At 69.9% G+C, this 111,454-nt stretch carries 106 protein-coding genes and 2 pseudogenes (2 of these 108 only partly in view); 21 read left to right on the top strand and 87 right to left on the bottom strand.

The window, feature by feature from the left end:
• The 9 genes from EIM48_RS08595 to leuS form a co-directional block, all read right to left on the bottom strand.
• On the bottom strand, positions 1-201 hold the 5' end (the start) of the coding sequence (locus EIM48_RS08595) for a TonB-dependent receptor (RefSeq protein ID WP_026010756.1). 2,796 nt of this gene lie to the left of the window's left edge; 201 of the gene's 2,997 nt are visible here — the first part of the coding sequence; its start codon is at positions 199-201; its stop codon lies off the left edge, out of view.
• Positions 202-821: 620 nt separating this feature from the next.
• Complete coding sequence (locus EIM48_RS08590) at positions 822-3,818, bottom strand: TonB-dependent receptor (protein ID WP_233581657.1); 2,997 nt, start codon at positions 3,816-3,818, stop codon at positions 822-824.
• Positions 3,819-5,161: 1,343 nt separating this feature from the next.
• Positions 5,162-8,179, bottom strand: a complete 3,018-nt coding sequence (locus tag EIM48_RS08580) for a TonB-dependent receptor (RefSeq protein ID WP_233581656.1) — start codon at positions 8,177-8,179, stop codon at positions 5,162-5,164.
• A gap of 378 nt (positions 8,180-8,557) precedes the next feature.
• Positions 8,558-9,028, bottom strand: a complete 471-nt coding sequence (gene rlmH / locus EIM48_RS08575; RefSeq protein WP_019399784.1) for a 23S rRNA (pseudouridine(1915)-N(3))-methyltransferase RlmH — start codon at positions 9,026-9,028, stop codon at positions 8,558-8,560.
• Between the two features lie 421 nt (positions 9,029-9,449).
• On the bottom strand, positions 9,450-9,863 hold the full coding sequence (gene rsfS / locus EIM48_RS08570) for a ribosome silencing factor (RefSeq protein WP_019399783.1): 414 nt from the start codon (positions 9,861-9,863) through the stop codon (positions 9,450-9,452).
• Positions 9,864-9,934: 71 nt separating this feature from the next.
• Positions 9,935-10,606 carry a nicotinate-nucleotide adenylyltransferase gene (gene nadD / locus EIM48_RS08565; protein WP_125111459.1) on the bottom strand — a complete coding sequence of 224 codons (672 nt, stop codon included), beginning with the start codon at positions 10,604-10,606 and terminating at the stop codon, positions 9,935-9,937.
• Positions 10,607-10,617: 11 nt separating this feature from the next.
• Positions 10,618-11,655: a DNA polymerase III subunit delta gene (gene holA / locus EIM48_RS08560; protein WP_125111458.1), complete on the bottom strand. Its 1,038-nt coding sequence runs from the start codon at positions 11,653-11,655 to the stop codon at positions 10,618-10,620.
• A 25-nt stretch (positions 11,656-11,680) separates the two neighbouring features.
• Entirely contained in the window at positions 11,681-12,310 is a 630-nt protein-coding gene (gene lptE, locus EIM48_RS08555; protein WP_125111457.1) for an LPS assembly lipoprotein LptE, read from the bottom strand.
• A gap of 342 nt (positions 12,311-12,652) precedes the next feature.
• The gene (leuS, locus tag EIM48_RS08550; RefSeq protein ID WP_125111456.1) at positions 12,653-15,304 is read right to left on the bottom strand and encodes a leucine--tRNA ligase; all 2,652 of its coding nucleotides are present in this window, start codon (positions 15,302-15,304) and stop codon (positions 12,653-12,655) included.
• A gap of 250 nt (positions 15,305-15,554) precedes the next feature.
• Between leuS and EIM48_RS08545 the strand changes: the two genes are divergently transcribed.
• A complete protein-coding gene (locus EIM48_RS08545) occupies positions 15,555-15,806 on the top strand; it encodes a SemiSWEET transporter (protein WP_019399596.1) in 252 nt (83 codons plus the stop codon).
• 14 nt (positions 15,807-15,820) lie between these two features.
• Here the strand turns inward: EIM48_RS08545 and EIM48_RS08540 are convergent, their stop codons facing one another.
• Positions 15,821-16,438, bottom strand: coding sequence for a DUF998 domain-containing protein (locus tag EIM48_RS08540; protein WP_125111455.1), 618 nt, complete (start codon positions 16,436-16,438; stop codon positions 15,821-15,823).
• A gap of 192 nt (positions 16,439-16,630) precedes the next feature.
• Between EIM48_RS08540 and trxA the strand changes: the two genes are divergently transcribed.
• Positions 16,631-17,488, top strand: a complete 858-nt coding sequence (gene trxA / locus EIM48_RS08535) for a thioredoxin (RefSeq protein WP_125111454.1) — start codon at positions 16,631-16,633, stop codon at positions 17,486-17,488.
• A gap of 40 nt (positions 17,489-17,528) precedes the next feature.
• Here the strand turns inward: trxA and EIM48_RS08530 are convergent, their stop codons facing one another.
• The 3 genes from EIM48_RS08530 to EIM48_RS08520 all read right to left on the bottom strand — a co-directional run bounded on the left by EIM48_RS08530 (position 17,529) and on the right by EIM48_RS08520 (position 21,016).
• Positions 17,529-18,257 (bottom strand): LytTR family DNA-binding domain-containing protein, encoded by a 729-nt coding sequence (locus EIM48_RS08530; protein ID WP_125111453.1) that lies wholly within the window; start codon positions 18,255-18,257, stop codon positions 17,529-17,531.
• Positions 18,254-19,477: a histidine kinase gene (locus EIM48_RS08525; protein WP_232211018.1), complete on the bottom strand. Its 1,224-nt coding sequence runs from the start codon at positions 19,475-19,477 to the stop codon at positions 18,254-18,256. The genes EIM48_RS08530 and EIM48_RS08525 overlap by 4 nt, the downstream gene beginning before the upstream one ends.
• A gap of 315 nt (positions 19,478-19,792) precedes the next feature.
• On the bottom strand, positions 19,793-21,016 hold the full coding sequence (locus tag EIM48_RS08520; protein WP_019399591.1) for a formimidoylglutamate deiminase: 1,224 nt from the start codon (positions 21,014-21,016) through the stop codon (positions 19,793-19,795).
• Between the two features lie 94 nt (positions 21,017-21,110).
• Between EIM48_RS08520 and hutI the strand changes: the two genes are divergently transcribed.
• Positions 21,111-22,334: an imidazolonepropionase gene (gene hutI / locus EIM48_RS08515; RefSeq protein ID WP_028915555.1), complete on the top strand. Its 1,224-nt coding sequence runs from the start codon at positions 21,111-21,113 to the stop codon at positions 22,332-22,334.
• A gap of 78 nt (positions 22,335-22,412) precedes the next feature.
• Here the strand turns inward: hutI and EIM48_RS08510 are convergent, their stop codons facing one another.
• Positions 22,413-22,583 (bottom strand): 30S ribosomal protein THX, encoded by a 171-nt coding sequence (locus EIM48_RS08510; protein WP_019399589.1) that lies wholly within the window; start codon positions 22,581-22,583, stop codon positions 22,413-22,415.
• A 75-nt stretch (positions 22,584-22,658) separates the two neighbouring features.
• Entirely contained in the window at positions 22,659-23,072 is a 414-nt protein-coding gene (locus tag EIM48_RS08505; protein ID WP_019399588.1) for a MerC domain-containing protein, read from the bottom strand.
• A 79-nt stretch (positions 23,073-23,151) separates the two neighbouring features.
• On the opposite strand from EIM48_RS08505, the gene EIM48_RS08500 reads away from it, so the two are divergent.
• The 3 genes from EIM48_RS08500 to EIM48_RS08490 all read left to right on the top strand — a co-directional run bounded on the left by EIM48_RS08500 (position 23,152) and on the right by EIM48_RS08490 (position 27,086).
• Positions 23,152-25,338 carry a TonB-dependent receptor gene (locus EIM48_RS08500; protein WP_125111452.1) on the top strand — a complete coding sequence of 729 codons (2,187 nt, stop codon included), beginning with the start codon at positions 23,152-23,154 and terminating at the stop codon, positions 25,336-25,338.
• A gap of 102 nt (positions 25,339-25,440) precedes the next feature.
• Entirely contained in the window at positions 25,441-25,872 is a 432-nt protein-coding gene (locus EIM48_RS08495) for a MarR family winged helix-turn-helix transcriptional regulator (RefSeq protein ID WP_026010433.1), read from the top strand.
• A complete protein-coding gene (locus EIM48_RS08490; protein WP_125111451.1) occupies positions 25,869-27,086 on the top strand; it encodes an MFS transporter in 1,218 nt (405 codons plus the stop codon). Before EIM48_RS08495 ends, EIM48_RS08490 begins: the two co-directional genes overlap by 4 nt.
• A gap of 30 nt (positions 27,087-27,116) precedes the next feature.
• Here EIM48_RS08490 and EIM48_RS08485 read toward each other — a convergent pair whose 3' ends face one another.
• The 3 genes from EIM48_RS08485 to EIM48_RS08475 all read right to left on the bottom strand — a co-directional run bounded on the left by EIM48_RS08485 (position 27,117) and on the right by EIM48_RS08475 (position 30,489).
• On the bottom strand, positions 27,117-27,596 hold the full coding sequence (locus tag EIM48_RS08485; protein WP_019398190.1) for a transcriptional repressor: 480 nt from the start codon (positions 27,594-27,596) through the stop codon (positions 27,117-27,119).
• Positions 27,597-27,609: 13 nt separating this feature from the next.
• The gene (gltX, locus tag EIM48_RS08480; protein WP_019398189.1) at positions 27,610-29,013 is read right to left on the bottom strand and encodes a glutamate--tRNA ligase; all 1,404 of its coding nucleotides are present in this window, start codon (positions 29,011-29,013) and stop codon (positions 27,610-27,612) included.
• A gap of 162 nt (positions 29,014-29,175) precedes the next feature.
• Positions 29,176-30,489, bottom strand: a complete 1,314-nt coding sequence (locus EIM48_RS08475; RefSeq protein WP_083852405.1) for a diguanylate cyclase — start codon at positions 30,487-30,489, stop codon at positions 29,176-29,178.
• A gap of 182 nt (positions 30,490-30,671) precedes the next feature.
• Here EIM48_RS08475 and lpxH point away from each other — a divergent pair, with 182 nt between their 5' ends.
• Positions 30,672-31,418 carry a UDP-2,3-diacylglucosamine diphosphatase gene (lpxH, locus tag EIM48_RS08470; protein ID WP_125111450.1) on the top strand — a complete coding sequence of 249 codons (747 nt, stop codon included), beginning with the start codon at positions 30,672-30,674 and terminating at the stop codon, positions 31,416-31,418.
• A gap of 13 nt (positions 31,419-31,431) precedes the next feature.
• Here the strand turns inward: lpxH and EIM48_RS08465 are convergent, their stop codons facing one another.
• The 7 genes from EIM48_RS08465 to EIM48_RS08435 form a co-directional block, all read right to left on the bottom strand.
• A complete protein-coding gene (locus EIM48_RS08465) occupies positions 31,432-32,247 on the bottom strand; it encodes a ferritin-like domain-containing protein (protein ID WP_028915549.1) in 816 nt (271 codons plus the stop codon).
• Between the two features lie 10 nt (positions 32,248-32,257).
• Positions 32,258-33,727 carry an amidophosphoribosyltransferase gene (purF, locus tag EIM48_RS08460; protein ID WP_019398185.1) on the bottom strand — a complete coding sequence of 490 codons (1,470 nt, stop codon included), beginning with the start codon at positions 33,725-33,727 and terminating at the stop codon, positions 32,258-32,260.
• Between the two features lie 19 nt (positions 33,728-33,746).
• Complete coding sequence (locus EIM48_RS08455; RefSeq protein WP_125111449.1) at positions 33,747-34,388, bottom strand: CvpA family protein; 642 nt, start codon at positions 34,386-34,388, stop codon at positions 33,747-33,749.
• A gap of 34 nt (positions 34,389-34,422) precedes the next feature.
• Positions 34,423-35,454, bottom strand: coding sequence for an SPOR domain-containing protein (locus EIM48_RS08450; protein ID WP_125111448.1), 1,032 nt, complete (start codon positions 35,452-35,454; stop codon positions 34,423-34,425).
• 62 nt (positions 35,455-35,516) lie between these two features.
• Complete coding sequence (folC, locus tag EIM48_RS08445) at positions 35,517-36,791, bottom strand: bifunctional tetrahydrofolate synthase/dihydrofolate synthase (protein ID WP_125111447.1); 1,275 nt, start codon at positions 36,789-36,791, stop codon at positions 35,517-35,519.
• A gap of 165 nt (positions 36,792-36,956) precedes the next feature.
• On the bottom strand, positions 36,957-37,601 hold the full coding sequence (locus EIM48_RS08440; RefSeq protein ID WP_019398706.1) for a histidine phosphatase family protein: 645 nt from the start codon (positions 37,599-37,601) through the stop codon (positions 36,957-36,959).
• A 90-nt stretch (positions 37,602-37,691) separates the two neighbouring features.
• Positions 37,692-39,776: a S46 family peptidase gene (locus EIM48_RS08435; RefSeq protein WP_026010534.1), complete on the bottom strand. Its 2,085-nt coding sequence runs from the start codon at positions 39,774-39,776 to the stop codon at positions 37,692-37,694.
• 264 nt (positions 39,777-40,040) lie between these two features.
• Between EIM48_RS08435 and tdh the strand changes: the two genes are divergently transcribed.
• Complete coding sequence (tdh, locus tag EIM48_RS08430) at positions 40,041-41,075, top strand: L-threonine 3-dehydrogenase (RefSeq protein ID WP_199728403.1); 1,035 nt, start codon at positions 40,041-40,043, stop codon at positions 41,073-41,075.
• A 67-nt stretch (positions 41,076-41,142) separates the two neighbouring features.
• Here the strand turns inward: tdh and EIM48_RS08425 are convergent, their stop codons facing one another.
• The 6 genes from EIM48_RS08425 to EIM48_RS08400 all read right to left on the bottom strand — a co-directional run bounded on the left by EIM48_RS08425 (position 41,143) and on the right by EIM48_RS08400 (position 47,462).
• A complete protein-coding gene (locus tag EIM48_RS08425; RefSeq protein ID WP_019398703.1) occupies positions 41,143-41,832 on the bottom strand; it encodes a TorF family putative porin in 690 nt (229 codons plus the stop codon).
• Between the two features lie 132 nt (positions 41,833-41,964).
• Positions 41,965-43,014, bottom strand: coding sequence for a sulfate/molybdate ABC transporter ATP-binding protein (locus EIM48_RS08420; RefSeq protein WP_019398702.1), 1,050 nt, complete (start codon positions 43,012-43,014; stop codon positions 41,965-41,967).
• A gap of 9 nt (positions 43,015-43,023) precedes the next feature.
• Entirely contained in the window at positions 43,024-43,938 is a 915-nt protein-coding gene (gene cysW / locus EIM48_RS08415) for a sulfate ABC transporter permease subunit CysW (RefSeq protein ID WP_050992168.1), read from the bottom strand.
• 64 nt (positions 43,939-44,002) lie between these two features.
• Positions 44,003-44,881 (bottom strand): sulfate ABC transporter permease subunit CysT, encoded by an 879-nt coding sequence (gene cysT / locus EIM48_RS08410; protein ID WP_050992167.1) that lies wholly within the window; start codon positions 44,879-44,881, stop codon positions 44,003-44,005.
• A gap of 88 nt (positions 44,882-44,969) precedes the next feature.
• Positions 44,970-45,992, bottom strand: a complete 1,023-nt coding sequence (locus EIM48_RS08405) for a sulfate ABC transporter substrate-binding protein (protein WP_019398699.1) — start codon at positions 45,990-45,992, stop codon at positions 44,970-44,972.
• Positions 45,993-46,022: 30 nt separating this feature from the next.
• Entirely contained in the window at positions 46,023-47,462 is a 1,440-nt protein-coding gene (locus EIM48_RS08400) for a porin (RefSeq protein WP_125111446.1), read from the bottom strand.
• A 169-nt stretch (positions 47,463-47,631) separates the two neighbouring features.
• Here EIM48_RS08400 and kbl point away from each other — a divergent pair, with 169 nt between their 5' ends.
• Complete coding sequence (gene kbl / locus EIM48_RS08395) at positions 47,632-48,831, top strand: glycine C-acetyltransferase (protein ID WP_125111445.1); 1,200 nt, start codon at positions 47,632-47,634, stop codon at positions 48,829-48,831.
• Between the two features lie 79 nt (positions 48,832-48,910).
• Here kbl and EIM48_RS08390 read toward each other — a convergent pair whose 3' ends face one another.
• The 4 genes and pseudogenes from EIM48_RS08390 to EIM48_RS08375 form a co-directional block, all read right to left on the bottom strand.
• Positions 48,911-49,192 carry a hypothetical protein gene (locus tag EIM48_RS08390; protein WP_019398696.1) on the bottom strand — a complete coding sequence of 94 codons (282 nt, stop codon included), beginning with the start codon at positions 49,190-49,192 and terminating at the stop codon, positions 48,911-48,913.
• Between the two features lie 70 nt (positions 49,193-49,262).
• On the bottom strand, positions 49,263-50,063 hold the full coding sequence (locus tag EIM48_RS08385; RefSeq protein WP_028915542.1) for a pseudouridine synthase: 801 nt from the start codon (positions 50,061-50,063) through the stop codon (positions 49,263-49,265).
• 8 nt (positions 50,064-50,071) lie between these two features.
• A pseudogene (locus EIM48_RS15560) lies at positions 50,072-50,281 on the bottom strand (hypothetical protein); the annotation flags it as partial.
• 336 nt (positions 50,282-50,617) lie between these two features.
• Positions 50,618-51,724, bottom strand: a complete 1,107-nt coding sequence (locus EIM48_RS08375; RefSeq protein WP_019398693.1) for an OmpA family protein — start codon at positions 51,722-51,724, stop codon at positions 50,618-50,620.
• 297 nt (positions 51,725-52,021) lie between these two features.
• Here EIM48_RS08375 and EIM48_RS08370 point away from each other — a divergent pair, with 297 nt between their 5' ends.
• The 4 genes from EIM48_RS08370 (at position 52,022) to EIM48_RS08355 (ending at position 56,707) form a co-directional block, all read left to right on the top strand.
• On the top strand, positions 52,022-53,041 hold the full coding sequence (locus EIM48_RS08370) for a zinc-binding alcohol dehydrogenase family protein (protein ID WP_125076708.1): 1,020 nt from the start codon (positions 52,022-52,024) through the stop codon (positions 53,039-53,041).
• A gap of 73 nt (positions 53,042-53,114) precedes the next feature.
• The gene (locus EIM48_RS08365; RefSeq protein WP_028915540.1) at positions 53,115-55,154 is read left to right on the top strand and encodes an NADPH-dependent 2,4-dienoyl-CoA reductase; all 2,040 of its coding nucleotides are present in this window, start codon (positions 53,115-53,117) and stop codon (positions 55,152-55,154) included.
• Between the two features lie 430 nt (positions 55,155-55,584).
• Entirely contained in the window at positions 55,585-56,040 is a 456-nt protein-coding gene (locus EIM48_RS08360; protein ID WP_028915539.1) for a cell wall hydrolase, read from the top strand.
• A gap of 55 nt (positions 56,041-56,095) precedes the next feature.
• Positions 56,096-56,707, top strand: a complete 612-nt coding sequence (locus tag EIM48_RS08355; RefSeq protein WP_028915538.1) for a glutathione S-transferase N-terminal domain-containing protein — start codon at positions 56,096-56,098, stop codon at positions 56,705-56,707.
• Positions 56,708-56,747: 40 nt separating this feature from the next.
• On the opposite strand, the gene EIM48_RS08350 is transcribed toward EIM48_RS08355, so the two are convergent.
• Genes EIM48_RS08350 through prpB form a run of 3 tightly spaced genes read right to left on the bottom strand, consistent with a single transcriptional unit; the run spans position 56,748 to position 59,417 of the window.
• Positions 56,748-57,275, bottom strand: a complete 528-nt coding sequence (locus tag EIM48_RS08350) for a hypothetical protein (RefSeq protein ID WP_019399137.1) — start codon at positions 57,273-57,275, stop codon at positions 56,748-56,750.
• Positions 57,276-57,315: 40 nt separating this feature from the next.
• The gene (gene prpC, locus EIM48_RS08345) at positions 57,316-58,473 is read right to left on the bottom strand and encodes a 2-methylcitrate synthase (protein ID WP_019399138.1); all 1,158 of its coding nucleotides are present in this window, start codon (positions 58,471-58,473) and stop codon (positions 57,316-57,318) included.
• Between the two features lie 59 nt (positions 58,474-58,532).
• Entirely contained in the window at positions 58,533-59,417 is an 885-nt protein-coding gene (gene prpB, locus EIM48_RS08340) for a methylisocitrate lyase (RefSeq protein ID WP_028915536.1), read from the bottom strand.
• Between the two features lie 86 nt (positions 59,418-59,503).
• Between prpB and EIM48_RS08335 the strand changes: the two genes are divergently transcribed.
• A complete protein-coding gene (locus EIM48_RS08335; RefSeq protein WP_125111444.1) occupies positions 59,504-60,739 on the top strand; it encodes a citrate synthase family protein in 1,236 nt (411 codons plus the stop codon).
• A gap of 13 nt (positions 60,740-60,752) precedes the next feature.
• Here EIM48_RS08335 and EIM48_RS08330 read toward each other — a convergent pair whose 3' ends face one another.
• The 6 genes and pseudogenes from EIM48_RS08330 to EIM48_RS08305 all read right to left on the bottom strand — a co-directional run bounded on the left by EIM48_RS08330 (position 60,753) and on the right by EIM48_RS08305 (position 66,136).
• On the bottom strand, positions 60,753-62,669 hold the full coding sequence (locus EIM48_RS08330) for a response regulator (protein WP_028915534.1): 1,917 nt from the start codon (positions 62,667-62,669) through the stop codon (positions 60,753-60,755).
• Positions 62,656-63,519 (bottom strand): ATP-binding protein, encoded by an 864-nt coding sequence (locus EIM48_RS08325; RefSeq protein WP_125111443.1) that lies wholly within the window; start codon positions 63,517-63,519, stop codon positions 62,656-62,658. The genes EIM48_RS08330 and EIM48_RS08325 overlap by 14 nt, the downstream gene beginning before the upstream one ends.
• Positions 63,516-64,535 carry an ATP-binding protein gene (locus EIM48_RS08320; protein WP_026010630.1) on the bottom strand — a complete coding sequence of 340 codons (1,020 nt, stop codon included), beginning with the start codon at positions 64,533-64,535 and terminating at the stop codon, positions 63,516-63,518. Before EIM48_RS08320 ends, EIM48_RS08325 begins: the two co-directional genes overlap by 4 nt.
• Positions 64,526-64,923 (bottom strand): annotated as a pseudogene (locus EIM48_RS08315) (anti-sigma regulatory factor). The gene EIM48_RS08320 and the pseudogene EIM48_RS08315 overlap by 10 nt, the downstream one beginning before the upstream one ends.
• Entirely contained in the window at positions 64,920-65,285 is a 366-nt protein-coding gene (locus tag EIM48_RS08310; RefSeq protein ID WP_019399145.1) for an STAS domain-containing protein, read from the bottom strand. The pseudogene EIM48_RS08315 and the gene EIM48_RS08310 overlap by 4 nt, the downstream one beginning before the upstream one ends.
• Positions 65,285-66,136, bottom strand: a complete 852-nt coding sequence (locus EIM48_RS08305; protein WP_125111442.1) for an STAS domain-containing protein — start codon at positions 66,134-66,136, stop codon at positions 65,285-65,287. Before EIM48_RS08305 ends, EIM48_RS08310 begins: the two co-directional genes overlap by 1 nt.
• A 340-nt stretch (positions 66,137-66,476) precedes the next feature.
• Between EIM48_RS08305 and EIM48_RS08300 the strand changes: the two genes are divergently transcribed.
• Positions 66,477-67,520 carry a glycoside hydrolase family 43 protein gene (locus EIM48_RS08300; RefSeq protein WP_019399147.1) on the top strand — a complete coding sequence of 348 codons (1,044 nt, stop codon included), beginning with the start codon at positions 66,477-66,479 and terminating at the stop codon, positions 67,518-67,520.
• A gap of 102 nt (positions 67,521-67,622) precedes the next feature.
• On the opposite strand, the gene EIM48_RS08295 is transcribed toward EIM48_RS08300, so the two are convergent.
• The 3 genes from EIM48_RS08295 to EIM48_RS08285 all read right to left on the bottom strand — a co-directional run bounded on the left by EIM48_RS08295 (position 67,623) and on the right by EIM48_RS08285 (position 71,312).
• A complete protein-coding gene (locus EIM48_RS08295) occupies positions 67,623-67,976 on the bottom strand; it encodes a hypothetical protein (protein ID WP_125111441.1) in 354 nt (117 codons plus the stop codon).
• Between the two features lie 308 nt (positions 67,977-68,284).
• Positions 68,285-70,177: a propionate--CoA ligase gene (prpE, locus tag EIM48_RS08290; RefSeq protein ID WP_019399149.1), complete on the bottom strand. Its 1,893-nt coding sequence runs from the start codon at positions 70,175-70,177 to the stop codon at positions 68,285-68,287.
• 211 nt (positions 70,178-70,388) lie between these two features.
• The gene (locus EIM48_RS08285) at positions 70,389-71,312 is read right to left on the bottom strand and encodes a LysR family transcriptional regulator (RefSeq protein WP_028915529.1); all 924 of its coding nucleotides are present in this window, start codon (positions 71,310-71,312) and stop codon (positions 70,389-70,391) included.
• Positions 71,313-71,405: 93 nt separating this feature from the next.
• Between EIM48_RS08285 and EIM48_RS08280 the strand changes: the two genes are divergently transcribed.
• The 3 genes from EIM48_RS08280 (at position 71,406) to EIM48_RS08270 (ending at position 73,969) form a co-directional block, all read left to right on the top strand.
• A complete protein-coding gene (locus EIM48_RS08280) occupies positions 71,406-72,413 on the top strand; it encodes a zinc-binding alcohol dehydrogenase family protein (RefSeq protein ID WP_125111440.1) in 1,008 nt (335 codons plus the stop codon).
• A gap of 12 nt (positions 72,414-72,425) precedes the next feature.
• Positions 72,426-73,598: an L-dopachrome tautomerase-related protein gene (locus EIM48_RS08275; RefSeq protein ID WP_125111439.1), complete on the top strand. Its 1,173-nt coding sequence runs from the start codon at positions 72,426-72,428 to the stop codon at positions 73,596-73,598.
• Positions 73,599-73,684: 86 nt separating this feature from the next.
• The gene (locus tag EIM48_RS08270) at positions 73,685-73,969 is read left to right on the top strand and encodes a DUF1330 domain-containing protein (protein WP_019399153.1); all 285 of its coding nucleotides are present in this window, start codon (positions 73,685-73,687) and stop codon (positions 73,967-73,969) included.
• 63 nt (positions 73,970-74,032) lie between these two features.
• On the opposite strand, the gene EIM48_RS08265 is transcribed toward EIM48_RS08270, so the two are convergent.
• Complete coding sequence (locus tag EIM48_RS08265; protein WP_019399154.1) at positions 74,033-74,641, bottom strand: TetR/AcrR family transcriptional regulator; 609 nt, start codon at positions 74,639-74,641, stop codon at positions 74,033-74,035.
• 101 nt (positions 74,642-74,742) lie between these two features.
• On the opposite strand from EIM48_RS08265, the gene EIM48_RS08260 reads away from it, so the two are divergent.
• The gene (locus EIM48_RS08260; RefSeq protein ID WP_028915525.1) at positions 74,743-75,975 is read left to right on the top strand and encodes an FAD-dependent monooxygenase; all 1,233 of its coding nucleotides are present in this window, start codon (positions 74,743-74,745) and stop codon (positions 75,973-75,975) included.
• Between the two features lie 128 nt (positions 75,976-76,103).
• Here EIM48_RS08260 and EIM48_RS08255 read toward each other — a convergent pair whose 3' ends face one another.
• The 3 genes from EIM48_RS08255 to EIM48_RS08245 all read right to left on the bottom strand — a co-directional run bounded on the left by EIM48_RS08255 (position 76,104) and on the right by EIM48_RS08245 (position 78,152).
• Positions 76,104-77,090: a malate dehydrogenase gene (locus EIM48_RS08255; RefSeq protein WP_026010631.1), complete on the bottom strand. Its 987-nt coding sequence runs from the start codon at positions 77,088-77,090 to the stop codon at positions 76,104-76,106.
• A gap of 74 nt (positions 77,091-77,164) precedes the next feature.
• Positions 77,165-77,521, bottom strand: coding sequence for a glutaredoxin domain-containing protein (locus EIM48_RS08250; RefSeq protein WP_125108775.1), 357 nt, complete (start codon positions 77,519-77,521; stop codon positions 77,165-77,167).
• Positions 77,522-77,657: 136 nt separating this feature from the next.
• Positions 77,658-78,152, bottom strand: coding sequence for a peptidylprolyl isomerase (locus EIM48_RS08245; RefSeq protein ID WP_019399158.1), 495 nt, complete (start codon positions 78,150-78,152; stop codon positions 77,658-77,660).
• A 125-nt stretch (positions 78,153-78,277) separates the two neighbouring features.
• Here EIM48_RS08245 and typA point away from each other — a divergent pair, with 125 nt between their 5' ends.
• On the top strand, positions 78,278-80,107 hold the full coding sequence (gene typA, locus EIM48_RS08240) for a translational GTPase TypA (protein WP_019399159.1): 1,830 nt from the start codon (positions 78,278-78,280) through the stop codon (positions 80,105-80,107).
• Between the two features lie 132 nt (positions 80,108-80,239).
• Positions 80,240-81,817 carry an amidase gene (locus EIM48_RS08235; RefSeq protein WP_125076697.1) on the top strand — a complete coding sequence of 526 codons (1,578 nt, stop codon included), beginning with the start codon at positions 80,240-80,242 and terminating at the stop codon, positions 81,815-81,817.
• Here EIM48_RS08235 and EIM48_RS08230 read toward each other — a convergent pair whose 3' ends face one another.
• The 36 genes from EIM48_RS08230 to rpoB all read right to left on the bottom strand — a co-directional run.
• On the bottom strand, positions 81,818-82,987 hold the full coding sequence (locus EIM48_RS08230) for a mechanosensitive ion channel domain-containing protein (protein ID WP_125111438.1): 1,170 nt from the start codon (positions 82,985-82,987) through the stop codon (positions 81,818-81,820).
• A gap of 141 nt (positions 82,988-83,128) precedes the next feature.
• Positions 83,129-84,526: a 3-deoxy-7-phosphoheptulonate synthase class II gene (locus EIM48_RS08225; protein ID WP_019399162.1), complete on the bottom strand. Its 1,398-nt coding sequence runs from the start codon at positions 84,524-84,526 to the stop codon at positions 83,129-83,131.
• Between the two features lie 35 nt (positions 84,527-84,561).
• On the bottom strand, positions 84,562-85,080 hold the full coding sequence (locus EIM48_RS08220) for a disulfide bond formation protein B (RefSeq protein ID WP_019399163.1): 519 nt from the start codon (positions 85,078-85,080) through the stop codon (positions 84,562-84,564).
• Between the two features lie 126 nt (positions 85,081-85,206).
• On the bottom strand, positions 85,207-85,581 hold the full coding sequence (gene rplQ / locus EIM48_RS08215) for a 50S ribosomal protein L17 (RefSeq protein ID WP_028915521.1): 375 nt from the start codon (positions 85,579-85,581) through the stop codon (positions 85,207-85,209).
• A gap of 232 nt (positions 85,582-85,813) precedes the next feature.
• Positions 85,814-86,812 carry a DNA-directed RNA polymerase subunit alpha gene (gene rpoA, locus EIM48_RS08210; protein WP_019399165.1) on the bottom strand — a complete coding sequence of 333 codons (999 nt, stop codon included), beginning with the start codon at positions 86,810-86,812 and terminating at the stop codon, positions 85,814-85,816.
• A gap of 157 nt (positions 86,813-86,969) precedes the next feature.
• A complete protein-coding gene (gene rpsD, locus EIM48_RS08205) occupies positions 86,970-87,596 on the bottom strand; it encodes a 30S ribosomal protein S4 (protein ID WP_019399166.1) in 627 nt (208 codons plus the stop codon).
• 14 nt (positions 87,597-87,610) lie between these two features.
• The gene (gene rpsK, locus EIM48_RS08200; protein ID WP_013535974.1) at positions 87,611-88,003 is read right to left on the bottom strand and encodes a 30S ribosomal protein S11; all 393 of its coding nucleotides are present in this window, start codon (positions 88,001-88,003) and stop codon (positions 87,611-87,613) included.
• Positions 88,004-88,017: 14 nt separating this feature from the next.
• Entirely contained in the window at positions 88,018-88,374 is a 357-nt protein-coding gene (rpsM, locus tag EIM48_RS08195; RefSeq protein ID WP_028915520.1) for a 30S ribosomal protein S13, read from the bottom strand.
• 332 nt (positions 88,375-88,706) lie between these two features.
• Positions 88,707-90,059, bottom strand: coding sequence for a preprotein translocase subunit SecY (secY, locus tag EIM48_RS08190; RefSeq protein ID WP_019399168.1), 1,353 nt, complete (start codon positions 90,057-90,059; stop codon positions 88,707-88,709).
• A gap of 7 nt (positions 90,060-90,066) precedes the next feature.
• Positions 90,067-90,504 (bottom strand): 50S ribosomal protein L15, encoded by a 438-nt coding sequence (rplO, locus tag EIM48_RS08185; protein WP_019399169.1) that lies wholly within the window; start codon positions 90,502-90,504, stop codon positions 90,067-90,069.
• Between the two features lie 10 nt (positions 90,505-90,514).
• Complete coding sequence (rpmD, locus tag EIM48_RS08180; RefSeq protein ID WP_019399170.1) at positions 90,515-90,706, bottom strand: 50S ribosomal protein L30; 192 nt, start codon at positions 90,704-90,706, stop codon at positions 90,515-90,517.
• Positions 90,699-91,241 (bottom strand): 30S ribosomal protein S5, encoded by a 543-nt coding sequence (gene rpsE, locus EIM48_RS08175; protein WP_019399171.1) that lies wholly within the window; start codon positions 91,239-91,241, stop codon positions 90,699-90,701. The genes rpmD and rpsE overlap by 8 nt, the downstream gene beginning before the upstream one ends.
• A 151-nt stretch (positions 91,242-91,392) precedes the next feature.
• Positions 91,393-91,749, bottom strand: a complete 357-nt coding sequence (gene rplR / locus EIM48_RS08170; RefSeq protein WP_019399172.1) for a 50S ribosomal protein L18 — start codon at positions 91,747-91,749, stop codon at positions 91,393-91,395.
• 78 nt (positions 91,750-91,827) lie between these two features.
• Positions 91,828-92,355, bottom strand: a complete 528-nt coding sequence (gene rplF, locus EIM48_RS08165; RefSeq protein WP_019399173.1) for a 50S ribosomal protein L6 — start codon at positions 92,353-92,355, stop codon at positions 91,828-91,830.
• Positions 92,356-92,374: 19 nt separating this feature from the next.
• Positions 92,375-92,773, bottom strand: coding sequence for a 30S ribosomal protein S8 (rpsH, locus tag EIM48_RS08160; protein ID WP_019399174.1), 399 nt, complete (start codon positions 92,771-92,773; stop codon positions 92,375-92,377).
• Positions 92,774-92,947: 174 nt separating this feature from the next.
• On the bottom strand, positions 92,948-93,253 hold the full coding sequence (gene rpsN / locus EIM48_RS08155) for a 30S ribosomal protein S14 (protein ID WP_019399175.1): 306 nt from the start codon (positions 93,251-93,253) through the stop codon (positions 92,948-92,950).
• An 11-nt stretch (positions 93,254-93,264) separates the two neighbouring features.
• Complete coding sequence (gene rplE / locus EIM48_RS08150; RefSeq protein WP_019399176.1) at positions 93,265-93,807, bottom strand: 50S ribosomal protein L5; 543 nt, start codon at positions 93,805-93,807, stop codon at positions 93,265-93,267.
• 11 nt (positions 93,808-93,818) lie between these two features.
• Complete coding sequence (gene rplX / locus EIM48_RS08145; RefSeq protein ID WP_019399177.1) at positions 93,819-94,136, bottom strand: 50S ribosomal protein L24; 318 nt, start codon at positions 94,134-94,136, stop codon at positions 93,819-93,821.
• 15 nt (positions 94,137-94,151) lie between these two features.
• Complete coding sequence (rplN, locus tag EIM48_RS08140) at positions 94,152-94,520, bottom strand: 50S ribosomal protein L14 (protein ID WP_014161372.1); 369 nt, start codon at positions 94,518-94,520, stop codon at positions 94,152-94,154.
• A 14-nt stretch (positions 94,521-94,534) separates the two neighbouring features.
• Positions 94,535-94,801, bottom strand: coding sequence for a 30S ribosomal protein S17 (rpsQ, locus tag EIM48_RS08135; protein ID WP_019399178.1), 267 nt, complete (start codon positions 94,799-94,801; stop codon positions 94,535-94,537).
• Between the two features lie 12 nt (positions 94,802-94,813).
• Positions 94,814-95,002 (bottom strand): 50S ribosomal protein L29, encoded by a 189-nt coding sequence (gene rpmC / locus EIM48_RS08130; protein ID WP_019399179.1) that lies wholly within the window; start codon positions 95,000-95,002, stop codon positions 94,814-94,816.
• Positions 95,002-95,415, bottom strand: a complete 414-nt coding sequence (gene rplP, locus EIM48_RS08125; protein ID WP_019399180.1) for a 50S ribosomal protein L16 — start codon at positions 95,413-95,415, stop codon at positions 95,002-95,004. Before rplP ends, rpmC begins: the two co-directional genes overlap by 1 nt.
• A 5-nt stretch (positions 95,416-95,420) precedes the next feature.
• Positions 95,421-96,149 carry a 30S ribosomal protein S3 gene (rpsC, locus tag EIM48_RS08120; protein ID WP_028915517.1) on the bottom strand — a complete coding sequence of 243 codons (729 nt, stop codon included), beginning with the start codon at positions 96,147-96,149 and terminating at the stop codon, positions 95,421-95,423.
• Between the two features lies 1 nt (position 96,150).
• Positions 96,151-96,486, bottom strand: coding sequence for a 50S ribosomal protein L22 (gene rplV, locus EIM48_RS08115; RefSeq protein WP_013535991.1), 336 nt, complete (start codon positions 96,484-96,486; stop codon positions 96,151-96,153).
• Positions 96,487-96,496: 10 nt separating this feature from the next.
• Entirely contained in the window at positions 96,497-96,763 is a 267-nt protein-coding gene (rpsS, locus tag EIM48_RS08110; RefSeq protein WP_019399183.1) for a 30S ribosomal protein S19, read from the bottom strand.
• 6 nt (positions 96,764-96,769) lie between these two features.
• Positions 96,770-97,597 carry a 50S ribosomal protein L2 gene (gene rplB / locus EIM48_RS08105; RefSeq protein ID WP_028915516.1) on the bottom strand — a complete coding sequence of 276 codons (828 nt, stop codon included), beginning with the start codon at positions 97,595-97,597 and terminating at the stop codon, positions 96,770-96,772.
• 10 nt (positions 97,598-97,607) lie between these two features.
• Entirely contained in the window at positions 97,608-97,907 is a 300-nt protein-coding gene (rplW, locus tag EIM48_RS08100) for a 50S ribosomal protein L23 (protein ID WP_019399185.1), read from the bottom strand.
• Complete coding sequence (gene rplD / locus EIM48_RS08095) at positions 97,904-98,509, bottom strand: 50S ribosomal protein L4 (protein ID WP_019399186.1); 606 nt, start codon at positions 98,507-98,509, stop codon at positions 97,904-97,906. The genes rplW and rplD overlap by 4 nt, the downstream gene beginning before the upstream one ends.
• Before the next feature lie 11 nt (positions 98,510-98,520).
• Positions 98,521-99,171, bottom strand: a complete 651-nt coding sequence (gene rplC / locus EIM48_RS08090; RefSeq protein WP_028915515.1) for a 50S ribosomal protein L3 — start codon at positions 99,169-99,171, stop codon at positions 98,521-98,523.
• 11 nt (positions 99,172-99,182) lie between these two features.
• Positions 99,183-99,494, bottom strand: coding sequence for a 30S ribosomal protein S10 (gene rpsJ / locus EIM48_RS08085; RefSeq protein ID WP_013535997.1), 312 nt, complete (start codon positions 99,492-99,494; stop codon positions 99,183-99,185).
• Between the two features lie 319 nt (positions 99,495-99,813).
• Entirely contained in the window at positions 99,814-101,004 is a 1,191-nt protein-coding gene (gene tuf / locus EIM48_RS08080) for an elongation factor Tu (protein ID WP_028915514.1), read from the bottom strand.
• A gap of 96 nt (positions 101,005-101,100) precedes the next feature.
• The gene (gene fusA / locus EIM48_RS08075; protein WP_028915808.1) at positions 101,101-103,230 is read right to left on the bottom strand and encodes an elongation factor G; all 2,130 of its coding nucleotides are present in this window, start codon (positions 103,228-103,230) and stop codon (positions 101,101-101,103) included.
• Between the two features lie 132 nt (positions 103,231-103,362).
• Positions 103,363-103,830, bottom strand: a complete 468-nt coding sequence (gene rpsG, locus EIM48_RS08070; RefSeq protein WP_019399932.1) for a 30S ribosomal protein S7 — start codon at positions 103,828-103,830, stop codon at positions 103,363-103,365.
• Positions 103,831-103,845: 15 nt separating this feature from the next.
• Entirely contained in the window at positions 103,846-104,220 is a 375-nt protein-coding gene (gene rpsL / locus EIM48_RS08065; protein WP_013536001.1) for a 30S ribosomal protein S12, read from the bottom strand.
• 243 nt (positions 104,221-104,463) lie between these two features.
• Positions 104,464-108,699 (bottom strand): DNA-directed RNA polymerase subunit beta', encoded by a 4,236-nt coding sequence (rpoC, locus tag EIM48_RS08060; protein WP_028915807.1) that lies wholly within the window; start codon positions 108,697-108,699, stop codon positions 104,464-104,466.
• Between the two features lie 85 nt (positions 108,700-108,784).
• A protein-coding gene (gene rpoB, locus EIM48_RS08055; protein ID WP_019399924.1) for a DNA-directed RNA polymerase subunit beta crosses the window boundary here: on the bottom strand, positions 108,785-111,454 show its 3' portion. Its footprint extends 1,518 nt past the window's final position; the window shows 2,670 of its 4,188 coding nt (coding positions 1,519-4,188); its start codon lies off the right edge, out of view — the gene reads right to left on this strand; its stop codon occupies positions 108,785-108,787.

Below are 111,454 nucleotides of genomic sequence, written 5' to 3'. Positions count from 1 at the left end.
GCCACCCACGGTGATCTGCCGGGTAAAGCCGGTCTGGGTGTTGACGATCTGGACCGTGTCGCCGCTTTCCGCCTGGCCGAAGACCGAGCCGGCGGTATTGGACTGCGCGTGGACGGTGCCTGCGAAACACAGGCCAAGCGCGATACTGAGCGCGGTCCGCCTTATTCCCCTGGAGCAATGGAAGCGATTGGATTCAGTCACAGCTGCAGCCTCTTGATGGATGGAAACTGGACTTGCGCCCGAAGGCTTTCTTACCGGACGGAAAACGCCCGGTTAACCGCGATGTAACGGTGTTTTTGCGCAAGGAATCAAGCCAGATGAAACGACCTGGTTCTCACTTTGCGGAACCGTTCGGATAAATCGATTCGCACTCCCGCATTCAACAAAGTCGTCGGATCGTGAAGTCGCGAAGCCCGTCACGCGCATGTTCGGCGTCACCACTTGATTCGCCGCATACAAACCTGAAGCACTGGCCCGTGGGCGCCTGCAGCTGCCTTGGCGTCCCGACGTAACCCGCGCATACGCATATATATGCGTGGCCATCGTCCGCTCGCAGCGCCGGCGAGGCACTCGCGCATCCCCCGGGCAGATCCGGAGGCTTCCCTCGACGCGCGACACCGGTCCACCTCCCCGTTCCCGCGTGCCCTGCCCCGGGTGCATGCACCCTGGCATGCCCTCCGCAAGCCGTGCCGCCGCATGTCGCAGGGCAGCGTGGCGCGATCCGGCATCGGCTTTCCGTCGCGTCCAGCGCATCCGCCCCGCACACAAAAAAGAACCGGCGCCCGAAGGCGCCGGTTCCGGTCACGCACGATCGGTGTGGATCAGAACGAGTAGCGCACGCCCAGGTAGGCACGGCGCGGCTCGACCCAGTCGTTGGCCTCGCCGAAGTTGTACACGCCGTTGCCGTCGACCAGGGCCATGTGGCTGGTGGCCGACTGCTTGTTGAGGATGTTGAAGACGTCGACGAAGAACTCCAGCTGTCCGACCTGCAGCGGCTTGACGTACTTGGCGCGCACGTCGAGCGTGTAGTACGACGGGCCGGTCTCGGCGCCGATGCTGCCGGGCAGCACCCAGGTGTCGAACACGCCGTCGTACTCGTACTCGTCGCCCATCACCGGCAGGTAGCGGCCGGAGATCAGCTGCGAGCGGCTGTAGATCAGGCCGCTGTTCCAGTTGAACACCGCGCTCAGCTCCAGGCCGAAATCGAACTCGTACGAGCCGAAGGCCTTGAACTGGTGCTCGATGTTGCCCGGCTGCCGGCCCCACATGTTGGGGGCGCGCGGGTCGATGGCCAGCCAGTCGCCCTGGAAGTCCGCGTTGGAGTCGGAGTTGGTGTTGCCGTGGGCGTCGTTGTAGGTGTACGACAGCATGCCCTGCCAGTTGTTGCTCTTGAACTTCTGCAGGGTGATCTCCAGGCCCTGGTACTCGCGCTTGCCGCCGGCCAGCGTGGCGATCACGTAGTTCGAGTTCGGGGCGCCGTCGTAGCCGAAGTACGAGTACGGCAGGTAGAACGTCGGCGAACCCGGGCCGGCCACGCCGTGGTCGCCGCGCTCGACCGTCGGGTCGGAGTACAGCGCCAGGTCGTAGTCCTCGAGGATGTCCTTGGTGGTGCGCCGGGTGAAGGTCACCGACAGGCTCATGTCGGTGCCGATCGTGTGCGACACGCCCACCATGAACTCATCGGTATACGGCGTCTTGGTCGACGGCGCGAACAGCGCGTCCGGGGTCTTCTCGCCACCACGCACGCGATAGGTCAGCCAGCGGTCGCCGATGTAGATCTGCTCGTGCAGCTCCGGGCCGGTCAGGTTGCCGGCGAAGTCGGCCATGTTGGTGCGGATCGGGTCGTAGTACCGGCCGTAGAAGCCGAACAGCTTGGAACGGGCGTCGCCGAAGATGTCGTACACCACGCTCAGGCGCGGGGCGAACTCCCAGTCGAACTTCGCGGACTCGCCGCCCTTGGAGTCGTAGTGGGTCCACTCCTCGGCGCGCACGCCGGCGTTGACCGTCCACTGGTCCTTGGTCCAGGTGTCCTGCAGGTAGAAGGTCTTGCCCTTGCTCTTCACCGTGTACGGCGCGGCGGCCGCCTCGATGATGCGGTAGTTGTTCACCTGGCCGGTCGGGTTGCCCGCGGTGCTGGTGAACTGGTACGCGTACAGCTCGGCCTGCGACACCTCGCCGTCGCCGTTGGTGTCCAGGGCGCTGATGAAGTACGCGCGGTCGGCGGCGGTGGAGTTGCCGACGCGGCCGGTGTCGGACAGCAGGCGGGAAACATCGCTGCTGGAGATCGAGCGGGTGCCCGACCAGCCCGGGCCGATGAAGTCGGCGAAGCTCACGCCGGCGTTGGCCGCGGCGATGGAGGCGTAGCGCGCGCGGTCCGGGCCGGTGATGATCGAGTCCTCGAAGTACTCGTTCTCCGAGTAGGACACGCCGCCCTTGATGGTGTGGGTACCGAAGGCGGTGTCCAGGAAGTACTCCAGGCTCAGGCCGAACTCGTCGCGGTTGCGCTCGGTGATCAGCGCGGTGCCGCCGCCGCCCTGCTGGCGCTCGGCCAGGCTGGCCGGCGAGTTGAAGTAGGCGACGTCGTTGCGCGACTGGTCCTGCACCGCCGGGATGTCGGACAGCTCGCCCTCGTGGGTGAAGCCGTAGACGTTCAGCAGCAGGTTGCCCCAGTCGCGGCTGTACTCCAGCTTGTAGTTGTCGCCGCCCTGCTCGCGGGCCACGTCGCGGTTGTTGAGGGTGGTCGCGTTGCGCGAACCGCTGATATCGGTCGGGTCGTTGAAGAAGGTGGCGACCAGGCGGTCGTTCTCGGTGATCTGCCAGGTGGTCTTGAAGAACGCGTAGCGCGCGTCGCTCTCCACCGTGCGCATCGCGGTGCGCGTGGTCGGGTCAAGCACGTCGTCTTCGCGGTACTTCTTCTGGTACGAGGCGAAGAACCACAGCTTCTCCTTGACGATCGGGCCGCCCAGGGTGAAGGCGGTGTCGTAGGTGGAGAAGCCGCTGGACTCGCCGTGTTTGTCCTTGGCGACCAGGTTGTCGTTCTGCAGGTAGTAGTTGACCGAGCCGTGCCACTCGTCGCTACCGGACTTGGTGATCACCTTGGAAATCAGGCCCGAGCCGCCGGCGTACTCGGCGGGCACGCCGCCGGTGATGACCTGCTGCTCCTGGATGATCTCGGAGTTGAAGTTCGAACCGAAGGTGCCGGTGTTGTTGTCGGTGACGTCGACGCCGTCGATCAGGTAGACGTTGTCGGAGGAGCTGCCGCTGGCGCCGCCGATGTCGCTGTAGTTGACGCCGGACTTGGACGAAGGGTTGCCGCCGGGGCTGGGCTTCACGCCCGGGACCAGCTGCAGGTAGCTCTGGTAGCTGCGGCCGGTGGGCAGCGATTCCACCATCTGCAGGGTCAGCGTGGTGCCCACGGTGGCCGAGGTGGTGTCGATGGCCGCCAGCGAGGCGCCGGTAACGACGATCGCGTCGAGGGTGGTGGCATCGCCGGCGGTGCGGCCGCCGCCGCCCAGGCTGTAACCCAGGCTGAGGTTGCGGCCGGAAACCACCGCCACGTTGGACGCGGTGTAGTCCTCGTAGCCGGCCGCGGAAATCACCACGGTGTAGTTGGTCGCCGGGTCGAGGCCCTGCAGGCGCACGGTGCCGTCATCGCCGGTGACGCCGCTCTTGCTGACGAGACTGTCCGGAGAACTGACCCGCACGGTTGCACCGGCAACCGGTTGCCCGTCAGCACCGGTGATGCTGATACGCAAGCTGCCGGGATCGGCGGCCCAGGCGGCGCCGGCAATGCACATGCCCAGCGCGAGGCTGAGCATGCTTCGCTTGATGTTCTTCACACAACGGGAGCTTTTCGTATTCGTCACAGCGCCGACCTCTCACAAATTTTTAAAGGGGAGTTGGACTACACGCCCGGCGCACATCCATTGATGGAACCTGAATGATCGCAGGGTTAACCGGAATATAACGACGTTTCTCCCACAGAAGAATCATGTGAAATGAAAGCAACCCCGTTCAGATGTTCATCTGTAAATAAAATAAATTTATTTACTAAGGAAACTGAATTGGCTGATCCAGCCATTCCGAAAGTTAAGTGACTGTTTTTTAAATCCACACAAAGTCATTCTGAAAAGATGAACGGGCTGCCAAAGCCTCTTACATATAATTTTTTGGTCTAAATTTCAGATATATATTGAGAAAATTGAATAGGTTTCCTGACTTCGGGCACATCCATATGGCGCCCGAATCTGTGCAAATCGATGCCATCCGTGCCTGTCTGAGAGGACGGTGCGCCGAGCAACACCGGCACCCGCACGTGCCTCTGCGGGCTCTTTGGTTGCGCCGCACCACCACACGCTGTGCGGCATTATTCGGCGCGTCCCGCGACCGGCGGGGCCAAGTCCTACTCGCCGGAAGAGCCTGTCGACCGCCCACGCACCGGTGATTGCGCAGGCCGCGGGCTACGTGGACTACGCCGACGAGGCGACGGGACGACTCCGCCCGCACGCAGGCGCAAACTCGATGTGCCAGCCGCCCCACGTGATGCCAGTCCGGCCAAGCAGAGAGGGCAAGAGATTGCATGGCGATGGCCAGCGCCCGCCGCGCGCTTCAATCTCGTCCATGACCGATCTGCTGTCGTGTGCGGGGACAGGCATGGCCTTGACCCGGCCATTGCGCCTGATGATCCCGAATACGACCACCTTGCTGCCGCGCCGCAGCCCCGTTTGCCTTTTCGCGCCCCCCCCCCGCGGTCGTTTCGCACAACTCCAGGGCGCCGTCGAATGGCTCCCGCAGGTCCTTGACCTGGTCACTGCAGGCCTGCAGTACACGGTTGAATCGCTCTGGCACCGACGCACTGGCCTGACTGCGGAATCGCTGCCACGAGGACGGCACCCCCAGCACGAACAGCTCCAGGAGGCGATGTGCGACGCCCCCCGGCCGGCGGCCGAATCACATACGCGTGTCCAACTGAAGCGATGGCTGCAAGCACCACTTCAAACGACCATCGCCCAGCTCGTAGTGCCTTGCGCCTTCGCAGAAGGGGCACCACCTCATGACCAGACCATCCCGAATCCGGTTCGATTTGGCTAGGAAGTACCCCCCAAAAAAAAAGGATGGCCCCGAAGGGGGGCCATCCTTGCCAGACGCGGATTCCTGACGATTAGTAGTCGTAGGAAACCGACAGCTGGGTGTAGCGCGGGGTGGTGAACGAAATGCCCATGCCGTAGGTGTTGTCCACGGTGTAGGGCGAAGACTCCCACTCGGAGTACTGCAGGGTCGGCTTGCGCTGGTTCAGCGCGTTGAACACCTGCAGACCGAACGCCAGCTTGTTGCCGGCGAAGGCCGGACGGTAGCTCACGCCCAGGTCGAGGTTGGTCGTCCACGGGGTACGACCGGCATCGCCCGGACGCGACGGCTTGCCACCACAGGCGTGGTAGTAACCACCGTAACCCACCGGGTCGGCTGCCTCGCTGTCGGCCGGGATACCACCAACGGTGTAGTAGCCCAGGCAGGAACGCGGAGCGCCCGACATCACACGCAGGTTGGCCGAAACCAGCCACTCGGGAGTGAACTGGTAGGCGCCGTAAGCCTTCAGCTGGTGACGACGGTCGTTAGCCATGTAGCCGCCGGCGTACCACATCAGGGCGGCGGCGTCCCAGTCCTGGGTCTTCGACACGCTGTCCTGGCCGATGTCGCTCTTCACCTGGCCCTCGGTGTTACCGGTGCTGCGCGACCAGGTGTAGTCGATGCGCGCCTGCCACTTGTCGTTGAAGGCGCGCTCCAGGTACAGGTTCACCGCGGCGTAGTTGCGCTTCGCCTTCTTGTCCAGACCCCAGTCGGCGGCGGTCATGGTGTAGTCGAAGTAGTTGCCGTCGGCGTCGATGGCGACGAAGGTATTGGTCAGGCCCGGGTTGAAGATCGGGCAGGAGTCGTTGAAGGTGACCGTGTCAGCGTCGTACCCCATCTTCTCCAGCTTGGCGACGATCTTGTCCGGATCGCAGATATCGTCGATGGCAGTACCCAGGCGACGATAGACCGCCTTCGCACCGTAGACCCAGTTGTCGCCCAGGGTCTTGTCGAAGCCGATGATGGCCTCATCCTGGTACTGCGACTTCAGGTCCTTGGCGGTAACGGTGGCCGGATCGATCGGCTGGCCATACTCGTTGTTGGCCGAAACCGGACCCGGGCCAAGCGGCGACAGGCCGGTCGGCACGCCGTTCGCGTCGATGCCGGAGTAGGTGAAGTACTCGCGGGTGTAGATCGAGGCGCTGGCGGCGCGGATCGCGACCTGGTTCGGCAGGGCCAGGTAGTAGCGACCCAGGTTACCGTAGACCTTCAGCGAAGAATCACCGAACACGTCCCAGCTGACGCCCAGGCGCGGGGCCCACTGGTCGCCGCTGTCCACATAGGCTTCGCCCGCCGAGTTCTTGTTGGTGAACTTGTCGTTGCGGATACCCAGCGACAGCATCACGTCATCGGTCAGGTACCAACGGTCCTCGATGAAGTACGCCTTCTGCTCGAGCGACATGCTGGTCGCCTCGGAGTAGATGTACTTCTGCACGTAGTACTCCTGGCCCGGAGCGCCGACGCCCAGCGACGGGTTGATCGCCGCGTTCGGGTTGGCGGTGCGCGAGTAGATCCACAGGTAGCCCGGGCCGGAGGTGGACTGACCCTCGTTGTGGGCGCTGTAGTACATGTTGTCGATACCGAAGGTCAGCTGGTGGTCGCCCAGCACCCACTCCAGGTCCGCACGCAGGCCGCGGGTCTTGTTACCAGCGTCCATGGCCTTGCCGTAGATCGCACCCTGCGCATTGCGGATCGGGGTGCCGCCGGTGTAGGCCGGATTCTGGTTGGTGACGCCGCTCAGGTACGGCAGCGAACCACCCTCGCCCAGGTTGAACTGCAGGTTGTCGTGCTCGCTCTTGCCGTAGGTCGCGCTGAAGGTCAGGTTGTCCGACAGGTAGCCCGTGTACTTGGCGATGTAGTAGCGCGAGTTGTCCTTGGTGGTGTCCGGAGCAGACGGCAGGCGCTCGCCCTCGGTGCCGGTCTCGTAGTCGTACGCGTTGTAGTAACCGCTCTGACGGTCGTTGTGCTTGATGCCCGTCAGCTCGAGGATGTGGTCATCGCTGATGTTCCAGTCCAGCTTGGCGTACAGCTTCGGCGTATCGTAATCGTAGTGGGTACGCTGCTGGATGGCCGCGGCGGTGGAACCGGTCGAGATCTGGTCGACCTGCTCCTGTTCGGCCGCAGCGAACACGAACAGCTTGTCCTTGATCAGCGGACCGCCCGCATAGGCGCTGTAGACCAGGCTCTGGGTCTTGTCGCCGCCGCGGCGACGGTACAGGGCACCAGCCTTGTCAGGATCCTGGTAATCCCAACCTTCCGGCAGCTGCTCGTTCGGGTAGTAAACGTCCTTCGGCGAGTTGGCCAGATCACGGGGGCGGAACACCACCTGGCCGCCGAACTTCCACTCATTGGTACCGCGCTTACCGACCTGGTTGATCACGCCACCGTCGGAACGACCATAACGGGCGCTGTAACCGCCGGTGTAAGTCTCCTGCTGGTCGATCGCGCCATAGGGCAGGCCCACGCCGCCGATGTTGGACAGCGGATGGCCGGTCGCGAAGCCGTTGATGTAGTAGGCGTTCTCGCTGACGCCGGCGCCACCGAAGGACACGACGTTGCCAAACTCCGCGCTGCCCTTGACCGCGCCGGGGGCCAGCATAGCGATGGACTCGGCCGAACGGGCCAGCGGCAGCTTGGCCAGCTGCTCGGCAGTGATGACGGTGCGCGAGTCGACGCTGGTCACGTCGACCGGGCTGACCATGCTCCCCACGACGGTGACGCTCGCCAGGGTGGTCGGGCCGCCCGAGGAGAAGGACACGTCCACGCCCTGACCGACGCGCAGCTGCACGCCCTTGCGGATGTCGACGACTTCGTCGCCGCGACGCAGGGTCACGGTGTACTGGCCGACCGGCAGGGAGCCGATGGAGTAACGGCCGTTGGCATCGGCCTGGACGACGCGAGTCAGACCCGTGTCGCTGGTGATCTCGATGCTGGAACCGGCCGGAACCGCACCGTAGATGCTACCGGTGGTGCTCTGGGCGTAGGCCTGTTCGGCCGGGATCATGGTGGCCACAGCACCGGACAGCGCCAGTGCCAGCAGGCTCACCTTCATATAGTTACGGCGGCGGCTGTCACCGCCCTTAGTTGCAAAAGACATTAGTCCTCTCGATTCAAATGCTTATGGGACAGTGGCCGCGAAGCTAAGCCTCGCCAGCGGTCCCAACCTATACCATTTCAAATAAAAATTAAAGTTACGTTACTGACTCGCAAAGGAAGCCTTGTAAGCACCACAAAGGTGCGCTATGCGCTCCCGTTTGGATATACAGAAGGCCCGCTGTAGCGCCTTTGGCGAGCAGTTCCGGCCCAATCCCCATTCAGGTGCATTCATAGCCAAAGGGAATTAGCAAGCGCATCCCAGAAACAGATCGTCCCAAACATAGAACGAACTAATGAAACGCCCCGTATGGTGGGCGCTGGGACCGGGTCGTATTCAGGCGCGGTGGTAGGGGTGGTTGGCCAGCATGGCCGCGGCGCGGTACAGCTGCTCGGCCACCACCAGGCGCACCAGCATGTGCGGCAGGGTCAGCGGGCCCAGGGACCAGGATTCGTGGGCCATGGCCCTGACCTCGGGGGCGTGCCCTTCCGGGCCGCCAATCAGGAACGCCAGGTCGCGACCCTGCTGCCGCCAGTGCTCCATGCGCGCGGCCAGCTGTTCGGACGACCAGGGCTTGCCGGGCACGTCCAGCGTGACCACGTGTGCGTTCTTCGGCAGCGCCGCCAGCACGCGCCGGCCTTCGTCCTCGATCGCCCGCTGCGGATCGCGGCCCTTGCCGCGCAGGCCCGGCTCCACTTCCACCAGTTCCAGCGGCATCCAGTGCGAGAGCCGCTTGCGGTACTCGGCGAAACCCTCGGCCACCCAGGAGGGAGCGCGTTCGCCGGTTGCGATCAGACGTGCCTTCATCGGCACATGATACGCACCACCAGGCCGCAGCCAGGCCGCACCGCGCCTGCCTGCGCAATGCACGGCCTCTCCTGCCCGCTCCCTGGCTGCCACCGGATCCGCGCGCCAGTCACGCGGCGGGAACGAGCGGCTGGCCGGGGCAGCGGAGGCCGCGGCGGGCCGGCACGCCCGATTGCGTCACACCGCCTTCCCGCGGCCGGCGGGCGTCAGGAGCGGCGGCGATCAACCCGGCACAACCCCGGCAGCGAGGCGGTTGCGGGGCCGCAGTCGCACCAGGCAGCAGGCGCATCGGCGCGCCACGCACGCGCGGGCACGCCTTCTGCACGCAGGAGCGCGACGCCCACCGGCGCAGGAACGCAAAGGCCGCGCCCAGGCGCGGCCCTTGCTTCGTGCGGTGCCGCCCGCATGCGCGGGCGCTGGATCAGCCGGCGTCGTCGACGTCCGCGGCCGAGCGCGGCTGCTGGTCGCCGACGCTCCACAGCCGCTCCAGCGCGTAGAACTCGCGCACCCGCGGCAGCATGACGTGGACGATCACGTCGCCCAGGTCCACCAGCACCCACTCGGCCTCGCGCTCGCCTTCCACGCCAAGCGGCTGCGCGCCGAGCTTCTTGGCGAACTTCACCACCTCGTCGGCGATGGACTTCACGTGGCGGGTGGATGTACCCGAGGCGATCACCAGGTGGTCGGCCACGCTGGTCTTGCCGCGCACGTCGATCTCCACGACGTCCTTGGCCTTGATCTCCTCCACCGCGGCGCGCACGGCGGCAAGCAGCTTGTCGGCGGAAGGGGGCGGCTCGGGCAGCCGGGGCTTGATGACGTGGGCCTGGTTGTTCAAGGAAGACTCGAGGTAGCTGGGGAATGGCCGGCACTTGGCCGACAGGGGTGCGGATTATACCGGCGGCGGCGTCACGTACCCGTCACGCCGTGCGCACCCTGCCCGGCACCGTACAGGCCGTGGCGGAGGATGTAGCCGGCCACTGCCGGCGGCACCATGCCCTGCCAGCCCGGATCGCCGGCGGCGATCGCGGCTCGCACCGCGCTGGCCGACTGCGGATGCAGCGGCTGCCGCAGCGGCAGGATCCGGCCGCCGGCGCCCGCGGCCAGCGCCGCCGGCGAGTCGCACCAGCGCCCTTCGGTGGCTGCCGCCAGCTCCGGTGGCAGCCCGCGGTCGACCGGCTCGTCGCCGCGACTGGCCACCACCAGGTGCGCCAGCGACAGGATCTCCCGCCACTGGTGCCACTGCGGCAGCGAGCGGAAGCTGTCGGCGCCCAGCAGCAGCGCCAGCGGCGCGTCTCCGCCGTGCAGCACGCGCAGTTCGCGCAGGGTGTCGATGGTCCAGGACGGGCCACTGCGCTCCAGCTCGCGCCGGTCCACGCGCAAGCGCCGATCGCCGGCCGCGGCCACATCGAGCATGCGCGCACGATGGTGGGCGCTGGCGCCGGGCACGGCGCGGTGCGGCGGATCGGCGGCCGGGGCCAGGGTCACCGGCACGCCGAACGCGTCGGCGGCTGCGCGGGCGATGGCCAGGTGGCCGCAGTGGACCGGATCGAAGGTGCCGCCGTACCAGAGCCTGAGCATGGCCGGCGGACTCATCCGGCGGTCGCGAGCAGCCGGGTGGCGGGGGTATCGGCGATTGCCAGCAGCAGCCGCTCCAGCAGCAGCCACGGATCGCCGGCGGCGCGGCCCTTGGCCGCGCGGTCCACGCGCGAGGCGTAGGCGGCGAACCGGTTCCAGCGCAGCGGCGCGGCGTGCCGCTGCAGGGCACGCTTGAACGGCGCCTGGCGTGCCTCCCACAGGCCTTGCGACTTCATTTCCGCGGCGAGGTTGGCGCCACGCGCCTGGGCACGGGCCAGCGCGGCGGCGCGCAGCAGCTCGCGGATCACCATCGGCATCAGCCCGGCCACCTGCTCGCCCTCGGCGCGCAAGCCGGCCAGCATGCGCCGCACCTGCGCCGCCTGGCCGGACAGCGCGGTCTCGACCAGGCGGAACACGTCGTAGCGGGCGGCGTCGGCCACCAGCGATTCCATCGTGTCCAGGTCAAGGGTCGCGCCCGGTGCCAGCAGCGCCAGCTTGTCGATCTCCTGCGCGGCAGCCAGCAGGTTGCCCTCCACCCGCTCGGCCAGGCCCTGGACCGCCTCGGGGCTGGCGCGCAGGCCGCGGTCGCGCAGCCGGCGCTCGATCCAGCCCGGCAACTCGTGCGGCTTGAGCGCCCAGGCGATGGAGACCACGCCGTGCCTGGCGACCGCTTCGTACCACTTGCCCTGGTGCGCCTTGCTCCATTCGTTGGCCACGATCAGCAGGGTTACGTCCGGCGGCGGGTTGGCGCAGAAGGCCATGATGACTTCCGAACCGGTCTTGCCCGGCTTGCCATTGGGCAGGCGCAGTTCCAGCAGGCGGCGCGAGGCGAACAGGCCGGGCGCGTCGAAGCTGGCCGATAGCGCATCCCAGTCCGGCTCGCGGCCCTCGGCCTCGAACACCTCGCGCTCGGCGCCCTCGGTGCGCGCGCGCGCGCGCACCGCGTCGGCGGCTTCCAGCACGTGCAAGGTTTCCGGGCCTGCGACCAGATAGGCCGGCTGCAGCGGCTGCTTGCCCACATGCGCGACCAGCTGTTCGGGCTTCAGCTCCATCGGGCCGGGCCTGGCTGCATCGGATTCACCGCACCGGGGCGTCGAGGGAGGCGGGCCCCTCTTCCGTCGCCCCGGCTTCGCCCGGCACGGGCGCGGCCGGCGTGGCCTCCGGCGCACGCACCGGGCGCGCGCGCGAGGGATCGGCGCGGACCACGCTGTCGAGCCGGCGCAGGATCGAGGCGGCCATCTCGCGGCGCAGCTCGTCGGCCAGGATCTCGCGCTCGCTGCTGGTGCCGGTGGCGTCCTCCGGCGGCGACACGTAGTCGCGTGCCAGTTCCACCGACTGCCGCGGCACCAGCACGGTGCCGTCGCCCAGCACCGCGGTGAACACGGTGGCGTAGCGCAGCGAGAATTCCTGGGCGCGGCCCTGCTCGTCGATCGCGATCGGCAGGTCGCCCCAGCGCTCGGACAGCACTTCCAGGCGCAGCACCTCGCCCCCGGCGGTGCCCTCGTCGGCCACCTTGGCGCCGGCGTTGCGCAGGTTGCGCTCCAGCAGGGCCACCAGCGAGCTGTACGGGGTGCTCGAGTACACCTGCACCGGCGGCGCATCGCTGGGCAGGGCGATGCGGTCGCGCAGGTGGAAGCCGCATCCGGCCAGGGCCAGGGTGGCGAGGAAGAGCAGCGCCCGGGCGGGCGGGGACGCGGTCGCAATCATGTGGAGAAGTCTGGACGAGGCCGCGACGGGCGGCAACAGGCGCGAAGCCTGACCGATTCCCCGTGAACGCCGCTTGAGAGCACCGGCGCCGGCACTGCCACCCGGATGCAATACGCGCAGCGCGGATCGGGGGATGGACGTTCAAGGCGTGGGTGCCAAGGCTCCTCCGCACCGACAGCGCCAGGCGGGAACAACCGACGCTACCTCCCCCCCCCCAGGTTGGGTGCTGTCCGCACGCAGCGCGCACGGGGGATGGAGGCATGGCAGCGGCGGGGCCCAAGGTTCCGCAAGGAACCTTGGGCAAGCGGCCGCAGGCCGCACCCGCCGTGAACATCGGCGCCGCTACGCGGCGACGATGTTCACGATCTTGCCCGGCACCACGATCACCTTGCGGATGGCCAGGCCTTCCAGGTACTTGGCCGCGTTCGGCTCGGCCTTGGCCAGGGCCTCGATCTGGTCGCGCGGGGCGTCGGCGGCGACCTCGATGGTGCCGCGCAGCTTGCCGTTGACCTGCACCGCCAGGGTCACCGCGGCGCGCACCAGCGCCGCCGGGTCGGCCTTCGGGAACGGCACGTCCTCCAGCAGCGTCTCCGGGTGGCCCAGCACCTGCCACAGCGCGTGGCTGGCGTGCGGGGTGATCGGGTTGAGCAGCAGCACCGCCGCCTCCAGCGCCTCCTGGCGCACGGCGCGGCCCTGCGGGCTGGCGTCGTCGAACTTCGAGACCGCGTTGAGCAGCTCCATCACCGCGGCGATGGCGGTGTTGAAGGCGTGGCGCACCTCGTAGTCGTGGCCCACCTTCTCGATGGTCTCGTGGGTCTTGCGCCGCAGCGCCTTCTGCCCGGCATCCAGCGCGGACACGTCCAGCGCCGGCGCGGGGCCGTCGGCGGCGTGCTTCTGCACCTGCGACCACAGCCGGCGCAGGAAGCGCGCCATGCCGTCCACGCCGGCCTCGTTCCACTCCAGCGACTGCTCCGGCGGCGCGGCGAACATCGAGAACAGGCGCACGGTGTCGGCGCCGTACTTGTCGACCATAGCCTGCGGGTCCACGCCGTTGTTCTTGGACTTGGACATCTTCTCGGTGCCGCCGACCAGCACCGGCTGGCCGTCGGCGCGCAGCACCGCGCCGGTGACGCGCCCGCGCTCGTCGCGCTGCACGTCGACGTCGGCCGGGTTGATCCAGTCCTTCGAACCGTCCGGGTTCTGCCGGTAGTAGGTGTCGGCGATGACCATGCCCTGGGTCAGCAGGTTGGTCGCCGGCTCGTCGCTGTCCACCAGGCGCGCATCGCGCAGCAGCTTGTGGAAGAAACGGAAGTACATCAGGTGCAGGATCGCGTGCTCGATGCCGCCGATGTACTGGTCGACCGGCAGCCAGTAGTTGCCGCGCTTGTCGACCATCTCCCGCGCCTTGGGCGAGGTGTAGCGTGCGTAGTACCAGCTCGACTCCATGAAGGTGTCGAAGGTGTCGGTCTCGCGCTCGGCGTCGGCGCCGCACTCCGGGCACTTGCACTTGCGCCATTCGGGATCGGCCTTGATCGGCGAGCCGACGCCGGTGAACTCCACGTCCTCCGGCAGCAGCACCGGCAGCTGGTCCTCCGGCACCGGCACCGCGCCGCACTTGTCGCAGTAGATCACCGGGATCGGGCAGCCCCAGTAGCGCTGGCGGCTCACGCCCCAGTCGCGCAGGCGGTAGTTGACCCGGCGCTGGCCGCGGCCCTGGCGCTCGAAGCGCTCGGCCAGGGCCTCGAACGCGCCGCGGTAGTCCAGGCCGTCGAACTCGCCGGAATTGACCAGCTCCAGGTCCTCCCGGGTCTTGTCGCCGTACCAGTCGCGCCAGGCCTGCGCATCCCAGGTCGCCTCGTCCTCGTTGCGCGGCGACTTGAGGCGGATCACCTGCACCTTGGGCAGGCCGTACTTGCTGGCGAACTCGAAGTCGCGCTGGTCGTGGCCGGGCACGGCCATCACCGCGCCGGTGCCGTAGCCCATCAGCACGAAGTTGGCGACCCAGATCGGCACCTGCTCGCCGGTGACCGGGTGCACCGCCTTCAGGCCGGTGTCCATGCCGCGCTTTTCCTGGGTCTCGATGTCGACCTCGGAGACGCTGCCGCGCTTGAGCTCATCCAGGAACGCCGCCAGCGCCGGATTGGCGGCGGCGGCCTTGACCGCCAGCGGATGCTCGCCGGCGATGGAAACGAAGGTCACGCCCATCAGCGTGTCCGGGCGGGTGGTGAATACCCGGATCGGCTCCAGCGCCGCGCCGGCCGCGTCGACCACCTCGAACTGGATCTCCAGGCCCTCGGAGCGGCCGATCCAGTTGCGCTGCATGGTCTTGACCGCCTCCGGCCAGCCCGGCAGCTCGTCCAGGCCGTCCAGCAGCTCCTGGGCGTAGTCGGTGATGCGCAGGAACCACTGCGGGATCTCGCGCTTCTCCACCAGCGCGCCGGAGCGCCAGCCGCGGCCGTCGATCACCTGCTCGTTGGCCAGCACGGTCTGGTCCACCGGGTCCCAGTTGACCACCGCGTTCTTGCGGTAGGCCAGGCCCTTGCGCATCAGGCGCACGAACATGCGCTGCTCGTGCACGTAGTACTCGGGCGTGCAGGTGGCGAACTCGCGCGACCAGTCGATGGCGTAACCCAGCGACTTCAGCTGGGCGCGCATGTGCTCGATGTTCTTGTAGGTCCATTTAGCCGGGGCGACCTTGTTCTTGATCGCCGCGTTTTCCGCCGGCAGGCCGAACGCGTCCCAGCCCATCGGCTGCAGCACGTTGTGGCCGGTCATGCGCTTGTAGCGGCTGATCACGTCGCCGATGGTGTAGTTGCGCACGTGGCCCATGTGCAGCGCACCGGACGGGTACGGCAGCATCGACAGGCAGTAGTACTTGGGCTTGTCGGAGGACTCGTCCACCTCAAAGGCGCGGGTCGCTTCCCAGAACGCCTGGGCGGCGGATTCGACCGGCTTGGGATCGTAGGCGGAGACGTTTTCGGGGACGGCGGACATTTGCAGTTCGCGGCGGCTGCGGCAAAGTCCGCAAGGGTACCGCAGTGCAGCATCCGGCTCCACCCGGAACGCCTGCCGCCCCGGGCGCGGAAGCCCCTTCCCGGCAGCGCCGGCTACCATCGTCCAGCCACCACCAAGGCCCGGACATGCCGACCCGGTTCCCGCCCTCCCGCCCCCGCCGCACAGCTCCCGTATTCAGGGTTTCCGGCGCGGGCGCGCGCCCCCCGCTCCCGCGTGCCGGAGAGCGGGCGTGAGCGGGCACTGGCTGGGCTTCGTGGCCGCGACCCTGACCACGGTGGCCTTCGTGCCGCAGGCGCTGAAGACCCTGCGCAGCCGCGACACCCGCGGCATTTCCCTGGGCATGTACGTGGTGTTCACCGTGGGCCTGTGCTTCTGGCTGGCCTACGGGATCGTGCTCGGCTCGTGGCCGATGATCCTGTCGAACGTGGTCACCCTGGTGCTGGCGCTGCTGATCCTGGCGCTGAAGCTGCGGCACGGCTGAGCCGCGGCCTGGGCTCAGCCGTCCGTGCCCAGCCGCGGCTGGGCCGCCGCGGCCACGCCCCAGCCCAACCAGCCGAGGATGGCCAGGCGCTGGGCCAGGGCCGGACCGATCCAGTCGCCCAGCAGGAAGGCGCCGGCCAGTACCAGCACCGCCGCGCCCAGGGAAATCGGGGCCAGGCGGCCGGCACCGCGGACCCCGCGCAGCCCCAGGGCAAGCGCGCCGCCACCCAGTACGAAGCCCAGTACCCAGGCCAGCCAGGCGAGCGCGTGCCAGCGGCTGGCACCCGCATCCAGCGCCTCCAGGTCCAGCCGCAACAGTCCCTGGGCGGCGAACGCCAGCGCACCGACCAGCAGCAGCTGCAGGCCGATCCCGGCCAGCAGCCTCGATCCGGGCGGCAGGCCGGCGCGCAGGCGCAGCACCTGCCAGGCCTGGGCCAGGCCCGGTGCCACGTAGGCGGCCAGCCCGAACGCCAGGCCGGCGCCGCCGAGCTGGCGCGCGCCCAGCAGGCCAAGCGGGTGGAGCAGGTGCGAATAACCGTCCAGGCGCGCCGCGGCGAGCACTGCCGCCACCACGCAGGCCAGGGCCGCTGCGACCGCGGCCGCGATGCGCATCCGCGCCGAAGGCGCGCTCACGCGGCGTCCCCGGCGCGTGCGGGAAACGCGGACGGCAACGGGAGGAAACGTGACATGGGGCTTGCGCGGGGCCGTGGCGGGCCGGCCATGCTCCGCCGCCAGGCCGCTAGACTGCAACCCCGGCGTGCGCCGCGCCCTTGCAAGCCACGGCCGCGGCCCCATCTGTCCACTTTCCCGATCCGGATGCCCGCAATGTCCAATCTCCCCCACGTCGTCGACGTCACCACCGACAACTTCGAGACCGAGGTGCTGCAGAAATCGCTGCAGGTGCCGGTGCTGGTTGATTTCTGGGCGACCTGGTGCGGGCCGTGCAAGTCGCTGGGCCCAATCCTGGAAAAGCTGGCCGGCGAGTACGGTGGCGCCTTCGTGCTGGCCAAGGTCGACGTGGACCAGCAGCAGCAGATCGCCGCCGCGTTCCAGATCCGCTCGGTGCCGACCGTGTTCCTGCTGGTCGGCGGGCAGCCGGTGGACGCGTTCCAGGGGGCGCTGCCGGAAGGCCAGCTGCGCCAGTTCCTGCAGCAGCACGGCATCCAGCCGCTGGCCGGCGCCGAGGCCGCCGAAGCCGACGCCGCGCCGCTGGATCCGCACGAGGAAGTGCTGCGCCTGCGCCAGGCGGTGCAGGCCGAACCGGACAAGGAAGAGCTGAAGCTCGACCTGGCCCTGGCCCTGCTGCGCACCGGCGCGGCGGACGAGGCCGGCAAGCTGCTGGACGCGCTGCCGGCCAACCTGGCCGCCGACGACCGTGCGGTGCGCGCCCGCGCGCGCCTGGGTTTCGCCGCCCTGCTCAAGGACGCGCCGGCGCAGGCCGCCCTGGAACGGGCCGTGGCCGCCGACCCGGACGACCACGCCGCCCGCCACCTGCTGGCCGTGCACCAGCTGGTCGGCGGCGATTCGGCCGCCGGCCTGGAGAACCTGCTGGAGCTGCTGCGCCGCGGCCGCGACTACCAGGACGGCCTGGCGAAGAAGGCGCTGATCGATGCCTTCCGCGTGGTCGAGGACGAAGACCTGGTCAGCCAGTACCGCCGCAGGATGGCCTCGCTGCTGTTCTGATCCATGCCGCCGGCGCGGCACCGCCGCCGCGCCGGCCGCCTCACATCCCGCGGAAGCGGTGCAGGAACGCGCCGCTGACCGGCAGCACCTCGGGATGGCCCTTCAGCCGCAGGCCGTGGCGCCCCAGTTCGTTGCGCAGCAGGCGGTCGATCGCCGCGACCCGGACCACCACGCCGCGGTGCACCTGCCAGAAGACGTCCGGGTCCAGCCCCATCAGCAGTTCCTTCAGCGGCGTGCGGATCAGCGCGTTGCCGCCGGCGGTAGCCACGCGCACGTACTTGTCCTGCGCCTGGAAGAACAGCACCTCGTCGATGCCGATCATGCGCACGCTGTCGCCGACGCTGGCGGTGATCCAGCGGATCAGCTGCCCGCCGCGCGGGCGCAGGCGCGCCTCCAGTCCGTCCAGCAGCGCCTGCAGGTCGGGGCCGCCGCCCGCGGCGCGCGGCTGCAGCGGCTTGAGCAGGTAGTGGGCGGCGCCGGCCTCGAACGCGCGCACCGCGTAATCGTCGTAGGCGGTGGTGAACACCACCAGGCCGCCATGGCCGGCCACCGCACGCGCCACGTCCATGCCGCTGGCGCCGGGCATGCGGATGTCCAGGAACGCGACCTGCGGCCGGTGCGCGGCCACCGCGTCCAGCGCCGCCTCGCCGTCCTCGCACACCGCCGCCAGCTCCAGTTCCGGCCAGGCCAGGCGCAACTGTTCGACCAGCGCGCGCCGCTGCGGCGCCTCGTCCTCGGCCACCAGGCCAACCACCTTTCCCGTGCTCACGTCCCTGCCTCCTCCAGTGCCGAACGCTCCAGCGCGATCATGGCGACCACGCCGCCGCCCTCGCGCGGCTGCAACCGCAGCGATGCCCGGCGGCCGAAACGGTGTGCCAGTTGTTCGCGCACATTGGCCAGGCCCATGCCGCTGCCAAGGCCGGGCTTGAGGCCGGCGCCGTCGTCGAGGACGCGGACCACCAGGTCCCCGCCCTCGGCCGAAGCGTCGATCTCCACCCGTCCCGGCCCTGGCCTGGGCTCGATGCCGTGCTTGACCGCGTTCTCCACCAGGGTGATCAGCAGCGCCGGCGGGAACGGCAGGCCGCGCAGCGCCTCCTCCACGCGCACCGTCCATGAAAGGCGGCCGCCCGTGCGCACCTGCATCACCGCCAGGTAGCTGGTGCAGATGTCCAGCTGCTGGCCGAGGGTCGAAAGCAGCCGGTGGTCGTCGCGCAGGCGCGGGATGGCCGTGCGCAGGAACGCGACCAGCGCGTCCAGGGCGGCCTCGGCCTGGGCCGGATCCTGGCGCACCAGCGCGCGCACCGAGGCCAGGGTGTTGAACAGGAAGTGCGGCTCGACCTGGGCCTGCAGCACGCCCAGGCGCAGGTCGGCCTCGCGCACGCGCGCGGCCATCGCCTCCAGCTCGCGCGCGTGGCGGTGCTCTTCCCAGCGCCGGCGCTCGCTGAAATACGCCGGCAGCGCCAGGCCACCACCCAACAGGGCATGCAGGATGGCCAGCCCGATCAGCTCGAGGAAGCTGCGGGCCGCGTTGAGCACCGGCCCCAGGTCCGGCGGTGGGGTCCGCTGCAGGCCATGCGCGTGGACCAGTTCCCTGATGTGGGCCGAAACCACGATGTCCACTGCGACGCCAAGCGCGATGCCAAGGAGGACCGCCGCCACCACCGCCCGGCGTTCGCGCCGCGCCGGCCAGCCACGATGGCGCACCCAGGTGGCCATTACCGGTGCCAGCATGGTGAACAGGCAGAAGAAGGCGAACTGGACCGCGGCGTAATACAGCCCGAACCAGCCATCGCGCGTGCTCAGCCCGGTCACGGTCCCGGTCAGCGTGGCAAGCAGCGCACTCATCCCGCAGAACAGCCAGGCGCGCCCGAGCAGCCAGGGCCGGCTGAACACCGGGTACTGGCGGTAGTGGCCCCAGGCCGCGTGGCTGCCCACCAGCACCTCCGGCGGCAGGACCTGCTGCAGCGGATAGTCCGCGTCGGTTTTCATCCCGTGGCTTTCCTCGACGGTCGCCGGCATTGCACAGCAGCGCCGCCGGCATGGCCCGCGGCGGCGCCAGGCGCCGGGCCACGTCCATCCGCGTGCGGCCGCCGGCGGGACAGCATGCGCGGCGTGGCGCCAGCGCATGCCCCGTTCCGCCAGGTGCGCACGGGACATGGCCGGGCCGATGCGGCAAGCGTGTCCATGCAGGCATTCCCTGCTGTCCTGGGTGCCGCCATGATCGGCGTCCAGGCCGGGCCCGTGCACGCCTGCGACGGACGCGGCCGCAGGCGCGACGAATGCCCGCCTGCGCGGCGCGGGCGCTCAGCCGGCCAGCAGGCCCGCCAGCGCCTTGCGGTAGCGCGCGGCGATCGCATCCGCGTCCACGTGGCGGCCGGCGCGCACGCGCACCTGGCCCGCCACCCGGGTCTCGGCCACCAGCGGGCGGTTGCCGGCGAACAGCCAGCGGTCGGCCAGGTCGTCCGGCGTGGCCCCGGCCAGCTGCGCGGCGCCGGCATCGAGCAGGACGAGGTCGCCGGAGGTATCCGCGAAGCCGGTGGCATCGGCCGCACTGGCGGCCACCCCGGCCAGCAGGCTGGCGCCGACGCGCGGGTGGTCCACGCTGGCGACGATGTTGCGGCGCCGCGCGCAGAGCCGCTGGCCGTATTCCAGCCAGCGCAGCTCCTCCACCGGCGACACCGACACGTGCGAATCCGAGCCGATGCCCCAGCGGCCGCCGGCATCCAGGTATTCGCGCAGCGGGAACAGCCCGTCGCCGAGGTTGGCCTCGGTGGTCGGGCAGATCGCCACGGTGGCGCCGCTGGCGGCGATGCCCTGCACCTCCCCGGCGTCCAGGTGGGTGGCGTGGACCAGGGTCCAGCGCCGGTCCACCGGGAAGCGGCGCAGCAGCCATTCCACCGGACGCTCGCCGCGCACCGCCAGGCTGGCCTCGACTTCGGGCACCTGCTCGGCGATGTGCAGGTGGATGCGCGTGTCCGCCGGCAGCGCCGCCAGCACCGCGCGCATGGCGTCCTCCGGCACCGCGCGCAGGCTGTGGAAGGCGCAGCCGACGCGCAGCATGTCGTCCTGCAGCGGGCGCAGCGCCTCCAGCAGGCGCAGGAAGCCGTCCACGTCGTGGGCGAAGCGCCGTTGCCGCGGCGACAGTGGCTCGCCGGCGAAGCCGCCGCTCATGTACAGCACCGGCAGCAGGGTCAGGCGGATGCCGGCATCGCGCGCAGCGGCGACGAGCGCGCGCGACATCGCCGCCGGATCGGCGTAGGGCGTGCCGTCGGGCTGGTGGTGCACGTAGTGGAACTCGCACACCGTGGTGTAGCCGGCCTCCAGCATCTCCGCGTACAGCTGCGCGGCCACGGCGTAGGTGCTGTCCGGATCCATGCGCGCGGCGAAGCGGTACATCAGCTCGCGCCAGGTCCAGAAGCTGTCCTGCGGATGGGTGCGGTGCTCGGCCAGCCCGGCCATCGCCCGCTGGAAGGCGTGCGAATGCAGGTTGGCGATGCCGGCCAGGGCGAAGGAGTGGTGATCGGGCATGGACGCATTGTGCCCGGCGGACCGCGGGCCGGCATGTGCGTGCGAGAATCCCGGCCATGACCGACGCGATCCCGATGGCCCGCGAGGGCTTCCGATGACCCGCCCGCCGCTGTGGGACGGCCTGCTGCTGGATGCGCGCCTGGCCACCCTCGACGGCCCCGGCTACGGCCTGGTGGAGGACGGCGCGCTGGCGTGGAAGGACGGCCGCATCGCCTGGGTCGGCCCACGCGGGGCATTGCCGGCCGGCGATGGTCCACTGGCCGCGCAGGTGCTGCAGGCCGGCGGTCGCCTGGTGACGCCGGGCCTGGTCGACTGCCACACCCACCTGGTGTTCGGTGGCAACCGCGCCGGCGAGTTCGAGCAGCGCCTGGCCGGCGCCAGCTACGAGGAGATCGCCCGCGCCGGCGGCGGCATCGTCTCCACCGTGCGCGCCACCCGTGCCGCCGATCCGGCCAGCCTGCTGGCGCAGTCGCTGCCGCGCGCCCGCGCGCTGGTGGCCGACGGCGCCACCACCGTGGAGATCAAGTCCGGCTATGGCCTGGACTTCGACAGCGAACGGCGCATGTTGCAGGTCGCGCGCCAGGTCGGCGCCAGCCTGGGCATCGAGGTGCGCACCACCTTCCTCGGCGCGCACGCGCTGCCGCCGGAGTACTCCGGCCGCGCCGACGACTACATCGCCGCGGTCTGCGAATGGTTGCCGCGGCTGCACGCCGAAGGCCTGGTCGACGCGGTGGATGCGTTCTGCGAGCGCATCGGCTTCGATGCGGCGCAGACCCGCCGGGTGTTCGAGGCCGCGCGCGCGCTCGGCCTGCCGGTGAAGCTGCACGCCGACCAGCTCAGCGACGGCGCCGGCGCGGCCCTGGTGGCGGAATTCGGCGGGCTCTCGGCCGACCATGTCGAGCACACCTCGCCCGAAGGCGTGGCGGCGATGGCACGCGCCGGCACGGTGGCCGTGCTGCTGCCCGGCGCCTTCCACGTGCTGCGCGAGACGCGGTTGCCGCCGCTGGATGCATTCCGTGCCCGGGGCGTGGCGATGGCGGTGGCCACCGACTGCAATCCCGGCACCTCGCCGCTGCAGTCGCTGCGCCTGGCCATGTCCCTGGCCTGCACCCACTTCCGGCTCACCCCGGAGGAAGCCCTGCGCGGGACCACGGTGCACGCCGCGCGTGCGCTCGGGCTGCATGATCGCGGCCGCCTGGCCGCGGGCCTGCGCGCGGACTTCGTGCTGTGGAACGCGAAGGCGCCGGCCGAACTTTGCTACTGGCTGGGCGGCAACCTGGCGGCCTCGGCCTGGAGCGGCGGCCGCCAGCTGTACTGAGGCGCGGGAAACCCTGCCCCGAAACGCAGAACGCGGCGCCAGGCGCCGCGTTCCGGGAGTACTGCTGCGAGGAGGCGATCAGCCGGCCTTGGCCACCGTCTTCTTGGCCACGGCCTTCTTCACGACGGTCTTCTTGGCCGCCGGCGCGGCCGCACCCGCCGCGGCACGGGTGCCACCATGGCGGCGCGCGTTGCCGTAGCTGGAGTTGTAGCGCTTGCCCTTGGCGGTCTTGCGGTCACCCTTGCCCATTCATTTAACTCCTTGATTTCGAATAACTTGGACGGCGCGCGGCGCGCGACAGGGCGGCAAGCCTAGCATGCGCGCTCAATGGGCGCAGCTGGCGTCATGAACATGGCCATGGTTGAGCCGCAGGTTCAGCACGTGGGCCACGCCGACCAGGGTGCCGCCGAAGGTCATCGCCACCGCATGCGGCACCGCCGCCTCGTGCAGCGGCGCGTACAGCAGCCCGGCCCACAGTGCCAGCAAGCCCGGCACGAGCAGGCCCAGCGCGCGCAGCGCACGGTGGCGGCGGTAGCTCCAGCCCAGGCTGAACACGCCCAGCAGGCTGACGAAGGCCACCAGGGTCCATTCCACCCCGTCGTCGAACCACAGCGACATGCCCAGCGCCGGCACCGCCGCCAGCAGCAGCGGCGTCAGCGCGCAATGGATCGCGCACAGCAGCGAGCCGGTGGCGGCCAGGCGATCGACGAGGCGGTGGTGGTGGTGGTGATGGGGCATGGGCGGGGGGGGGGCTGGCACCGGAATGAGCGATACATTATAACATCCGCCCTCCCGCGTCACCCCCAAGGACCTACGCATGCCCGATCCGATGCGTTCCCCCGCTTCCCGCGTCCTCGTCCGTGCGCCGCTGGCAGCCTCCATCGCGCTGGCCTGCGCGGGCCTGCCAGCCCTGGCGCTGGCCCACGACGACCCCACCGAACTGCCGGCGCTGCAGGTCACCGCCTCGCCGCTGGCCGGCGATGCGGAGACCCTGGCACGCCCGGTGGAAGTGCTGCAGGGCCAGGCCCTCGATGACGCGCGCGCCGCGACCCTGGGCGAGACCGTGGCCCGGCTGCCCGGCGTGCAGACCAGCTATTTCGGCCCGGGCGTGGGCCGTCCGATCCTGCGCGGCATGGACGGCCCGCGCGTGCAGGTGCTGGCAAGCGGGCTGGGCAGCCAGGACGCGTCCACCGTCAGCGCCGACCATGCCGCCAGCGTGGAGCCGTTCCTGGCCGACCAGATCGAGGTGCTCAAGGGCCCGGCGACCCTGCTGTTCGGCAGCGGGCCCATCGGCGGCGCGGTCAACGTGGTCGACGGCCGCATCGCCCGCGAGCTGCCCGGCGCACCGCTGTCCGGCCGCGCCGAGCTGCGCGGCAACACGGTCAACAACGAGCGCAGCGGCATGTTCCGGCTCGACGGCGCCAGCGGCGACAACCTCGTGCTGCACGTGGACGGCCTGCTGCGTGATACCGGCGACTACGACATCCCCGGCCAGGCCCACGCCGCGCACGACCACGACGCGGAGGAGGAAGGCCACGAGGCCGCGCCGGGCCGCCTGGGCAACAGCGCGATGCAGACCCGCGCCGGCGGCCTCGGATTGACCTGGCTGGGCGATGCCGGCTACCTGGGCGTGGCCGCCAGCACCTACCGCAGCGAGTACGGCATTCCGCCGGGCGCGCACGTGCACGCCGGCGACCATGGGCACGGGGAAGAGGAACACGGCGACGGGGACGCGCACGGCCAGGAAGACCACGCCCACGACGTGCGCATCGACCTGCGCCAGGACCGCCTGGAGCTGAAGGGCGGGATCTACGCACCGGCCGCGTTCCTGGAGCGGATCGACTTCCACGGCGCCTGGAGCGATTACGAACACGTGGAACTGGAAGGCGGCGAGGTCGGCACCCGCTTCACCAGCAGCGGCTACGACGCCCGCGTGCAGGCGGTGCAGAAGGAACTGGGCGGCTGGCGCGGCGCCTTCGGTTTGCAATCCGGGCGGGTCGATTTCGGCGCGGTGGGCGCCGAAGCCTTCGTGCCGGCCACGCTGACCCGCAGCCACGGCCTGTTCGTGCTGCAGGAAAAGAGCGCCGGCCCGCTGAAGATGGAATTCGGCGCGCGCCACGACCGGGTCGAGCTGGAACCGGAAGGCGGCAAGCCGCGGCGCAGCTTCGGCGCCACCAGCCTCTCGGCCTCGGCGATCTGGAAGCTGGCCCCGTCCCTGGACCTGCGCCTGGGCGTGGACCGCTCCGAGCGCGCGCCCACCCAGGAAGAGCTCTACGCCGGCGGCCTGCACGTGGCCACCGCCTCGCTGGAGGTGGGCGACGCCGGCCTGGACACCGAGTCCGCCCTGCGTGGCGAGATCGGCCTGCACGCGCACCACGAGCGCTTCGACCTGGAGCTGTCGGTGTACCGCAGCCGCTTCGACGAGTTCATCCACCTGGCCGATACCGGCGTGTCCGAGCACGAGGTGCCGGTGCGGCTGTGGACCCAGGCCGACGCGGTGTTCACCGGCGCCGAGGCCGAGGCCGTACTGCACCTGGCCGACAACGCCAGCGGCCGCTGGGATCTGCGCCTGTTTGCCGACCACGTGCGCGGCGAACTGGACGGCAGCGGCACGCGCACGGCGGCGTTCGAGGTGCCGCACGGCGACCATGCCCACGCCTACGTCGTGGAACTGGACAACCGCGGTCCGCTGCCGCGCATCGCGCCCGGGCGCTTGGGTGCAAGCCTGGCCTGGGACCTGGGCGGCTGGCGCGCCTCGCTGGGCGCGGTGCGCTACCGCGCGCAGGACCGGGTGGCAGGCAACGAGGAACCAAGCCCCGGCTACACCCTGGTCGACGCGCACCTGTCCTACGGCTGGGAACAGCCGCACGGCGGCCGCTGGGAGCTGTTCCTGGATGGCGGCAACCTGGGCGACACCGAGGCGCGTCCGCACACCTCCCTGCTGCGCGAATACGCGCCGCTGCCGGGACGCGCGGTGGCGTTCGGCGTACGCGCCTGGTTCTGACCTCGCACGATGCGCTCGCCGTCACGCTTCGGCGGCGGCGCGCTTCCATGAATACGTGCATATGCACGTATAGTGGCGGCCCGCCCCACGCAGGCCGCCCGCATGCCCGCCCCGCACTCGCCTTGCACCTGCTTCCGGCTGCGCCGCGCCGCACGCCTGGTGTCGCAGATCTACGACCACGCCCTGGCCGGCGCCGGGCTCAACGTCAACCAGTATTCGCTGCTGCGCCACGCGCGCACGCCGCAAAGCCTGGGCACGCTGGCCGCGAGCCTGGGCATGGACCGCACCACCCTCAGCCGCAACCTGCAGCCACTGCTGCGCGACGGACTGGTTGCCGAAGTCCGCGATGAGGATCCGCGCCGGCGCGTGCTGGCACTGACCGCAGCCGGCCGCCAGCGCCTGGCCCGTGCACGCCCGCTGTGGCAGCGCGCGCAGCGGCGCATCGACGCCCTGCTCGGCAGCGGCCCGCTGGGCCAGCTGCACGCCGCGCTGGACGCACTGGACGACGCACTGGCCAAGGAAACAGAGGAATGAGCGCGGACACTGCCCGCACGCCCGGCACCACCACCCTGGTGGTGGCCGCCGCGGTGATCCTGATGCTGACCATGGGTGCGCGCCAGACCACCGGCCTGTTCGTGGCGCCGATCCACCTGGATACCGGCGTCGGCATCGCCACCATCAGCCTGGCGCTGGCGATCGGCCAGTTCGTGTGGGGCGCGGTGCAGCCGGTGTTCGGCGCGCTGGCCGACCGCCATGGCTCCGAACCGGTGCTGGTCGGCGGCGGCCTGCTGCTGGCCGCGGGCCTGGCGCTGGTCCCGTTCCTGCCTTCCGGTCCGGGGCTGATGCTGAGCCTGGGGGTGCTGACCGCCGCCGGCGCGGGCGCCGGCAGCTTCTCCATCCTGATCGGTGCCACCGCCGGGCGGCTGCCGCCGCAGCGGCGCTCGTCGGCGGCCGGTTTCATCAATGCCGGCGGCTCGCTGGGCCAGTTCGTGTTCGCGCCGGTGCTGCAGCTGGTGATCGGCGCGGCCGGCTGGACCGTGGCGATGCTGGGCATGGCCGCGACCTCGCTGCTGACCCTGCCGCTGGCGCGCTGCTTCCGCCGCCGCGAGGGCGAGGCGCCGCCGGCGCACGAGGGCTTCGAGGACCGCGGCCTGCGCCACCAGCTGGGCGTGGCCGCACGCGACCGCAGCTACTGGCTGCTGCACCTGGGCTTCTTCACCTGCGGCGTGCACGTGGCCTTCCTGGTCACCCACCTGCCCGGCGAGGTGGCGCTGTGCGGCCTGCCGGCCAGCGTCTCGGCGGTCTCCATCGCCCTGATCGGCCTGTTCAACATCGCCGGCAGCCTGGCCGCGGGCAAGCTGGGCGAGCGCTTCCGCATGAAGTGGATCCTGGCGGCGATGTACGCCAGCCGCGCGCTGCTGATCGCGCTGTTCCTGCTGGCCCCGCCCAGCGCCTGGACCTTCTACCTGTTCGCCGCCGGCCTCGGCTTCACCTGGCTGGCGACGGTGCCGCCGACCGCCGGCCTGGTCGGCAAGCTGTTCGGCCCGCGTTACCTGGGCACGCTGTTCGGCCTGACCCTGCTCTCGCACCAGGTCGGCGGCTTCTTCGGCGCCTGGCTGGGTGGCGTCGCATTGGAGGGCACCGGCAGCTACCAGTGGATGTGGTACGCGGACATGGCCCTGGCGCTGGTGGCCGCAGTGGCCAATGCACCGATCAGGGAGCGGAAGCTGGCACCCGCGGCGGCCTGACCGCCGCAAGCCACGTCCGGGCGCGCCGGCTCAGCCGGCACAGCGCGCGCACAGGCCGTGCACTTCCAGGGTCTGCGCCTGGGGCTGGAAGCCCAGCGCCTTGGCGCGCGCGTCGAGCTGGGCCACGACCTCGCGGTCCTCCAGCTCCACCGCGCTATGGCAGCGGTCGCAGATCAGGAACGGCACGGAGTGCTGCGCGCTGTTGGGATGGTGGCAGGCGACGAAGGCGTTGACCGAAGCCAGCTTGTGCACGAAGCCGTTGGCCATCAGGAAATCCAGCGCGCGGTACACGGTCGGCGGCGCGTCGGCGCCGGCGCCCTTGGTCTCGCGTACCTTCTCCAGCAGGTCGTAGGCCTTCACCGGCTTGCCGGCATCGGCGATCAGCCGCAGCACGTTGGCACGGATCGGGGTCAGGCGCAGGCCACGCTCGCTGCAGGCCCGCTCCACCGCCCGCACGAACGCTTCGGCGCTGTGGACATGGTGATGGGGGTCGGTGCAGGCATGCGGCATGGCGCCTCCGTGGTCAGCCCTTTGGAACCTTGGTGATGGCGGCGTCGATGCGCTTCAAGGCCTCGTCGCGGCCGGCCAGGTAGACCGTCCAGGAAATGTCCGGGCTGACCTGGGTGCCGGTGATGGCCACGCGCAGCGGCTGGGCGATCTTGCCCATGCCCAGTTCCAGCGCCGCGGCGGTGTCGTGCAGGGCCTGGCCGACCGCCTCCACCGTCCACTCCGGCAGCGCGGCCAGCAGCTCCCGGGCCTTGGCCAGGGCGGCGTCGGCGCCGGGCTTGAGGTGCTTGGCCACCGCGGCCTCGTCGTAGTGCTCCAGCGGGGTGTACCAGACCACGGCCTTCTCGGCCATTTCCTTCAGCGTCTGCGCGCGCTCGCGCAGGGCCACGACCACTTCCTCCGGCTTCGGGCCCTTGCCCAGGTCCAGGCCCAGCTTCTCCAGCTGGTAGACCAGGTGCGGCGCGACCGCGGCCGGATCGGTGGTCTTGAGGAAGTGCTGGTTGACCCAGCCCAGCTTGGCCATGTCCAGGCGCGCGGCCTTGGAGTTGCAGTTGCGCACGTCGAACAGCTCGACCAGCTCCTGGCGGCTGAAGATCTCCTGGTCGCCGTGCGACCAGCCCAGGCGCGCCAGGTAGCTCAGCAGCGCGTCGGGCAGGTAGCCCATGTCCTTGTACTGCATCACGTCGGCCGCGCCGGTGCGCTTGGACAGCTTGGCGCCGGCCTCGTCCAGGATCATCGGCATGTGGCCGAACTTCGGCACCGGGGCGCCGATGGCCTGGTACAGGTTGATCTGGCGCGGGGTGTTGTTGATGTGGTCGTCACCGCGGATCACGTCGGTGATGCCCATGTCCCAGTCGTCGACCACGACCGCGAAGTTGTAGGTCGGGTAGCCGTCCGGACGGAAGATCACCATGTCGTCCAGCTCGCTGTTGGCGATCTCGATCCGGCCCTTGATCAGGTCGTCGAACGCGACCACGCCCTCGGTCGGGTTCTTGAAGCGGATGACGCGGTTGGGGTCGTCGCGGTACGGCAGGTTCAGGTCGCGCGCGGCGCCGTTGTAGCGTGGCTTCTCGCCACGGGCCATGGCCGCCTCGCGCATGGCGTCCAGCTCTTCCTTGCTCTCGTAGGCGTAGTAGGCCTTGCCCTCGGCGATCAGCTGCTCGGCCACCTCGCGGTAGCGGTCGACGCGCTGGGTCTGGTAGACCGGGCCCTCGTCGTAGTCCAGGCCCAGCCAGTCCATGGCCTCGAGGATGGCGTCGATCGCCGCCTGGGTGCTGCGCTCGCGGTCGGTGTCCTCGATCCGCAGCACGAACTTGCCGCCGCGGTGGCGCGCCTCCAGCCAGCAGTAGAGCGCGGTGCGGGCACCGCCGATGTGCAGGTAGCCGGTGGGACTGGGGGCGAAGCGGGTGCGGCAGGTCATGGGGAGGAAGACGTGGACGGAATGGGACATTTTACCCCGCCTGCGCAGCGCCCATGGCCCGGGCCGGTGGCGCCCGGCCGGCCGCGGCGGTGCAGGACGGGCCACGGACCGTCCCCCTGGCCCTGCAGCGCCTGGTCCACCGCGCCCGCGCCGGCCTGCCGGCTAGGGACCGGGGGCGATGACCACGCGGTTGCGCCCGCCGCGCTTGGCCTCGTACAGGGCCGCGTCGGCGCGCTTGAACAGCGCGTCGAAGCCCTCGTCCGGCCCCTGCAGGGCCACGCCCACGCTGACCGTCACCGGGACCGGCACGCCCGGCTCGAAGGCATGGGCCTCGACCGCCGCGCGCAGGTTCTCCGCCAGCGCCGGCACCTGGTCGCTGCGCACGCCCGGCAGCAGGACCACGAACTCCTCGCCGCCCCAGCGCACCAGCCAGTCGCTGGAGCGCAGCTGGCGCCGCAGCAGCACGGCCAGCTCGCGCAGCACGCGGTCGCCGGCGTCGTGGCCGCAGCTGTCGTTGATGCGCTTGAAGTGGTCGATGTCCAGCACCAGCAGGGCCCGCGCGTGGCCGGGCACGACCGGGCCGGCCGGCAGCCGCGCCCAGCGCTGCTCGAAACCGTGGCGGTTCAGCGCCAGGGTCAGCGGGTCGGTGGTGGCGCGGGCGCGGTACTTCTCGGCCTCGTTCTGCAGCAGGCGGCGCTCGGTGCGGTAGGTGCGCAGCTGCAGCAGCGCGTAGAGCACGATGCCGGTGAGCCATACGCCCAGGATCCCCAGGTACCAGGTCTCGCGCGACAGGCCCGGGCGCACGAAGGTGATCTCCTGCACCTCCAGGTCGTGCACGCCCTCGGTCATGGGGTAGGAGAAATCCAGCCCCACCGTGACCACGTTGCTGAGTTCGGCGTGCGCCAGCTCGCGCGGCAGCTTGTAGTACAGCCGCCACCACTCGGCGACGGTGAACTCGTCCGTGCCCAGCGACAGGGGCGCGCGCAGGTCCTGGGTCGGCAGGAACACCGCGTTGTACTTGGTGCTGTTGGTGTCGCCGACGGTGGAGTAGCGCGGGTCGAAGTGCCGCGCGAACAGCCGCAGCTTGGGCACGTCGCCCTTGTAGACGACCTTGACCTCCACGTGGGTGTACTTCGACAGGTCCAGGCCGCGGTCGGGGCCGGAGCCGATGAAGTAGTTGACCGCGCAGTAGTACAGGGGCTCGTTGGTGCCCGGCGGGTAGTGGCAGCGCAGGCGGCGCTTGCCCTCGTCCAGCCACTCGCCGGCCTCGGCGCGGCCCGGCACCGGGGTGGAGGACAGCACGGTCGCGTCCTTCGGCACCCGGGTCACGTCGAAGCGCACCGGCGGGATGAGGTCGTAGCCGGCGATCGCGCCGAGGGTCAGGGCCACGCCCGCCAGCAGGGCCAGTGCGACGTGCTTGCGTTGCCCGGAGTGGGACGTCGGAGTCGGAGAAACGTCTACACCGGCCGCGGTCATGTGCCCTCTACCATCCCTGTGGACAGGCGGCGCGTGCACGACCGCCTGGAATTGCAGGGACGTTACCAAAGGCCATTCCCGCCTGCACTGTGTGACCCATGCCCCCCCCGCCACCGGCGCGGCCGCCTGCCGCCTGGCGCCGGGCACGGGCGGGAGGGCGCGGCCCAGCCTACAATCCGGCGATGGCCACCCTGTTCGTCTCCGACCTGCACCTGGATCCGGCCCGGCCGGAAATCACCGCCCTGTTCCTGCGCTTCCTGCGCGGCGAGGCTGCGGGCGCCGACGCGCTGTACATCCTCGGCGACCTGTTCGAGGCCTGGGTCGGCGACGACGACCCGTCCGAGGCCGGGACGGAAGTGGCCGCCGCGCTGCACGCCCTGGCCGACGCCGGGGTGCCGGTGTACTTCATGCACGGCAACCGCGACTTCCTGGTCGGCCAGGACTACGCCCGCCGCGCCGGCATGCGCATCCTGCCGGATCCGTCGGTGGTATCGCTGTACGGCCGCCCGGCGCTGCTGATGCACGGCGACCTGCTGTGCAGCGACGACACCGCCTACCAGGCCTTCCGCGCCCAGACCCGCGACCCGCGCTGGCAACAGCAGTTCCTCGCCCAGCCGCTGCAGGCGCGGCTGGCGTTCGCGGCGCAGGCCCGCCAGGCCAGCATGGCGCGGCAGCAGGAAATGCTGCAGGGCGACCGCGGCACCTTCGAGACCGTCACCGACGTCACCCCGGCCACGGTCGAGGCCACCCTCGCCCGCTTCGGCGTGGACCTGCTGGTCCACGGCCACACCCACCGCCCGGCGGTGCACGCGCTGCGAGTGGGCACGCGCGACTGCCGGCGCATCGTGCTCGGCGACTGGTACGAACAGGGCTCGGTGCTGCGGGTGGACGCCGGCGGCGCGCAGCTGCAGGCGCTGGCGCCGGGCTGAGCGGCAGGCCGGCTCAGCCGCCGGCCTGCTCCGCTTCCACGTAGCGCAGCGATTCCAGCTCGTCCTCGTCGAATCCGGCCAGCAGCCGCGCCTCGACGTTGAACGGGCCGTGCAGGTAGCCGCTGGCGTACTCGCGCAACAGTTCGCGGAAGCGGGCGCGCGGCTCGACCCCGGCGCGCTCGCAGTACCAGCGGTACCAGCGCGAGCCGGCGGCCACGTGCGCCACCTCCTCGCGCAGGATGACCTCCAGGATCGCCACCGTGTCCAGGTCGCCCATGTCGCGCAGGCGCGCGATCATGCCCGGGGTGACGTCCAGCCCCCGCGCCTCCAGCACGCGCGGCACCAGGGCCATGCGCGCCATGCCGTCGTGCGCGGTCTTCTCGCACATCTCCCACAGGCCGTTGTGGGCGTCGAAGTCGCCGTAGTCGCGGCCCATCCGGCGCAGGCGGTCGCGCAGCAAGGTGAAGTGGCGCGCCTCGTCGTCGGCCACCTGCACCCAGTCGCGGTAGAACCGCTCGGGCAGGCCGCGGAAGCGGTAGGCCGCGTCCCAGGCCAGGTCGATGGCATTGAGCTCGATGTGGGCGATCGCGTGCAGGAACGCCGCCCGCCCTTCCTCGCTGCCCAGCCCGCGGCGCGGCAGGTGGCGCGGATGCACCAGCTTCGGCCGCGGCGGCCGCCCCGGCATGCGGATCGGCTCCGGCGGCGGCGCTTCCCCGGGCAGGACGATGTCACCGCGGGCGAAGGCCGCGGCGTATTCGTGGGTCAGCGCGACCTTGCGGGCCGGATCGGCCTCGTCCAGGCAGGCGCGCGCGGCCTGGTACAGCTCCATCGCCGCCTCCTCAGCAGGCGCGGCGGCGGCGCTTGGCCTCGTCCGAGCGCAGCTGCTGCAGGCGTTCGAAGTAGCCCGGCTCGATCCCGGTCACGTACTGGCCGTTGAAGCAGGAGGAATCGAAGCGGGTGAGCTGCGGGTTGCCCTCGCGCACCGCGGCCTCCAGGTCCTCCAGGTCCTGGTAGATCAGCCAGTCGCAACCCAGCAGCTTCTCCACCTCCTCGACGCTGCGGCCGTGCGCGATCAGCTCGTCGGTGGAGGGCATGTCGATGCCGTAGATGTTGGGGTAGCGCACCGGCGGCGCGGCGCTGGCCAGGTACACCTTGCGCGCGCCGGCGTCGCGCGCCATCTGCACGATCTGCTGGCTGGTGGTGCCGCGCACGATCGAGTCGTCCACCAGCAGCACCACGCGGTTGCGGAACTCCAGGTGGATCGGATTGAGCTTGCGCCGCACCGACTTAACCCGCTCGCCCTGCCCCGGCATGATGAAGGTGCGGCCGACGTAGCGGTTCTTGATGAAGCCCTCGCGGTACTTCACGCCCAGCACGTTGGAGATCTCCAGCGCCGCGTCGCGCGAGGTGTCCGGGATCGGGATGATGGTGTCGATGTCGTGGTCCGGGCGCAGGCGCAGGATCTTCTCGCCCAGCTTGACGCCCATGCGCATGCGCGCCTTGTGCACCGAGACGTTGTCGATCATCGAGTCCGGGCGCGCGAAGTACACGTACTCGAAGATGCACGGCGCCTGCTCGACCGCTTCGGCGCAGACCTCGGCGAACACCTCGCCGCGCGGGGTGACGACCAGCGCCTCGCCCGGCTGCACGTCGCGCACGCGGGCGAAGCCGAGGATGTCCAGCACCGCCGACTCGGAGGCCACGATGTACTCGGCACCGGCCGCGCCCTCGCGCTTGCCCAGCACCAGCGGGCGGATGCCGTGCGGGTCGCGGAACGCGACCAGGCCCAGGCCCAGCACCACGCTGACCACCGCGTAGCCGCCCTTGACCCGGCGGTGCACCCCGGCGACCGCGCGGATCGCGGCCTGCGGGGTCAGCTCGCCCTGCACGTCCAGCTCGTGCGCGAACACGTTCAGCAGTACTTCGCTGTCGGAGTCGGTGTTGATGTTGCGGCGGTCCTGGGCGAACACCTGCTGGCGCAGGGCCTCGGTGTTGATCAGGTTGCCGTTGTGCGCCAGGGCGATGCCGTAGGGCGAGTTGACGTAGAACGGCTGCGCCTCGTCCATGCCCTCCGAGCCGGCGGTCGGATAGCGGCAATGGGCGATGCCCACCCGCCCCTCCAGCACGCTCATCGCCTTGGCGTTGAACACGTCGCGCACCAGGCCGTTGTCCTTGTGCAGGCGCAGGCGGGTACCGTCGGCGGTGGCGATGCCCGCCGCGTCCTGGCCGCGGTGCTGGAGCACGGTCAGGCCGTCATACAACTGGCCCGCGACGTTGTCGTTGCCGACGATTCCGACGATGCCGCACATGATGCAAATCTCCGACGGTCTACTGACCGGGGTTGGGACTGGAAGAGGAAGGAGGCTCCCCGCCGGGTGGCGGCGGCGCCGCGTCATCGGGAACGGGAAGGGCCCCGGCAAGGGATTCGACGATGGCGCCGGCGCGGTGAAGGGCGCCATTATCGCCGCCGGCCCGACCGTTGCCAAAGTCCAGTTCGCCGGCCGCCCACTCCGGCAGCCAGCGCGCCAGCCACTGCGCGCCCGGCAGCAGCAGCGGCAGCGCGCGCGACTGCGCCCAGGCCGGTTGCTGCGGCAAGGTGCTGAAAGCCATCAGCAGCACGATCACGCAGGCCACCAGCGCGCCGCGCAGCACGCCCACGGCCAGGCCCAGCACACGGTCCACGCCCGACAGGCCCACCGAGTGCAGCAGCTTGCGCATGATCCAGCCGACCAGGCTCACCGCCACCAGCACGCCGAAGAACGCCAGCGCGTAGCCAGCCAGCAGCCCGGAGGTGCCGGGCTGTCCATCCTCGCTGATCAGGAAGGCCAGCTGCCCGCCGTAGTGGAACGCGCACCAGCTGGCCGCGATCCAGGCCAGCAGCGAGGCGACCACGCCGACGAAGCCGCGCAACAGGCCCAGCAGGGCCGAAGCGGCAATCACCAGCAGCAGGACCAGGTCGATCGCGTTCATGGCTTCGCGGCCGGCGCGCCGGCGCCGGTCCTGCTCACGGGTGCGGCACCACCATGCCGCCGCCGTGGGCGGCCAGGCGCCCGCGCAGCTGCTCGGCCTCGGTGCGCGTGGCCACCGGCCCGACCCGCACCCGGTGCAGGGTGCCCTTGTCGGTGCGCACCGGCTGCACGATGGCGCTGAAGCCGGCCGCGCGCAGGCGGTCGCGCAGCGCATTGGCGTCGGCCTGGCTGGAGAACGCGCCCATCTGCACCGCGAAGCCCACGTTGCTGGCCGCCGGCGTGGGCGAAGGCGCCGGCACGCTGGTGGACGGGGTGGCCGCGGAGGTGCTGGCGGTGGCCGACTTGGCCGGGGTCGCGGTGGTCTTCGCCGGCGCCGGCGTGGTCGCGGCCGGGCGCGGGGCATCGCGCGCCGGCGCGGGCTGCGCCGCGGCGGGCTGCGGCGTCGTCGCCGTCGTTGCGGCCGACGCGGTAGTCGCAGCAGGAGCGGCAGCGGCCGCGGTATCCGGCGCGGTCGCCGCGGCGGCGGCCGGCGCGGCTTCCCCGGCGCCTGCGTCCAGCGCGATCACCTGGGCGTTGACGTCGTTGCGGATGCGCACCGCGCGCAGGCGCCCGGCTTCGGCCAGGGCGCGGTCGGCGAACGGTCCCACACGCACGCGCCAAGCCGGGCGGTCGCCCACCGTGGTGCGCTCGCTGAAGCCCTCCAGGCCGGCCTGGCGCAGGCGGTTGATCACCGCCTCGGCATCCTTCTCGCTGGCATAGGCACCGAAGGTCACCGCCCAACGTCCCGCCGCGGTGGCCGGGTCGGGCGCGGCCTCGGCCGCCTCGCCGTCGGTCGCGGCGGCTTCGGCCTCGGGGGCGGGCGCCGGGGCATCCACCTCGGCGGGCGCACCGAGCAGGGGCAGCTCGCGGGTCTCGTAGCCGCTGGCCGGCGCATCGGGGACGCGGGTGGAGACGTCGGCCACGCCACTGTCGGGGGCCGGGCCCTGCACCAGCATCGGCAGGAAGATGACCGCGAGCGCGACCAGCACGGCCGCGCCGATCAGGCGTTGTTTCAGCGTGGTATCCACGGGAGCTGGGGGCCTGGCGGGAAGTGGCGGCAATTATAGGGGGAGCCCGGCCGGGCCAACCGTCATTGCCCTGAACGCAGCATCGCCAGCGCGGCGGCGGCGGTGTGGAACGAGCCGGCCACCACCACCCGGTCGCCCGGCGCCGACTGCGCCAGGGCGCGCGCCAGCGCCGCCTCCACACTGGCAGCGCGGCTGCCGGTGGCGGCCGCGGTACCGGCCAGGCGCGCGGCCAACGCATCGACCGCTTCCCCGCGCGCGATGCCCTCCAGACCCGCCAGGTGCCAGCGGTCCACGCAGCCTTCCAGCGCCTGCACGATTGCCGCCGCGTCCTTGTCGGCCAGCACCGCCAGGACCATGGCGGTGGCGCCGGACGCCGGCCGCGCCTTCGCCCAGGCCGCCAGTTCGCGCGCGGCCTGCGGGTTGTGGGCCACGTCGACCACCACCTCCACGCCGTCGTGCTCGAAGCGCTCCAGCCGGCCCGGGATGCGCGCGGCGGCCACGCCGGCCGCGCACGCCGGTTCCGCCGGCGAGCGCGGCAGCGCGCGCAGGGCCGCGATCGCGGCGGCGGCATTGGCGCGCTGCACCGGGGCGGCCAGCTGCGGATCGGGCAGCAGCAGCTCGGTGCCGATCTCGCGCCACTGCCACTGGCCCTCGCCGGCCGGCTCGTGGAAGTAGTCGCTGCCGGCGCGGATCGCGTTGGCGCCAATGGCGTAGGCATGGCGCAGCACGCTGGAAGGCGGGTCGATCTCGCCCAGGACCAGCGGCTTCCAGGCCCGGGCGATGCCGGCCTTCTCCTGGCCGATGGCCTCGCGGTCGCTGCCCAGCCAGTCGACGTGGTCCACGTCGACGGTGGTGATCACCGCCACGTCCGGATCGACGATGTTCACCGCGTCCAGGCGGCCGCCCAGGCCGACCTCCAGCACCGCCAGGTCCAGCCCCGCCTGCTGGAACAGCCACAGCGCCGCCAGGGTGCCGTACTCGAAATAGGTCAGCGGGGTGTCGCCGCGGGCGGCCTCGACCGCGGCGAAGGCCGCGGCCAGCTCATCGTCCGCGGCCTCGGCGCCATCGATCCGCACCCGCTCGTTGTAGCGCAGCAGGTGCGGCGAGCTGTAGGCGCCGACCTTCCAGCCGTCGGCGCGGGCGATGGCCTCGATGAAGGCCACGGTCGAGCCCTTGCCGTTGGTGCCGGCCACGGTGACCACCTGCGCCGCCGGCCGCTGCAGCCCCAGGCGCGCGGCAACCTCGCGCACGCGCTCCAGGCCCAGCTCGATGCTGCGCGGATGCCGGGTCTCGATGTAGGCCAGCCATTCGGCCAGGGTGCGGGACGTGGAGCTCATGCGGGTCCAGGGTAGTGGCGCGCCGCGGGCGTGCCGCGGCCACGGCGCGGCGTGCGGCCGCATCGGCCGGCGCCGCGGGAACAGGATGGCAGCTCGCCCGGGCGGGCGCCTCGGCACCGGTCACGGCGCGGGCGCGCGGCCAGGCGTCCCGGCCGCCGCCGGGCTTTACAGCGCCCGGTGCTTGGCTTCGCCGAAGAACGGGGTGTGGTGCGAGCAGTCGTTCAGGCGCACCACTTCCAGGTGCTCCACGTCCGGGCCTTCGAGCAGGTTCAGCGTGGTCGGCGCCTGGCGGAAGGTCCACAGCTTGCTGATCGGCAGGCCCAGGATCCTGCACAGCAGTACGCGGTTGACCGCGTCGTGGGCGACCAGCAGCAGGATGTCGTCCGCGCCCAGGCCCTCGGTGGCGCGCACCAGGCCGCGCCAGGAACGGTCCAGCACCTGGCGCAGCGATTCGCCGCCGGGCATCAGCACCGTGTCCGGCTCCTCGCGCCAGGCCCGCAGGCGGGCCGGGTCCTTCTCGTTGATCTCGCTGGCCAGCAGGCCTTCCCACTCGCCGTGGGCGATCTCCTGCACGTCCGGATCCAGCTGCAGCATCCCGGCGCGGTCCTCGCCCAGCGCCAGCTCGGCGGTGCGCCGCGCGCGCGACAGCGGCGAGGCCACCGCGCGGGTGACCGGCACGTCGCGCAGGCGCTCGCCCAGCGCGCGGGCCTGGGCCTCGCCCACCGGCGAGAGCGGGATGTCGATCTGGCCCTGGTAGCGGCCTTCGGCGTTCCACGGCGTCTCGCCGTGGCGTGCAAGCAGGATGCGCATGGAGTCCCCTCTGGGAAAAAACCCCCGCCGCGCCTGCGCGCGACGGGGGCCGCATGATACCCGACCGCCGGGCCCGTGGCCCGGACGGTTTCAGCGGGTAATACCCATTTCCTGCAGCAGCTGCGGGGCCGGGTAGACCTCCTGCATGATCCAGCGCATGTAGCGGGCGTCGACCGCGATCATGCGGGTCATCTTCGGGTCGAACACCCAGTTGGAGCTGACCGACTCCCAGTTGCCGTCGAAGGCCAGGCCGACCAGCTTGCCCTGGGCGTCCAGCACCGGCGAACCGGAGTTGCCGCCGGTGATGTCCAGGTCGGACAGGAAGTTCACCGGCACCGAGCCGATGCGCGGATCCTCCAGCCCGCCGTAGCGCTTGGCCTTGACCGCGTCCAGCAGCGCCTTCGGGGAGTCGAACGGCTCCTCGCCGGTGTCCTTGGCGACGATGCCCTCCAGCGTGGTGAACGGGGTGTACGCCATGCCGTCCTTCGGCTCGTAGCCGGTGACGTTGCCGAAGGTGATGCGCAGCGACAGGTTGGCGTCCGGATAGACCGCCTTGCCCTGGCTCTTCTTGTAGTCGGCCACCGCCTGCAGGAACACCGGGCGCGCGGCCAGGTTCTCGCCGGCGCGGACCTTGCGCTCCTGCTCAAGCTTCAGCAGGGTCGGCAGCACCGCCACCGCGTACTGGATCGCCGGGTCGTCGCTGGCCTCGAACGCGGCGCGGTCGGCCGACAGCCACTTCAGGCGCTCCTCGGTGCTGCCCAGCTTCGTCGCGGCCAGGCGGTCCAGGGCGCGCTCCACGGCCACGGCGTCGTTGCCGCCCAGCCACTGGTCCACCGCCGGCACGCGCTGGGCCGCGGGCAGCTTGATGTACTCGTTGAGCCAGTAGGCCTGCAGCTGGCGGTCCATGGCCGGCACGTAGCGGCGCTCAAGCTGCTTCATCGCGCCCTCGATGGTCGGCAGGTCGCGCTGCTGGAAGCCCGGCTCGCGCTCGGCGTCCGGCTTGGCCTTCTCCAGCGACAGGCGGTACAGCTGGGTGGCCGCGCCGACCACGCCGGTGTTGTTGAACATGGCCAGGGTGTAGTCGCGGCTGCGGGTCGCCTTGGACTGCTCCAGCAGCTGCACCAGCTTCGCGTGCGCCTGCAGCGCCTCGCGGCCCTTCCTGCCCTGGCCCTTGAGCCAGGCCAGCACCGCCGCTTCCTCGGCGTGCTTCTGCGCGGCCGCGTCGATGCGCTTGAAGCCCTCCAGCTGGCCCTCGTAGTTCTTGGCGTAGTTGTTCCAGCCGGCCATGTTGCTGGCGTACTTGACCTGGATGTCCGGATCCTTGCGCCCGGCCTCCTCGATCATGCCGATCAGGTTGCGGTAGTGGCGGATGGTCTCCGGGTACACCGTCTGCGCGGTGTGGTCGAACTCGGCGGCCAGCGCGTAGCGGTTGGTCGAGCCCGGGTAGCCGGCGACCATCACGAAGTCGCCGGCGCCCAGCGGCTTGTCGGCGATCTTCAGCCAGTGCTTTGGCTGGTACGGCACGTTGTCCGGGGAGAACGGCGCCGGCTTGCCGTCCTTGCCGACGTAGGCGCGGTAGAACGCGAAGTCGCCGGTGTGGCGCGGCCACATCCAGTTGTCGATGTCGCCACCATACTTGCCCACGCTGCCCGGGGGCGCGTAGGCCAGGCGCACGTCCCGGATCTCCAGGTTCTTGAACAGGCGGTAGGTGTTGCCGCCGAAGAAGCTGTAAAGGCGGCAGCGGTAGCCCGGCTCGGACTCGCACTCGGCGACCAGCTTCTTCTCGAACGCCTCCAGGGCGCGGGTGCGGGCCAGCGCGTTGGGCGCGGCGGCGATCGCGGCCTTCGCCTCGGCGGTGACGTCGGTGATCTCGTCCAGCACGAACACGCGCGCGTTGGGACCGGCGCTGAGTTCCTCGGCCGGGGTGGCGGCGTTGAAGCCTTCCTTGATCAGGTTCTTCTCGGCGGTGGAGTTGAGCTGGATGGCGCCGTAGGCGCAGTGGTGGTTGGTCACCACCAGGCCCTGCGGCGAGACGAAGCTGGCGGTGCAGCCGCCCAGCGCGACCACCGCGCCCATCGGGTCGCCGGTCAGGTCCGCCAGCTGCTCCGGCGACAGCTCCAGCCCGGCCTGCTTCAGCGGACCGGCGATCTCCGGCAGCTGCTGCGGGACCCACATGCCTTCCACGGCATGGGCAAGCGGCGCGCCCAGCAAGGCGGCAAATACGGACAGGGAAAGGGTGCGCAGGCGCATGGGCATTTGGTTCCAACCGAAAGGAACCGGGATTCTAGCCCCCGCCCGCCCCGGGAGAGCCCATGACTTTTGGCAGGTTCCCCGGACAACCCGGGGATGGCCACCCCCGGCACGGGCGCCGCCGACGCCATGGTTTCTTTGGCAACCTATAATGCGCGCCTTCCCCTCCCTGCCACCGAGGTCCCGCCGATGTCCCGAACCATGAAGGCGCTGGTCAAGCGCGAAGCCGCCAGGGGCATCTGGATGGAGCAGGTCCCGGTGCCGCAGCCCGGCCCCAACGAGGTGCTGATCAAGGTCGAGAAGACCGCCATCTGCGGTACCGACCTGCACATCTACCTGTGGGACGAGTGGAGCCAGCGCACGATCCGGCCTGGCCTGGTGATCGGCCACGAGTTCGTCGGCCGCATCGCCGAGCTGGGCCCGGGCGTGTCCGGCTACAAGGTCGGCCAGCGGGCGTCGGCCGAGGGCCACATCGTCTGCGGCCACTGCCGCAACTGCCGCGGCGGCCGCCCGCACCTGTGCCCGCACACCGTGGGCATCGGCGTGAACCGCGACGGCGCCTTCGCCGAGTACATCGTGATGCCGGCGTCCAACCTGTGGCCGGTGCCGGATCCGGTGCCGTCGGAGCTGGCGGCGTTCTTCGACCCCTACGGCAACGCCGCGCACTGCGCGCTGGAGTTCGACGTGGTCGGCGAGGACGTGCTGATCACCGGCGCCGGCCCGATCGGCATCATCGCCGCCGGCATCTGCAAGCACATCGGCGCGCGCAACGTGGTGGTCACCGATGTCAACGACTACCGCCTGAAGCTGGCCGCCGACATGGGCGCCACCCGCGTGGTCAACGTCGCCAACCAGTCGCTGCGCGACGTGATGTCGGACCTGCACATGGAAGGCTTCGACGTGGGCCTGGAGATGAGCGGCAACCCGCGCGCGTTCAACGACATGCTCGAATGCATGTACCCGGGCGGCAGGATCGCCATGCTCGGGATCATGCCCAAGGGCGCCGGCTGCGACTGGGACCGGATCATCTTCAAGGGCCTGACCGTGCAGGGCATCTACGGCCGCAAGATGTACGAGACCTGGTACAAGATGACCCAGCTGGTGCTGTCCGGCTTCCCGCTGGGCAAGGTGCTGACCCACCAGCTGCCGATCGACGAGTTCCAGCAGGGCTTCGACCTGATGGAGCAGGGCCGCGCCGGCAAGGTCGTGCTCAGCTGGACCTGAGCACGCGGCCGGCCCTGGAACGGAAAAAGGCGCCGCATGGCGCCTTTTTCCTTTGCCGCGGGGGCCGTTACTGGCCGATGCTGAGGGTCAGCACCACGCGGTCGTCGGCCAGGTCGCCGAAGATGTCGCGGCCGCTGCCGTCGGTGCCGACGTAGGCCAGCGAGGCGCTGAACAGGCCCCAGCTGCGGCTCAGGCCGACGCTCCAGTCGGTGTAGTCGTCGCTGTAGTCGTCGTCGAACATGCTGCGGCCGACGCCCAGGTCGAGGCTGAAGTCGTTCGGCAGGCCGATGCTGGCGCCGCCGGCCACGTACCAGGCCTTGGTGTCGCTGCCGCCGAAGTCGTTGCTGTAGGCGACGGTCAGCGAGTAGTTCTCGGCGAAGGTGGTGGTGGTGATCAGCTCGTTGAAGTTGAGGTCGCTGGCACCCGGGTAGGTGTAGCGGTTGATCATCACGTCGAAGTTGACCGCGTCGCTCAGGTCGACGTTGTAGCCGATGAAGCCGTCGACCTCGGTGTTCGGGTCGCCCGGGCCGAAGTCCACGCCCGAACCCCAGACGCCGGCGTAGAAACCGGAAGCCGAGGTGTAGGTGAAGCCGGCCTGCAGGGTGGGATCCTCGTCGGACTGCGAGACGCCACGCCAGACGTAATCGGAAACGGCGGTCACTTCCCAGGAGAACGGCGACTCCTCCTGCGCGGACGCGACGAACGGGACGGCGGACAGCAGGACGGCGAGCGAAGCAGCGAGCTTGAAGGACTTCATCCTTGGATCTCCTCTGGTGGGGTGGAGCACGCGGGCGGACGGGAGCCGTCACGGTTCACAAATACTTAACTCAGCGGATATTGCGACGCAACAATTGCAGCGTCAACCAGTTCCCGGTGCCCCGCCCGCTGCTCAGGCCCCGGCGAACGCCCCGTAGCGCACCGGCACCAGCCCGACCCGGCTCCCCGGCGGATGCGCCTGCTGCGCGTCCACCGGCAGCTCCACCTCCACTTCCTGACCCTGCCCGCCCTGCAGGCGTGCCCGCACCCGCAGGCGCGGGCCGCTACGCTGGGCATCGACCACCACCGCCTCCCAGCCGCCCTCGCCCAGGCGCAGGTCCTCCGGGCGCACGTACACGTCCAGTTCCGCCGAGTCCCCGCCCGGCAGCGGCCCGCACGGCGGCGGCAGCACCAGGCCGCCAACCTCGATGCGGTCGCCCTGGCGTCGCCCGCGCAGGCGGTTCACCGCGCCGACGAAGGAATACACGAACGGGCTGGCCGGGCGGTCGTAGGCCTCGGCCGGGGTGGCCAGCTGCTCGATCCGGCCGCGGTTGAGGATCGCCACCCGGTCGGCCAGCTCCAGCGCCTCCTCCTGGTCATGGGTCACGAACACCGTGGTCAGGCCGGTCTGCACGTGCAGCTGCCGCAGCCAGCCGCGCAGGTCGCGCCGCACCTGGGCGTCGAGCGCGCCGAACGGCTCGTCCAGCAGCAGCACCCGCGGTTCGATCGCCAGCGCACGCGCCAGGGCCACGCGCTGGCGCTGGCCGCCGGACAGCTGCGCCGGGTAGCGCCCGCCCAGGTCCTGCAGCTGCACCAGCGACAGCAGCTGCTCCACCCGCGCGGCGATCCGGGCCGCCGGCCAGCGCTCGCGGCCGCGGCGCACCTTCAGCCCGAAGGCGATGTTCTCGGCCACGGTCATGTGCCGGAACAGCGCATAGTGCTGGAACACGAAGCCGACCCGCCGCTCCTGCACCGTCAGCCGCGAAGCGTCCTCGCCGCCGAACAGGATGCGCCCGCCGTCGGCATGCTCCAGCCCGGCGATCACCCGCAGCAGGGTGGTCTTGCCCGAGCCGGACGGGCCCAGCAACGCCAGCAGCTCGCCGTCGCGGATCTCCAGGTTGATGTCGTCCAGCGCGGCGAACGCGCCGAAGCACTTGTGCAGGTTCTGGATCTCGATCTTCATCGTGCGTCCTCAGTGCCGGTGCGTGGCGGCCAGCGATTCGCCGTGGCGCCACTCCAGCCAGGTCTTGAGCACCAGGGTCACCAGCGCACTGAGCGCCAGCAGCGTGGCCACCGCGAAGGCGGCGCTGTAGGCGTATTCGTTGTAGAGGATCTCCACGTGCAGCGGCAGGGTGTTGGTGCGCCCGCGGATGTGGCCGGACACCACCGAGACCGCGCCGAACTCGCCCATGGCGCGGGCGCCGCACAGCAGCACGCCGTACAGCAGGCCCCAGCGGATGTTGGGCAGGGTCACCCGCCAGAACGCCTGCCAGCCGCTGGCGCCCAGGCTCAGCGCGGCCAGCTCCTCGTCGCTGCCCTGCTGCTCCATCAGCGGCATCAGCTCGCGGGCGATGAACGGAAAGGTCACGAACACCGTGGCCAGCACGATGCCCGGCAGCGCGAACACGATCTTCGGCAGCTGCAGGTGCACCTGGCCCAGCAGCGGCAGCGACAGCTGCACGCCCTCGTCGATCAGCGGCCAGGCCCAGCCATGGGCGCCGAAGATCAGGATGAACACCAGGCCGGCCACCACCGGCGAGACCGCGAACGGCAGGTCGATCAGGCTCACCAGGATGCGCTTGCCGCGGAACTCGTGCTTGGCCACCAGCCAGGCCGCGGCCACGCCGAACACCAGGTTCAGCGGCACGGTGATGGCGGTGACCAGCAGGGTCAGCCTTATCGCCGCCAGCGCGTCCGGCTCGCGGATCGCGGCCAGGAACGCGCCGATCCCGCCGCGTAGCGCCTCGGCGAACACCAGCAGCAGCGGCAGCAGCAGGAACGCCAGCAGGAAGCCGATCGCGGCGGCGATCAGCAGCCACTGCACCCAGCGCGGCTCGCTGGTCGGCGAGGCCGGGCGGGCACCGACGGTGGGCGCGCTCGGGGCCATGGTCAGTTGCGGCGGATCCAGGGCGATGACGCCCTGCACGTTACCACCCGTCTGTGGCGCCATCTCAAGCCCCTCCCCGGCGCCGGGCCAGGCGCGCCTGCAGCGTGTTGATCACCAGCAGCAGGGCGAAGGACAGCAGCAGCATGGCCACCGCGATCGCGGTCGCGCCGGCGTAGTCGAATTCCTCCAGCTTGATGGTGATCAGCAGCGGCGCGATCTCCGAAACCATCGGGATGTTGCCGGCGATGAAGATCACCGAACCGTACTCCCCCACCCCGCGCGCGAAGGCCAGGGCGAAGCCGGCCAGCACCGCCGGCCACACCGTCGGCAGCACCACCTTCCACACCGTGTTCCAGCGCCCCGCGCCGAGGGTGGCCGCGGCCTCCTCCAGTTCACCCTCGGTCTCGGCCAGCACCGGCTGCACCACCCGCACGACGAATGGCAGGCCGATGAACACCAGGGCCACGGTGATGCCCACCGGGGTGTAGGCCACCTTGAACCCGGCCGCCTCCAGCCAGCGGCCGATCCAGCCGTTGCCGCCGTACAGCGCGGTCAGGGCAATGCCGGCCACCGCGGTGGGCAGGGCGAACGGCAGGTCGATCATGGCGTCGAACAGGCGCCGGCCGGGGAAGCGGTAGCGCACCAGCACCCAGGCCACCAGGGTGCCCATCACCGCGTTGAAGGCGGCCGCCGCCAGCGCGGTGCCGAAGCTGATCTTCAGCGCCGCCAGCACCCGCGGCTCGGTCCAGATCCGCCACAGCCCGTCCCAGCCCAGGCCGGAGGCGTACACGAACACCCCGGCCAGCGGGATCAGCACGATCAGGCCCAGCCAGGCGAGGGTGTAGCCCAGGCTCAGCCCGAAGCCGGGCAGCACCCGGCGCTGCCGGCCGGACGCGCGCGCGCCGCCCACCGGCGGCGTCAGGGGATTGGGGACGCTGGACATCGCTTGGCTTCGCTTCGTCGGGTTCGGGTCTGCGACCCCGCTGCCGGGGCGGCGGGAAGGCCCGGGGCCTGCGCCCCGGGCCCACGGCTCAGCGGGCCTTGGCCGCGGCGAGGATCTGGTCGAACTCGCCGCCGTCGCTGAAGTGCCGCTTCTGCGCCTGCGCCCAGGAACCGAAGGCGCCGTCGATGGTCACCAGCTGTACCTTGGGGAAGCGGGCCACGTCCTCCGGCGCGGCGTGCTCGGGATGGCGCGGGCGGTAGTAGTTCTTGGCGGCGATGCGCTGGCCCTCCGGCGAGTACAGGAACTCCAGGTAGGCCTGGGCCAGCTCGCGGGTGCCTTTCTTGTCGACGTTGCGGTCGACGATCGCCACCGGCGGCTCGGCCAGGATCGACAGCGAGGGCACCACGATGTCGAACTTGTCCGGGCCCAGCTCCTCGATCGACAGGAAGGCCTCGTTCTCCCAGGCCAGCAGCACGTCGCCGATGCCACGCTGGACGAAGGTGGTGGTGGAGCCGCGGGCGCCGGTGTCCAGCACCGGCACGTTGCGGAACAGCGCGGTCATGAAGTTGCGGACCTTGGCCTCGTCACCCTTGAAGATCTTCTCGGCGAAGGCCCAGGCCGCCAGGTAGTTCCAGCGCGCGCCGCCGGAGGTCTTCGGGTTGGGCGTGACCACCGAGACGTTGGAGCGCAGCAGGTCCGGCCAGTCCTTGATGTTCTTCGGGTTGCCCTTGCGCACCAGGAACACGATGGTCGAGGTGTACGGCGAGCTGTTCTGCGGCAGGCGCTTCTGCCAGTCCGGCGCGATCAGCTTGCGCTCGGCGATGGAGTCGATGTCGTAGGCCAGGGCCAGGGTGACCACGTCGGCCTCCAGCCCGTCGATCACCGCGCGCGCCTGCTTGCCCGAGCCGCCATGCGAATTCTCGATCTCGACCTTCTGCCCGCGGGTCTCCTGCCAGTGGCGGGCAAAGGCGGCGTTGAACTCGCGGTAAAGCTCGCGGGTGGGGTCGTAGGACACGTTGAGCAGCCTTGCGTCCTTGGCAAGGGCCCCCACCGCGAGGGTCAGGCCGAAGCTCGCGGCCAGCACCAGGAGGGAACGGCGGATGGTATTCATGGGACGAACCTCCGGTTGGATGGGGCTTTGTCAGAATGCGACCTGCAGGCGGGTGAACACCGCCTTCTCGTCCTCGCGGTCGGCGCCGCCGGCGGCCCCGCCCTCGAAGCCGGTCTGCAGGTAGTTCAACACCAGTTTGAGGTTGTTGTTGAGGTACCAGTTCACGCCGGCGACCCAGGCGCTGGCCTCGCGCGCCGACACGGCCGGGTCGGCGAACACCGGGAACGCCGACTCGTCCACCTCCAGGCGGCCGTAGCGGGCCACCAGTTCCCAGGCGCCCCAGCCGCCCTTGCCCGGGGCGAAGGCGCGCGCGGGCTTGACCCCGCGGTAGCTGGCGTCCTCGCCGGTAAGCACCCAGCTGGCGGTGGCCTGCCATGCGGTGGTTTCCAGGTCCGCGGTGGTGCCGCCGGCGCCCAGCTCCTGGCTGGAGGACGCGTATTCGGCCAGCAGCCCGAACGGCCCGCGGTAGAAATAGCCCTGCGGCGACCAGCGCTTGCGCTGGCCGGCGGCTGCCACGGTGCCGCGGTAGGCGAAGAACTGCTGCTGGCCCGGGGTGCGGTAGCGCGGCAGGAAGTTGTTGCCGGCCCCTTCCACGTCGCCGATGCTGGCGCCGATGCCGAAACCCAGGCCGGCCCAGAAGCTGTCGCTGCCCTTGAGCGGCTCGAAGAACAGGCGGCCGGCGTACTCGAACTCGTCGTCCGGGTTGGTGGTGGTGGCGTCGCGGCCGTCGACCGCGCCGTTGAACACGCCGATGGCGTAGGACACCTTGCCGCCGGCCAGCTCGCCCTGCAGCTGCACGCCCAGGTCGCGGTTGGGCAGCAGCTCGCTGGCCAGGGCGCGCTCGATTTCCGGCAGCGAGGCCGAGGACTGCAGCCGCTCCAGGCCCACCGGCGAGGTGAACTTGCCCACCCGCAGCGTCGCCGCCGGCGAGAACTGCAGGTCGGCGTAGGCGTCGACGATGCTGGCGCTGTCGCCGGCGAACTCCGGGGTGAAGCGGAAACCCACCCACTTGCCCAGGGTGCCCTCGATGGTCGGGCGCGCGGTGCGCAGCAGGAAGCTGTCGTTGGCGCCGGGCGCGCCGCTGTTGAAGAAGCGGCCGTCGCCCTGCAGCAGGCCGCGGATCTTCACCTCGTAGGCACCGTCGCCGGAGCGGAACGAGGCGCCGCGGTCGTTGACCGCCGCCACCGGCGCGGCCTTCTCCTTCGCCGCGCGCGCCTCCTCCTGCAGTTCCAGGTTGCGCTCCAGCGCGCGCAGCCGCTGGTCCAGTGCCTGCAGGTCCAGGGTCTCCTGGCCGTCGACGCTGGTGGCGGCGCCATAGCGGGCTTCCAGCGCCTGCAGGCGGCGGGCCAGTTCCTCGACCGTGGGGGTGGACTGCGCGAACGCCGGGCCGGCCAGCGCCAGGGCGACGGCCCCGGCCAGCCAGGAACGGTCCGGCAGGCGCGGGCGGCGGTGGGGGATGTGCTTGGGCATGGGAGTTCCGTGGTGGGGGCCGGACATCGGCCGCGCGCCAAAATACTCCCTATTCAGTTTGCCAACCGGAAATGACTTGCTGGCCGGTGGATATAGCGGATGCGCATGACGGCCGCGGCCGCGCGCACGCTGGCTAGAATGACGCTTTCCCTTGCAACGAAGTCCGCCCATGTCCGAAGCCGCCATCGCCCGCTACGCCGCCCAGCTGGAAGACCTGCGCGCGCAGGGCCTGTTCAAGTCCGAACGGGTGATCACCAGCCCGCAGTCGGCGGAGATCGAACTGGCCGACGGGCGCAAGGTGCTGAACTTCTGCGCCAACAACTACCTGGGCCTGGCCGACCACCCCGAGATCATCGCCGCCGCGCGCGCGGCGCTGGACACGCACGGCTTCGGCATGGCCTCGGTGCGCTTCATCTGCGGCACCCAGGACCTGCACAAGCAGCTGGAGGCGAAGATCGCGCAATTCTTCGGCACCGAGGACACGATCCTCTACGCCGCCTGCTTCGATGCCAACGGCGGCCTGTTCGAGCCGCTGCTGGACGAGAACGACGCGATCATCTCCGACGCGCTCAACCATGCCTCGATCATCGACGGCGTGCGCCTGTGCAAGGCCAGGCGCTACCGCTACGCCAACTGCGACATGGCCGACCTGGAGAAGCAGCTGCAGCAGGCCCGGGCCGACGGCGCGCGCACCATCATGATCACCACCGACGGCGTGTTCTCGATGGACGGCTTCATCGCCCCGCTGGACGAAATCACCGCGCTGGCCAGGAAGTACGACGCCCTGGTCCATATCGACGAGTGCCATGCCACCGGCTTCCTCGGCGCCACCGGCCGCGGCTCGGCCGAGGTCAAGGGCGTGCTCGGGAAGATCGACATCTTCACCGGCACCCTGGGCAAGGCCATGGGCGGCGCACTGGGCGGCTTCACCACCGCGCGCCGCGAGATCATCGAACTGCTGCGCCAGCGCTCGCGCCCCTACCTGTTCTCCAACTCGCTGCCGCCGCACGTGGTCGCCGCCGGCACCAAGGCCTTCGACATGCTTTCGTCGGCCGGCGAGCTGCGCACCCGCCTGCAGGAGAACACCGCCTACTTCCGCAAGCGCATGACCGCTGCCGGCTTCGACCTCAAGCCCGGCGTGCACCCGATCTGCCCGGTGATGCTGTACGACGCGCCGCTGGCTCAGCGCTTCGCGCAGCGCCTGCTGGAGGAAGGCATCTACGCCATCGGCTTCTTCTACCCGGTGGTGCCGCAGGGCCAGGCGCGGATCCGCACGCAGATGAGCGCGGCCCACACCCGCGAGCACCTGGACCGCGCGATCGACGCCTTCACCCGCATCGGCCGCGAGCTGGGCGTGGCCAAGGCCTGAGCCACGCCGCCACCGGCATCGGCCCGGCCGGCGCCGCAGCACGGATGGGCCCGGCGCAGGAAACCGCGCCGGGCGCGACTCAGTTGCCGCCGGCCGGCACCGGCGCCTGCCCCGGCTTGCCGGTGGCGATGCGCACGCCGCGCGACTTCATCCACGCATCGAACTCGTCGGCATTCATCCGCCGCCCTTCCTGCTCCATGTGGAAGCGGTAATCGAGCGGGTCGTCGCTGCGGACGATGATGACCTCGTCCGGCTTCGGCGGCGGCTCCGGCAACGCGGCTGCGGCATCGCGCGCCTGGCGGCCGGCGCAGGCGCAAAGCACGGGAAGGGACAGCACCAGGCAAACTCGCAGGACCTTCATGGCAACTCCTGGAGGGGACCGGGGGAGGATGGCATGCCGCGGTCCCGCATCCGGTGATGGCGGTGACCGCTTACCCCGCCGTCGTCCCTGCGGCGGTGGCCGGCGCCAGTGCATCACGCTCGGCGGGCTCCAGCAAGCGCCACTGTCCCTTGTCCAGCGTGCCCAGCTGCAGCGGCCCGATCGCCACCCGCACCAGGCGCAGCACGGCCAGGTCGAACGCAGCCAGCAGCCGCCGGATCTGCCGGTTGCGGCCCTCGTCCAGCACGATTTCCAGCCAGGCGTTGCGGGTGCCGGCGCGCAGCAGCCGCGCCGAGGCCGCGCGCAGGTGCTCGCCGTCGGCCTCGACCCCGGCACACAGCGCCTGCAGCAGGGCCTGGTCGGGAATGGCGTCGACCTGGACGTGGTAGGTCTTGTCCGGGCCGCTGTCCGGATCCAGCACGCGCGCGGCCCAGGCGGGATCGTTGCTGAACAGCAGCAGGCCTTCGCTGGCGCGGTCGAGGCGGCCGACCGGGGCCAGCCACGGCAGCCCGCTGCCGTCGAGGCAGCGGTAGACGGTGTCGCGGCCCTGCTCGTCGCGGGCGGTGGTCACCAGGCCGCGCGGCTTGTTGAGGGCAAGGTAGATGCGTTCCGGGCCGGCAGGGGCGCGGCCATCGATCAGCACCCCGCGCAGGCCGTCGCGCATGGGGTATTCGGGATCGCGCACGACGCGGCCGTCGACCTGCACGCGGCCGGCCTGGATCCAGCGCGCGGCCTCGGTGCGCGAGCACAGCCCGGCCTTGGACAGGACCCGGGCCAGACCATGGCGGACGCCGGCCCGGGGAGCCCCGGGCGCGGCGGGGTTCGGGCGGCGCGACCGTGGAGGCGCGCCCATCCCGTGCCTCAATCCTTGGTCGGTGCCGCCGCCGATTCGGTGGCCGGCGCCGAGGCGGTCGCGGCCGGAGCCGGGGCGCCCTTGGCCACGCGCACCCCGCGCGCCTTCATCCACGCGTCGAACTCGTCGGCGGTCATGCGCTTGCCGTTCTGGCTCATGTCGAAGCGCCAGGGCGTGTTGTCGTATTCGGTCTGCGGCTTGTACGCAGCCGGATCACTGGCGTTGGCGGCCGCCTCGCAGCCCTTCTCCCCGGACTGCTGGGCGTTGGCGCAACCGTCGGCAGCCATGGCCGCCGCGGACACGAGGGTGAGGCCGAACAGCCCTGCCGCAATCAACTTACGCATGGTGGAACTCCCCCTGGAAGACGGGGCGAGTGTAGGCACGGCGTGCAGGCCGATTCAAGAAGAATCTTACGGAACCTTGGCAAATCGCTAACGCCTCTGCAGAAATGCCGCGACCGGCGTCGTGATCCCGCGCCCGCGGGCCCGGCAGCCATGCAAAAAGAAAGGGCCCGGCTTGCGCCGGGCCCTCCTGGACTGCGTCCGTCCGGAAGCTTAGTTCTGGACGTTCAGCTCGGTGCGACGGTTCTTCGCACGGCCTTCCGGATTGTCCGAACCATCCGCGTTGGTGTTCGGGGCAATCGGGCGGCTCTCGCCGTAGCCGACCGGGCCAACCAGGCGCGAGGCGTCGATGCCGTTGCTGGTCAGGTAGTCGTACACGGCCTGGGCGCGACGCTCGGACAGCTTCTGGTTGTACGCGTCGGTGCCCTTCGAGTCGGTGTGGCCCGCCACCTCGACGCGCAAGTCGGGGTAACGCTTCAGGATCTCGACGGCCTCCGACAGGATGGCCACCGCGTCAGGACGCAGGGTCGCCTTGTCGAAGTCGAAGTTCACGCCCTTCAGGTCGATCGAGACCGGGACCGGGCAGCCGTCCGGGCCGATGGCCTGGCCAGCCTGCGAGTTCGGGCACTTGTCGTCGCAGTTGTTGACGCCGTCGCCGTCGTCGTCCAGGTCGGCGCAGCTCGGCGCGACCGGGGCCGGAGCCGGCGGCGGCGGCGGAGCGGCGGCCGGGCCCAGCGGGATCACGACGCCGACCGAGGCCAGCAGGTCGCCGTACCAGTCGTCGTCGCGGCCAGCACGGGCCGGGTTGACGGCCTGGTCGTCGAAATCGGCGCGGTAGGCGATTTCGGCGCGCACGGCGACGCGGTTGTCGAAGGTGCTCTGCAGGCCGGCGCCGACCTTGGCGGCGACGTTACCTTCGGCGCGCTGGGCCGGGGAGTTCGGCGACGGGACGGTGTACTCCTCCTCGGAGTACTGGTAGCCGATGCCGAACAGCAGGTACGGGTTGAAACCGCGGCCTTCCTGGATGAAGTGGCGACGGAAGTCCAGCGAGGCGCCGTACTGGCTCCAGTTCAGGTCGTTGTTGTCGTCGAACGACGGGTTCTGGTAGTTCAGTTCGCCGTCAACCGACCACACCGGGCTGATGAACTTGCCCAGGCCGATCGTGCCGAAGGGAGCATCCTCGGTGCCGCGGCCGCTGTCCTGGAAATTGAAGCCAACCGAGCCGGTCAGGTACCAGCGGTCGTCAAACTCCTGCGCGGAAGCCGACTGGGCCACAGCCAGGCCGCCCAGCAGCGCAGCGGTCAGAAGTTTCTTGTTCATCTCAAGCTCCTTGATGATTCGGGGGGATGATCCGGGGGAGTAAGTGGAAACACTTGCCTCAGGATTCACGCAGACATGCGCTGGTAGCGGCATATCCCTGACGGCCGTAATCACGACGTCGGGGCGCAGGTTAGGCGCGTTAATGTGAAGGCGGTGTTAACAGTCCCGTAACAAGTGAATTGAAGAAAACCGCCGTTCAGGTTCCAGCAGAGGCCGGCGCCCGGAGCCTGCGCCGGTCCGGCCGCGGGCGCTGCGTATGATGGGACGGTCCCGCAACCACGAAGGTGGAGCCTGCGCATGAAAGCCGTCGGACTGACCCGCTACCTGCCGATCGACGACCCCGAAGCGCTGCTGGACGTGGAACTGCCCACGCCCGCCCCCGGGCCGCACGACCTGCTGGTGCGGGTGGAGGCGGTCTCGGTCAATCCGATCGATACCAAGCTGCGCGCCCCGCGCGAGGGCAGCGAAGCGCAGCCGCGGGTGCTGGGTTTCGACGCGGCCGGGGTGGTGGAAGCGGTCGGCAGCGCGGTGGCCCTGTTCCAGCCCGGCGACGAGGTGTACTACGCCGGCGACATCACCCGTCCCGGCAGCAATGCCCGCTACCAGCTGGTCGACGAGCACATCGCCGGCGATCGCCCGATCACCCTGGACTTCGCCGAGGCCGCGGCACTGCCGCTGACCACGCTCACCGCCTGGGAACTGCTGTTCGAGCGCATGCGCTACGACTTCGACGGCGACAACGCCGGGCGCCGGCTGCTGGTGATCGGCGGCGCCGGCGGGGTCGGTTCGATGGCCATCCAGCTGGCCCGGCACGCCGGCTTCACCGTGGTCGCCACCGCCTCCCGCCCGGAGAGCGCCGAGTGGTGCCGGCGCATGGGCGCTCACGAGGTGGTCGACCACCGCCAGCCGCTCGGTCCGCAGCTGCAGGCGCTGGGCATCGCCGAAGTGGAGGCCGCGGTGAACCTGGCCGACACCGACCGCTACTGGGAGGAACTGGGCCGGCTGCTGGCGCCGCAGGGCCACCTGGGCCTGATCGTGGAGCCGAAGGGCCCGCTGCACATCGGCGGCGACTACAAGGCCAAGGCCATCGGTATCCATTGGGAAACGATGTTCACCCGGCCGCGCTTCCGCACCGCGGACATGATCTGCCAGCACCGCATCCTCAACCGCGTCGGCAGCCTGGTCGAGGCCGGCGAGCTGAAGACCACCCTGGCCGAGGTGCTGGGCCCGATCAACGCCGCCAACCTGCGCGAGGCCCACCGCCGGCTGGAGTCCGGTCGCACCATCGGCAAGCTGGCCCTGGCCGGCTGGGACTGACCCCGCGGCGCAGCTTGCCCGGCGCCGGGCTTTCATCGACGATGGCGGCCTTCCGTACGCCAGCGTATCCGCCATGACGCCTACCGCCAGCGCCACGCCCTACCCGCACCTGTTCGCCCCGCTCGACCTCGGCTTCACCACCCTGCGCAACCGGGTGCTGATGGGATCGATGCACACCGGCCTGGAGGACCGCGCCCGGGATTTCCCGAAGCTGGCCGCCTACCTGGCCGAACGCGCCGCCGGCGGCGCCGGGCTGATCGTCACCGGCGGCTTCGCCCCGAACGTGGAGGGCTGGCTCAAGCCGTTCGGCGGCAAGCTGTCCTGGCCCTGGGAAACGCGCCCGCACCGCCAGCTCACCCGCGCCGTGCACGAGCACGGCGCCAGGCTGTGCCTGCAGCTGCTGCACGCCGGCCGCTACGGCTACCACCCGCTGCAGGTGGCGCCTTCGAAAGTGAAGGCGCCGATCAACCCGTTCACCCCGCGCGAGCTTTCCGCACGCGGCATCGAGCGCCAGATCCGCGCCTTCGCCAGTGCCGCCGCCCGCGCCCGCGACGCTGGCTACGACGGCGTGGAGGTGATGGGCTCGGAGGGCTACCTGATCAACCAGTTCACCGCCCCGCGCACCAACCGCCGCCAGGACGCCTGGGGCGGCGACGCGCAGCGGCGCATGCGCTTCGCGGTGGAGATCGTGCGCCGGGTGCGCGAGGCCTGCGGCCCGGACTTCATACTTATCTATCGCCTTTCCCTCCTGGACCTGGTCGAGGACGGCAACGCCTGGGACGAGATCCTCGAGCAGGCGCGCGCGGTGGAGGCGGCCGGCGCCACCATCATCAACTCGGGCATCGGCTGGCACGAGGCGCGGGTGCCGACCATCGCCACCTCGGTCCCGCGCGCGGCCTTCGCCGGGATCACAGCGCGCCTGCGCCCGCATGTCTCGGTGCCGGTGGTGGCGGTCAACCGCATCAACATGCCGGAGGTGGCCGAGCGCATCCTCGCCTCCGGCCAGGCCGACCTGGTCTCGCTGGCGCGCCCGTTGCTGGCCGACCCGGAATGGCCGAACAAGGCCCGCGCCGGGCGCACCCACGCCATCAATACCTGCATCGCCTGCAACCAGGCCTGCCTGGACCACATCTTCGTGGGCAAGGTCGCCAGCTGCCTGGTCAACCCGCGCGCCGGCCACGAGACCGAGCTGCGCTACGTGCCGGCGGCCACCCCGCGCCGGATCGCGGTGGTCGGCGCAGGCCCTGCCGGCCTGGCCTGCGCCACGGTGGCGGCGCAGCGCGGCCATCGCGTGACCCTGTTCGAGGCCGCGCCGCGGATCGGCGGCCAGTTCAACCTGGCCGCGCGGATCCCGGGCAAGGAGGAGTTCGTCGAGACCCTGCGCTACTTCGGCCACCGCATCGGCGAGACCGGGGTGGAACTGCGCCTGGGCACCCTGGCGGGCCCGGACGAGCTGGCCGGCTACGACGAGATCGTGCTGGCCACCGGCATCGTGCCGCGCAGGGTGGATTTCCCCGGCGCCGACGACCCGCGGGTGGTCGGCTACCTGGACATCCTCGAGGGCCGGGTCCAGGCCGGGCCGCGGGTGGCGGTGATCGGCGCCGGCGGCATCGGCTTCGACGTGGCCGAGTTCCTGGTCCAGAAGGGCCCATCGCCCACCCTCGACCCGGGCCGCTGGCACGCCGAATGGGGTGTGGACCTGGCTGGCTCCGGCCGCGGCGGCCTGGTGCCGGCCCGGCCCGAGCCGCCGGCGCGCGAGGTGTGGCTGCTGCAGCGCAGCCCGGGGCGGCCGGGGGCGCGGCTGGGCAAGACCACCGGCTGGATCCACCGCGCCACGCTCAAGGCCAAGCAGGTGCGCATGCACGGCGGGGTCGAGTACCTGGGCATGGAAGCCGGCGGCCTGCGGGTGCGGATCGAGGGCGCCGAGCAGGTCCTGCCGGTGGATACGGTGGTCGTATGCGCGGGCCAGGAGCCGCGCCGCGACCTGTACGCGCAGCTGCAACAGGCAGGGGTCGCCGCGCCGGTGCACCTGATTGGCGGTGCCGACGTGGCCGCCGAACTGGATGCCAAGCGTGCCATCGCCCAGGGCAGCCGGCTGGCCGCCGGGTTCTGAGCCGCGCATTCGCGCCTTCGGTGGACGCCGATCCGGTCCGGAGCCGGCCTGCCTGTTCAGGTTCGCGCGGGGCGGTTCAGCCGCCTGCTCCGGCCTCCCGGCGCGGGTGACACACCTCCGCCAAGCCCCGGGAAAACCGCCGCTCGGCCCTTCACGCGGCCTCGAACAAGCCCTCGGGAGGCTTTCCACAGGCCACCGAGTGTGACCGTTGTCAACCTGGCATATTCAGTTTCGGTTAGGGAAATCGCACCTATCGTGCGCGCCACTTCGACCCGCCCCCAGCAACTGGCGGGTCCTGCCGGCACCACTTCCGCCGGCACCCGGGCGGCCCGTGGAGAGATGGCCGCCTCCCCATGACGCCCCGCGTCGTCGCCTGCCCCCGGCCCTGCCGGCGGGCCTGCGACCGCGAAGACGGAGCAAGGAGATACATATGAAGCTGGCCTGGATCCTCTGGCTGTCGCAGTTCCTGCCGCAGCCGGCCGCCGACTCGCTGTGCCTTAGCACCACCGTGTACCTGGAAGCCCGCAACCAGAGCCTGCAGGGCCAGCACGCGGTTGCCGAGGTGGCGCTGCGCCGCAAGGACAGCGGCCTGTGGGGCGACTCGATGTGCGCCGTGGTCACCGCGCGCAAGCAGTTCGCCCCCACCCTGGTCTCGCCGGACACGCGCCTGCGCAACCTGGACGCCTGGCACCGCTCGGTGGCCGTGGCCCTGGACGCCGAGCGCAACTGGGCGCTGCCGGCGGGGCAGCGCAAGGAAATCGTGCCTGGCGCCAGCCATTTCGCCGCCCATTCCATCGCCAATCCCAGCTGGTCCAACGCCTACCAGGTGGCGACCATCGGCGACCACACCTTCTACCGGGTGCAGCGGCTCAAGCCGCGCACCTGACCCACCGTCCCCGGCGCCGCCTCTCCCGGCGTCCCCAGCCCGCATCCCGACCTGCATGAAGCTGTACACCAAGCCCGGCGCCTGCTCCACCGCGATCCACATCGACCTGTGCTGGACCGGCCAGCCCTTCGAGCTGCAGATCCTGGACGCCGACGGGCTGAAGTCGCCGGAGTTCCGGGCGCTGAACCCGGCCGGCTCGGTGCCGGTGCTGGTGGACGGCGACTTCGTGCTGACCCAGAACGTGGCCATCGCCGGCTACCTGGCCGACCGCTTCCCCGAGTCCGGCCTGGCTGGCGACGGCAGCGCCCGCCAGCGCGCCGAGGCCACCCGCTGGCTGGCCTTCGTCAATTCCGACCTGCATCCGGCGTTCAAGCCGATGTTCGCGCCGGCCGCGTTCGTGGCCGACCCGATGCAGCACGAGGCGCTGCGCAGCAATGCCCGCGCCCGGATCCGCACCCTGCTGGAGGGCGCGGACAAGGTCCTGGCCAGCCGCGACTGGCTGGCCGGGTTCCGCAGCTTTGCCGACCCCTACTTCTATATGGCGCTGCGCTGGGCCACGCGTATCGGCGTGGACCTGTCCGGGCTGGACGCGCTGGCCGCCTTCCGCGGGCGCATGGACGCCGACCCGGGCGTGCAGCGCGCGCTCCGGGACGAAGGCCTGGCCTGAGCCCGGCCACGGCGCCGCGCCGCCAGTACCCCGGCGGCCCTCAGCCTTGGAGCTGGCGCTCCCAGAACGTGGCGAACTCCTCGCCGCGGGCCTTGGCCAGGGCCTGGCGCAGCTCCGGCAGGACCTCGCGCAGCCCGGCGGCGTCGGTGCAGCGCTCGATCTTCAGCTGCATGAAATAGCCGCGCAGGCCCAGGTGGGCGCGGACTGCCTCGCTCATGGCCTCGTACAGGCGCACGTATTCGTTGGCCTCGTCGGCCGTGCGTGCCGGCGGCGGCTCCTCTTCGGCCACGGCCGGCACCGGTGCGCCCGGCCCGCCGCCGCGGGCGGCCTGGGCCAGCCCGGCGGCATCGAAGCCGTTGCTCACCGGTTCGATCAGGCCCTCGGCCAGCAGCCGCTCCAGGGCGTCCTCCGGGGCCTTGACCCCGGCGGCCACCTGGCGCAATTCGGCCAGCGTGCGCTGGCCGTCCACCATCAGCAGGACCGTCCGCAGTTGCGGCGGCAGCTTGCGGGCGCGGTCGCGGATCTCGTCGCGACCCGCCTCGGTCTTCCGGTAAATCCCCTCGCGCATCGGTTCCCCCCCAGGAATACGCGGGGATCACAATAGCACTTCAGGGGCGCTGGTCCAGAGGGACGAACGGGAGGTTCTCCGGGCCGGTGTAGTTGGCGCTGGGGCGGATGATCTTGCCGTCCTGGCGCTGCTCGATCACGTGGGCGCTCCAGCCGGCGGTGCGGGCCAGCACGAACAGCGGGGTGAACATGGCCGTGGGCACGCCCATCATGTGGTAGCTGACCGCGCTGAACCAGTCGAGGTTGGGGAACATCTTCTTGATCTCCCACATCACCGCCTCCAGACGCGCGGCGATGTCGAACATCTTCATGTTGCCCTGCTCGGCCGACAGCTGCCGCGCCACTTCCTTGATCACCTGGTTGCGCGGGTCGGCTACGGTATAGACCGGGTGGCCGAAGCCGATGACCACTTCCTTGCGCTCGACCCGGGCGCGGATGTCGGCCTCGGCCTCGTCCGGGGTGTCGTAGCGCTTCTGCACCTCGAACGCGACCTCGTTGGCGCCGCCGTGCTTCGGCCCGCGCAGCGCGCCGATCGCGCCAGCGACGCAGCTGTACATGTCCGAGCCGGTGCCGGCGATCACGCGCGCGGTGAAGGTCGAGGCGTTGAACTCGTGCTCCGCGTACAGGATCAGCGAGGTGTGCATGGCGCGCACCCAGCTCTCGCGCGGCTTCTCCCCGTGCAGCAGGTGCAGGAAGTGGCCGCCGATGGAGTCGTCGTCGGTCTCGACCTCGATGCGCTTGCCGTTGTGGCTGTAGTGGTACCAGTACAGCAGCATCGAACCGAGCGAGGCCATCAGCTTGTCGGCGATGTCGCGCGCGCCCGGGTGGTTGTGGTCGTCCTTCTCCGGGCTGATGCAGCCGAGCACCGACACGCCGGTGCGCATCACGTCCATCGGATGGGCCGACAGCGGCAGCTGTTCCAGCGCGGACTTGACCGCCGCCGGGACGCCGCGCAGCGCCTTGAGCTTGGCCTTGTAGCCGGCCAGTTCGGCGCGGTTGGGCAGCTTGCCGTGCACCAGCAGGTAGGCGATCTCCTCGAACTCGCAGGCGTTGGCGATGTCGAGGATGTCGTAGCCGCGGTAGTGCAGGTCGTTGCCGCTGCGGCCGACGGTGCACAGCGCGGTGTTGCCGGCGGCGGTACCGGACAGGGCCACGGACTTCTTCGGCTTGAACGTGGCGGTGGCGGTGGTGTCGCTCATCTTCGTGCTCCTGTGTTCGGGGGGGGCCGGCCGCCCGGGCCGGGCCGGGCCGGATGCGCTTACTTCTTCGCGGCGAACAGCGCGTCGAGCTTCTGCTCGAAGGCGTGGTAGCCGATGCGGTCGTACAGTTCCTCGCGGGTCTGCATGGCGTCGACCACGTTGCGCTGGTGGCCATCGCGGCGCACGGCCTGGTACACGTTCTCGGCGGCCTTGTTGGCGGCGCGGAAGGCCGACAGCGGGAACAGCTGGATGGCCACGCCTGCCGAGGCCAGCTCCTCGCGCGAGAACAGCGGGGTCTTGCCGAACTCGGTGATGTTGGCCAGCACCGGCACCTTCACCGCCTCGACGAAGCGGCGGTAGGTGTCCAGGTCGTAGGCGGCCTCGGCGAAGATGCCGTCGGCGCCGGCCTCGACGCAGGCGATGGCGCGCTCGATCGCCGCGTCCACGCCCTCGACCTGGATGGCGTCGGTGCGCGCGACCAGGAAGAAGTCCGGGTCGGTCTTGGCGTCGGCCGCGGCCTTGATCCGGTCGACCATCTCGCCCTGGCTGACGATCTCCTTGCCCGGACGGTGGCCGCAGCGCTTGGCGCCGACCTGGTCCTCGATGTGGCAGGCGGCGGCGCCGGCCTTGATCAGGCTCTTGATCGTGCGCTCGATGTTGAACGCGGACGGGCCGAAGCCGGTGTCGATGTCGACCATCAGCGGCAGGTCGCACACGTCGGTGATGCGACGGGTATCGATCAGCACGTCCTCGAGGGTGTTGATGCCCAGGTCCGGCAGGCCCAGGGAGCCGGCCGCGACCCCGCCGCCGGACAGGTAGATGGCGCGGAAGCCGGCGCGCTTGGCCAGCAGGGCGTGGTTGGCGTTGATCGCGCCGATCACCTGCAGCGGCGACTCGGCGGCGAGGGCGGCGCGGAAGCGCGCACCGGCGGAAGCATTGGACATGGCGGACTCCTGGGCACGTGGTTCACGTGGCGCGGGCAATGTGTCACCCTGTTACCGGTTGATCAATCTTGATCCTTCAAATCAATATGTCCCTGGACCGCGACCTGCTTCCCGCTACCGAGGCCTGCCGCCTGCTGGGCATCAGCCCGGCCACGCTGTACGCCTATGTCAGCCGGGGACTGCTGGAATCCCGCCCCGGCCGCGACCACCGCAGCCGGGTGTACCGCCGCCAGGACGTGGAGCGGCTGGCGCAGCGCAAGCGCCTCGGCCGCGGCCCGGCGCGCGGCGCCGCGCAGAGCCTGGACCGCGGCCTGCCGGTGCTGGAAACGCGCATTTCGCTGATCCGTCCGGACGGACCCTACTACCGCGGACGTTCAGCCGTCGCCATGGCCCGCGCCGGCGCCACCCTGGAGGACACCGCACGCCTGCTGTGGGACTGCGGCAGCCAGGATCCGTTCGCCGATCCGCCCGGCGACTGGCCGGCGCGGGTGGTGGCGCTGGCCACCGACCAGGAGCTGCCGCCGCTGGCGCGGGCGATGGCGGTGATCCCGCTGCTGGCGCTGCAGGTGCCGCATTCGTTCCAGGCCGACCAGGCCACCCGCCGCGCCCTGGCGGCGACCCTGCTGCGGCAGAACGCCGGCCTGCTGGTGGCGCGGCGCCCGTCCGGCCCGGTGCACCGCCTGCTGGCCGGCACCTGGTGCCCCGGCGACGAAGGCTTCGCCGAACTGGTGCGCGCCGCGCTGGTGCTGTGCGCCGACCACGAGCTCAACGTCTCCGCCTTCGCCGCGCGCGTGGTCGCCTCCACCGGCGCGCACCTGCACGCGACCGTGTGCGCCGGCCTGTCGGCGCTGGCCGGCCCGCGCCATGGCGGCGCCACCGCGCGGGTTTACGCGCTGCTGGAGGACGCGCGCCAGACCCGCGACGTCAAGCGCCTGATCGCCGCGCGCTGGCGCCAGGGCGAGGACCTGCCCGGCTTCGGCCACGCGCTTTATCCGGACGGCGACCCGCGCGCCACCGAACTGCTGGCCATGCTGCGCACCCAGCCGGTGGCGGAGGCACCGATGCAGCTGGTGGAGGAAGTAGTCGCCGCCGCCGAGGGCGTGTCCGAGCGCCGCCCCAACGTGGACTTCATGCTGGCCGCGATCTGCTACGTGTACGGCCTGCCCGCCGCGCCGGCGCTGTCGATCTTCGCCGCCGGGCGCCTGGCCGGCTGGCTGGCGCACGTGCTCGAGCAGCAGGCACTGGGCCGGCTGATCCGGCCGCGCGCCAGCTACACCGGGCTGCCGCCGGAAAGCGGCGAAGACAGCGCGCCGCGCGCCTGAGCCGCGTGCCTCCTCAGCCCAGCTTCTGCCGCACCGCGCGCAGCAGCTCGTTGAGGTTGAACGGCTTGAGCAGCAGGTCCATGCGCTCGCCGAGGAAGGCCTGGCGGTCCTGGGCGTTCTCCGCGTAGCCGGTGACGAACAGCACCGCGGTGCCCGGGTGCCGCTCGCGCACGCGGTCGGCCAGCTCGCGGCCGCTGATCCCGGGCAGGCCGACGTCGGTCAGCAGCAGGTCGAAGCCGCGCTGGGCGGCCGCCTGCAGCGCCTCGGCCGCGTCGGTGCAGGCCACCACTTCGTAGCCTGCGTCCACCAGCACTTCCAGCGCCATGCCGCGCACCAGCTCGTTGTCGTCCACCAGCAGGATGCTCTCGGCGCCGCCGCGCACCTCCGGCTCCTCCACCGGCGCCTCCGGCGCGGCCTGGCGCCCGCGCGGCAGCAGCAGCTCGATGGTGGTGCCCTGGCCTTCGACGCTGTGCACGCGCGCGGTGCCGCCGCTCTGGCGGGCGAAGCCGTAGGTCATCGACAGGCCCAGGCCGGTGCCCTGCCCGATCGGCTTGGTGGTGAAGAACGGCTCGAACACCTTGTCGATGATGTCGGCGGGGATGCCGGGGCCGTCGTCGGTCACCTCCAGGCTCACGTACTCGCCCGGTGGCAGGTCGGACGGCACCTGGGTGGCCGGGCGCGCGGAGATGGTGATGCGCCCGGCACCCTTCAGCGCGTCGCGCGCGTTGATCACCAGGTTCAGGACCACGCTCTCCAGCTGGTTGGCGTCGGCCACCACGACCAGGCCTTCCGCCGGCAGGTCGAACGCCAGGTCGATGTTCTCGCCGATGGAGCGGGTGAGCAGCTCGGCCAGGCTGGACACGCGCGCGCCGATGTCGAACGCGGTGGCATCCAGCGACTGCTTGCGCGCGAACGCCAGCATGCGCTGGGTCAGCGCCGCGGCGCGGAACGCCGAGGTGGTGGCGACCCCGGCGAAGCGCGGGATGCGCTCCAGGCGGCCGTTCTCCACCGCGGCGTTGATCATGTCCAGCGCGCCGATGATGCCGGTCAGCAGGTTGTTGAAGTCGTGGGCGATGCCACCGGTGAGCTTGCCCAGCGCGTCCATCTTCATCGCCTGCTGCAGCTCGGCTTCGGTGCGCTCGCGCTCGGCGATCTGCACCGCCAGCTCGCTGGTGGCCGAATGCAGCTGCTGGCGGTGCTCCTGCTCGCGCGCGTGCTGCTCGGTCTGGTCCTCCACGTACAGCAGGCCCGCGCCCGGGCCCTTGTACGGGCTAACCCGCCACTCGGTCACGCGGCGGCCGCGCGGGGTATGCAGGCAGTAGGTACCCTTCCAGCTGCCGCCGCTGCGCAAGGCCTCGCACAGCGCGTCCACCGGCTGATCGCCGAACAGCGCGGACAGGTCCGGCGCCCCCGCCTCGTCCAGCAGGCGCTTGAAGGCGTGGTTGGAATCGCGCACCTCCAGCTCGCCGGACACCACCGCGATCGGCGCGCCCACGTTCTCGAAGATCCCGCGGAAGCGCGCCTCGCTGGCGTGCAGCGCGTCCTCGACCCTGCGCACCCGCAGCAGGGTGCGCAGCGTGGCCAGCAGTACGTCGTGGTCAACCGGATGCACCAGGTAGGCGTCGGCGCCGGCGTCGAGGCCGGCGATCACGTCGCCACGGGCGATCGAGGCGGCGGAGACGTGGATCACCGGCAGCAGGCTGGTGGCCAGGTCGGCGCGCAAGGTACGCACCAGGTCGAAGCCGCTCATGTCCGGCAGGTTCACGTCCAGCACCAGCGCGTCGAACGCGGCCGCGGCCAGCTGCGCCAGGCCCTCGTTGCCCGTGCCGGCCTCGGCCACGCTGAAGCCCTGGCGCTCGAGCACGCGCCGCACCGAGTAGCGGGTGGCGGCGTTGTCGTCGACCACCAGGATCCGGCTAGCTCCCGTCATCGTTCTTCTCCGGTAGTGCGATGGGCACGATCACGTGGAATTCCGATCCCTGCCCGACCACGCTGTGCACGCCGACGCTGCCGCCGAGCAGTTCGGCGAAGCGGCGGCACAGGGCCAGGCCCAGGCCGGTACCGCGCAGGCGCTTCTGGATCGGCGAGTCGACCTGGACGAAGTCCTCGAACAGGGCGCCGAGCATGTGCCCGGGGATGCCGATGCCGGTGTCGCGCACGCTGAAGCGGATGTGCGCCGCGCCTTCGGGCCGCGCCGATACCGACACCCGTCCCTGCGGGGTGAACTTGAGCGCGTTGGAGATGAAGTTGCGCAGGATCTGCGCCAGCTTCTTGTCGTCGGTGTAGAGCATCGGCAGCGCCGGCGGCTCCTCGAACACCAGCTCGACGTGGTTGGCGCCCTCCACCAGCGGCCGGAACATGCCGCGCAGCGCCGAGAACAGGTCCATCAGGTCGAACCAGGCCGGGGAGATCGAGATCCGCCCGGCTTCGATCTTGGCCAGGTCGAGCAGGTCGTCGACCATGTCGCGCAGCTCCACCGCCGCGGTGCTGACGAAGCGCACCTGCTTGAGCTGCTCGTCGTTGAGCGGGCCGTCCATGCCCTCCTCCAGCAGCCGGGTGATGCTCAGGATCGAGCCCAGCGGGGTGCGGAACTCGTGGCTCATGTAGGACAGGAACCGGCTCTTGAGCTCGGAGACCTCCTTGAGCTGCTCGGCCTGCTGGTCCAGCTCGGCGTACAGGGCCAGCACCCCCTGGTTGGTCTCCTCCAGCTCGGTGCGCAGCGCGGCGTTCTCCGCGTGCAGGCGCTGCAGTTCGGTGTCCGTGGCAACGGGGGTATTCACGTCCGGCCTCCAAGGCGGATGGCGAGCGCGCCGGTGTCGTCGCGCCCGCGGTCGAAGTCGCGCAGCAGGACCGCCAGCACCAGCGCCGGGTGGCGGTGGGCCAGGCCCTCGTACGCGCCCAGGCTCCAGCGCGATTGCAGGCCGTCGCTGTGCAGCAGCAGCAGCGCGCCCGGTTCGGCTGGCAGCACGAACGCCGGTGCGCGCCGGTACTGCGCGCCGACGATGCCCGGATGCGAGGCCAGGCCGCGTGCAGGCGCGCCGGGCAGGTGGATCGCCGCGGCGATGTTGCCCACCCCGGCGAAGCGCACCACGCCGGCCTGCGGATCGTGCTCGAACACCGCGGCGGCGGCGCCGCGGGTGGAGGACATGCGTGCGTGCATGCGCGCCAGCACCTCCTCCGCGCGCAGGTCCGCGGCTGTGGCCGCCGCGGCGATGCCGGCATCGGCCGCCTCGGCCGCCAGCAGGCCGTGGCCCAGGCCATCGACCAGCACGCCCAGCACGCGGCTGCCGTCGCCGCCCAGGAACCAGGCATCGCCGCAGGCGCTTTCCTGGCGCATGGGCAGGCGCAGCGCGCCGTAGCCGAGGTCCTGCCCGCGGCTGCGCTCGGGATAGATGCGCGCCAGCACCACCGCGCCGCGCCCGTCCGACCACACGTCGAACACCTGGGCCTGGCGCCGGATCGCGCCCAGGCCCTGGCCCGGGCTGCCAACCCCGGTGGTATAGCCGTCCGGCAGGCACTGCGGCAGCGAGAAGCCCGGGCCGCGGTCGATCCCGCACACCTCCACGCCGCGGCCATCGCGGCCCTGCAGCAGCGACAACAGCACCCGCCCGCCGCGGCCATGGCGCAGCACGTTGGTGGCGATTTCCACCGCCGCCAGCGTCACGCGCCCGGCATCCAGTTCGGCGAATCCGGCCAGTTGCGCCAGCGACTGCGCTTCGCGCCGCACCTGGCCGACCTGGGAGGACTCCTCGACCACGATGGAGCGCGTGGGATGGCCGACGAACCCTATGCCCATTTGGTGATCGCCACCCGCGTGCCCCGCCCCGGCGCACTGTCCAGCTCGAACGCGTCCACCAGCCGGCGCGAACCGGACAGGCCCAGGCCCATGCCGGCACCCGAGGTCCAGCCGTCGGTCAACGCCTGCTCGATGTCGGCGATGCCCCCGGGCCCTGGTCGACGAACTCCAGGCGCAGGCCGCGGCGCATTCCGTCCTCGACCACGCGCCAGTGCATCGTCCCGCCGCCGTAGACCACGGCGTTGCGCGCCAGCTCGCTGGCGGCGGTGACCAGCTTGGTCTGGTCGACCAGGCGCAGGCCGCAGGCCACCGCCGCCTGGCGGGCGGCCTGGCGGGCGAGCACCACGTCCTGCTCGGTGCGGATCGGCAACTCCCCTGCGCTGCTCATTCGACGCCGGCGCCTGCCTGCCGCAGCAGGCGCATGCCCCGCTCCACGTCGAGCGCGGTGCTCACGCCGGTCAGGTTCAGGCCCAGCTCCACCAGGGTGATCGCCACCGCAGGCTGCATGCCCACCACCACGGTGCGTGCGTCCATCACCGCGGCCAGCGCCGAGATGGTGGCGATCATGCGGCCGATGAAGGAGTCGACGATGTCCAGCGCCGAGATCTCGATCAGCACGCCGCGCGCGGAAGTGGCGCGGATGCGTTCGGCCAGGTCGTCCTGGAGCGTCAGCGCAAGCTGGTCGTGCATGTCCACCTGGATGGTGACCAGCAGGACGTCGCCCATTTGCAGGATCGGGATGCGCTCCATCAGGCCGCCTTCGCCACGGTGACGCCGGTGCGCTTGAGCGCCAGCGCCAGGGCGTCGGCGAGGTTGGCCTTGGTGACGATGCCCTGCAGGTCCAGGCCGAGGTGGACGATGGTCTGCGCGATCTGCGGGCGCACGCCGCTGATGATGGCGTCGGCGCCCATCAGGCGGATCGCGGTGACGGTCTTGAGCAGGTGCTGGGCGACCAGGGTGTCCACCGTGGGCACGCCGGTGATGTCGATGATCGCGATCTCCGAACCGGTCTCCACGATCCGCTGCAGCAGCGATTCCATCACCACCTGGGTGCGCTGCGAATCCAAGGTGCCGATCATCGGCAGCGCCAGCACGCCCTCCCACAGCTTCACCACCGGGGTGGACAGCTCCAGCATTTCCTCCTGCTGGCGCTTGATCACGTCCTCGCGGTTCTTCTGGAACACCTTGACGGTGTGCAGGCCCAGCTGGTCCAGCAGGTCCGAGACCACGCGCAACTGCGCGGCCATGGCCTGCGGATCGGCGGCCAGGCCCTGCTCGACCGCGTCGAACAGCGGGCGCTTGAGCGAGAAGACGAAGGTCGCCGTCTCCGCGGCGCTGAAGCCCTTGAGCACGCGGTCGCGCGACAGGTCCTCGAGGAAGTGGCGGGTGTCGTCCCACTCGGCCCCCTGCAGGCTGGAAACGTCGGCGCGGCCGAGAGCGGCGGCGAAGGCCTGCCAGAACCCGCGCACCTGCGCGTCGAGCTCGAGCGGCGAAGCACGCCCGTCCTGCGCGGCCCGGGCGAAGCCGGCGGCCCAGGCGTCGAGGATGGCGTCCTGGCGGGACTGGATGAGGGTGAGCGTACGCGGGTCGAGAGCGGCCATGCAGGGATCCTGTAATGGGCGCAGCCGGACGACCCCCGGCATGCCAGCGGATCCCCCCCAGCCACATTGTTGGACGAGCCTAACGGAAACCGGGCTTCCGCGTCGGCGCGCGGATTAGCGGGAAAGCGACGTGAAACGGGCGTGAAATACCGCGGCACGGATCCTGCACGGCGCCGGGCAGGCGGCGCAACGCTTCCCGCGCGAGGCAGGCGTGCGCGCCTGCGCATTGGCATATACCGACGGTTATCCCGGCGGGCGCGGATCGAATCGGTGGGGCGACGGACGGCGCCTACACTCGCCCGGCCGCCCGCGCGGACCACCGAGATTCCGGAGCCCACCGATGCCTGCGAAGTCCCGCACCTTCTCCTGCCTCCGCCACGCCGCCCTCGCGCTCCTGCTGTGCAGCACCGTCTTGCCTGCCGCGGCCGGCACGGATCCGCACGCCGCGCATCCACCCGGGCCTGCGCCGGGCTCCAATCCGCTGTTCCGCGACCGCTTCACCGCCGATCCCGCGCCGCTGGTGGTCGGCGACCGCCTGTACCTCTACGTCGGCCACGACGAGGCGCGGGACGGGGAAATGTTCAACATGCGCCAGTGGCTGGCGTACTCGACCGGCGACATGAAGCATTGGACCTACCACGGCCCGGTCATGCAGGCCACCGACTTCAAGTGGGCCAAGGGCGATGCCTGGGCTTCCCAGGTCATCGGGAAGGATGGCCGCTACTGGTTCTACACCGCGGTCGAGCACGACGACACCCACCCGGGCAAGGCCATCGGCGTGGCCGTGTCCGATTCGCCCACCGGCCCGTTCGTCGACGCCCGGGGCTCGGCCCTGGTCACCAACCAGATGACGCCCAAGGGCGAGCACAGCTGGGAAGACATCGACCCGACGGTGTTCACCGACGACGACGGCAGCACCTGGATCGCCTGGGGCAACCGCCACTGCTACATCGCCCGGCTCAAGCCGAACATGATCGAGCTTGACGGCCCGATCACCGAGATCACCCCGCCGCATTTCGAAGAGGGCCCGTGGCTGCACAAGCGCGGCGACACCTATTACCTCACCTACGCCTCGCTGGACCGCAGCACCCACACCGACGAGCGCATCTCCTACGCCACCGCGTCCTCGATCCAGGGCCCGTGGACCTACCGCGGCGAACTGACCGGCTCGGGCAAGAACAGCTTCACCATCCACCCGGGCATCGCCGAGTTCAAGGGCCAGTGGTACATCTTCCTGCACAACGCCGCCCTGACCATCGGCGACCAGGAAGGCGCCCTCGGCCGCCGCGCGGTCACCGTCGAGTACCTGCAGTACAACGATGACGGCACCCTCAAGCCGGTGGTGCAGACCGAGGAAGGCGTTTCCGTTCCACCGCCGCGGTGAGCGCGTGGGTGGCAGACGCCGGATGGACGCCCAGGCCGGGCGCCGGTCCTTCGTCCAGCGTGCGCCGGCGTCTGCGCGGGAACGGGCTGCGCGGGGGGCCGGTCAGGTCCGCGGGCTGCCGCCATCGGGCCGGCCGGTGTCCTCCCAGGCTTCTTCCGTGGTTCCGTAGGCGTACTCGTGGAACTCCGGCCCCAGCGGCTCGACGATCATTTCCCCCGGCTCCTCGTCCCCGGACTCCACCTCGAAGGCGACGAACGGCCGGTACATGCGGCCCTGGTACGCGATCTCGCCCTGGTCCAGCAGCATCGAGAGCGCGAAGCTGAAATCGCCGCAGACGGACTTGGCCACCTCGTCGGCGATGCCATGCGCCCGGAGCGTGTCGCGCAGGTCCGCGATCCACTGCCGTTGGAAACCGGCGCAGAGCGCTTCGAGCCGGGCGTAGTCGTCCTCTTTCATGGTTTCCCCCTTGCGCCATGGATGCTGCCTGTCCCGCTCCTGCAGCGTGCGGCCGCTGCGTGCATGCCTGGCCCTGGCGGCGCGCGCGACTGCTCCTGCGCAGCAGTCCCGGCATCATCGCCAACCCGCACCCTCGTGGAAACAAGGCCCGGACCCGGGACCATGGTTCCGCGTATTCCATGGCAAGCCGGAGGTTCCCGTGGCCGGACGCATCCATCGCCTGCCGGCCTCCATCATCCGGCAGGCGATCCGGGGGGAGTCGGATGCGCCCGGCTACAGGAAGGGGGACGCTTGCGCCATGCCGTCACTCAGCAGCCGGCGTCGGCGCCGCGCTCCAGCGCGCGCTTCACTTCCTCCAGCGCATTGGGATCGTCGAGGGTGGACAGGTCGCCCGGGTCGCGGTGCTCGGCCAGGGCCTGCAGCGAGCGGCGCAGCAGCTTGCCTGAGCGGGTCTTGGGCAGGGCGCTGACCACGTACACGCGCTGCGGCCGCGCCACCGCGCCAAGCTGGCGGGTGACGGTCTGCAGCATGGCGCAGGCGGCATCGGCCGGATCGGCGTCGGGCCGCTTGAGGGTGGCGAACACCACCGGCACCTGGCCCTTGACCTCGTCGTGCACGCCGACCACCGCGGCCTCGGCCACGTCCGGGTGGCTGGCCACCGATTCCTCGATCTCGCGCGTGCCCAGGCGGTGGCCGGCGACGTTGATCACGTCGTCGGTGCGGCCAAGGATGAAGGTGTAGCCGTCCTCGTCGCGGATCGCCCAGTCCAGCGAGCTGTACAGCTGCTCCCTGAAGTGGCTGAAGTAGCTGGCGATGAAGCGGTTGTCATCGCCCCACACCGTGCTCAGGCAGCCGGGCGGCAGCGGCGGCTGGATCGCCAGCACGCCCTTCTGCCCCGGCCCCACGTCCTGGCCGGTGTTCTCGTCGATCACGCGCAGGCGGTAACCCGGCGCTGGCAGGCCCGGCGAGCCGAGCTTGACCGGCTTCAGTTCCACGCCCGGCATCAGGGTCAGCACCGGCCAGCCGGTCTCGGTCTGCCAGTAGTTGTCGATCACCGTCTTGCCCAGGGCGCTGGTGATCCAGTCGGCGGTGGGTTCGTCCAGCGGCTCGCCGGCCAGGAACAGGTACTGCAGCTGCGACAGGTCGGCGCTGCGCAGCCACTTGGGATCCTGCTTCTTCAGCACGCGCACCGCGGTGGGCGAGGAGAACATGGTGCGCACGCCGTACTTCTCGCAGATGCGCCACCAGATGCCCGGGTCCGGGCAGGTCGGCAGGCCTTCGTACAGGATCGAGGTGGCGCCGGCGATCAGCGGGCCGTAGACGTTGTAGGAGTGGCCCACCACCCAGCCGATGTCGGAGGTGGAGAACATCGCCTGGCCGGCGCGCACGTCGTAGATCGACCACATCGACAGGGCCAGGGCCACGGCATAGCCGCCGACGTCGCGCTGCACGCCCTTCGGCTTGCCGGTGGTGCCGGAGGTGTAGAGGATGTAGCTGGGTTCGTTGGATTCGAGCCATTCCACCGGCACTTCGGCGTCCGCGTGTTGCGCGGCCAGCGGGCCGTACTCGAGGTCGCGCCCCTCCTGCATCGGCAGCTCGGCGGCCAGGCCGCGGTTGACCACCAGCACGTGCGCAGGCGGGTGCTGCGCGCGCGCCAGTGCCTCGTCCACCAGCGGCTTGAACGGGATCACCTTGCCGCCGCGCATGCCGGCGTCGGCGCAGACCAGCACCGCGGGCCTGGCGTCGTCGATGCGCACGGCCAGGTTGTGCGCGGCGAAGCCGCCGAACACCACCGAGTGGATCGCACCGATGCGGGCGCAGGCCAGCATCGCGACCGCCGCCTCGACGGTGTGCGGCATGTAGATCACCACCCGCTCGCCCTTGCGCGCGCCCAGCGACTGCAGCACGGCGGCGAAGGCGTTCACCTCGCGGTGCAGCTGGCGGAAGGTGAGTTCGCGCACCTGGCCGGTCTCGGTGGACCAGCCGACCAGGGCCAGCTGGTCGCCGCGTTCGGCCAGGTGCCGGTCAACGGCGTTGTGGCACAGGTTGGTGGTGCCGCCGACGAACCAGCGCCGGAACGGCGGGTTGTCGTAGTCGAGGATGCGCTGCGGTGGCTGCTTCCAGTCGATGGCGCGGGCCGCTTCGGCCCAGAATTCCTCCGGCTGCTCCACCGAACGCCGGTAAAAGTCTTCGTAACCCATGGCCCTCTCCCACTTCCCCTGCAGGGAATGGGCCGAGCATAGTCCCCGTCGATGGGACCCGCGCGTCAGACCTTGGTCGAAAAGACCGGGCTGAATGCGCGGAACCCCGGGTTTCCCGGGCGTTCCTGCAAGCCACAGGTTGATCGATGCGATCAATGCGCCGTGCCCGACGGGCCTGGCCGCGGGGCCGGCGTATTTCGCGGCGGCGGGTTCAGCCCAGCAATCCGGCCAGCGATGCGGAGACGCGCTCGAACCGCGCGGCGAGGAAATCCACCAGCGCGCGCACGCGCACCGGGACGAAGCGTCCGCTGGGCAGGATCGCGTTCAGCGGATAGCGTTCGGTCCGCCAGTCCGGCAGCAGCCGCACCAGGCGTCCCTCGGCCAGGTCCTGGCGCTGTTCGACCGGGGTCTTGATCAGGATGCCGGCGCCGGCGAGCGCCCATTGCCGCGCCAGCGAGGCATCGTCCACGCTGCGGTCGCCATCGACCTGCACTTCCACCGACTGCCCATCGCGGGTGAAGCGCCAGGTGCGGTGCGGGCGGCCGCCGCGGTCGTAGGCCAGGCAGTTGTGGCCCAGCAGTTCCATCGGCGTCTGCGGTGCCGGGTGCCGCGCCAGGTACGCCGGCGAGGCGACGACCACCGGCGCGGTATCCATCAGCCTGCGCGCCACCAGCCGCGAATCAACGAGGTGGCCATAGCGGATCGCCAGGTCGACCTCGTCGCGCACCACGTCCAGCGGGCGGTCGCCGACCGACAGCGCGAGGCGCACGCCGGGGTGGGCGGCCATGAATTCGTCCAGCCAGGGCAGCAGGGTCGCGCGCGCCAGGTCCGAGGGCGCAGCCAGGCGGATCAGGCCCACCAGGCCGGCGCGGTCGACCGTGGCCTGCGCCTCGCCTTCCTCCACCAGCTCGAACGCGCGGCTGGCGTAATCCAGCAGGATCTGGCCCTGCGGGGTCAGCCGCATCGCCCGCGTGGAACGTTCGAACAGGCGCACCCCGAGCTGGGCTTCCAGGCGCTTCAGCGTCGCACTGGCGGCCGCCGGCGTGATCCCCAGCGCGCGTGCGGCGCCGGTCAGGCTGCCGGTACGCGCGGTCTGCACGAGCACCCGCAGGTCGCCAAGATTTTCAATCAACATTTGAATATGAATTCAATCATGTTGGCTTATCAATTCTAGCTTGAATTCCTAGAGTGCGGTCCTCCACCCGCATCACGCCGAGGACGCACCGCCATGAAAGCCGTTGGTTATCGCCACAACCTGCCCATTACCGACGCCCGCGCCCTGGAGGACGTCGAACTGCCCACCCCGGCCTACGGCCCACGCGATCTCCTGGTGCGGGTCAAGGCCATCTCCGTCAATCCGGTCGATACCAAGATCCGCCAGGGCCGCAAGCCGGCCGACGGCCAGGTCGAGGTCCTGGGCTGGGACGCGGTGGGCGTGGTCGAAGCCGTGGGCAGCGGGGTCACCCTGTTTGCGCCAGGCGACCGGGTCTATTACGCAGGCGCGATCAACCGCCCGGGCACCAACGCCGAACTGCACGCGGTGGACGAACGCATCGTCGCCCGCGCGCCGCGCTCGCTCGACGATGCCGCCGCGGCGGCCCTGCCGCTGACCGCGATCACCGCCTACGAACTGCTGTTCGACCGCCTGCGCGTTCCCAGAGGCGGCGGCGCCGGCCAGACACTGCTGGTCGTCGGCGGTGCCGGCGGCGTCGGCTCGATCCTGATCCAGCTGGCCCGCCAGCTCACGCAGCTGCGGATCGTCGCCACCGCCTCGCGGCCGGAAACCCGGCAGTGGTGCCTGGAGCTGGGCGCGCATGCGGTGATCGACCATCGCCAGCCGCTGTCCACCGCGCTCAGGGCCGCCGGCATCCACCAGGTCGACGCCGTCGCCGCCCTGACCCGCACCGGCGAGCACTTCGCGGAAATCGTCGAGAGCCTCAAGCCGCAGGGCGCCATGGCGGTGATCGACGACGAGCCGCTGGACGTCATGCAGCTGAAGCTGAAGTCGATCTCGCTGCACTGGGAGCTGATGTTCACCCGGCCGCTGTTCGAAACGCCCGACATGGACGAGCAGGGCCGGCTGCTTGCCGAAGTGGCCGCGCTGGTGGACGCCGGCCAGATCCGCAGCACGGTCAACCACCGGCTGGGCACCATCAACGCCGGGAACCTGCGCCGCGCGCATGCGCTGATCGAGAGCGGCAAGGCGCAGGGCAAGGTGGTGCTGGCCGGCTTCTGAGGGAGGACGCACATGGACAACACCCGCGCCCCGTTCGCTGCCGCCCTGGCGCTGGCAGCGCTGATGACCGCGGCATCGCCGCTCCGCGCCGCGCCGGATGCCGGGTCCGCGGCCACCGTCGCGCCGCGCGCCGCGGCACAGCCGCCGGTCGTCGTGCGCCAGAACGACCGCATGCCCTGGAACGCGGTCGTCGTCGACGGCAATGGCCGTTTCATCGTCGGCTCGCCGCGATGGACGGCCAACCGCGACACGCGCCCGGCCGTGGCCATCGCCCGCGAAGACGGCACCCTGGTCCCCTACCCGGACGCGGCCTGGAACAGCTGGGCACCGGGCAGGGAAGCGGCCGGCGTGCTGGTCAGCGTCAATGCCATCCACCAGGACGCGCAAGGCGGCCTGTGGATCGTCGACAGCGGCGCCCCGGAGTTCGGCGGCGAACCGGTGCGGCACGGCCCCAAGGTGGTCCACGTCGATCCCCGCACCGACACGGTGGTCCGCACCTACCTGATCCCGGACGAGGCGATCCGGGCACACAGCTACGTCGACGACATACGCATCCACGGCAGGCATGCGTACCTGACCGACGCGGGCGAAGGCGCGGTCCTGGTGCTGGACCTGGAGGACGGCCGCGTCCGCCGCCGCTTCGACGGCCAGCCGTTCGTCCGCGCCCGCGCGGGCGACACGATCGAGGTCGCCGGCAAGGTCCTGCGCGGCGGCGACGGCAAGCCGCTGCAGGTCAACGCGGATCCGCTGGAACTGAGCCCGGACGGCCAGGTGCTGTATTTCGGCCCGCTGTCCGGCCCGCTGTCACAGATCCAGACGCGCTACCTGGACGACGACGACATCGACGACGAAGCGCTGGCACGCCTGGTGCGTCCGTGGTTCGGGATCCCGCCGGTGGGCGGGACGGCCATGGCGGCGGACGGCAGCCTGTACTACACGCGGTTGGCGGACAACACGCTGGTGGTGCGGCGTCCGGACGGCACGACCGCGCCGGTCGTGCGCGACCGGCGCCTGCGCTGGGCCGATGCACCGTTCCTGGACGGCAAGGGACACATCTACCTGCCGGCCGCGCAGATCGACGGCGCCGCGCCGTTCAACGACGGCACCTCAACCATGCAGCCGCCGTTCGAGGTGCTCCGCGTCGATCTCCCGGACGCCGTGCCCCGCGCCCCCGGCTCCCCCTGAGCACCCCGCCCGCAGCGCCCCTCCCCCTCCTCCGCTGCGCGGCACGCTCCACCACACCCTGCCCCACGACCAGACCGGAGTCCCCCATGGCCGCCTACGTCGTATTCACCCGCGAACAAACCCTGGATCCGCAAGCACTGGCGACCTACGCCCAGGCACCGGACAAGCTCACCGGCCACCCCGTCACCGTGCGGGTGGGCTACGGCGAATTCGAAATGCTGGAAGGAGCGCCCATCGAAGGGGCCGTCATCCTCGAGTTCCCCGACATGGATGCGGCCCGTGCCTGGTATCACGGCGACGCCTACCAGGCGATCGCCCGCCACCGCTTCCGGGGAGCGCGGTACCGCGCCTTCATCGTCCAGGGCACCTGAGGAGCCACGCCCATGCCGGCGAACGCAGCAAGGCACCGGGCGCCATCGCCAGCAGGCGCCCGCTCACCACGCCGCGGCGGCTTTCCGGTCCGCCGCGACGAGCGGCAGGAAGATCGTGTCGAGGATCTCGGCGATGACCGCCGCGGGCACTGGCTTGAGCGTCATGAGCGCTTCGTGGCTCACCAGCTCCAGGGGCAGCGCGATGCGGCGGGCGGTCAGCTTGCGCGGATCGATCTCGCCGCGGCGGATGCCCCGCTCGAGGATGTCGTCGATCACCGGGCGGGTCCCCAGTTGCTCGTGCAGCGCCTTGCGCAGGTCGGCCACGCTGGAACTCGTCTCGATGAAGTAGTCCCTCATGCCGAACAGCACGCGGGCGATGGTGATCGCGCGGCGATCGGATACCTCGCGCAGGAACCGCACCAGTTCCGCGCGGACGTTGCCCAGGTCCGGCACCCGGATCGGGTTCTGCGCGATGTAATGGCGCATGGCCGCGACCGCCAGGTCCGCGCTGCCCGCCCAGCGACGGGACAGGACCGGGCGGCTGGTGCCGGCACGCCGGGCCACCCCTTCCAGGGTGAAACCCGCGTAGCCGTTGTCGATCAGTTCGGCCCAGGCAGCCTCGAGGATCGCCTCGTCCAGCGCCGCGCCGCGCCTGCGGGAATTGGTCGTCATGCCCCTACTCTGCCACACAAGATACATGGACGCATCTTGTTGACGCACCCGATCCATCGTCAATACGATGCATGCATGCATCTTAACTAGAAGGTACTCCGATGTCTGGCACCAAGGTTCCCCGCAGGAAGATCCTGGTCTCCGGCGCGAGCATCGCCGGCCCGGCGCTGGCGTACTGGCTGCACCGGTACGGCTTCGAGGTTTCGGTCGTCGAGCGCGCCAAGGGGTTCCGCGCCGGGGGGTATCCCATCGACGTGAGGGGCACGGCGGTCGACGTGGTCGAGCGCATGGGGCTGCTCCCGCGGCTGCGCGCCGCCCAGGTGGAAGTGCGCAAGCTCACCTTCGTCGACGGCGACGGGACCGCCATCGCCACCCTGGCGCCCGGGGCGGTGACGGGCAGCGTGCCCGGCCGCGACCTGGAGCTGCCGCGCGGAGCGCTGACGGCGCTGCTCCACCAGGCAACCCGGGAAAAAGGCATCCGCTACCGCTTCAACGATGCGATCGACGTCCTGATGGACGACGGCAAGGGCATCGACGTGTGGTTCCACAGCGGCGCCCGGGAACGCTTCGATGCCGTCATCGGCGCCGACGGCCTGCACTCCCGGACCCGCGCCCTGGTGTTCGGCCCGGAGGAGAAGTTCAATCACTACCTCGGGCGCTGCTTCAACCTGTTCTCGATGCCCAACCACGCCGGGTACGCCCACGAGAGCGTCAGCTACGCCGCCCCGGGCCGGATGGCCGGGATCTACGCGACCGGCGACAACGCGGTCCTGCATGCGTTCCTCACCTTCGCCAGCGACAAGCCGCCGTTCCGCTCGCATGGCGACGTGGACATGCAACGCAAGCGCACGGCCGAGGTGTTCGCGAACGACGGCTGGGAGGTGCCGCGCCTGGTCGAGGCGATGCAGAAGGCGAACGACCTGTTCTTCGACACCGTCAGCCAGATCCGCATGCCACGCTGGTCCTCCGGGCGCGTGGCGCTGGTCGGCGACGCCGCCTACGCGCCCTCGTTCCTGTCGGGACAGGGCACCAGCCTCGCCCTGGTCGGAGCCTACGTCCTCGCCGGGGAGCTGGCGTCCCAGCCCGACGCGGAAGCGGCCTTCGCGGCCTATGAACGCGCGCTCCGGCCCTACGTCGAGGCCAACCAGGCGCTGGCGACCGATGGCGAACCGATCCTGCTGCCGCGCACCCGGGAGGAGCTGGAACACCGCAACCGCAGGCTGGCCGCCGGCCACTTCGCGCCGGGCGGCGGCGACCATGCGGCCAGGCACCGCAAGGCCCACGGCCTGCTCGAGCTGCCGGACTACGTCGCCGTGCTCGGCCTGGGCGGATAAGGCGGGCCTCGCCGGAACGCGGCCGCTGGATGAAAAAAAGCGCCGGACGATGTCCGGCGCTTTTCCCTTCCACGCTTCCGCGCCGGCTCCCGGACGCGCACGGCACGCCCGGGCCCGGCGGCGGCGGATCAGCCCAGCAGGTGGGCGACGCCGGCGCGCTCTTCTTCCAGCTCGGCCAGGGTCTTGTCGATGGCCTTCTGGCTGAACTCGTCGATCGGCAGGTCCTTGACGATGGTGTACTTGCCGTTCTCGGTGGTCACCGGGAAGCCGAAGATCACGCCCTCCGGGATGCCGTAGGAGCCGTCGGACGGGATGCCCATGGTCACCCACTTGCCGTTGCTGCCCAGCACCCAGTCGCGGATGTGGTCGATGGCGGCGTTGGCGGCCGAGGCGGCCGAGGACAGGCCGCGGGCCTCGATGATGGCGGCGCCGCGCTTGCCGACCTTCGGGATGAACTCGTTGGCGTTCCAGTCGGCGTCGTTGATCTTGTCCTTCAGCGACTCGCCCTTGACCGTGGCGAAGCGGTAGTCCGGGTACATGGTCGGGCTGTGGTTGCCCCACACCACCAGCTTCTCGATGTCGCCGACGGCGACGTTGGCCTTGGCGGCCAGCTGGCTCAGCGCGCGGTTGTGGTCCAGGCGCAGCATCGCGGTGAAGTTCTCCTTCGGCAGGTCGGGGGCGGACTTCATGGCGATGTAGGCGTTGGTGTTGGCCGGGTTGCCGACCACCAGCACCTTGACGTCGCGCTTGGCGACCTTGTTCAGCGCGGCACCCTGGGCGGTGAAGATCTTGGCGTTCTCCAGCAGCAGGTCCTTGCGCTCCATGCCCGGGCCGCGCGGACGCGCGCCGACCAGCAGGGCCACGTCGGCGTCCTTGAACGCCACTTCCGGATCGTCGGTGCCGATGATGCCGGCCAGCAGCGGGAACGCGCAGTCCTCCAGCTCCATGATCACGCCCTTCAGCGCGGCCTGGGCCTTCTCCATCGGCAGCTCCAGCAGCTGCAGGATCACGGGCTGGTCCTTGCCCAGCATCTCGCCGGAAGCGATGCGGAACAGCAGGGCATAGCCGATCTGGCCGGCGGCACCGGTCACGGCAACTCGAACGGGGGTCTTCATCGGTGGAGGTCCTTCGGTGTGTGTTGCGGGTAATGGAAAGGCGTCGCCGGCGTGACCGTGCGGCGCCGCGCAGGTTAATAGACGTCGTAGCCCAGCGGGGTAAGCCTTTGGTCCAAGGCGGCGGGGTCGTAGCCGTGGACCACGGCCTGGCCGACCACGGTGACCGGGACGCCGCTCGCGCCCAGCGCGCGCATGGCCAGCCCGCCCTCTTCCCGGTCGACGTCCAGCACGCGGTAGGGCACGCCGGCACGCTCGAATTCGCTGCGCTGGCGGCGGCAGTAGCCGCACCAGTCGGCGGCCAGCATCACGATGCCGGCCTCGCCGGTCAGCCGCCGCGGATCGTCCGGATGCAGCTCCGCCGGGGCTTTCGACCACCAGGCGTACAGGCCGCCGGCCAGGCCGATGACCAACAGTAAGCCGAGGATGCGCATGGGAATCCGTCGCTCAGGGACCGCGGATTTTACCACGCGGCCCCGGGCCGGCCCCGGACGCTGCCAATCGCAACCATTGGCGCAAACTCTCGCGCGGCGGGGCGCGAAGGGGCCGCCGCGCGGCCCCGCGGGTGGATCAGGCGCTCAGGTAGCGGTTCCACTCGGCCACGCGGTCGGCCTTGGCGGCCAGCACCGCCTCGGCGTCGCCCTCGATCTTCACCGAGTTGATCGTGTCGCCCTGGGCGATGGCGTCCACCACTTCCATGCCCTCGGTCACCTTGCCGAACACGGTGTGGCGGCCGTCCAGCCAGTCGGTCTTCACATGGGTGATGAAGAACTGGCTGCCGTTGGTGTTGGGGCCGGCATTGGCCATGGACAGCACGCCGCGCTCGTGCGGCACGCCGTTGCTGGTCTCGTCCTCGAAGCGGTAGCCCGGGCCGCCGCGGCCGGTGCCCTCGGGGCAGCCGCCCTGGATCATGAAATCGGCGATCACGCGGTGGAAATTCAGGCCGTCGTAAAAACCGCGCCGGGCGAGGTTGACGAAATTGGCCACGGTGAGGGGGGCCTTGTCGGCCAGCAGGTCCACCTTGATCACGCCCTTGGCGGTGTCGAAGACGGCAGTCACGGTCATTGGTTCATCTCCAGGCGCCCGGATCGGGCCGTTGACCGGGTATAATAGCCCGTTCGTCCGCCCCATCCTTCCGCGCCCTGTCCAGCTCCTGGCAGCCGGGTGCGGCTTTCCCGACCCCAGAAAACATGTCCATCGAAAACCTGCGCAATATCGCCATCGTCGCCCACGTCGACCATGGCAAGACCACCCTCGTCGACCAGCTGCTGAAGCAGTCCGGCACCTTCAGCGAACGCACCCAGCTGGGCGAGCGCGTGATGGACAGCAACGACCAGGAAAAGGAACGCGGCATCACCATCCTGGCCAAGAACACCGCCATCAACTGGAACGGCAACCGCATCAACATCGTCGATACCCCCGGGCACGCGGACTTCGGCGGCGAGGTGGAGCGGGTGCTGTCGATGGTGGACTCGGTGCTGCTGCTGGTGGACGCGATGGACGGCCCGATGCCGCAGACCCGCTTCGTGACCCAGAAGGCCTTCGCGATGGGCTTCAAGCCGATCGTGGTGGTCAACAAGATCGACCGCCCCGGTGCGCGCCCCGACTGGGTCGTCGAGCAGGTGTGGGACCTGTTCGACCGCCTCGGCGCGACCGAGGAGCAGATGGACTTCCCGATCGTCTATGCCTCGGCGCTCAATGGCTACGCCAGCCTCGACCCGGAGGCCCGCAGCGGCGACATGACCCCGCTGTACGAGGCGATCATGGAGCACGTCAACCCGCCGCAGGTCGACCTGGAAGGCCCGTTCCAGATGCGCATCAGCCAGCTGGACTACAACAGCTACGTCGGCCTGATCGGCATCGGCCGCATCCAGCGCGGCCGCGTGCGCCCGAACATGCCGGTGGCGATCGTCGACCGCGAGGGCAAGAAGCGCCAGGGCAAGGTGCTGCAGGTGCTGGGCTTCCTGGGCCTGGAGCGGCACGAGGTGGCCGAGGCGCAGGCCGGTGACATCGTCGCCATCTCCGGCATCGAGGGCCTGGGAATCTCCGACACCATCACCGACCCGTCCGCGCCGGAGGCGCTGCCGGCGCTGAGCGTGGACGAGCCAACCATCTCGATGACCTTCCAGGTCAACAACTCGCCGTTCGCCGGCAACAAGGATTTCTCCGGCGGCAAGTTCCTCACCAGCCGCCAGATCCGCGAGCGCCTGGTCCGCGAGACCCTGCACAACGTCGCCCTGCGCGTGGAGGACACCGAGGACCCGGACCGCTTCAAGGTCTCCGGCCGCGGCGAGCTGCACCTGTCGGTGCTGATCGAGACCATGCGCCGCGAGGGCTACGAGCTGGGCGTGTCGCGCCCGGAGGTGATCATCAAGGAGATCGACGGCCAGATGATGGAGCCGTACGAGCAGCTGGTGGTCGACGTGGAGGAGGAGCACCAGGGCGGCGTGATGGAGAAGCTGGGCATCCGCAAGGGCCAGCTGCGCAACATGGAGCTGGACGGCAAGGGCCGCGTGCGCCTGGACTACATGATCCCGGCGCGCGGCCTGATCGGCTTCCAGAGCGAGTTCAAGACCCTGACCTCCGGCTCGGGCCTGATGTTCCACATCTTCGACCACTACGGCCCGAAGCAGGAAGGCGCGATCGCCAAGCGCCCCAACGGCGTGATGATCTCCAACGGCCAGGGCAAGGCCCCGGGCTACGCGCTGATGGGCCTGCAGGAGCGTGGCCGCCTGCTGATCGACGCCGGCGAGGACATCTACGAGGGCATGCTGGTCGGCATCCACGCCAAGGACAACGACCTGACCGTCAACGCCCTGCGCGAGAAGCAGCTGACCAACATCCGCGCCGCCGGCAAGGACGACGCCATCTCGCTGACCCCGCCGATCCGCATGTCGCTGGAGCAGGCGCTGGAGTTCATCGAGGAGGACGAGCTGGTCGAGGTCACGCCCAAGGCCATCCGCCTGCGCAAGAAGCTGCTGACCGAGAGCGACCGCAAGCGCGCCTCGCGCTCGGCCTGAGGTCCTGCCCCGGGGCGTGCCCGCCGCGCCCCCTTATGGATTGCGAAACGCCGGCCCCTCGCCGGCGTTTCGCGTTTGCGGGCCGGCGCGCGCGCCGCTAGGCTGCGCGGGGCCAAACCGGGGGAATTGCCGATGCCTGCACTGCGGATCGTGATGGCGGCCATGCTGGCCGCGCTGGGAGCCGGCTGCGCCGCCGACGCGGCCCGGCCGGAAGCGGAGTTCGCCCATGCCGAGGCCGGGATCCGGCAGCTGCAGGAGGCCATGGCCAGCGGCCGCACCAGCAGCCAGGAACTGGTGCGGGCCTACCAGGCGCGGATCGAGGCGCTGGACCGCAACGGGCCGCGGCTCAACGCCTACATCGCGCTCAACCCGGACGCGCTGGCCGAGGCCGCGGCGCTGGACGCCGAGCGCCGCGCCGGGCGCGTGCGCGGGCCGCTGCACGGCATCCCGGTGGTGCTCAAGGACAACATCGACGCCACGCCGATGGCCACCACCGCCGGCAGCCTGGCGTTGCGGGACCTGCGCCCGCGGCGCGACGCCTTCCTGGTCCAGCGCCTGCGCCAGGCCGGCGCGGTGATCCTGGGCAAGGCCAACCTCAGCGAGTGGGCCAACTTCCGCTCCACCCGCTCCATTTCCGGCTGGAGCTCGGCCGGCGGCCAGGCGCGCAATCCCTATGCGCCGGACCGCTCGCCCTGCGGCTCCAGCTCCGGCACCGCGGTGGCGGTGGCCGCCAACCTCGCGGTGGTCGGCATCGGCACCGAAACCGACGGCAGCATCCTCTGCCCGGCGGCGGTCACCGGCATCGTCGGGCTCAAGCCCACCGTCGGCCTGGTCAGCCGCGACGGGATCGTGCCGATCGCGCACAGCCAGGACACCGCCGGCCCGATGGCGCGCACGGTCGAGGACGCGGCCCTGGTGCTGGCGGCCATCGCCGGCGCCGACCCGGCCGACCCGGCCAGCGCCGCGATCGCCGGCTCCGGCTCCGACTACGCCGCGCAGCTGGACGGCACCGGGGTCGTGCGCGGCCTGCGCATCGGCCTGCTGCGCAAGCACGTGGAGGAGGTCTCGCCCGCGGCCGCGGCGGCCACCACCGCGGCCATGGAAGTGCTGCGCGCGGCCGGCGCCACCGTGGTCGAGGTCGACCTGCCGACCGAGGGCCAGTGGAAGAAGGACGAGTTCCAGGTCCTGCTGCACGAGTTCCATGCCGGCCTGGAGCGCTACCTGCGCGAACACGACGCGCCGCTGCAGACCCTGGAGGCGCTGATGGCGTTCAACCGCGAGCACGCCGACGCGGTGATGCCGCTGTTCGGCCAGGAGCTGTTCGAGCAGGCGGCCGCCACCGGCGGCCTGGACGACCCGGGCTACCTGGCCGCGCGCGAGCGAGCCCGCCGCCTGGCCGGGCCCGAAGGCATCGATGCGACCCTGCGCGCGCACCAGCTCGACGTGCTGGTCGCGCCGGTCACCGACGTGGCCTGGAAGATCGAGGCCGGCGGCGATCCGGACGTGGCGGCCAGCTACAGCGCCGCCGCGGTGGCCGGCTATCCCTCGCTCACCGTGCCCATGGGCGAGGCCGGCGGACTGCCGCTGGGCCTGGGCTTCTACGGCCCGGCCTGGAGCGAGGCGCGCCTGCTGCGCATCGGCCACGCCTTCGAATCCCTGCTGCGGGCGCGCCGCGCCCCCAAACTGCAGGACGCAGCCGCGGCGCGCTGATCAGGCCGGCGCCGGCGGCTCGACCACCGCCTCGCCGTCCTCGGCGCGCGGCGAATCGGGCACGTCCGGCGGGGCCTGGTAGCGGCCGCGCTGCGGCGCTTCGTCGCGGTCGATCTGCGCGCGCAGCCGCGGCAACGCGTAGGGATGGTGGCGGGCGAGGAAGTCGATCATCCGCTCGCGCACCGCGCAGCGCAGGTCGAAGGCCTCGCCGGAATCGCGGGCGCTCACCAGCAGGCGCACCTGCATCACGTGCTCGCCGGTCTCGGTGACCTGGGCGATGCACACCCGCCCGTCCCAGCGCGGGTCCTCGTTGCAGATGCGCTGCAGCTCGGTGCGCACCTCCTCCATCGGCGTGCGGTAGTCCAGCCACAGGAAGGCGGTGCCGAGCATCTGCGCGGTGCGCCGGGTCCAGTTCTGGAACGGGTTCTCGATGAACCACGACAACGGCACCACCATGCGCCGCTCGTCCCAGATGCGCACCACCACGTAGGTGCTGGTGATCTCCTCGATCCGGCCCCATTCCCCTTCCACGATCACCACGTCGTCCAGGCGGATGGGCTGGGCCAGGGCGATCTGCAGGCCGGCGATCAGGTTGCCGAACACCGGGCGCGCGGCGATGCCGGCGACCAGGCCGGCGATGCCCGCCGAGGCCAGCAGGGTGGCCCCGACCTGGCGCACCGCCGGGAAGGTCATCAGCGCCAGTGCGGCACCGAGCAGGATGATCCCGCCCTGCACCACCCGGCTCAGCACCCGGGTCTGGGTCTGGATCCGGCGCGCGTGCAGGTTGTCTGCGACTTCCATCGGGTTGTGGCGCAGGATCGAGGCCTCGACCGCGCCGACGATGCGCACCAGCAGCCAGGTGAAGCAGCCGAACACGGCCAGGCGCAACAGGTGCAGCCAGTTGGCCAGGTGCTCCTCCGGCATCGGCACCGCGCGCAGGGCCTGGCCGAGGAAGATCAGCGGCAGGGCGAAGGCCAGCGGCAGGATCACCGCGTGCGCCACCCGTGCGCGGCTGGAGTCCTTCAGCGCGATGCGCCGCGCGTAGCGGCGCAGCACGTAGTGCACCAGCAGGCCCAGCAGCAGGGCCGCGCCGATCGGGATGGCGTAGGCGGCGGCCAGGCGCCAGTCGGGCACCGGCACGCCGGCGATCAGGAAGTGCGGATCGGGCATCTGTCTGCTCCTCGCGTTGCCGTGAGTGACAGCCATGCCGTGCGGTGTTCCGTGGCATGGCGCACCGGTCGATGCCCCATGCTGCCGATGCCGGTGTGAGCGCGCAAGCGCGCCCCACGCGGCCCTGCCCGAGCCGCGGCGTCAGCCGCGCGCTTCGGCGGCGCGCTGCTGGCCCTGCTTGCGCACGATCGCCATGGCGATCTCCAGCGACTGCTCGTAGTTCAGGCGCGGGTCGACGGTGGAGCGGTAGGCGCGCTCCAGGTCGGCGTCCTTGAGTTCGCGCGCCCCGCCGGTGCACTCGGTGACGTCCTCGCCGGTCAGCTCCAGGTGCACGCCGCCCAGGCGGGTACCGGCCGCGGCGTGCAGGTCGAAGCTCTGCTCCACCTCGCTGAGGATGTTGGCGAAGCGCCGGGTCTTGTAGCCGTTGCTGGTGCTCTCGGTGTTGCCGTGCATGGCGTCGCACACCCACAGCACGCGGCGGCCGTCGCGCCTGACCGCCTCCAGCAGCGGCGGCAGCTTCCCGGCGATCTGGGCCGCGCCCATGCGGTGGATGAAGGTCAGCCGGCCCGGCTCGTCCTCGGGGTTGAGCACGTCGATCAGGCGCAGCAGCTGGTCCGGCTGCACCGAGGGGCCGACCTTGATCGCGATCGGGTTGCGGATGCCGCGGAAGTACTCCACGTGCGCGCCGTCCAGCGCGGCGGTGCGCATGCCGATCCACGGGAAGTGGGTGGACAGGTTAAACCAGCCGTGCTGCCGCGGCACCTGGCGGGTCAGCGCCTCCTCGTACGGCAGCAGCAGCGCCTCGTGCGAGGTGTAGAAGTCGATGCGGTTGAGGTTGTGCACCTCGGCCCCGGCCAGGGTCTCCATGAAGCGCACCGCGTCGCCGATGGAGTTGACCATCTTCTGGTAGTCCTCGGCCAGCGGCGAGCAGCGCACCCAGCTGAGGTTCCAGTACTCCGGGTGGTGCAGGTCGGCGAAGCCGCCGTCGATCAGGGCGCGCACGAAGTTCATGGTCATCGCCGAGCGCGCGTGCGCGGTCAGCATGCGCTGCGGGTCGGGCACGCGCGCCTGCGCGGTGAACTCCGGGCCGTTGACCACGTCGCCGCGGTAGCTGGGCAGGCTGACCTCGCCGCGGGTCTCCATGTCCGCCGAGCGCGGCTTGGCGTACTGGCCCGCGAAGCGGCCGACGCGCACCACCGGCAGGCGCAGGCCGTGCACCAGCACCAGGCTCATCTGCAGCAGCACCTTGAGCCGGTTGGAAATGGTGCCGGACTCGCAGTCGGCGAAGTTCTCGGCGCAGTCGCCGCCCTGCAGCAGGAAGCGCTTGCCCTCCTGGGCCTCGGCCAGTTGGCGCTTGAGCGCCAGGATCTCCCAGGAGGTCACCAGCGGCGGCAGGTGGCGCAGTTCGGCCAGCGCCCGCTCCAGCGCCGCCTGGTCCGGGTAGGTCGGCATCTGCAGCGCCGGCCGGGTGCGCCAGCTGTCCGGGGTCCAGCCACCGGACAGGTCGACGGGATGCAGGTTGCGTTCGGGGGTGCTCATGGCGGGTTACCGGAAGGAAGGGAAAGGGCCGGGTTTCAGTAGCGGCTGCGGCCGCGCGGTCGGCGCAGCGCCGCCAGCAGGCCCCAGGCGGTCAGCAGCACGAAGCAGGCCAGGCTCCACGCCGGCATGCCCAGGCCGAGGAAGGTCCAGTCCACGTCGCCGCAGTTGCCGGTGCCGGTCAGCACCCGGCGCACCAGCTGCAGCGGCCCCATGGTCTCCTGCAGGAAGGACAGCGGCGGCCCGCAGGACGGGGCCAGTTCCGGTGGCAGGTTCTGCAGCCATACGTGGCGCCCGGCGATGCCGGCGCCGACCGCGCCGACCGCCAGCAGCAGCACGCCGTACACGCGGCGGGCACCGATGCCCTTGGGCGCGTGCAGGCCGCCGACCAGGAACACCAGGGCCAGCGCGGCGAAGGCCAGGCGCTGGAAGATGCACAGCGGGCACGGCTCCAGCCCCTGGTAGAGCTGGGTGTAGATCGCGTAGGCCAGCAGCGCGGCGCAGGCCAGGAAGCCTGCGAGGAAACGGGCGCGAAAGCTCCAGTCGAACGGATTCATCGGGCACGGCCAGGAAAGATTGGGCCGATTATTCCGCATCGCGGCCGCGAACAGGAAAAAGGGTGACAGCTGAAACGGAAAACCCCGGCCGGGGCCGGGGTTCTCGGTTCGCTCGCTACGCCGGGATTACTCGGCGGCAGCCTCGGGGCGGTCGACCAGTTCGACGTACGCCATCGGGGCGTTGTCGCCGGCGCGGAAGCCGCACTTGAGGATGCGCAGGTAGCCACCCGGACGGCTCTGGTAGCGCGGGCCGAACTTGGTGAACAGGTTGCCGACCGCTTCCTTGTCGCGCAGGCGGGCGAAGGCCAGGCGGCGGTTGGCGACCGAGTCGACCTTGGCCAGGGTGATCAGCGGCTCGGCGACGCGACGCAGTTCCTTGGCCTTGGGCAGGGTGGTCTTGATCAGCTCGTGCTTGAACAGCGAGGCGGCCATGTTGCGGAACATGGCTTCGCGGTGCGAGCTGGTGCGGTTGAACTTGCGGCCGGCTTTCTGGTGGCGCATGGCGGTTTGTCCTTATCGATGAATGTTGGGTCTTTGTACTTCGCTGTCGCCATCCCTGGCGCTGGAACATCGGACTGCGCTGGCCCTACCGGCCTCCCTGGCCGGAAAGTCGCCGCGGACCTTAAGGGTCCGTCGGCGCTGTTGCCCCGTCGCCGGGGCCGTCTTGCGGTACTGCGGGTATTGCTGCGGCAACGGCCGGCGCCCATAGGGACGCCAGCCGTCGCCAGGCTCGTCAGCCGAGCATGCCGTGGGCGGCGACGCCGGCCGGCGGCCAGTTCTCCAGCTTCATGCCGAGCGAAAGGCCGCGCTGGGCAAGCACTTCCTTGATCTCGGTGAGCGACTTCTTGCCCAGGTTCGGGGTCTTGAGCAGCTCGACCTCGGTCTTCTGGATCAGGTCGCCGATGTAGTAGATGCTCTCGGCCTTCAGGCAGTTGGCCGAACGCACGGTCAGCTCCAGGTCGTCGATCGGGCGCAGCAGCACCGGGTCGATGCCGGTCTGGGCCGGCTTGGCCGCACCGCGGTCGCGGTGGGTGAAGTCGCCGAACACCGACAGCTGGTCGCTCAGGATGTCGGCGGCGGTGCGCACGGCTTCCTCGGCGTCGATGGTGCCGTTGGTCTCGATGTCGATGACCAGCTTGTCCAGGTCGGTGCGCTGCTCGACGCGCGCGGCTTCGACCGAGTAGGCGACGCGACGGACCGGCGAGAACGAGGCGTCCAGGACCAGGCGGCCGATCGCGCGGCTCTCCTCGTCCGGGCGGCGGCGCGAGGTGGCCGGCTGGTAGCCCAGGCCGCGCTCCACCTTCAGCCGCATGTTCAGCGCGGTGTCCTTGGTCAGGTGGCAGATGACGTGGTCGGGGTTGATGATCTCGACGCTGTGGTCGGTCTTGATGTCGCCGGCGGTGACCACGCCCGGGCCCTGCTTGTTCAGGGTCAGGGTGGTGCTCTCGCCGCTATGCATGCGGATGGCGACATCCTTCAGGTTCAGCAGGACTTCCAGCACGTCCTCCTGCAGGCCCTCGACCGTGGTGTACTCGTGCAGCACGCCGTCGATCTCGACCTCGGTAATCGCGAAGCCCGGGATCGAGGACAGCAGCACGCGACGCAGGGCGTTGCCCAGCGTGTGCCCGTAGCCGCGCTCCAGCGGCTCGATCACGATCTTGGCGCGATTGCCATTGAGGCGTTCGATCTGCGGTCCGCGCGGACGCAGGACCTGGTTGGCGGTAACCGTCATGTTGCGGATTCTCCTGCAATGGACCGACGATCCGGAGGCGCCGGCCCTGGTGTGTGGCCCCTTATCCGGGGACGGCCGGAAGGCGGGGCGACGCGATCCGGCCGGTGGTGGGATGCGGCGCCGCGCCCCGGAGGGCGCGGCTGCCTGCCACTACTTGTTACTTCGAGTACAGCTCGACGATCAGCGCTTCGTTGATGTCGGCCGGCAGGTCGGCCCGGTCAGGCACGGCCTTGAACACGCCGGAGAACTTCTTGGCGTCGACCTCGATCCACGACGGGGTCAGGTCGTGCTGCTCGGCGATGGCCAGGGCCTCCTGGACGCGCAGCTGCTTCTGCGCCTTCTCGGACAGGGCGATCGAGTCGCCGGCCTTGACCTGGTACGACGGCAGGTTCACCGGCTTGCCGTTGACCAGCACGCCGCGGTGCGAGACCAGCTGGCGGGCCGAGGGACGGGTCACCGCGAAGCCCATGCGGTAGACGACGTTGTCCAGGCGGGTTTCCAGCAGCTGCAGGAGGTTCTCGCCGGTGTTGCCCTTCTTGGTCGAGGCCTTCTTGTAGTAGTTGCGGAACTGGCGCTCCAGCAGGCCGTAGATGCGCTTGACCTTCTGCTTCTCGCGCAGCTGGGTGGCGTAGTCGGACAGCTTGCCCTTGCGCGCGGCGCCGTGCTGGCCGGGCTTCTGCTCCAGCTTGCACTTGGAGTCCAGCGCACGGGCCGGGCTCTTGAGGGACAGGTCGGCGCCTTCGCGGCGCGCGAGCTTGCAGGTAGGACCGATATAACGAGCCATTTCTTATCGCCCCCTTAGACGCGACGCTTCTTCGGCGGACGGCACCCGTTGTGCGGGATCGGCGTCACGTCGATGATGTTGGTGATCTTGTAGCCCACGTTGTTCAGCGAGCGCACGGCGGACTCGCGGCCCGGGCCCGGGCCCTTGATGCGGACTTCCAGCGACTTCACGCCGTAGTCGAGCGCGGCCTTGCCGGCCTTCTCGGCGGCGACCTGCGCGGCGAACGGGGTCGACTTGCGCGAACCGCGGAAACCCGCGCCGCCCGAAGTCGCCCACGACAGCGCGTTGCCCTGGCGATCGGTGATGGTGACGATGGTGTTGTTGAAAGAAGCGTGGACGTGGGCGATGCCGTCGGTGACGACGCGCTTGATCTTCTTCTTGGTCTTGGCAGCAGCTGGCTTGGCCATGGTTGTCTAGTCCCTTACTTCCGGATCGCCTTGCGCGGACCCTTGCGGGTGCGGGCGTTGGTACGGGTGCGCTGGCCACGCAGCGGCAGGCCGCGGCGGTGACGCAGGCCGCGGTAGCAGCCCAGGTCCATCAGTCGCTTGATGGCGATGCCGACTTCGCGGCGCAGGTCGCCTTCGACGATGTACTTGCCGACTTCGGCGCGCAGGCGCTCGACTTCCGGCTCGGACAGGTCACGGATCTTGGTCGTCGGGGCCACGTTGGCGGCCTCGCAAACCTTCTTCGACCGGGTGCGGCCGATGCCATAGATGCTCTGCAACCCCACCCAGACGTGCTTGTGGGTCGGCAGGTTGACGCCTGCAATACGCGCCATGACGCGATCTCCAAACTTGATGGGTCGGGGTCGCCCAGGGGCACGCCCGACAGGAATGGTTCAAAAGTGAACAGCGAATTCTATCAATGTCCCGGATTGCTTGGAAGTCCAAGGCCTTGCGACCCTGAACCCGGCATGGGGAGTGTGCCCATGCTCCGGCGCCGGACCCCGCTGGCCCCGGTTTCCCGGGACCGGCCGCGCTACTCCAGCGCGGCACCGCAAGGTCTCACCCGCGCGCGAGACGTCGCACGGGCCGCCCATTTCTGGAAGGTCCGGCCCGTGGGGCCGACCTGCCGGCGGAATGGGTCCGCCGGACTTGGAAATCTTGCCGCTCAGCCGCGCGGCAGGCCGCGCGTGCCACCCTTGAGGTTGGCCTTCTTCAGCAGGCTCTCGTACTGGTGCGACATCAGGTGGGCCTGGACCTGCGCAATGAAGTCCATGACCACAACCACGACGATCAGCAGCGAGGTGCCGCCGAAGTAGAACGAGGTGCCCAGCTGGGTACGCATCAGCTCCGGCAGGAGGCAGACGATCACCAGATAGGCCGCGCCCGCGGCGGTCAGCCGGGTCAGCACGCCGTCGATGTACTCGGCGGTGGCCTTGCCGGGGCGGATGCCCGGAATCAGGGCACCCGACTTCTTGAGATTATCGGCGGTTTCCTGCGAGTTGAACACCAGCGCCGTGTAGAAGAACGCGAAGCCGGTGATCAGCGCCGCCAGCGCGATCATGTGCAGCGGCTCGCCGGGGGCCAGCGCGTTGGACACGCGCTGCAGCCAGGTGGCCGAGGTGGCCTGGCCCGACCACATGCTCAGGGTCGCCGGGAACGCCAGGATCGACGAGGCGAAGATCGCGGGGATCACGCCCGACATGTTGAGCTTCAGCGGCAGGAACGAGGTCTGGTTCATGTACGCGTTGCGGCCGCCCTGGCGCCGCGCGTAGTTGACCGTGATCCGGCGCTGGCCCCGCTCGACGAACACCACGAACCAGGTGAAGCCGGCCACCACGGCGGCGATGATCACCAGGCTCAGGAAGTTCATGCTGCCGTCGCGGAAGGCCTGGAAGGTCTGGATGACCGCGCCCGGCAGGCCGGCGACGATGCCCGCGAAGATGATCAGCGAGACGCCGTTGCCGATGCCGCGCTCGGTGACCTGCTCGCCCAGCCACATCAGGAAGATGGTGCCGGCGGTCAGCGCGACCACCGCGGTCAGGACGAAGCCCATGCCCGGGCTGTACACCACCGGCATGCCGCCCGGGGCGGTCTGGTTCTGCAGCGCCAGCGCGATGCTGCCGCCCTGCACGATCGCCAGGAACACCGCGCCGATGCGCGAGTACTGGGTGATCTTGCGGCGGCCGGACTCGCCTTCCTTCTGCATCGACTTCAGCGCCGGGAAGATGTGCACCGCCAGCTGCATCACGATCGACGCGGAGATGTACGGCATCACGTTCAGCGCGAACACGCTGAAACGGTGCAGGGCGCCGCCCGAGAACATGTTGAACATGTCCACGATGCCGCCGCCCTGCGCCTGCATCATGGCAAGCATGGCATCGGGGTTGACGCCGGGCACCGGCACAAAACAGCCGATGCGGTAGACGACCAACGCTCCAAGCACGAACAGCAGGCGCTGGCGCAGTTCGGTGAACTTGCCCAGGCCACTGCCGAGATTGCCGATGCCAGCTTGCGCCATGTGCGACTTACTCCTCGATGCTGCCGCCGGCAGCCTCGACCGCGGCCTTGGCGCCGGCGGTCAGGGCGATGCCCTTGATGACCAGCTTGCGCGACAGCTCGCCCTTCTTGACGATCTTCGCGCGCTTGGCGGTGGACGGGACCAGCTTGGCGGCCTTCAGCGCCGCGAAGTCGACCACGTCGCCCTGGACCAGCTCGAGCTTGTACAGCAGCACCTCGGCGGTGTCCTTCGCGGTCAGCGAGCGGAACCCGATCTTCGGCAGGCGGCGCTGCATCGGGGTCTGGCCGCCTTCGAAGCCGGCCTTGATCTTGCCCTTGCCAGCGCGGGCGAACGAGCCCTTGTGGCCGCGGCCGGCGGTCTTGCCCAGGCCGGAGCCGATGCCGCGACCGACGCGGGTGCGCTCCTTGCGGGCGCCCTCGGCGGGCTTGAGAGTATTCAGACGCATGGGATTCTCCTTACTCCTCGACCCGCACCAGGTAGTGCAGCTGGTTGATGAGGCCGCGGACCTGCGGGCTGTCCTTCAGCTCGCGGACGTCGTTGAGCTTGTTCAGGCCCAGGGCGCGGACCGACAGACGGTGACGGGCCTGGGTGCCGCGCAGGCCGCGCACCAGGCGCACCTTGACGGTCTTGTTGGACTCGTTAGCCATTGAGGAGTTCCTCCGCCTTCTTGCCGCGCTTGGCCGCGATGCGGGTCGGGGACTGCATGGCTTCCAGGCCCTTCAGGGTGGCGCGGACCAGGTTGATCGGGTTGCGCGAACCGACGGCCTTGGCCAGCACGTTCTTCACGCCCACCGCTTCCAGGACGGCGCGCATGGCACCGCCGGCGATGACGCCGGTACCCTCGGAAGCCGGCTGCATGAACACGCGGGCCGCACCGTGGCCGGCCTTGACCGGGTGCCACAGGGTGCCGTTGTTCAACTCGACGGTGAGCATGCCCTTGCGCGCGTATTCCATCGACTTCTGGATGGCCACCGGCACCTCGCGGGCCTTGCCGTAGCCGAAGCCGACGCGGCCTTCGCCGTCGCCGACCACGGTCAGCGCGGTGAAGGTGAACTGGCGGCCGCCCTTGACGGTCTTGCTGACGCGGTTGACCGCGATCAGCTTCTCGATCATGCCGTCGTCGATTTTCTCTTCGCGGTTGCGGTCGCGATCGCGACCCCGCGGCTGACGCTCTTCTGCCATTTCTGTTTCCTTGTGGATTGGGTCTGTACGGCTCGTGGGCCGCTTGTCGTTGTGGTCTACAGCGGTGGAGCGTCACGCCCCCGCAGAAGGAGGGCGGCGCCCGGCGCGACCCGCGCCGGCAGGACGGGCCCGCGCAAGCGGGCCCGCGGGATCAGAACTGCAGGCCACCCTCGCGGGCGGCGTCGGCCAGGGCCTTGATGCGGCCGTGGTACCGGTAGCCCGAGCGGTCGAAGGCGACCTTCTCGATGCCGGCGGCCTTGGCGCGCTCGGCGATGATCTTGCCGACCTTGGCCGCGGCCTCGATGTTCTTGCCGTTCTTCAGGCCTTCCTTGACGTCGGCCTGCAGGGTGTTGGCGGCGGCGATCACCTTGGAGCCGTCGGCGGTGAACAGCTGGGCGTACAGGTGCTGGCCGGTACGCAGGACCGACAGGCGCGGCACGCCGAGCTTGCGGATGTGGGCGCGGGTGGACTTGGCGCGGCGCAGGCGGGCGTCGTTCTTGATGCTCATGGTTTCTGTCCTCGGAAGCGGATCGGCTTGGGCGGATCCCCCGTGGCGCCGGCCGGGCCGGCGCGCGGGGAAGCCGCATTACGCCTTCTTGGCTTCCTTGCGAATGATGACTTCGTCGGAATACTTCACGCCCTTGCCCTTGTAGGGCTCCGGCGGACGCACTGCGCGGATCTTGGCCGCGATCTCGCCGACGCGCTGCTTGTCGGCGCCCTGGACCAGGATCTCGGTCTGGCTCGGGGTGGACAGGGTGATCCCTTCCGGCGCCTGGAACACGACCGGGTGGGAGAAGCCCAGCGACAGGTTCAGGTCCTTGCCCTGCATCGCGGCGCGGTAACCCACGCCGACCAGCTCGAGCTTGCGCTCGAAGCCCTCGGACACGCCCTTGACCATGTTGGCCAGGATGGCGCGCACGGTGCCGGTCATGGCGATCAGCGACGGCTCGGCGGCCGACAGCACGGCCTGGCCGTCCTCGATGGCGATCTTCACGCCGGCCGGCTTGGCCAGCGACAGGGTGCCCTTCGGACCCTTGGCGGTGACGCTGGTGTCCTGGATGTTCAGTTCCACGCCCTTCGGCAGGGCGATCGGCTTCTTGGCTACGCGGGACATGGTCGTCGTACTCCTTCGATTAGGCCACGTAGCACAGGACTTCGCCGCCGATGCCGGCGTTGCGCGCCTGCTTGTCGGTCATGATGCCCTGGGAGGTGGAGATGATGGCCACGCCGAGGCCGCCAAGGACCTTCGGCAGCTCGTTCTTGCCGCGGTACATGCGCAGGCCCGAGCGCGAGGCGCGCTTGAGCTGCTCGATGACCGGACGGCCCTCGAAGTACTTCAGCACGATCTCGAGTTCGGCCTTGTTGTTCTCGCCCTGGATGACGCGCAGGTCGGAGATGTAGCCCTCGTCCTTCAGGACGTTGGCGATGGCAACCTTGATCTTGGAGGACGGCAGCTTCACCGTCGGCTTGCCCACAGCGGCCGCATTCTTGATGCGGACCAGCATGTCGGCGATGGGATCAGTCATGCTCATGAGTGGTTCCTTGAGTGCACCGATATCCGCTTTCGCGAAATCTGGATTGTCCCGGGAGGGGCCGGGGCCCTTGCCACGCCGCGGCTGGGCCGGGCAAGCGGAAAATAATAGCAGGAAAACCGGCCCGTGGGGCCGGTTTCCCCGCGGGGGCGGCCGGGGCCGCCCTCGCCTTCCTTACCAGCTGGCCTTGCGCAGGCCGGGCACGTCGCCACGCATGGTGGCTTCGCGCAGCATGTTGCGGCCGAGGCCGAACTTGCGGTACACGCCACGCGGACGGCCGGACAGCTCGCAACGGTTGCGCTGGCGGCTCGGGGACGAGTCGCGCGGCAGCTTCTGCAGCTTGGTCGCCGCCTCGAGCTTCTCCTCGTAGGAGGCGGTCTGGCTCGAGATCACCTTCTTCAGGGCCTCGCGCTTGGCGGCGTACTTCTTGGCCAGCTTCTCCCGCTTCGCGTCGCGGTTGACCATCGAGGTCTTTGCCATGTGTCTAACCCTTAGTTGCGGAACGGGAACTTGAACGCCTCGAGCAGCGCCTTGGCCTCGGCGTCGGTCTTGGCGGTCGTGGTGATGGCGATATCCATGCCGCGGATCGCGTCGACGGCGTCGAAGTCGATTTCCGGGAAGATGATCTGTTCCTTCACGCCCATGTTGTAGTTGCCGCGGCCGTCGAACGAACGGCCGGACACGCCGCGGAAGTCGCGCACGCGCGGCAGCGCGACGCTGATCAGGCGGTCCAGGAACTCGAACATCTGGTTCCGGCGCAGCGTGACCTTGCAGCCGATCGGCCAGCCGTCGCGGATCTTGAACGAGGCCACCGAGACGCGGGCCTTGGTGGTCACCGGCTTCTGGCCGGTGATCTTGGCCAGGTCGGCAACGGCGTTCTCCAGCACCTTCTTGTTGGTCGCCGCCTCGCCCACACCCATGTTCACGGTGATCTTGACGAGCCTGGGCACTTCCATCGGATTGGTGTAGCCGAACTTCTCCATGAGAGCCGGCACAACCTGTTCCTTGTAGATCTTTTCGAGCCGCGTGGTCATTGCTTCATTCCTCAGGCGTCGAGCGCCTCACCACTGGAGCGGAACACACGCAGTTTGCGTCCATCCTCCAGGACCTTGTAACCGATGCGCTCGCCCTTGCCGGTAGCCGGATTGAGCGGCATCACGTTGGAAATGTGGATCGAGGCCTCGCGCTCGACCACGCCGCCGGCGATGCCCGCCTGCGGGTTCGGCTTGGTGTGCCGCTTGACGAGGTTCACGTTGGAGACGACCACGCGGTCGCCGTCCACCTTGATCACCTCGCCCTGCTTGCCCTTGTCCTTGCCGGCGATGACCACGACCTGGTCACCCTTCTTGATACGGTTTGCCATGTCTGCTTCCTCCGCTCAGAGCACTTCAGGCGCGAGCGAGACGATCTTCATGAACTTCTCGGAACGCAGCTCACGGGTCACCGGTCCGAAGATACGGGTACCGATCGGCTCCTGCTTGTTGTTCAGCAGGACGGCGGCGTTGCCGTCGAAGCGGATCAGCGAACCGTCGGCACGGCGGACGCCCTTGCGGGTACGGACCACGACGGCGTCGTAGACCTCGCCCTTCTTGACCTTGCCGCGCGGGATCGCGTCCTTGACGGTCACCTTGATGATGTCACCGATGCCGGCGTAACGGCGCTTGGAGCCGCCCAGCACCTTGATGCACATCAGTTCCTTGGCGCCGGAGTTGTCGGCGGCGTCAAGGTAGCTCTGCATCTGGATCATGATTCAGATCTCCCTTATTCGGCCGCGCGGGTGACGACTTCAACCACGCGCCAGTTCTTGGTCTTGGAAATCGGCGCGACCTCGGTCACGCGCACCACGTCGCCTTCCTTGCAGGCGTTTTCGGCGTCGTGGGCGTGCAGCTTGGTCGACCGCTTGATGTACTTGCCGTACAGCGGGTGCTTGACCTGGCGCTCGACCAGGACAGTCACCGTCTTGTCCATCTTGTTGCTGATCACCCGGCCTTCGACCGTGCGCAGCGGCTTGTTGTTGTTCTCGCTCATCGCTGCGATCCCTTACTTGTTGCTGCCGAGCAGGGTCTTAACGCGAGCGATCTCGCGGCGCACCCGGCGGGTTTCGTGGGTCTTCGTCAGCTGGCCGGTCGCCCGCTGCATGCGCAGGGAGAACTGTTCCTTGCGCAGGTCCAGCAGGTGAGCCTTCAGTTCGTCGGCCGACTTTTCACGGAGTTCGTTGATCGTAGCCATTAGCGCACCGTGCGGGTCACGAAGGTGGTGGTGACCGAGAGCTTGGCGGCCGCCAGGCGGAACGCCTCGCGCGCCTGCTCCTCCGACACGCCCTCGATTTCATAGATCATGCGGCCCGGCTGGATCTGGGCCACCCAGTACTCGACGTTACCCTTACCGGAGCCCATGCGGACCTCGATGGGCTTCTGGGTGATCGGCTTGTCCGGGAACACGCGGATCCACATCTTGCCGCCGCGCTTGACGTAGCGGCTGATCGTGCGGCGGGCCGCCTCGATCTGGCGCGCGGTCAGGCGACCGTGGGCGGTGGCCTTCAGGCCGTACTCGCCGAAGGACACGGCGTTGGCGCTCCAGCTCAGGCCCTCGTTACGGCCCTTGTGCTGCTTGCGGTACTTGGTTCGCTTGGGTTGCAACATCGCCGTTACCTCGCTTCACGTGCCGGACGGGAGGGACGCTCGCGGTCGCCACGCTCGCCGCGCGGGCTGCTGGCTTCTTCCTGCTTCTCCTGTCCAACCTGGGCGAAGTCGAAGATCTCGCCCTTGTAGACCCATACCTTGATGCCGATCACGCCGTAGGTGGTGTGAGCCTCGGCAAAGCCGTAGTCGATGTCCGCGCGCAGGGTATGCAGCGGCACGCGGCCTTCGCGGTACCACTCCGAACGGGCGATCTCGGCGCCGTTCAGGCGGCCGGCGACGTTGACCTTGATGCCCAGGGCGCCGAGGCGCATCGCGTTGCCGACCGCGCGCTTCATGGCGCGGCGGAACATGATGCGGCGCTCCAGCTGCTGGGCGATGGACTCGGCGACCAGCTGGGCGTCGAGCTCGGGCTTGCGCACCTCGCTGACGTTGATGTGCGCCGGGACGCCCATCAGCTCGCTGACCTCGCGGCGCAGCTTCTCGATGTCCTCACCGCGCTTGCCGATCACCACGCCCGGGCGGGCGGTGTGGATGGTGACGCGGGCGGTCTTGGCCGGGCGCTCGATCAGGATGCGGCTGATGCCGGCCTGGGCCAGCTTCTTGCGCAGCATCTTGCGGACCTTCAGGTCGGCCGCCAGGTAGTCGGCGTACTCGCCCTTGCCCGCGTACCACTTCGAGTTCCAGTCCTTGGCGATGCCCAGGCGGATGCCGGTGGGATGAACTTTGTGACCCATATTACTTGCCCTCTCCCACGACGACGGTGATGTGGCTGGTCCGCTTGAGGATGCGGGTGCCGCGGCCCTTGGCTCGCGCCATGAAGCGCTTCAGGGTCGGGCCCTCGTCGACCATGATGGTCTTGACCTTGAGGGCGTCCACGTCGGCGCCGTTGTTGTTCTCGGCGTTGGCAATGGCGGACTCGACGACCTTCTTGATCAGGGCGGCGGCCTTCTTGTCGGAGAACTTCAGCAGGTTGACGGCACGCTCGGCCGGCAGGCCGCGCACCTGGTCGGCGACCAGGCGGGCCTTCTGCGGGGAGATGCGCGCGGTGCGCAGGATGGCTTTCGCTTCCATGGTCATCTCCTTACTTCGACTTCTTGTCGCCGCCGTGACCCTTGAAGGTCCGGGTGACAGCGAACTCGCCGAGCTTGTGGCCGACCATGTTCTCGTTGATGAGAACCGGAACATGGTTCTTGCCGTTATGGACGGCGATGGTGAACCCCACCATTTCCGGCAGGATCATGGAACGGCGCGACCAGGTCTTGATCGGCTTCTTGGTGCCGCCCGCGGCCTCCACCTTCTTGAGGAGGTGGTGATCGACGAACGGGCCTTTCTTGAGGGAACGTGGCATGGTCGATTAGCCCCTACGATCGCGGACGATGAACTTCTGGGTGCGCTTGTTGCTGCGCGTCTTGTAACCCTTGGTCGGGACACCCCACGGGGTGACCGGATGCGGGTTACCCTGGCCGGCCTTGGCCTCACCACCGCCGTGCGGGTGGTCAACCGGGTTCATCGCCGCACCGCGGACGGTCGGGCGCACGCCGCGCCAACGCTTGGCGCCGGCCTTGCCCAGCTTCTCCAGGTTGTGCTCGTCGTTGCCGACCTCGCCGATGGTGGCGCGGCACTCGGCCGGCACCTTGCGCATCTCGCCCGAACGCAGGCGGAGCAGCGCGTAGGCGCCCTCGCGGGCGACCAGCTGCACGCCGGCGCCGGCGGCGCGGGCGATCTGCGCGCCCTTGCCCGGCTTCAGCTCGATGCAGTGCACCGTGGTGCCGACCGGGATGTTGCGCAGCGGCAGGGTGTTGCCGGCCTTGATCGGGGCGTCGGAACCCGCGATCACCTGGTCGCCGGCCTTCAGGCCCTTCGGGGCGATGATGTAGCGGCGCTCGCCGTCGACGTAGCACAGCAGGGCGATGTGGGCGGTGCGGTTCGGATCGTATTCGATCCGCTCCACGCGCGCCGCGATGCCTTCCTTGTTGCGCTTGAAGTCGATCAGGCGGTAGTGGTGCTTGTGGCCACCACCGATGTGGCGGGTGGTGATGCGGCCGTGGTGGTTGCGGCCGCCGGACTTGCTCTGCTTCTCGACGAGCGCGGCGTGCGGGGCACCCTTGTGGAGGTCGGGGGTGACCACGCGGACCGCGGAGCGGCGGCCGGCAGAGGTGGGCTTGAACTTCATCAATGGCATGGGATCACCCTCAGGCCTTCGCGGACACGTCGATGCTCTGGCCCTCGGCCAGGCGCACGTACGCCTTACGCCAGTCGCCGCGGCGACCGGAACGGAAGCGGAAGGACTTGTTCTTGCCCTTCACGTTGACGACGTTGACCGACTCGACCTTGACGTCGAACAGCTGTTCCACCGCGGCCTTGACGTCGGCCTTGGTGGCGTCGTTCGAAACCTCGAACACGTACTGGTTGCTCACTTCCTGCAGGCGAGCGGTCTTCTCGGACACGCGCGGCGCGAGCAGTACGCTGAAAATCTTCTCGTTGGTGCTCATGCCAGCCACTCCTCGACCTTCTTGACCGCATCGGCGGTGATCAGCACGGAATCGGCGCCGACCAGGGCGACCGGATCCAGGCCCTGGACGTCGCGGACCTGCACGTACGGCAGGTTGCGGGCCGACAGGAACAGGTTCTCGGAGGCGTCCTCGGTGACGATCAGCGGGCGCTTGCCCAGCTCGAAACCGGCCAGCTTCTCGACCAGGCCCTTGGTCTTCGGGGCGTCGACGTCGAACGACTCGACGACCTTCAGGCGGCCCTGGCGGTTCAGCTCGGACAGGATCGCGGCAATCGCGGCGCGGTACATCTTGCGGTTGACCTTCTGGTCGTAGCTGCGCGGCTTGGCCGCGAAGGCCCGGCCGCCGCCGACGAAGATCGGGGCCGTCAGGGCGCCGTGACGCGCGCCGCCGCCCTTCTGCCGCTTGGACTTCTTGGTGGTGCCGTTGACCTCGGCGCGGGTCTTCTGCGCCTTGGTGCCGGCACGGCCGGCGGCCTGGTAGGCCACCACGACCTGGTGGACCAGGTCCTCGCTGAATTCGCGGCCGAACACGGCGTCGGAAACCGACAGCTTGTTGGCGCTACCCGTAATGGTGAGTTCCATCGTGCTTCTCCTTACGCCTTGCTCGCCGGGCGCACGATCACGTCACCACCCGGGGCACCCGGGACGGCGCCGCGAACGGCGATCAGGCCGCGCTCGGCATCGACGCGAACCACTTCCAGGTTCTGCGTGCTCTGGGTCTCGGCGCCCATGTGGCCGGCCATCTTCTTGCCGGGGAACACGCGGCCGGGGGTCTGGCGCTGGCCGATCGAACCCGGGGCGCGGTGCGACAGCGAGTTACCGTGGGTCGCGTCGCCCATGGTGAAGTTGTGGCGCTTGATGGTGCCCTGGAAGCCCTTGCCCTTGGTCACGCCCTGGACGTCGACCTTCTGGCCCACCTCGAAGATGTCGGCCTTGATCTCGCCACCGATGGCGAAATCACCGATCTTGTCGTCGGCGACGCGGAACTCCCACAGGCCGCGGCCGGCTTCGACCTTGGCCTTGGCGTAGTGGCCGGCCAGCGGCTTGTTCACCAGCGACGCACGGCGGGCGCCGGTGGTCACCTGGACAGCGCTGTAGCCGTCGACCTCGACGGTCTTGATCTGGGTGATGCGGTTCGGGGTGGCCTCGATCAGGGTCACCGGAATGGAACGGCCATCCTCGGTGAAGACGCGGCTCATGCCGGCCTTGCGGCCGACCAGACCCAACGAATACTTCTTCGTCATGTCGGCAGTCCTCAGGCGAGCTTGATCTGGACGTCGACGCCAGCCGCGAGCTCGAGCTTCATCAGCGCGTCCACGGTCTTGTCGTTGGGGTCGACGATGTCGAGCACGCGCTTGTGCGTGCGGGTCTCGTACTGGTCACGCGCATCCTTGTCGGCATGCGGGGAGACGAGGATGGTGTAACGTTCGATCTTGGTCGGCAGCGGGATCGGGCCACGCACCTGCGCGCCGGTCCTCTTGGCCGTTTCGACGATCTCGCTGGCCGAACGGTCGATCAGACGGTGATCGAACGCCTTGAGCCGAATCCGGATCTTTTGGTCCGCCATGACGGAGTTCCTTCGTTAAAAGAGCGACGGGCGCGGCCTCTGGGATGCCTGCCCCGGTATGGTTCGTTCGCCCGGCCGGTCCCGCGCCGGACAGGAGGCCGCACCGGGCGACCCCCAAAAGTGCGGGCAGACCAGCGAGCCGGCCTGCCCAGACGGAAAAGTATAGAACGCGTAAAACGGCGCGTCAACAGCACATGGCTGTCCCGCGCTCTGCGTCACGCGACTTTTCCCTGTCTGGCGAACACGAGGCGCTTCCTGCACCTCTTTTCGCGGTAAGCCCCCTGCCCGCCCAGGCGGACAGGGGGTCAGTGAACCTGAATTACTTCAGGATCTTGGCGACCACGCCGGCGCCGACGGTACGGCCACCCTCGCGGATCGCGAAGCGCAGGCCCTCGTCCATGGCCACCGGGTTGATCAGCGACACCGACATCTTCACGTTGTCGCCCGGCATCACCATCTCCACGCCCTCCGGCAGCTGGACGGCGCCAGTGATGTCGGTGGTGCGGAAGTAGAACTGCGGACGGTAGCCCTTGAAGAACGGGGTGTGGCGGCCGCCCTCGTCCTTCGACAGCACGTACACCTCGGCCTCGAAGTCGGTGTGCGGGGTGATCGTGCCCGGCTTGGCCAGCACCTGGCCACGCTCGACCTCGTCACGCTTGGTGCCGCGCAGCAGCAGCCCCGCGTTGTCGCCCGCCTGGCCCTGGTCCAGCAGCTTGCGGAACATCTCCACGCCGGTGACGGTGGTCTTCTGGGTCGGACGGATGCCGACGATTTCCACTTCGTCGCCCACCTTGATCACGCCGCGCTCGATGCGGCCGGTCACCACGGTGCCGCGGCCCGAGATCGAGAACACGTCCTCGACCGGCATCAGGAACGGCTTGTCAACGTCGCGCTCCGGGGTCGGGATGTAGCTGTCCAGCGCGTCCACCAGCTGGATGATCGCCGGAACGCCGATCTCCGACTGGTCGCCTTCCAGCGCCTTCAGCGCCGAACCCTTGATGATCGGGGTGTCGTCGCCCGGGAAGTCGTACTTGCTCAGCAGCTCGCGGACTTCCATCTCCACCAGCTCCAGCAGCTCGGCGTCGTCCACCATGTCCGCCTTGTTCAGGAAGACCACGATGTACGGCACGCCCACCTGGCGGGCCAGCAGGATGTGCTCGCGGGTCTGCGGCATCGGGCCGTCAGCCGCCGACACCACCAGGATCGCGCCGTCCATCTGCGCCGCACCGGTGATCATGTTCTTCACGTAGTCGGCGTGGCCCGGGCAGTCCACGTGCGCGTAGTGGCGGGTCGGCGATTCGTACTCGACGTGCGAGGTCGAGATCGTGATGCCGCGGGCCTTCTCTTCCGGCGCCTTGTCGATCGCGTCGTACGCGTGGAACTCGCCGCCGAAACGCTCGGCACCGACCTTCGTCAGCGCGGCCGTCAGCGTGGTCTTGCCATGGTCAACGTGGCCGATGGTGCCGACGTTCACGTGCGGCTTGGTGCGCTCGAACTTACCCTTGGACATTGGTGAAATACCTCTTGTATTTGGATTTTTCCTGGGAGACAGGGCCACCCCGGGGGATGGCCTGCCTGGTATGTGCGCGCCCGGGGGCGCCGCCGCTTACGCCTTCTTGATCACCGTCTCGGCGATGTTGTTCGGCGCTTCCTCGTAATGGTCGAACTCCATCGAGAAGGTGGCGCGGCCCTGGGTCATCGAGCGCAGCGCGGTGGCGTAGCCGAACATCTCGCCCAGCGGGATCATCGCGTTGATGATCTTGCCCGACGGGCTGTCGTCCTGGCCCTGCAGCACGCCGCGGCGGCGGCTCACGTCGCCCATGACGTCGCCCAGGTAATCCTCGGGGCTGACGATCTCGACCTTCATGATCGGCTCCAGCAGCACCGGGCTGGCCTTGGCGAAGCCCTGCTTGAACGCCATCGAGGCGGCCAGCTTGAACGCCATTTCCGAGGAGTCGACGTCGTGGTACGAACCGAAGACCAGCTTGACCTTGACGCCGACGACCGGGAAGCCGGCCAGCGGGCCGCTGGTGATGGTCTCGCGCAGGCCCTTCTCGACCGACGGGATGAACTCCTTCGGGATCACGCCGCCGGTGATCTCGTTGAGGAACAGGAAGTCGTCCTTGATCAGGTCGGCGTACTTCTCGCGGTCCTCGGCGGTGATCGGCGACATCTCGATCACGACGTGGCCGTACTGGCCCTTACCACCGGACTGCTTGGCGTGCTTGTAGTCCGACTTGACGTCGCTGGAGCGGATGGTCTCGCGGTAGGCGACCTGCGGCTTGCCGACGTTGGCCTCGACGTTGAACTCGCGCTTCAGGCGGTCGACGATGATGTCCAGGTGCAGCTCGCCCATGCCCGAGATGATGGTCTGGCCGGACTCCTCGTCGGTGCGGACGCGGAACGACGGGTCTTCCTGGGCCAGGCGGCTCAGGGCGTTGCCCATCTTCTCCTGGTCGGACTTGGTCTTCGGCTCCACGGCCATCGAGATCACCGGCTCCGGGAACGCCATGCGCTCCAGGACGATCGGGGCGTCGATGGCGCACAGGGTGTCACCGGTGGTGACGTCCTTCAGGCCCACCGCGGCGGCGATGTCGCCGGCCAGCACTTCCTTGATCTCGTCGCGCTGGTTGGAGTGCATCTGCAGCAGGCGGCCGATGCGCTCCTTCTTGTTCTTGACCGAGTTCAGCACCTGGTCGCCGGCGCTCAGGGTGCCGGAGTAGACGCGGAAGAAGGTCAGCGAACCGACGAACGGGTCGGTCATGATCTTGAACGCCAGGGCCGAGAACGGAGCCTTGTCGGACGACTCGCGGGTCATCTCCTTGGTCTCGTCGTCCATGTCGACGCCCTTCACCGCCGGCACGTCGACCGGCGACGGCAGCAGCTTGACCACGCCGTCGAGCATGGCCTGCACGCCCTTGTTCTTGAACGCCGAGCCGCAGAACATCGGCACGATCTCGGTGGCCAGGGTGCGCTGGCGCAGGGCGCTGTAGATCTCGTCCTCGGTCAGCTCCTCGCCGCCCAGGTACTTGTCCATCAGCTCCTCGTTCGCCTCGGCCGCGGACTCGACCATGTACGAACGGGCTTCCTCGGCCTGGGCCTTCAGCTCTTCCGGGATGTCGCGGTACTCGAAGGTCGTGCCCTGGGTCTTCTCGTCCCAGTGGATGGCCTTCATCTTGACCAGGTCGACCACGCCGACGAAGTTGTCCTCGGCGCCGATCGGGATCTGCATCGGGACCGGCACGGCACCCAGGCGCGACTTCAGCTGGTCACGGACCTTGAAGAAGTTGGCACCGGTGCGGTCCATCTTGTTGACGAACGCGATGCGCGGCACGTGGTACTTGTTGGCCTGGCGCCACACGGTCTCCGACTGCGGCTGCACGCCGCCGACGGCGCACAGCACGAACACCGCGCCGTCCAGCACGCGCAGCGAGCGCTCCACCTCGATGGTGAAGTCCACGTGCCCGGGGGTGTCGATGATGTTGAAGCGGTGCTCCGGGAAGGACTTGTCCATGCCCCTCCAGAACGCGGTGGTGGCAGCGGACTGGATCGTGATGCCACGCTCCTGCTCCTGCTCCATCCAGTCCATGGTCGCGGCGCCATCGTGCACTTCACCGATCTTGTGGCTCTTGCCGGTGTAGAACAGGATGCGCTCGGACGTGGTGGTCTTGCCGGCATCGATGTGGGCCATGATGCCGAAATTGCGGTAACGCTCGATGGGAGTAGTGCGGGCCACGGGGAGCCTCTCGTTAGCTTGGCGTTTCGGTTGCAGGGGCCGGCTGCGCGGCACCCCCTGAAATGCGGAGGGCGCGGAACATGCCGCGCCGTCCGGGCTGGTCGCGCGGGCCCGCCAGGGGCCCGCGGGCTGTTACCAGCGGTAGTGGGCGAAGGCCTTGTTGGCCTCGGCCATGCGGTGGGTCTCTTCGCGCTTCTTGATCGCGCCACCGCGGTTCTCGGCCGCGTCCAGCAGCTCGCCGGCCAGCTTGCGGGCCATCGAGTTCTCGCCGCGCTTGCGGGCCGAATCGATCACCCAGCGCATGGCCAGGGCCAGGCGGCGGGAGGCGCGAACCTCGACCGGCACCTGGTAGGTCGCGCCACCGACGCGACGGGACTTGACCTCGACCGCGGGGGCGACGTTGTCCAGCGCCTTCTGCACCAGCTCGATGGCGTTGGGGTTCTTCTGGCCGATCACTTCCATCGCGTCGTACACGATGTTCTCGGCGATCGACTTCTTGCCGCTCTTCATCACCATGTTGATGAAGCGGGCGATGGTCTCGCTCCCGTGCTTGGGATCGGGCAGGACGGAGCGCTGGGGGGTGGAACCTTTACGGGACATGTCGGGCTTCCTCGATTAGCTCTTCGGGCGCTTGGCGCCGTACTTCGAACGGCCCTGGCGACGCTTGGTGACGCCGGCGGCATCCAGCGAACCGCGGACGGTGTGGTAACGCACGCCCGGCAGGTCCTTGACGCGGCCGCCGCGGATCAGCACCACGGAGTGCTCCTGGAGGTTGTGGCCTTCGCCGCCGATGTACGAGATGACCTCGTAGCCGTTGGTCAGGCGCACCTTGGCGACCTTACGCAGGGCCGAGTTCGGCTTCTTCGGGGTGGTGGTGTAGACGCGGGTGCAGACACCGCGGCGCTGCGGGCACTTCTCCAGTGCCGGCGAGGCGCTCTTGTACGTTTCCGCCTGCCGCGGCTTGCGGACCAGCTGGTTGATCGTCGCCATTCTAAGGTTCTTCTGCTTGGGGCCCCGCGGACCGGGGCCGGACGTGAAAACGACGGCAGGCCGAAGGACGGCCTGCCGAGACATGAAAGTATAGCGGGACGGTAAAAACCGCGTCAACCGACCCACCTTCCATGGTCCCGGCGCCCCGCCCGGCCGGGGCCGGAAGGGATCGCGGGCGCGGCCGGGCCTCCCTGCCCCGCCGTACCCCCGGGCCGCCGCCGTCGCCGGCGGCGGCCGGGTGCATCACTCCGCCGCGTCCTCCTGGGACGGGGCGGCCGCCTCCGGCGCCTCGGCCTCGGCCACCGCCGCCGGCTCGGAGCCGCCGGACAGCGCCTCCAGCTCCGACTCGGTCAGGCCGGTGGCGTTGCGGCGGCGCTTGCTGTGGTAGGCCAGGCCGGTACCCGCCGGGATCAGGCGGCCGACGATGACGTTCTCCTTCAGGCCGCGCAGGTTGTCGCGGGTGCCGCGGACGGCCGCCTCGGTCAGCACGCGGGTGGTCTCCTGGAAGGAGGCCGCCGAGATGAACGACTCGGTCGCCAGCGAGGCCTTGGTGATGCCCAGCAGCACCGGCTCGTACTTGGCCGGGATCTCGCCGCGGGCCACCAGGCGCGCGTTCTCCTCGATCACGCGCTGCTTCTCCACCTGCTCGCCGTTGAGGAACTTGGAATCGCCCTGGTCGGTGATCTCGACCTTGCGCAGCATCTGGCGGGTGATCACCTCGATGTGCTTGTCGTTGATCTTCACGCCCTGCAGGCGGTAGACGTCCTGGATCTCCTTGACCAGGTACGCGGCCAGGTCCTCCACGCCCTTCAGGCGCAGGATGTCCTGCGGGCTCGGCTCGCCGTCCACGATGGTCTCGCCCTTGGTCACGTGCTCGCCCTCGAACACGATGATCTGGCGGTACTTCGGGATCAGCTCCTCGTGCTCCTCGCCGTCCGGTCCCTTGATGATCAGGCGCTGCTTGCCCTTGGTGTCCTTGCCGAAGCTGACCACGCCGGACTTCTCGGCCAGGATCGCCGGATCCTTCGGCTTGCGCGCCTCGAACAGGTCGGCCACGCGCGGCAGACCGCCGGTGATGTCGCGGGTCTTGGACGCTTCCTGCGGGATCTTGGCGACCACGTCGCCCACGCCCACCGGGGCGCCGTCCTGCAGGTTCACCACCGAGCGCGGCGGCAGCAGGTACTGCGCCGGCAGGTCGGTGCCCGGGATGGTCAGGTCGTTGCCGTCCTTGTCGACGATGCGGACCAGCGGGCGCAGGTCCTTGCCCTGCGAGCCGCGGCGCTTGGGATCGGTGATCTCGCGCGAGGCCAGGCCGGTCAGTTCGTCGGTCTTCTCGATGACGGTGACGCCATCGACGAAGTCAACGAAGCGGACGAAGCCGGCCACTTCCGACACGATCGGGTGGTTGTGCGGATCCCAGTTGGCCACGGTCTGGCCGGCCTTGACCTCGGCGCCGTCCTTGACGTTGATGGTGGCGCCGTACGGCAGCTTGTAGCGCTCGCGCTCGCGGCCGTGCGGGTCGAGGACCGACACTTCGCCCGAACGCGACACCGCGACCAGGTGGCCGCCGGAATGCTCGACGGTCTTGAGGTTGTTGAACTTGATCGAGCCGGTGGTCTTGACCGTGATGCTGTCCACCGCGGCGGCACGCGAAGCCGCGCCGCCGATGTGGAAGGTACGCATCGTCAGCTGGGTACCCGGTTCGCCGATCGACTGGGCGGCGATGACGCCCACCGACTCGCCGATGTTGACCAGGTGGCCACGGGCCAGGTCGCGGCCGTAGCAGTGCGCGCACACGCCGAAGGGCGATTCGCAGGTGATGGTCGAACGCACCTTGATCGACTGGACGCCGGCGTCCTCCAGCTTCTGCACCCACACCTCGTCCAGCAGGGTGTTGCGGGTGACGATCGGGTCCTCGTCGTTGCCCGGCAGGAACACGTCCTCGGCCACGACGCGGCCCAGCACGCGGTCCTTCAGCGGCTCGACCACGTCGCCGCCTTCCACGATCGGGGTCATGGTCAGGCCCTGCAGCGTGCCGCAGTCGGCCTCGGTGATCACCACGTCCTGCGCCACGTCGACCAGGCGGCGGGTCAGGTAACCGGAGTTGGCGGTCTTCAGCGCGGTGTCGGCCAGGCCCTTGCGGGCGCCGTGGGTGGAGTTGAAGTACTCCTGCACGTTCAGGCCTTCGCGGAAGTTCGCCTTGATCGGGGTCTCGATGATCGAGCCGTCCGGGCGGGCCATCAGGCCGCGCATGCCGGCCAGCTGTCGGATCTGCGCCTGCGAACCACGGGCACCGGAGTCGGCCATGATGTACAGCGAGTTCATCGACTTCTGCGCGACTTCCTCGCCCTTGGCGTTGACCACCTTGTCGGTGCCGATGGTCTCCATCATCGCCTTGGCGATGCGCTCGTTGGTGCGCGACCAGATGTCGACCACCTTGTTGTAGCGCTCGCCGGCGGTGACCAGGCCGCTCTGGTACTGCTCCTGGATCTCCAGCACCTCGGCCTCGGCCTCGGCGAGGATGCTCTTCTTCTCCTCCGGGATCAGCATGTCGTCGATGCCGATCGACACGCCGGCGCGGGTGGCGAAGCTGAAGCCGGTGTACATCAGCTGGTCGGCGAACACCACGGTGTCCTTCAGGCCCAGGCGGCGGTAGCAGCTGTTGATCAGGCGGCTGATGTTCTTCTTGGTCAGCTCGGTGTTGGCCAGCTCGAACGGCAGGCCCTCCGGCAGGATCTCGGCCAGCAGGGCGCGGCCGACCGTGGTATCCACGATCGCCGCCTTCTTGTGCTTGTTGCCGGCCTCGTCCTTCACCACCTCGGTGATGCGGACCTTGACCTTGGCGTGCAGCTCGACCACGCGGTTGTCGTAGGCGCGCTTAACCTCGGCCACGTTGGCGAACACCATGCCCTCGCCCTTCTTGTTCTCCAGGGCGCGGGTCATGTAGTACAGGCCGAGCACCACGTCCTGCGACGGCACGATGATCGGCTCGCCGTTGGCGGGCGACAGGATGTTGTTGGTCGACATCATCAGGGCGCGCGCCTCCAGCTGGGCCTCGAGGCTCAGCGGGACGTGCACGGCCATCTGGTCGCCGTCGAAGTCGGCGTTGAACGCGGTGCAGACCAGCGGGTGCAGCTGGATGGCCTTGCCCTCGATCAGCACCGGCTCGAACGCCTGGATGCCCAGGCGGTGCAGGGTCGGGGCGCGGTTCAGCAGCACCGGGTGCTCGCGGATGACCTCCTCGAGGATGTCCCACACCTCGGCCTCTTCGCGCTCGACCAGCTTCTTGGCGGCCTTGATGGTGGTGGCCAGGCCGCGGCGCTGCAGCTTGGCGAACACGAACGGCTTGAACAGCTCCAGCGCCATCTTCTTCGGCAGGCCGCACTGGTGCAGGCGCAGGTACGGGCCGACCACGATGACCGAACGGCCCGAGTAGTCGACGCGCTTGCCGAGCAGGTTCTGGCGGAAGCGGCCCTGCTTGCCCTTGATCATGTCGGCCAGCGACTTGAGCGGGCGCTTGTTGGTGCCGGTGATGGCGCGGCCGCGGCGGCCGTTGTCCATCAGCGCGTCAACCGACTCCTGCAGCATGCGCTTCTCGTTGCGCACGATGATGTCGGGCGCGTTGAGCTCCAGCAGACGGCGCAGGCGGTTGTTGCGGTTGATGACGCGGCGGTACAGGTCGTTCAGGTCGGAGGTCGCGAAGCGGCCGCCGTCCAGCGGGACCAGCGGGCGCAGGTCCGGCGGCAGCACCGGCAGCACGGTCATGACCATCCACTCCGGACGGTTGCCGGACTCGATGAACGCCTCGATCAGCTTGATGCGCTTGGTCAGGCGCTTGAGCTTGGTCTCCGAACCGGTGGCGGCGATCTCCTCGCGCAGGCGCGCCATCTCGGCCTGCAGGTCGATGGTGCGCAGCAGCTCGTAGATCGCCTCGGCGCCCATGGCGGCGTCGAAGTCGTCGCCGTGCTCCTGGCGCGCCTGCATGTACTGCTCTTCGGTCAGCAGCTGGCGGCGCTCGAGCGGGGTCAGGCCCGGCTCGGTGACCACGTAGGCCTCGAAGTACAGGATGCGCTCGATGTCGCGCAGGGTCATGTCCAGCATCAGGCCGATGCGGGACGGCAGCGACTTCAGGAACCAGATGTGCGCGACCGGCGAGGCCAGGTCGATGTGGCCCATGCGCTCGCGGCGGACCTTGGCCAGGGTGACCTCGGTGCCGCACTTCTCGCAGACCACGCCACGGTGCTTCATGCGCTTGTACTTGCCGCACAGGCACTCGTAGTCCTTGATCGGGCCGAAGATGGCCGCGCAGAACAGGCCGTCGCGCTCCGGCTTGAAGGTGCGGTAGTTGATCGTCTCGGGCTTCTTCACCTCGCCGAAGGACCACGAGCGGATCAGGTCCGGCGAAGCCAGGGCGATCTTGATCGCGTCGAAGTCCAGCGTCTGGCGCTGCTGGTTGAAGAGGTTGAGCAGGTCTTTCATTTCTTGTCTCCGTCAGGAGTAAAGGCGGTCGATCGGGCGATTCGGGGGAAGCGCGGCCCGTCCGTGGCGGGCCGCGCCGCGCGCCTTACTCGTCCTCCAACTCCATGTTGATGGCCAGCGAGCGGATTTCCTTCACCAGAACGTTGAAGGACTCCGGCATGCCCGCGACCATCTCGTGGTTGCCGTCGACGATGTTCTTGTACATCTGGTTGCGGCCCTGCACGTCGTCGGACTTCACCGTCAGCATTTCCTGCAGGGTGTATGCCGCGCCGTAGGCTTCCAGCGCCCACACTTCCATCTCGCCGAAGCGCTGGCCGCCGAACTGCGCCTTGCCGCCCAGCGGCTGCTGGGTGACCAGCGAGTACGGGCCGGTGGAGCGGGCGTGCATCTTGTCGTCGACCAGGTGGTTCAGCTTCAGGTAGTGCATGTAGCCGACCGTGGTCTTGCGGTCGAACGCCTCGCCGGTGCGGCCGTCGTACAGCTGCATCTGGGTCTTGCTGGCGTTGAAGCCGAGGCGGGCGGTCTCCGGGTCGTCGTCCGGGTAGGCCAGCTCCAGCATCTGCCGGATCTCCTCCTCGTGGGCGCCGTCGAACACCGGGGTGGCCATCGGCACGCCGTCGGTGAGGTTGCGCGCCATCGCCACCAGCTCCTCGTCGCTGAACTGCGACAGGTCCACGCGCTGGCCGAACAGCTCGTTGTCGTGGTTGTAGACCTTGCCCAGGAACTCGCGCAGCTCGGACACGGCGCGCTGCTCGTCCAGCATCTTCTGGATGCGCTTGCCCAGGCCCTTGGCGGCCCAGCCCAGGTGCACCTCGAGGATCTGGCCGATGTTCATGCGCGAAGGCACGCCCAGCGGGTTGAGGCAGATGTCGACCGGGGTGCCGTCGGCCATGTACGGCATGTCCTCGACCGGGACCACGTTGGACACGACGCCCTTGTTGCCGTGGCGGCCGGCCATCTTGTCGCCCGGCTGGATGCGGCGCTTCACGGCCAGGAACACCTTGACCATCTTCAGCACGCCCGGGGCCAGGTCGTCGCCCTGGGTGATCTTGCCGCGCTTGTCGGCGAAGCGGCGCTCGAACTCCTTCTCGTGGGCCTGGATCTGCTTCTGCGCGCGTTCGATCGCCTCGGCGGCGTCGTCGTCCTTCATGCGCAGGGCGAACCAGTCGGACTTCTTCAGGCCGTCCAGGTAGGCGTCGGTGATGGTGTCGCCCTTCTTCAGGCCCGGGCCGCCGTTGGCGACCTTGCCCACGATCTGGGTGCGCAGGCGCGCGTAGATCGCCGCCTCGAGGATGCGGAACTGGTCGTCGAAGTCCTTCTTGACGCGGCGGATCTCGTTTTCCTCGATCTGCTTGGCGCGCTTGTCCTTCTCGATGCCGTCGCGGGTGAAGACCTGCACGTCGATGACGGTGCCGTCCATGCCCGGCGGCACGCGCAGCGAGCTGTCCTTAACGTCGGAGGCCTTCTCGCCGAAGATCGCGCGCAGCAGCTTCTCCTCGGGGGTCAGCTGGCTCTCGCCCTTCGGCGTGACCTTGCCCACCAGGATGTCGCCGGCGCGCACCTCGGCGCCGATGTACACCACGCCCGACTCGTCCAGGCGGCCCAGGGCCTGCTCGGACACGTTCGGGATGTCGGCGGTGATTTCCTCCGGGCCCAGCTTGGTGTCGCGGGCGACGCAGGTCAGCTCCTCGATGTGGATCGTGGTGTAGCGGTCCTCCTGGACCACGCGCTCCGACAGCAGGATCGAGTCCTCGAAGTTGTAGCCGTTCCACGGCATGAACGCGATCAGCATGTTCTGGCCGAGGGCCAGCTCGCCGATGTCGGTCGACGGGCCGTCGGCCAGCACGTCGCCGCGCGCGACCACGTCGCCCACGTGCACCAGCGGACGCTGGTTGATGCAGGTGTTCTGGTTGGAGCGGGTGTACTTGGTCAGGGTGTAGATGTCGACGCCGGCATCCTGCTCGCCGGAGATCTCCTCCTCGTTGACCTTGACCACGATGCGGCCGGCGTCGACCTGCACAACCTCGCCGCCGCGGCGGGCGTTCACGGTCACGCCCGAGTCGCGCGCCACGGCGCGCTCGATGCCGGTGCCGACCAGCGGGGTCTGGGCACGCAGGGTCGGGACCGCCTGGCGCTGCATGTTGGCGCCCATCAGCGCGCGGTTGGCGTCGTCGTGCTCCAGGAACGGGACCAGCGCCGCGGCGACCGACACGGTCTGCATCGGCGACACGTCCATGTAGTGGATCTCGGAGGCCGGCTTCAGCAGCGACTCGCCCTGGTGGCGGCACGGCACGAAGGCCTCGGTCAGGCGGCCTTCCTTGTCATGGGCGGCGTTGACCTGGGCGATGACGTACTCGTTCTCCTCGATCGCCGACAGGTACTCGACCTCGTCGGTGATGCGGCCGTCCACGACCTTGCGGTACGGCGTCTCCAGGAAGCCGTACTGGTTGGTGCGGGCGAACACGGCCAGCGAGTTGATCAGGCCGATGTTCGGGCCTTCCGGGGTCTCGATGGTGCAGACGCGGCCGTAGTGGGTCGGGTGCACGTCGCGCACCTCGAAGCCGGCGCGCTCGCGGGTCAGGCCGCCCGGGCCCAGCGCCGAGACGCGGCGCTTGTGGGTGACCTCCGACAGCGGGTTGTTCTGGTCCATGAACTGCGACAGCTGCGAGGAGCCGAAGAACTCCTTGATCGCGGCGGCCACCGGCTTGGCGTTGATCAGCTCCTGCGGGGTCAGGCCCTCGGACTCGGCCATCGA

The organism is Pseudoxanthomonas sp. SGNA-20, from assembly GCF_003931635.1.
In the GTDB taxonomy this organism is placed as follows: Bacteria; Pseudomonadota; Gammaproteobacteria; order Xanthomonadales; family Xanthomonadaceae; genus Pseudoxanthomonas.
The sequence above is the reverse complement of the archived record's forward strand: the minus strand, read 5'-3'. Positions and strand labels throughout refer to the sequence as shown.

Excerpts from the sequence above, each read along its gene's own strand:
- EIM48_RS08590 (WP_233581657.1), bottom strand. The coding sequence starts at position 3,818 with ATGCTCAGCCTCGCGCTGGGCATGTGCATTGCCGGCGCCGCCTGGGCC.
- EIM48_RS08580 (WP_233581656.1), bottom strand. The coding sequence starts at position 8,179 with ATGAAGGTGAGCCTGCTGGCACTGGCGCTGTCCGGTGCTGTGGCCACC.
- rlmH (WP_019399784.1), bottom strand. The coding sequence starts at position 9,028 with ATGAAGGCACGTCTGATCGCAACCGGCGAACGCGCTCCCTCCTGGGTG.
- nadD (WP_125111459.1), bottom strand. The coding sequence starts at position 10,606 with ATGCTCAGGCTCTGGTACGGCGGCACCTTCGATCCGGTCCACTGCGGC.
- holA (WP_125111458.1), bottom strand. The coding sequence starts at position 11,655 with ATGGAGCTGAAGCCCGAACAGCTGGTCGCGCATGTGGGCAAGCAGCCG.
- lptE (WP_125111457.1), bottom strand. The coding sequence starts at position 12,310 with ATGATTGCGACCGCGTCCCCGCCCGCCCGGGCGCTGCTCTTCCTCGCC.
- leuS (WP_125111456.1), bottom strand. The coding sequence starts at position 15,304 with ATGTCCGCCGTCCCCGAAAACGTCTCCGCCTACGATCCCAAGCCGGTC.
- trxA (WP_125111454.1), top strand. The coding sequence starts at position 16,631 with ATGTCCAATCTCCCCCACGTCGTCGACGTCACCACCGACAACTTCGAG.
- EIM48_RS08525 (WP_232211018.1), bottom strand. The coding sequence starts at position 19,477 with ATGAAAACCGACGCGGACTATCCGCTGCAGCAGGTCCTGCCGCCGGAG.
- EIM48_RS08520 (WP_019399591.1), bottom strand. The coding sequence starts at position 21,016 with ATGCCCGATCACCACTCCTTCGCCCTGGCCGGCATCGCCAACCTGCAT.
- hutI (WP_028915555.1), top strand. The coding sequence starts at position 21,111 with ATGACCCGCCCGCCGCTGTGGGACGGCCTGCTGCTGGATGCGCGCCTG.
- EIM48_RS08510 (WP_019399589.1), bottom strand. The coding sequence starts at position 22,583 with ATGGGCAAGGGTGACCGCAAGACCGCCAAGGGCAAGCGCTACAACTCC.
- EIM48_RS08505 (WP_019399588.1), bottom strand. The coding sequence starts at position 23,072 with ATGCCCCATCACCACCACCACCACCGCCTCGTCGATCGCCTGGCCGCC.
- EIM48_RS08500 (WP_125111452.1), top strand. The coding sequence starts at position 23,152 with ATGCCCGATCCGATGCGTTCCCCCGCTTCCCGCGTCCTCGTCCGTGCG.
- EIM48_RS08495 (WP_026010433.1), top strand. The coding sequence starts at position 25,441 with ATGCCCGCCCCGCACTCGCCTTGCACCTGCTTCCGGCTGCGCCGCGCC.
- EIM48_RS08490 (WP_125111451.1), top strand. The coding sequence starts at position 25,869 with ATGAGCGCGGACACTGCCCGCACGCCCGGCACCACCACCCTGGTGGTG.
- EIM48_RS08485 (WP_019398190.1), bottom strand. The coding sequence starts at position 27,596 with ATGCCGCATGCCTGCACCGACCCCCATCACCATGTCCACAGCGCCGAA.
- gltX (WP_019398189.1), bottom strand. The coding sequence starts at position 29,013 with ATGACCTGCCGCACCCGCTTCGCCCCCAGTCCCACCGGCTACCTGCAC.
- EIM48_RS08475 (WP_083852405.1), bottom strand. The coding sequence starts at position 30,489 with ATGACCGCGGCCGGTGTAGACGTTTCTCCGACTCCGACGTCCCACTCC.
- lpxH (WP_125111450.1), top strand. The coding sequence starts at position 30,672 with ATGGCCACCCTGTTCGTCTCCGACCTGCACCTGGATCCGGCCCGGCCG.
- EIM48_RS08465 (WP_028915549.1), bottom strand. The coding sequence starts at position 32,247 with ATGGAGCTGTACCAGGCCGCGCGCGCCTGCCTGGACGAGGCCGATCCG.
- purF (WP_019398185.1), bottom strand. The coding sequence starts at position 33,727 with ATGTGCGGCATCGTCGGAATCGTCGGCAACGACAACGTCGCGGGCCAG.
- EIM48_RS08455 (WP_125111449.1), bottom strand. The coding sequence starts at position 34,388 with ATGAACGCGATCGACCTGGTCCTGCTGCTGGTGATTGCCGCTTCGGCC.
- folC (WP_125111447.1), bottom strand. The coding sequence starts at position 36,791 with ATGAGCTCCACGTCCCGCACCCTGGCCGAATGGCTGGCCTACATCGAG.
- EIM48_RS08440 (WP_019398706.1), bottom strand. The coding sequence starts at position 37,601 with ATGCGCATCCTGCTTGCACGCCACGGCGAGACGCCGTGGAACGCCGAA.
- EIM48_RS08435 (WP_026010534.1), bottom strand. The coding sequence starts at position 39,776 with ATGTGGGTCCCGCAGCAGCTGCCGGAGATCGCCGGTCCGCTGAAGCAG.
- tdh (WP_199728403.1), top strand. The coding sequence starts at position 40,041 with ATGTCCCGAACCATGAAGGCGCTGGTCAAGCGCGAAGCCGCCAGGGGC.
- EIM48_RS08425 (WP_019398703.1), bottom strand. The coding sequence starts at position 41,832 with ATGAAGTCCTTCAAGCTCGCTGCTTCGCTCGCCGTCCTGCTGTCCGCC.
- EIM48_RS08420 (WP_019398702.1), bottom strand. The coding sequence starts at position 43,014 with ATGAAGATCGAGATCCAGAACCTGCACAAGTGCTTCGGCGCGTTCGCC.
- cysW (WP_050992168.1), bottom strand. The coding sequence starts at position 43,938 with ATGGCCCCGAGCGCGCCCACCGTCGGTGCCCGCCCGGCCTCGCCGACC.
- cysT (WP_050992167.1), bottom strand. The coding sequence starts at position 44,881 with ATGTCCAGCGTCCCCAATCCCCTGACGCCGCCGGTGGGCGGCGCGCGC.
- EIM48_RS08405 (WP_019398699.1), bottom strand. The coding sequence starts at position 45,992 with ATGAATACCATCCGCCGTTCCCTCCTGGTGCTGGCCGCGAGCTTCGGC.
- EIM48_RS08400 (WP_125111446.1), bottom strand. The coding sequence starts at position 47,462 with ATGCCCAAGCACATCCCCCACCGCCGCCCGCGCCTGCCGGACCGTTCC.
- kbl (WP_125111445.1), top strand. The coding sequence starts at position 47,632 with ATGTCCGAAGCCGCCATCGCCCGCTACGCCGCCCAGCTGGAAGACCTG.
- EIM48_RS08390 (WP_019398696.1), bottom strand. The coding sequence starts at position 49,192 with ATGAAGGTCCTGCGAGTTTGCCTGGTGCTGTCCCTTCCCGTGCTTTGC.
- EIM48_RS08385 (WP_028915542.1), bottom strand. The coding sequence starts at position 50,063 with ATGGGCGCGCCTCCACGGTCGCGCCGCCCGAACCCCGCCGCGCCCGGG.
- EIM48_RS08375 (WP_019398693.1), bottom strand. The coding sequence starts at position 51,724 with ATGAACAAGAAACTTCTGACCGCTGCGCTGCTGGGCGGCCTGGCTGTG.
- EIM48_RS08370 (WP_125076708.1), top strand. The coding sequence starts at position 52,022 with ATGAAAGCCGTCGGACTGACCCGCTACCTGCCGATCGACGACCCCGAA.
- EIM48_RS08365 (WP_028915540.1), top strand. The coding sequence starts at position 53,115 with ATGACGCCTACCGCCAGCGCCACGCCCTACCCGCACCTGTTCGCCCCG.
- EIM48_RS08360 (WP_028915539.1), top strand. The coding sequence starts at position 55,585 with ATGAAGCTGGCCTGGATCCTCTGGCTGTCGCAGTTCCTGCCGCAGCCG.
- EIM48_RS08355 (WP_028915538.1), top strand. The coding sequence starts at position 56,096 with ATGAAGCTGTACACCAAGCCCGGCGCCTGCTCCACCGCGATCCACATC.
- EIM48_RS08350 (WP_019399137.1), bottom strand. The coding sequence starts at position 57,275 with ATGCGCGAGGGGATTTACCGGAAGACCGAGGCGGGTCGCGACGAGATC.
- prpC (WP_019399138.1), bottom strand. The coding sequence starts at position 58,473 with ATGAGCGACACCACCGCCACCGCCACGTTCAAGCCGAAGAAGTCCGTG.
- prpB (WP_028915536.1), bottom strand. The coding sequence starts at position 59,417 with ATGTCCAATGCTTCCGCCGGTGCGCGCTTCCGCGCCGCCCTCGCCGCC.
- EIM48_RS08335 (WP_125111444.1), top strand. The coding sequence starts at position 59,504 with ATGTCCCTGGACCGCGACCTGCTTCCCGCTACCGAGGCCTGCCGCCTG.
- EIM48_RS08330 (WP_028915534.1), bottom strand. The coding sequence starts at position 62,669 with ATGACGGGAGCTAGCCGGATCCTGGTGGTCGACGACAACGCCGCCACC.
- EIM48_RS08320 (WP_026010630.1), bottom strand. The coding sequence starts at position 64,535 with ATGGGCATAGGGTTCGTCGGCCATCCCACGCGCTCCATCGTGGTCGAG.
- EIM48_RS08310 (WP_019399145.1), bottom strand. The coding sequence starts at position 65,285 with ATGGAGCGCATCCCGATCCTGCAAATGGGCGACGTCCTGCTGGTCACC.
- EIM48_RS08305 (WP_125111442.1), bottom strand. The coding sequence starts at position 66,136 with ATGGCCGCTCTCGACCCGCGTACGCTCACCCTCATCCAGTCCCGCCAG.
- EIM48_RS08300 (WP_019399147.1), top strand. The coding sequence starts at position 66,477 with ATGCCTGCGAAGTCCCGCACCTTCTCCTGCCTCCGCCACGCCGCCCTC.
- EIM48_RS08295 (WP_125111441.1), bottom strand. The coding sequence starts at position 67,976 with ATGAAAGAGGACGACTACGCCCGGCTCGAAGCGCTCTGCGCCGGTTTC.
- prpE (WP_019399149.1), bottom strand. The coding sequence starts at position 70,177 with ATGGGTTACGAAGACTTTTACCGGCGTTCGGTGGAGCAGCCGGAGGAA.
- EIM48_RS08285 (WP_028915529.1), bottom strand. The coding sequence starts at position 71,312 with ATGTTGATTGAAAATCTTGGCGACCTGCGGGTGCTCGTGCAGACCGCG.
- EIM48_RS08280 (WP_125111440.1), top strand. The coding sequence starts at position 71,406 with ATGAAAGCCGTTGGTTATCGCCACAACCTGCCCATTACCGACGCCCGC.
- EIM48_RS08275 (WP_125111439.1), top strand. The coding sequence starts at position 72,426 with ATGGACAACACCCGCGCCCCGTTCGCTGCCGCCCTGGCGCTGGCAGCG.
- EIM48_RS08270 (WP_019399153.1), top strand. The coding sequence starts at position 73,685 with ATGGCCGCCTACGTCGTATTCACCCGCGAACAAACCCTGGATCCGCAA.
- EIM48_RS08265 (WP_019399154.1), bottom strand. The coding sequence starts at position 74,641 with ATGACGACCAATTCCCGCAGGCGCGGCGCGGCGCTGGACGAGGCGATC.
- EIM48_RS08260 (WP_028915525.1), top strand. The coding sequence starts at position 74,743 with ATGTCTGGCACCAAGGTTCCCCGCAGGAAGATCCTGGTCTCCGGCGCG.
- EIM48_RS08255 (WP_026010631.1), bottom strand. The coding sequence starts at position 77,090 with ATGAAGACCCCCGTTCGAGTTGCCGTGACCGGTGCCGCCGGCCAGATC.
- EIM48_RS08250 (WP_125108775.1), bottom strand. The coding sequence starts at position 77,521 with ATGCGCATCCTCGGCTTACTGTTGGTCATCGGCCTGGCCGGCGGCCTG.
- EIM48_RS08245 (WP_019399158.1), bottom strand. The coding sequence starts at position 78,152 with ATGACCGTGACTGCCGTCTTCGACACCGCCAAGGGCGTGATCAAGGTG.
- typA (WP_019399159.1), top strand. The coding sequence starts at position 78,278 with ATGTCCATCGAAAACCTGCGCAATATCGCCATCGTCGCCCACGTCGAC.
- EIM48_RS08235 (WP_125076697.1), top strand. The coding sequence starts at position 80,240 with ATGCCTGCACTGCGGATCGTGATGGCGGCCATGCTGGCCGCGCTGGGA.
- EIM48_RS08230 (WP_125111438.1), bottom strand. The coding sequence starts at position 82,987 with ATGCCCGATCCGCACTTCCTGATCGCCGGCGTGCCGGTGCCCGACTGG.
- EIM48_RS08225 (WP_019399162.1), bottom strand. The coding sequence starts at position 84,526 with ATGAGCACCCCCGAACGCAACCTGCATCCCGTCGACCTGTCCGGTGGC.
- EIM48_RS08220 (WP_019399163.1), bottom strand. The coding sequence starts at position 85,080 with ATGAATCCGTTCGACTGGAGCTTTCGCGCCCGTTTCCTCGCAGGCTTC.
- rplQ (WP_028915521.1), bottom strand. The coding sequence starts at position 85,581 with ATGCGCCACCAGAAAGCCGGCCGCAAGTTCAACCGCACCAGCTCGCAC.
- rpoA (WP_019399165.1), bottom strand. The coding sequence starts at position 86,812 with ATGACGGTTACCGCCAACCAGGTCCTGCGTCCGCGCGGACCGCAGATC.
- rpsD (WP_019399166.1), bottom strand. The coding sequence starts at position 87,596 with ATGGCTCGTTATATCGGTCCTACCTGCAAGCTCGCGCGCCGCGAAGGC.
- rpsK (WP_013535974.1), bottom strand. The coding sequence starts at position 88,003 with ATGGCCAAGCCAGCTGCTGCCAAGACCAAGAAGAAGATCAAGCGCGTC.
- rpsM (WP_028915520.1), bottom strand. The coding sequence starts at position 88,374 with ATGGCGCGTATTGCAGGCGTCAACCTGCCGACCCACAAGCACGTCTGG.
- secY (WP_019399168.1), bottom strand. The coding sequence starts at position 90,059 with ATGGCGCAAGCTGGCATCGGCAATCTCGGCAGTGGCCTGGGCAAGTTC.
- rplO (WP_019399169.1), bottom strand. The coding sequence starts at position 90,504 with ATGCGTCTGAATACTCTCAAGCCCGCCGAGGGCGCCCGCAAGGAGCGC.
- rpmD (WP_019399170.1), bottom strand. The coding sequence starts at position 90,706 with ATGGCTAACGAGTCCAACAAGACCGTCAAGGTGCGCCTGGTGCGCGGC.
- rpsE (WP_019399171.1), bottom strand. The coding sequence starts at position 91,241 with ATGGCAGAAGAGCGTCAGCCGCGGGGTCGCGATCGCGACCGCAACCGC.
- rplR (WP_019399172.1), bottom strand. The coding sequence starts at position 91,749 with ATGAGCATCAAGAACGACGCCCGCCTGCGCCGCGCCAAGTCCACCCGC.
- rplF (WP_019399173.1), bottom strand. The coding sequence starts at position 92,355 with ATGTCCCGCGTAGCCAAGAAGCCGATCGCCCTGCCGAAGGGCGTGGAA.
- rpsH (WP_019399174.1), bottom strand. The coding sequence starts at position 92,773 with ATGAGCATGACTGATCCCATCGCCGACATGCTGGTCCGCATCAAGAAT.
- rpsN (WP_019399175.1), bottom strand. The coding sequence starts at position 93,253 with ATGGCAAAGACCTCGATGGTCAACCGCGACGCGAAGCGGGAGAAGCTG.
- rplE (WP_019399176.1), bottom strand. The coding sequence starts at position 93,807 with ATGACCACGCGGCTCGAAAAGATCTACAAGGAACAGGTTGTGCCGGCT.
- rplX (WP_019399177.1), bottom strand. The coding sequence starts at position 94,136 with ATGGCAAACCGTATCAAGAAGGGTGACCAGGTCGTGGTCATCGCCGGC.
- rplN (WP_014161372.1), bottom strand. The coding sequence starts at position 94,520 with ATGATCCAGATGCAGAGCTACCTTGACGCCGCCGACAACTCCGGCGCC.
- rpsQ (WP_019399178.1), bottom strand. The coding sequence starts at position 94,801 with ATGAGCGAGAACAACAACAAGCCGCTGCGCACGGTCGAAGGCCGGGTG.
- rpmC (WP_019399179.1), bottom strand. The coding sequence starts at position 95,002 with ATGGCTACGATCAACGAACTCCGTGAAAAGTCGGCCGACGAACTGAAG.
- rplP (WP_019399180.1), bottom strand. The coding sequence starts at position 95,415 with ATGTTGCAACCCAAGCGAACCAAGTACCGCAAGCAGCACAAGGGCCGT.
- rpsC (WP_028915517.1), bottom strand. The coding sequence starts at position 96,149 with ATGGGTCACAAAGTTCATCCCACCGGCATCCGCCTGGGCATCGCCAAG.
- rplV (WP_013535991.1), bottom strand. The coding sequence starts at position 96,486 with ATGGAAGCGAAAGCCATCCTGCGCACCGCGCGCATCTCCCCGCAGAAG.
- rpsS (WP_019399183.1), bottom strand. The coding sequence starts at position 96,763 with ATGCCACGTTCCCTCAAGAAAGGCCCGTTCGTCGATCACCACCTCCTC.
- rplB (WP_028915516.1), bottom strand. The coding sequence starts at position 97,597 with ATGCCATTGATGAAGTTCAAGCCCACCTCTGCCGGCCGCCGCTCCGCG.
- rplW (WP_019399185.1), bottom strand. The coding sequence starts at position 97,907 with ATGAGCACCAACGAGAAGATTTTCAGCGTACTGCTCGCGCCGCGCGTG.
- rplD (WP_019399186.1), bottom strand. The coding sequence starts at position 98,509 with ATGGAACTCACCATTACGGGTAGCGCCAACAAGCTGTCGGTTTCCGAC.
- rplC (WP_028915515.1), bottom strand. The coding sequence starts at position 99,171 with ATGACGAAGAAGTATTCGTTGGGTCTGGTCGGCCGCAAGGCCGGCATG.
- rpsJ (WP_013535997.1), bottom strand. The coding sequence starts at position 99,494 with ATGGCGGACCAAAAGATCCGGATTCGGCTCAAGGCGTTCGATCACCGT.
- tuf (WP_028915514.1), bottom strand. The coding sequence starts at position 101,004 with ATGTCCAAGGGTAAGTTCGAGCGCACCAAGCCGCACGTGAACGTCGGC.
- rpsG (WP_019399932.1), bottom strand. The coding sequence starts at position 103,830 with ATGTCCCGTAAAGGTTCCACCCCCCAGCGCTCCGTCCTGCCCGATCCC.
- rpsL (WP_013536001.1), bottom strand. The coding sequence starts at position 104,220 with ATGGCGACGATCAACCAGCTGGTCCGCAAGCCGCGGCAGGCGGAAACG.
- rpoC (WP_028915807.1), bottom strand. The coding sequence starts at position 108,699 with ATGAAAGACCTGCTCAACCTCTTCAACCAGCAGCGCCAGACGCTGGAC.